Origin of the sequence: Flavobacterium psychrolimnae, assembly GCF_003312425.1 — a bacterium.
Taxonomy (GTDB): Bacteria; Bacteroidota; Bacteroidia; order Flavobacteriales; family Flavobacteriaceae; genus Flavobacterium; species Flavobacterium psychrolimnae.
The window spans coordinates 1-107866 of the sequence record NZ_QNUX01000016.1 but is presented as its reverse complement, the minus strand read 5'-3'; the positions used below and the strand labels follow the sequence as shown (position 1 = coordinate 107866).

At 34.7% G+C, this 107866-nt stretch carries 87 protein-coding genes, 2 tRNA genes and 1 pseudogene; 30 read left to right on the top strand and 60 right to left on the bottom strand.

The annotated features are described in order from the left end of the window. Positions 1-151: 151 nt before the first annotated feature. A complete protein-coding gene (locus tag DR980_RS14990; RefSeq protein WP_167400573.1) occupies positions 152-379 on the top strand; it encodes an HTH-like domain-containing protein in 228 nt (75 codons plus the stop codon). 4 nt (positions 380-383) lie between these two features. After that, positions 384-608 carry a hypothetical protein gene (locus DR980_RS14985; RefSeq protein WP_113637647.1) on the top strand — a complete coding sequence of 75 codons (225 nt, stop codon included), beginning with the start codon at positions 384-386 and terminating at the stop codon, positions 606-608. A 204-nt stretch (positions 609-812) separates the two neighbouring features. Here the strand turns inward: DR980_RS14985 and DR980_RS14975 are convergent, their stop codons facing one another. From DR980_RS14975 to DR980_RS14950, 6 genes and pseudogenes are all read right to left on the bottom strand, one after another. Continuing rightward, positions 813-2273, bottom strand: a complete 1461-nt coding sequence (locus DR980_RS14975) for a M56 family metallopeptidase (RefSeq protein ID WP_113637643.1) — start codon at positions 2271-2273, stop codon at positions 813-815. After that, positions 2270-2389, bottom strand: a pseudogene (locus DR980_RS14970) (BlaI/MecI/CopY family transcriptional regulator); the annotation flags it as partial. The pseudogene DR980_RS14970 and the gene DR980_RS14975, both read right to left, overlap by 4 nt. A gap of 37 nt (positions 2390-2426) precedes the next feature. Next, positions 2427-3788: a M56 family metallopeptidase gene (locus tag DR980_RS14965; RefSeq protein ID WP_113637641.1), complete on the bottom strand. Its 1362-nt coding sequence runs from the start codon at positions 3786-3788 to the stop codon at positions 2427-2429. Then, a complete protein-coding gene (locus DR980_RS14960; RefSeq protein ID WP_113637639.1) occupies positions 3785-4159 on the bottom strand; it encodes a BlaI/MecI/CopY family transcriptional regulator in 375 nt (124 codons plus the stop codon). The genes DR980_RS14965 and DR980_RS14960 overlap by 4 nt, the downstream gene beginning before the upstream one ends. 9 nt (positions 4160-4168) lie before the next feature. Continuing rightward, positions 4169-4594: a toxin-antitoxin system YwqK family antitoxin gene (locus tag DR980_RS14955; protein WP_113637637.1), complete on the bottom strand. Its 426-nt coding sequence runs from the start codon at positions 4592-4594 to the stop codon at positions 4169-4171. A gap of 244 nt (positions 4595-4838) precedes the next feature. Continuing rightward, positions 4839-6227, bottom strand: coding sequence for a dipeptidase (locus tag DR980_RS14950; protein WP_113637634.1), 1389 nt, complete (start codon positions 6225-6227; stop codon positions 4839-4841). Between the two features lie 108 nt (positions 6228-6335). Here DR980_RS14950 and DR980_RS14945 point away from each other — a divergent pair. Beyond that, positions 6336-6417, top strand: a tRNA-Leu gene (locus DR980_RS14945). Positions 6418-6469: 52 nt separating this feature from the next. Here DR980_RS14945 and DR980_RS14940 read toward each other — a convergent pair. Continuing rightward, complete coding sequence (locus tag DR980_RS14940; protein ID WP_113637632.1) at positions 6470-8233, bottom strand: DUF885 domain-containing protein; 1764 nt, start codon at positions 8231-8233, stop codon at positions 6470-6472. Positions 8234-8413: 180 nt separating this feature from the next. Here DR980_RS14940 and DR980_RS14935 point away from each other — a divergent pair, with 180 nt between their 5' ends. Beyond that, a complete protein-coding gene (locus tag DR980_RS14935; protein ID WP_113637630.1) occupies positions 8414-10561 on the top strand; it encodes a M3 family metallopeptidase in 2148 nt (715 codons plus the stop codon). An 83-nt stretch (positions 10562-10644) separates the two neighbouring features. Here the strand turns inward: DR980_RS14935 and DR980_RS14930 are convergent, their stop codons facing one another. The 6 genes from DR980_RS14930 to DR980_RS14905 all read right to left on the bottom strand — a co-directional run bounded on the left by DR980_RS14930 (position 10645) and on the right by DR980_RS14905 (position 15656). Further along, entirely contained in the window at positions 10645-11007 is a 363-nt protein-coding gene (locus tag DR980_RS14930; protein WP_073352809.1) for a nuclear transport factor 2 family protein, read from the bottom strand. A gap of 84 nt (positions 11008-11091) precedes the next feature. Next, positions 11092-12000, bottom strand: coding sequence for a pseudouridine synthase (locus tag DR980_RS14925; protein WP_113637628.1), 909 nt, complete (start codon positions 11998-12000; stop codon positions 11092-11094). 272 nt (positions 12001-12272) lie between these two features. Continuing rightward, positions 12273-13226, bottom strand: coding sequence for a geranylgeranylglycerol-phosphate geranylgeranyltransferase (locus DR980_RS14920; RefSeq protein WP_113637626.1), 954 nt, complete (start codon positions 13224-13226; stop codon positions 12273-12275). Positions 13227-13318: 92 nt separating this feature from the next. Then, positions 13319-14257 carry a mevalonate kinase family protein gene (locus DR980_RS14915; protein ID WP_113637624.1) on the bottom strand — a complete coding sequence of 313 codons (939 nt, stop codon included), beginning with the start codon at positions 14255-14257 and terminating at the stop codon, positions 13319-13321. A gap of 56 nt (positions 14258-14313) precedes the next feature. Beyond that, the gene (locus DR980_RS14910; protein WP_091172971.1) at positions 14314-14508 is read right to left on the bottom strand and encodes a hypothetical protein; all 195 of its coding nucleotides are present in this window, start codon (positions 14506-14508) and stop codon (positions 14314-14316) included. Between the two features lie 44 nt (positions 14509-14552). Continuing rightward, complete coding sequence (locus tag DR980_RS14905) at positions 14553-15656, bottom strand: diphosphomevalonate/mevalonate 3,5-bisphosphate decarboxylase family protein (RefSeq protein WP_113637622.1); 1104 nt, start codon at positions 15654-15656, stop codon at positions 14553-14555. 287 nt (positions 15657-15943) lie between these two features. Between DR980_RS14905 and DR980_RS14900 the strand changes: the two genes are divergently transcribed. Continuing rightward, positions 15944-16420, top strand: a complete 477-nt coding sequence (locus tag DR980_RS14900) for a TspO/MBR family protein (RefSeq protein ID WP_091172978.1) — start codon at positions 15944-15946, stop codon at positions 16418-16420. 8 nt (positions 16421-16428) lie between these two features. On the opposite strand, the gene DR980_RS14895 is transcribed toward DR980_RS14900, so the two are convergent. The 10 genes from DR980_RS14895 to DR980_RS14850 form a co-directional block, all read right to left on the bottom strand. Further along, on the bottom strand, positions 16429-17163 hold the full coding sequence (locus tag DR980_RS14895) for a hypothetical protein (protein ID WP_113637621.1): 735 nt from the start codon (positions 17161-17163) through the stop codon (positions 16429-16431). Positions 17164-17288: 125 nt separating this feature from the next. After that, on the bottom strand, positions 17289-18497 hold the full coding sequence (locus DR980_RS14890; RefSeq protein WP_113637619.1) for a BaiN/RdsA family NAD(P)/FAD-dependent oxidoreductase: 1209 nt from the start codon (positions 18495-18497) through the stop codon (positions 17289-17291). Between the two features lie 34 nt (positions 18498-18531). After that, the gene (locus DR980_RS14885) at positions 18532-18939 is read right to left on the bottom strand and encodes a GxxExxY protein (protein ID WP_113637617.1); all 408 of its coding nucleotides are present in this window, start codon (positions 18937-18939) and stop codon (positions 18532-18534) included. A gap of 102 nt (positions 18940-19041) precedes the next feature. After that, positions 19042-19749, bottom strand: a complete 708-nt coding sequence (locus DR980_RS14880) for a glycerophosphodiester phosphodiesterase (protein WP_113637615.1) — start codon at positions 19747-19749, stop codon at positions 19042-19044. A 93-nt stretch (positions 19750-19842) separates the two neighbouring features. Further along, positions 19843-21501 (bottom strand): alpha-amylase family glycosyl hydrolase, encoded by a 1659-nt coding sequence (locus DR980_RS14875; RefSeq protein ID WP_113637655.1) that lies wholly within the window; start codon positions 21499-21501, stop codon positions 19843-19845. Between the two features lie 115 nt (positions 21502-21616). After that, positions 21617-23422 carry a glycoside hydrolase family 13 protein gene (locus tag DR980_RS14870; protein WP_244199319.1) on the bottom strand — a complete coding sequence of 602 codons (1806 nt, stop codon included), beginning with the start codon at positions 23420-23422 and terminating at the stop codon, positions 21617-21619. A 267-nt stretch (positions 23423-23689) separates the two neighbouring features. Next, the gene (locus tag DR980_RS14865; RefSeq protein WP_113637611.1) at positions 23690-25993 is read right to left on the bottom strand and encodes a glycoside hydrolase family 65 protein; all 2304 of its coding nucleotides are present in this window, start codon (positions 25991-25993) and stop codon (positions 23690-23692) included. 112 nt (positions 25994-26105) lie between these two features. Continuing rightward, complete coding sequence (gene pgmB / locus DR980_RS14860; protein WP_113637609.1) at positions 26106-26762, bottom strand: beta-phosphoglucomutase; 657 nt, start codon at positions 26760-26762, stop codon at positions 26106-26108. A gap of 2 nt (positions 26763-26764) precedes the next feature. After that, the gene (locus DR980_RS14855) at positions 26765-28126 is read right to left on the bottom strand and encodes an MFS transporter (RefSeq protein ID WP_113637607.1); all 1362 of its coding nucleotides are present in this window, start codon (positions 28124-28126) and stop codon (positions 26765-26767) included. A gap of 190 nt (positions 28127-28316) precedes the next feature. Then, positions 28317-29339 (bottom strand): LacI family DNA-binding transcriptional regulator, encoded by a 1023-nt coding sequence (locus DR980_RS14850; protein ID WP_113637605.1) that lies wholly within the window; start codon positions 29337-29339, stop codon positions 28317-28319. Between the two features lie 235 nt (positions 29340-29574). Between DR980_RS14850 and DR980_RS14845 the strand changes: the two genes are divergently transcribed. The 4 genes from DR980_RS14845 (at position 29575) to DR980_RS14830 (ending at position 38229) form a co-directional block, all read left to right on the top strand. Beyond that, positions 29575-32514 (top strand): SusC/RagA family TonB-linked outer membrane protein, encoded by a 2940-nt coding sequence (locus DR980_RS14845; RefSeq protein WP_113637603.1) that lies wholly within the window; start codon positions 29575-29577, stop codon positions 32512-32514. 17 nt (positions 32515-32531) lie between these two features. Further along, positions 32532-34130, top strand: a complete 1599-nt coding sequence (locus DR980_RS14840; RefSeq protein ID WP_113637601.1) for a RagB/SusD family nutrient uptake outer membrane protein — start codon at positions 32532-32534, stop codon at positions 34128-34130. 23 nt (positions 34131-34153) lie between these two features. Next, a complete protein-coding gene (locus tag DR980_RS14835) occupies positions 34154-35266 on the top strand; it encodes a SusE domain-containing protein (protein WP_113637599.1) in 1113 nt (370 codons plus the stop codon). Positions 35267-35340: 74 nt separating this feature from the next. Further along, positions 35341-38229, top strand: coding sequence for an alpha-amylase family glycosyl hydrolase (locus DR980_RS14830; protein WP_113637597.1), 2889 nt, complete (start codon positions 35341-35343; stop codon positions 38227-38229). A 111-nt stretch (positions 38230-38340) separates the two neighbouring features. On the opposite strand, the gene acs is transcribed toward DR980_RS14830, so the two are convergent. From acs to DR980_RS14775, 9 genes are all read right to left on the bottom strand, one after another. Next, positions 38341-40248 carry an acetate--CoA ligase gene (gene acs / locus DR980_RS14825; protein ID WP_113637595.1) on the bottom strand — a complete coding sequence of 636 codons (1908 nt, stop codon included), beginning with the start codon at positions 40246-40248 and terminating at the stop codon, positions 38341-38343. Between the two features lie 14 nt (positions 40249-40262). After that, complete coding sequence (locus DR980_RS14820) at positions 40263-42161, bottom strand: acetate--CoA ligase (protein ID WP_113637593.1); 1899 nt, start codon at positions 42159-42161, stop codon at positions 40263-40265. Between the two features lie 17 nt (positions 42162-42178). Further along, positions 42179-42541, bottom strand: a complete 363-nt coding sequence (locus DR980_RS14815) for a response regulator transcription factor (protein ID WP_113637591.1) — start codon at positions 42539-42541, stop codon at positions 42179-42181. Between the two features lie 3 nt (positions 42542-42544). Continuing rightward, on the bottom strand, positions 42545-45250 hold the full coding sequence (locus DR980_RS14810; protein ID WP_113637589.1) for a sensor histidine kinase: 2706 nt from the start codon (positions 45248-45250) through the stop codon (positions 42545-42547). Positions 45251-45570: 320 nt separating this feature from the next. After that, complete coding sequence (locus DR980_RS14800) at positions 45571-45795, bottom strand: DUF6814 family protein (RefSeq protein WP_113637587.1); 225 nt, start codon at positions 45793-45795, stop codon at positions 45571-45573. 11 nt (positions 45796-45806) lie between these two features. Further along, positions 45807-47342, bottom strand: a complete 1536-nt coding sequence (locus tag DR980_RS14795; RefSeq protein ID WP_113637584.1) for an MFS transporter — start codon at positions 47340-47342, stop codon at positions 45807-45809. Positions 47343-47365: 23 nt separating this feature from the next. After that, positions 47366-48745 (bottom strand): porin, encoded by a 1380-nt coding sequence (locus DR980_RS14790; protein ID WP_113637583.1) that lies wholly within the window; start codon positions 48743-48745, stop codon positions 47366-47368. Between the two features lie 101 nt (positions 48746-48846). After that, positions 48847-49266 carry an IS1/IS1595 family N-terminal zinc-binding domain-containing protein gene (locus tag DR980_RS14785; protein ID WP_113637580.1) on the bottom strand — a complete coding sequence of 140 codons (420 nt, stop codon included), beginning with the start codon at positions 49264-49266 and terminating at the stop codon, positions 48847-48849. 609 nt (positions 49267-49875) lie between these two features. Beyond that, a tRNA-Phe gene (locus DR980_RS14775) sits at positions 49876-49948 on the bottom strand. Between the two features lie 98 nt (positions 49949-50046). On the opposite strand from DR980_RS14775, the gene DR980_RS14770 reads away from it, so the two are divergent. The 6 genes from DR980_RS14770 to DR980_RS14745 all read left to right on the top strand — a co-directional run bounded on the left by DR980_RS14770 (position 50047) and on the right by DR980_RS14745 (position 56297). Continuing rightward, positions 50047-50781 (top strand): type III pantothenate kinase, encoded by a 735-nt coding sequence (locus DR980_RS14770; RefSeq protein WP_113637578.1) that lies wholly within the window; start codon positions 50047-50049, stop codon positions 50779-50781. Continuing rightward, positions 50774-52024 carry a hypothetical protein gene (locus DR980_RS14765; protein ID WP_113637576.1) on the top strand — a complete coding sequence of 417 codons (1251 nt, stop codon included), beginning with the start codon at positions 50774-50776 and terminating at the stop codon, positions 52022-52024. Before DR980_RS14770 ends, DR980_RS14765 begins: the two co-directional genes overlap by 8 nt. A gap of 40 nt (positions 52025-52064) precedes the next feature. Next, positions 52065-52619, top strand: a complete 555-nt coding sequence (gene lptC, locus DR980_RS14760; protein ID WP_113637574.1) for an LPS export ABC transporter periplasmic protein LptC — start codon at positions 52065-52067, stop codon at positions 52617-52619. 12 nt (positions 52620-52631) lie between these two features. Next, the gene (locus DR980_RS14755) at positions 52632-52829 is read left to right on the top strand and encodes a hypothetical protein (RefSeq protein ID WP_113637572.1); all 198 of its coding nucleotides are present in this window, start codon (positions 52632-52634) and stop codon (positions 52827-52829) included. A 3-nt stretch (positions 52830-52832) separates the two neighbouring features. Then, entirely contained in the window at positions 52833-54092 is a 1260-nt protein-coding gene (locus DR980_RS14750) for a hemolysin family protein (protein WP_113637653.1), read from the top strand. 108 nt (positions 54093-54200) lie between these two features. Continuing rightward, positions 54201-56297, top strand: a complete 2097-nt coding sequence (locus tag DR980_RS14745; protein WP_113637570.1) for a peptidylprolyl isomerase — start codon at positions 54201-54203, stop codon at positions 56295-56297. 100 nt (positions 56298-56397) lie between these two features. Here DR980_RS14745 and DR980_RS14740 read toward each other — a convergent pair whose 3' ends face one another. Next, positions 56398-57315, bottom strand: coding sequence for a GYDIA family GHMP kinase (locus DR980_RS14740; protein ID WP_113637568.1), 918 nt, complete (start codon positions 57313-57315; stop codon positions 56398-56400). A 59-nt stretch (positions 57316-57374) separates the two neighbouring features. Beyond that, complete coding sequence (locus tag DR980_RS14735; RefSeq protein WP_113637566.1) at positions 57375-58691, bottom strand: hydroxymethylglutaryl-CoA reductase, degradative; 1317 nt, start codon at positions 58689-58691, stop codon at positions 57375-57377. Between the two features lie 179 nt (positions 58692-58870). On the opposite strand from DR980_RS14735, the gene DR980_RS14730 reads away from it, so the two are divergent. The 4 genes from DR980_RS14730 to DR980_RS14715 are packed head-to-tail and all read left to right on the top strand — an operon-like array spanning position 58871 to position 64909. Beyond that, positions 58871-61042: a S9 family peptidase gene (locus DR980_RS14730; RefSeq protein WP_113637564.1), complete on the top strand. Its 2172-nt coding sequence runs from the start codon at positions 58871-58873 to the stop codon at positions 61040-61042. A 9-nt stretch (positions 61043-61051) separates the two neighbouring features. Continuing rightward, on the top strand, positions 61052-62596 hold the full coding sequence (locus tag DR980_RS14725; RefSeq protein WP_113637562.1) for a peptide MFS transporter: 1545 nt from the start codon (positions 61052-61054) through the stop codon (positions 62594-62596). Between the two features lie 4 nt (positions 62597-62600). Further along, entirely contained in the window at positions 62601-64406 is a 1806-nt protein-coding gene (locus DR980_RS14720; RefSeq protein ID WP_113637560.1) for a peptide MFS transporter, read from the top strand. Between the two features lie 44 nt (positions 64407-64450). Further along, a complete protein-coding gene (locus DR980_RS14715; RefSeq protein ID WP_113637558.1) occupies positions 64451-64909 on the top strand; it encodes a thioredoxin family protein in 459 nt (152 codons plus the stop codon). Between the two features lie 6 nt (positions 64910-64915). Here the strand turns inward: DR980_RS14715 and DR980_RS14710 are convergent, their stop codons facing one another. The 5 genes from DR980_RS14710 to surE all read right to left on the bottom strand — a co-directional run bounded on the left by DR980_RS14710 (position 64916) and on the right by surE (position 69848). Further along, on the bottom strand, positions 64916-66952 hold the full coding sequence (locus DR980_RS14710; RefSeq protein ID WP_113637556.1) for a ComEC/Rec2 family competence protein: 2037 nt from the start codon (positions 66950-66952) through the stop codon (positions 64916-64918). Positions 66953-67045: 93 nt separating this feature from the next. Continuing rightward, positions 67046-67564, bottom strand: coding sequence for a C40 family peptidase (locus DR980_RS14705; RefSeq protein ID WP_113637554.1), 519 nt, complete (start codon positions 67562-67564; stop codon positions 67046-67048). A gap of 21 nt (positions 67565-67585) precedes the next feature. Further along, on the bottom strand, positions 67586-68722 hold the full coding sequence (gene lpxB / locus DR980_RS14700) for a lipid-A-disaccharide synthase (RefSeq protein WP_113637551.1): 1137 nt from the start codon (positions 68720-68722) through the stop codon (positions 67586-67588). An 81-nt stretch (positions 68723-68803) separates the two neighbouring features. After that, positions 68804-69076, bottom strand: coding sequence for a hypothetical protein (locus DR980_RS14695; RefSeq protein ID WP_113637549.1), 273 nt, complete (start codon positions 69074-69076; stop codon positions 68804-68806). Then, entirely contained in the window at positions 69069-69848 is a 780-nt protein-coding gene (gene surE, locus DR980_RS14690; RefSeq protein WP_113637547.1) for a 5'/3'-nucleotidase SurE, read from the bottom strand. Before surE ends, DR980_RS14695 begins: the two co-directional genes overlap by 8 nt. 207 nt (positions 69849-70055) lie before the next feature. Between surE and DR980_RS14685 the strand changes: the two genes are divergently transcribed. Continuing rightward, positions 70056-72233: a carboxy terminal-processing peptidase gene (locus DR980_RS14685; protein ID WP_113637545.1), complete on the top strand. Its 2178-nt coding sequence runs from the start codon at positions 70056-70058 to the stop codon at positions 72231-72233. A 364-nt stretch (positions 72234-72597) separates the two neighbouring features. On the opposite strand, the gene rodA is transcribed toward DR980_RS14685, so the two are convergent. The 6 genes from rodA to purH form a co-directional block, all read right to left on the bottom strand. Continuing rightward, the gene (gene rodA, locus DR980_RS14680) at positions 72598-73833 is read right to left on the bottom strand and encodes a rod shape-determining protein RodA (protein WP_113637543.1); all 1236 of its coding nucleotides are present in this window, start codon (positions 73831-73833) and stop codon (positions 72598-72600) included. A 5-nt stretch (positions 73834-73838) separates the two neighbouring features. Continuing rightward, entirely contained in the window at positions 73839-75791 is a 1953-nt protein-coding gene (gene mrdA / locus DR980_RS14675) for a penicillin-binding protein 2 (RefSeq protein ID WP_113637541.1), read from the bottom strand. Beyond that, positions 75788-76294, bottom strand: coding sequence for a rod shape-determining protein MreD (locus DR980_RS14670; RefSeq protein ID WP_113637539.1), 507 nt, complete (start codon positions 76292-76294; stop codon positions 75788-75790). Before DR980_RS14670 ends, mrdA begins: the two co-directional genes overlap by 4 nt. After that, the gene (gene mreC, locus DR980_RS14665) at positions 76287-77111 is read right to left on the bottom strand and encodes a rod shape-determining protein MreC (RefSeq protein WP_113637536.1); all 825 of its coding nucleotides are present in this window, start codon (positions 77109-77111) and stop codon (positions 76287-76289) included. Before mreC ends, DR980_RS14670 begins: the two co-directional genes overlap by 8 nt. Before the next feature lie 98 nt (positions 77112-77209). Beyond that, positions 77210-78238 (bottom strand): rod shape-determining protein, encoded by a 1029-nt coding sequence (locus DR980_RS14660; RefSeq protein ID WP_091204281.1) that lies wholly within the window; start codon positions 78236-78238, stop codon positions 77210-77212. Between the two features lie 54 nt (positions 78239-78292). Continuing rightward, positions 78293-79819 carry a bifunctional phosphoribosylaminoimidazolecarboxamide formyltransferase/IMP cyclohydrolase gene (gene purH / locus DR980_RS14655; protein WP_113637534.1) on the bottom strand — a complete coding sequence of 509 codons (1527 nt, stop codon included), beginning with the start codon at positions 79817-79819 and terminating at the stop codon, positions 78293-78295. A gap of 194 nt (positions 79820-80013) precedes the next feature. Here purH and DR980_RS14650 point away from each other — a divergent pair, with 194 nt between their 5' ends. Next, positions 80014-81264: an ABC transporter permease gene (locus tag DR980_RS14650; RefSeq protein WP_113637531.1), complete on the top strand. Its 1251-nt coding sequence runs from the start codon at positions 80014-80016 to the stop codon at positions 81262-81264. 155 nt (positions 81265-81419) lie between these two features. Here the strand turns inward: DR980_RS14650 and accD are convergent, their stop codons facing one another. From accD to tamL, 3 genes are all read right to left on the bottom strand, one after another. Continuing rightward, positions 81420-82274, bottom strand: a complete 855-nt coding sequence (gene accD / locus DR980_RS14645; RefSeq protein WP_113637529.1) for an acetyl-CoA carboxylase, carboxyltransferase subunit beta — start codon at positions 82272-82274, stop codon at positions 81420-81422. A 74-nt stretch (positions 82275-82348) separates the two neighbouring features. Continuing rightward, the gene (gene fbaA, locus DR980_RS14640) at positions 82349-83416 is read right to left on the bottom strand and encodes a class II fructose-bisphosphate aldolase (protein ID WP_113637527.1); all 1068 of its coding nucleotides are present in this window, start codon (positions 83414-83416) and stop codon (positions 82349-82351) included. Positions 83417-83477: 61 nt separating this feature from the next. Further along, positions 83478-86045, bottom strand: coding sequence for a translocation and assembly module lipoprotein TamL (gene tamL / locus DR980_RS14635; protein ID WP_113637525.1), 2568 nt, complete (start codon positions 86043-86045; stop codon positions 83478-83480). A gap of 37 nt (positions 86046-86082) precedes the next feature. Between tamL and DR980_RS14630 the strand changes: the two genes are divergently transcribed. Continuing rightward, a complete protein-coding gene (locus DR980_RS14630) occupies positions 86083-86808 on the top strand; it encodes a TrmH family RNA methyltransferase (RefSeq protein WP_113637651.1) in 726 nt (241 codons plus the stop codon). Positions 86809-86865: 57 nt separating this feature from the next. On the opposite strand, the gene porT is transcribed toward DR980_RS14630, so the two are convergent. From porT to DR980_RS14605, 4 genes are all read right to left on the bottom strand, one after another. Further along, positions 86866-87570, bottom strand: coding sequence for a type IX secretion/gliding motility protein PorT/SprT (gene porT / locus DR980_RS14625; protein WP_113637523.1), 705 nt, complete (start codon positions 87568-87570; stop codon positions 86866-86868). Between the two features lies 1 nt (position 87571). Next, the gene (ubiE, locus tag DR980_RS14620; RefSeq protein ID WP_113637520.1) at positions 87572-88303 is read right to left on the bottom strand and encodes a bifunctional demethylmenaquinone methyltransferase/2-methoxy-6-polyprenyl-1,4-benzoquinol methylase UbiE; all 732 of its coding nucleotides are present in this window, start codon (positions 88301-88303) and stop codon (positions 87572-87574) included. Positions 88304-88894: 591 nt separating this feature from the next. After that, on the bottom strand, positions 88895-89377 hold the full coding sequence (locus DR980_RS14610; protein ID WP_113637516.1) for a dihydrofolate reductase: 483 nt from the start codon (positions 89375-89377) through the stop codon (positions 88895-88897). Positions 89378-89386: 9 nt separating this feature from the next. Then, positions 89387-89722 carry a 2TM domain-containing protein gene (locus DR980_RS14605; protein WP_113637513.1) on the bottom strand — a complete coding sequence of 112 codons (336 nt, stop codon included), beginning with the start codon at positions 89720-89722 and terminating at the stop codon, positions 89387-89389. A 238-nt stretch (positions 89723-89960) separates the two neighbouring features. On the opposite strand from DR980_RS14605, the gene DR980_RS14600 reads away from it, so the two are divergent. Beyond that, a complete protein-coding gene (locus tag DR980_RS14600) occupies positions 89961-90257 on the top strand; it encodes an isoamylase early set domain-containing protein (RefSeq protein WP_113637511.1) in 297 nt (98 codons plus the stop codon). Between the two features lie 23 nt (positions 90258-90280). Here DR980_RS14600 and DR980_RS14595 read toward each other — a convergent pair whose 3' ends face one another. The 4 genes from DR980_RS14595 to DR980_RS14580 form a co-directional block, all read right to left on the bottom strand. Further along, entirely contained in the window at positions 90281-91105 is an 825-nt protein-coding gene (locus tag DR980_RS14595; RefSeq protein WP_113637509.1) for a thymidylate synthase, read from the bottom strand. 69 nt (positions 91106-91174) lie between these two features. Then, positions 91175-91804 carry a bifunctional nuclease family protein gene (locus DR980_RS14590; RefSeq protein WP_113637507.1) on the bottom strand — a complete coding sequence of 210 codons (630 nt, stop codon included), beginning with the start codon at positions 91802-91804 and terminating at the stop codon, positions 91175-91177. A 138-nt stretch (positions 91805-91942) separates the two neighbouring features. Beyond that, positions 91943-92911: an electron transfer flavoprotein subunit alpha/FixB family protein gene (locus DR980_RS14585; protein WP_113637505.1), complete on the bottom strand. Its 969-nt coding sequence runs from the start codon at positions 92909-92911 to the stop codon at positions 91943-91945. A gap of 101 nt (positions 92912-93012) precedes the next feature. Continuing rightward, positions 93013-93759: an electron transfer flavoprotein subunit beta/FixA family protein gene (locus tag DR980_RS14580; RefSeq protein WP_113637503.1), complete on the bottom strand. Its 747-nt coding sequence runs from the start codon at positions 93757-93759 to the stop codon at positions 93013-93015. A 290-nt stretch (positions 93760-94049) separates the two neighbouring features. Between DR980_RS14580 and DR980_RS14575 the strand changes: the two genes are divergently transcribed. From DR980_RS14575 to DR980_RS14555, 5 genes are all read left to right on the top strand, one after another. Further along, on the top strand, positions 94050-95030 hold the full coding sequence (locus DR980_RS14575) for a pyruvate dehydrogenase complex E1 component subunit beta (protein ID WP_066082989.1): 981 nt from the start codon (positions 94050-94052) through the stop codon (positions 95028-95030). A 126-nt stretch (positions 95031-95156) separates the two neighbouring features. Then, positions 95157-97643, top strand: a complete 2487-nt coding sequence (locus DR980_RS14570; RefSeq protein WP_113637649.1) for a DUF5686 and carboxypeptidase-like regulatory domain-containing protein — start codon at positions 95157-95159, stop codon at positions 97641-97643. A gap of 141 nt (positions 97644-97784) precedes the next feature. Further along, positions 97785-98387, top strand: a complete 603-nt coding sequence (locus DR980_RS14565) for a DNA-3-methyladenine glycosylase family protein (protein WP_113637501.1) — start codon at positions 97785-97787, stop codon at positions 98385-98387. A 107-nt stretch (positions 98388-98494) separates the two neighbouring features. Further along, on the top strand, positions 98495-99025 hold the full coding sequence (locus DR980_RS14560; RefSeq protein ID WP_113637499.1) for an inorganic diphosphatase: 531 nt from the start codon (positions 98495-98497) through the stop codon (positions 99023-99025). 111 nt (positions 99026-99136) lie between these two features. Beyond that, a complete protein-coding gene (locus DR980_RS14555) occupies positions 99137-101596 on the top strand; it encodes a sodium-translocating pyrophosphatase (RefSeq protein ID WP_113637496.1) in 2460 nt (819 codons plus the stop codon). Positions 101597-101663: 67 nt separating this feature from the next. Here DR980_RS14555 and DR980_RS14550 read toward each other — a convergent pair whose 3' ends face one another. The 4 genes from DR980_RS14550 to DR980_RS14535 all read right to left on the bottom strand — a co-directional run bounded on the left by DR980_RS14550 (position 101664) and on the right by DR980_RS14535 (position 103940). Continuing rightward, the gene (locus tag DR980_RS14550) at positions 101664-102032 is read right to left on the bottom strand and encodes a helix-turn-helix domain-containing protein (RefSeq protein WP_113637494.1); all 369 of its coding nucleotides are present in this window, start codon (positions 102030-102032) and stop codon (positions 101664-101666) included. A 2-nt stretch (positions 102033-102034) separates the two neighbouring features. Further along, entirely contained in the window at positions 102035-102331 is a 297-nt protein-coding gene (locus DR980_RS14545) for a type II toxin-antitoxin system HigB family toxin (protein WP_113637492.1), read from the bottom strand. 203 nt (positions 102332-102534) lie between these two features. Beyond that, positions 102535-103149: a deoxynucleoside kinase gene (locus DR980_RS14540; RefSeq protein WP_113637490.1), complete on the bottom strand. Its 615-nt coding sequence runs from the start codon at positions 103147-103149 to the stop codon at positions 102535-102537. Beyond that, a complete protein-coding gene (locus DR980_RS14535) occupies positions 103149-103940 on the bottom strand; it encodes a hypothetical protein (RefSeq protein ID WP_113637488.1) in 792 nt (263 codons plus the stop codon). Before DR980_RS14535 ends, DR980_RS14540 begins: the two co-directional genes overlap by 1 nt. 114 nt (positions 103941-104054) lie before the next feature. On the opposite strand from DR980_RS14535, the gene DR980_RS14530 reads away from it, so the two are divergent. Next, entirely contained in the window at positions 104055-104951 is an 897-nt protein-coding gene (locus tag DR980_RS14530; RefSeq protein ID WP_113637486.1) for a GLPGLI family protein, read from the top strand. A gap of 26 nt (positions 104952-104977) precedes the next feature. Next, positions 104978-107728, top strand: coding sequence for a carboxypeptidase-like regulatory domain-containing protein (locus tag DR980_RS14525; protein WP_113637483.1), 2751 nt, complete (start codon positions 104978-104980; stop codon positions 107726-107728). Positions 107729-107866 lie beyond the last annotated feature (138 nt).

Below are 107866 nucleotides of genomic sequence, written 5' to 3'. Positions count from 1 at the left end.
TGTGTTGCATTCTTAAAAATACGAAAAATCTTCTTTTTATACTAGTATTTTGTTATATTTGATGATAATACAACGGAGGTTTTTTCACAGACTGACGTTGGGCAAAATTTTGCCGCTGCAAAAACTGTTATTGAAACTAAAATTATAAAATATGACATTAAATGAATTAGGAGCAAAACTTAGCGAAATGTATAATAATGCACCGAAAGGTGATTCTGTAGCAATGATACATTTATTTGGAATTAAATATGCAAGCGAAATTAAAGGATGTAATTACTCAAAAAAAGATATAATTACACAATCTGGAATTTCTACATCATATTTAACTGAATTAACCAAAGGTGTAAAGTTGGCTGAATATGTAATTCCGAAAAATTAATTGCATGGATAAATTATATATTCGCTCCAAACACTTTAAATACGACGAGTTACAAACAGTTATAAAGCAATTAAAAGAATTAAATTACGAATGGATTGCTAACGTAGATTATATTGGTAGTAGCGATTCGGAAGAAATAGACGTGACTTTTTCTCTTTTAAAAGAAGATTTAGGAGAATTTCTTGCAGTTATATTTAGTTGCGGATACTTTCATGCATTCGAAAGATAAAAACGGCGCCCAACAGCTACAAAGGATTTGGGCATTTGGCTTAATGAAAAGTTGGTTTTGTATTTGGGATAATTTGCTTCGCTTGTTCGCTATCGTTCGGGTAGCAAATCCGAAAATAAGGCTTAATTTATACACACACCATCTAAAATCCATAAAACCTTAGTTTAACATATCCGCTTCAAAAGAAGCGGATTTTTTTTACTATTATGATTTTGATTGAATAGTTATAGGTAAGCTGTACATTACTCTCACAGGAACGCCGTTCATTTTACCAGGAATCCATTTCGGGCATATTTTCAAAACACGAATGGCTTCATCACCAGTTCCAAAACCAATATCTCGTATGTTTTTTATGTCACTTAAACTTCCGTCTTTTTCTATGATAAAGGTGATGTATACTTTTCCTTTTAAGTTAGGTTGTTCAGGAGTTTTAAAATTATTGCCTACAAATTTGTAAAATTCCATAATTCCTCCCGGAAAATCTGGTTTTTCGGTTATTCCAGCAGTATTATAGACTTCATTTTCCCCTTTTTGGACAAACTTATTTTCAGAATCGTACGCATCAATTTCAATTACTTCAGGAGCTCCTTTACTTAAAATCACCAGAAGTTCCTCGTTTGTAGGCAATTCTTTTTGCTTGGATAGGATAGAAGGTATACCTCTCTTTTCTACAGGAGTTAGTTCATTGTATTTTTTTTCGCTGGCAATCTTTCCTTTTTCATCTTTAATTTTAAAAGTAGTTTTGTCGTAATACGTTTTAATTAAATTTCCGGGTTTCGCAGGAGTAGTTTCTTTTTTTACATTGGTTTCTTGCGCAACGACTTTCGTACACAATAAAAACAATAAGGCAGTTACTACAGGGATTAGCATTGCTTTTTTTAATAAAGCTTCTGTTTTTGATGTGGTTTTTGTCATCATAAGTAATCGTTTTTTAGTTATTAAATAATTCAAATTACTGGCCAAGTAAAAAGTTTGGTTCTCGTTCGCTTTCGATAATAATAAAGATTGGTAGAACGGAACATTGTTATAGGAGGTCACTACTTTCTCGTCAGCAAGAAATTCGTGGTTGAGTTGTATGGCTTTTTTGTAAAAAATAAAAATGGGGTTGAACCAAAAAACGGTTTTCAATAGTTCGATGAACAAAATATCCAAAGTGTGTTTTTGGGTTACATGCGTAAGTTCGTGTGTGTACAATTCAGCTTCAATTTCACGGTTGTTGTATTCCGTTTCGTTGATAAAAATTGCATTCAGGAAAGTATGCGGCAAGGTTTTTTCGGGAACCAAAATCAATTTGGCATTCTTATAATCAATTGGTGTATTCGACTTCATTTTAGATGAAATCTTGATGATATTGCTGATAAAACGTATCGCTAAAACGAGTGTTACTAAACCATATAAACTCCATAATCCTATTGCCAGATAGTTAGTTTCCTCCAGTATTACAGCGTTTCCTTGCAGTATTTGGATATTTCCCGGATTGACTGTAGGTTGTGCTATTTCCTGAATCACTTCGATAGTTATAAATGGAATCACCATCGAGAAAACAAGGCTGAACAACAAGTAAAACCTATTGAAAACGTGTATTTTTTCTTTTTCCAAAAACAAATAATACACTGCCAGTAGCACTAATAAAGTAATTGTCGATTTGATTAGAAAGTCACTCATTTTTTCTTTTTTAAAATTTCACTGTCGATTATTTTCTTGAGATCTTCCAATTCCGTTTGAGACAAATTGGTTTCTTTGGTAAAGAATGAGGCAAATTGCGAAGCTGATTCAGGAAACATAAATTTGGCTTTTGTAAATCAATTGATTCTTTAACTATTTGGTTCTTATAGGTCTGACATTTTTATTATTTGAAAGTGTAACTTCTACTTTCTCTCCGGAGAATTTCTTATGCGAGTTTTTTAAATTTTTATCAAAATAATTATGTGTGTAAAAATTATATTGAAAGGCTTGCGGGAATTTTTTGCTTCTAGCATTTTTTGAAACGCTACTTCCTTGAAAAAAAGCAATATCAGTTGGTTTGAAATTATTCAAATGAGCATTTGGTTCGTGTTTACCATCCACCCATATCGCGTATTTCTTAGAATCTTTGAAGTTTTCCAACTCTTTTTCGTTTGGAGATTTTTTTTGAAACGCATTAGGTACATAGAAAAAACATTTTCTTTTTTCTTCTAAAGTTAAATCTTCATATTTTTTATCAATTTTTTTGTTATTGATAAGGTCATGGATTATGACTCTAACTCCAGAATAATAAGCATCTTTTCTTTCATCATCTGTTTGTGCTTTTTTGGGTTGGTCAGCAGTGAGAGGTTCAGTTTTTTCCTGCGCAACGACTTTAGTACAAAGTAAAAATAATAGTGTAGCTACTATTGGCATGAGTATTACTTTTTTTAATAAAGCTTCTGTTTTTGATGTGGTTTTCGTCATCATAAGTAATCGTTTTTTAGTTATTAAATAGTTCAAATTACTGGCCAAGTAAAAAGTTGGGTTCGAGCTTGTCTTTGAGAGTAACAAAGATTGGTAGAACGGAACATTGTTATAGGAGGTCACTACTTTCTCATCAGCAAGAAATTCGTGGTTGAGTTGTATTGCTTTTTTGTAAAAAATAAAAACAGGATTGAACCAAAATACGGTTTTTAATAGTTCGATGAATAAAATATCCAAAGTGTGTTTTTGGGTTACATGTGTCAATTCGTGTGTGTACAGTTCCGCTTCAATTTGACGGTTGTTGTATTCCGATTCGTTGATGAAAATTGCATTCAGGAAAGTATGCGGTAACGTTTTTTCGGTTACCAAAATCAATTTGGCATTCTTATAGTCAATAGGTGTATTCGACTTCATTTTAGATGAAATCTTGATGATATTACTGAAAAAGCGTATCGCCAAAACGAGTGTTACTACAGCATACAAACTCCATAATCCTATCGCCAGATAATTTGTTTCCTCCATGATTATAGGGCTTCCTTGTAGTATTTGGATATTTCCGGGTGTAACTGTAGGTTGTGCTATTTCCTGAATTACTTCAATAGTTATAAATGGAATCACCATCGAGAAAACAAGACTGAACAACAAATAAAACCTATTGAAAACGTGTATTTTTTCTTTTTCCAAAAACAAATAATACACTGCCAGTAATACGCATAAAGTAATTGTCGATTTGATTAGAAAGTCGCTCATTTTTTCTTTTTTAAAATTTCACTATCGATTATTTTCTTGAGTTCTTCCAGTTCCGTTTGAGACAAATTGGTTTCGGTGGTAAAGAAAGAGGCGAATTGTGATGCGGAATTGTTGAAGAAATTACTAATCAATCCGTTGACGTGTTTCGAGAAATAGTCGGTTTTCTTGACCAAAGGATAATATTCACGAGAGTTCCCAAATTCATTGTAGGCTACAAATTGTTTGTCGATCATTCTTTTTAATAAAGTAGCGATGGTTGTGGTTGCGGGTTTTGGTTTTGGGTAGGCTTCAAGCAAGTCTTTCATAAAGGCTTTCTCGAGTTTCCAAAGGTGTTCCATTACTTGTTCTTCAGCGTTCGTTAGTTGTTGCATGTTTATTTTTTATTTGGTGTGAATTTCTTGAACAGGTATTCCTTTTTCATAGATTTTGGTTCCTAGTAAAACCCCTTCGGAGTCATAAAATGTCCATTCTCCTGTAGGCAGCCATTCTATTTTTGATTCGATTACATGTTTTTTTGAAAATCCTATTTGTTGAATTTTTCCAGTATTGTGATATTTGATAACGTGGCAACTATTTTTTTTATACTTTTCTTTTGAAAGTAGTCGATCGCTCATAAATTCTTTCCAAGTTCCTGTTTTATCTCCTTTTTTGTATCTTCCTGTTGCGACAGATTCGGTGTTCATGAATTTTTCCTTCTGAATCCATTTGCCTGTTTTTAATCCGTTTTTGGTTTGATTAATTTTGCAGCTGGTTAGGCTTATACATATTAAAAGGATGATAATTTTATATTGATTTTGGACTTTCATACTCTACATGTTAAAACATTGCTCTACAAATGTAGAATAAAAAATAACATAAACAAATTTTAAAGAAAAATATTTTGATAGTCAGCGGTTTGCGTTAAGGATGGGAGTGGAAATCCTTTTTATTTTTTTGTTTTAAAAAATAAAAAGATTGAGAACGGACAGCCTGACCCGCTATTTTCAGCGGGAAACGCCCAAAAAAAAATCCGCCCTGTGTAGAGCGGATTTAGTATTTGATGAAAGGGATTTATTTTGATAACTCCACAAAATATTTGTAAAACAACGGAATGGTTTCAATTCCTTTTAGGTAATTGAAGATCCCGAAGTGTTCGTTTGGCGAGTGAATGGCATCGCTGTCCAGACCAAATCCCATTAGGATAGTCTTACTTTTTAGCTCTTTTTCGAATAAGGCAACAATAGGAATACTTCCTCCGGAACGCACCGGAATTGCGGGAACGCCAAAGGTTTCCGTATACGCCATGTTTGCGGCTTTGTAGCCAATGCTGTCTATTGGGGTTACGTAACCTTGTCCGCCATGATGCGGTTTTACTTTTACGGTAACGCCGGCAGGAGCAAGGCTGGTGAAATGTTTGGTAAACAATTCGGTGATTTGCTCCCAATCTTGATTGGGTACCAAACGCATCGAGATTTTAGCGAAAGCTTTGCTGGCAATTACTGTTTTGGCGCCTTCACCGGTGTAACCACCCCAGATTCCGTTTACATCCAGTGTAGGACGAATGGAATTTCTTTCATTAGTTACATAGCCTTTTTCGCCATAAACGTCATTAAGGTCTAGTGCTTTTTTATAATTGTCTAAATTGAAAGGCGCTTTAGCCATTTCAGCTCTTTCTTCTAAGGATAATTCTTCTACATTATCATAGAAACCGGGAATGGTAATGTGGTTGTTTTCATCATGAAGCGAAGCAATCATTTTAGCCAACACATTGATTGGATTGGCAACGGCACCTCCGTACAATCCAGAATGTAAGTCACGGTTTGGTCCAGTAACTTCAACTTCTACATAGCTTAAGCCACGCAAACCTGTTGTAATTGATGGCTGCTGATTAGAGATCATTCCAGTATCCGAAATTAAAATCACATCATTTTTTAGTTTTTCCTGATTGCGTTCTACGAACCAGCTTAAACTTTTAGAGCCAATTTCCTCTTCACCTTCAATCATGAATTTCACGTTGCAAGGTAAAGTATTGGATTGAACCATATATTCTAATGCTTTTACGTGCATGTACATTTGGCCTTTGTCATCACAGGATCCACGGGCAAAAATGGCACCTTCGGGATGAATTTCGGTTTTCTTGATTACGGGTTCAAAGGGTGGAGAAGTCCATAATTCGATTGGATCTGGTGGTTGCACATCATAATGTCCGTAAACTAAAACGGTGGGTAATGTTGGGTCTATAATTTTTTCACCATATACGATTGGATAACCCGGAGTATCACAAATTTCAACAAAATCACATCCTGCTTTTTCTAAACTGGCTTTTACGGCATCAGCTGTTTCAAAAACATCGTGCGAATAAGCGGTGTCGGCACTTACGGATGGGATTTTTAATAATTCGATTAACTCGTTGATAAAGCGGTCTTTGTGTTCTTGAACGTATGCTTTAATATTTTCCATTATTTGAATTTTGTTTATATTTCAAAAGTACAAAAAAGAGTATGAATAATTTTTATCAAAATTGTTTTGAAAATTGGAAGTTAAGTGTATCTTTGCACCCACAATTGCGCGGATATGGTGAAATTGGTAGACATGCCAGACTTAGGATCTGGTGCCGCAAGGCGTGTAGGTTCGAGTCCTATTATCCGCACAAAAAAAAGCTTCTCAATTTGAGAAGCTTTTTTTATACCTATACCTTAAAATTACTTGTTTTCTATCCAAGCATTAATTTTCTTTTCCAATAATGCCAATGGCATTACTCCGGATTCCAATACTTTTTCATGGAATTTTTTAATATCAAATTTAGCACCCATTTTAGTTTCCGCTTTTTTGCGTAGCTCCATTATTTTCAGCTGGCCAATCTTATATGACAAAGCTTGTCCCGGAATCGCCATATAACGCTCAATTTCAGGAATAATGCTCGCTTCGCTTTCGGCTTCATTTGCTAACGAATATTTAATAGCTTGCTCTCTAGTCCAGTCCTTGGAATGTAATCCGGTGTCAACAACTAATCGAACCGCACGGTGCATTTCATTGCCTAGCATTCCAAAATACTGATACGGATCTTGATACAATCCAAGTTCTTTTCCTAAACTTTCCGTATATAAAGCCCAACCTTCGCCATAAGCGCCAAACCAATTGAATTTTCTGAAATCAGGAAGACTTTCGTTTTCTTGTTGCAAAGAGATTTGAAAGTGATGTCCCGGAATGGCTTCATGCAAAAACAAATCTTCATCACCATACATATTATAATTGGCTACATCGGGAATTGGAACATAGAAAATACCGGGACGCGTGCCGTCAGCAGTTCCTTGATTGTACTCAGCACTGGCTGTTTTTTCTCTAAAAGCTTCTGTTCGTCTGATTTCGAATTTTGTTTTCGGTTGCAGCGCAAATAATTTATCTACATTTGGTTTGATGCGTGTGTAAATGCTTTGAAAATTAGCAATCACTTCTTCCGGTTTGGTGAAAGGTTTTAACTCCTTTTTATTTCTAACTTCCCCAAAGAATTCTAATAATGTGCCTTTGAAACCTACTTGGTTTTTTACCTTTTCCATTTCGGCATTCAATCGGGCTACTTCTTTCAATCCCAATTCATGAATTTGCTCGGGAGTCATTTCGGTAGTAGTCCATTGTTTTACATATGTGGCATATAACTCTTTTCCAAAAGGCAAACTTCCTATTCCGCTGGTTGCTCTGGAAGCAGGAAGATATTCTTTATTCAGGAAATCAGCCATTTTCTTGTATTGCGGAATCAGTTTGGTATTGATGGTCGCTGTGTATTTTGCTGTTAAATCTTCTTTTATGCTGTCAGGGAAAGAAGCAGGCATTAGTTTTATTGAAGAGTAAAATAGATTGTCTTCAATATTTGGCGTAGCCATTTCTGCAAATTGTGGAATCAGTTTTACCGTTAAAGATTTTGGTAACACAACACCTTTTGCAAGTCCTTTTTTCATGTAGACAATCGCTGAATCAATCCAAACAGCATACTTATCCATTCTTTTTAGGAAATTAGTATAGTCTTTTTCTGTTTTAAAAGGTTGTGCTCCGGTTCCTCCTGCAAATTGCCCCATAGTCAGATGCGTTCCCCAAAACTGGTGAACTGGAAGCAAATTTGTAGGTTGTTTCAATAAGTCCTTACCAATCTCAACTTCCCATTTGATGATTTCGTAACTGTTTCTTTCTTCTTCTGATAAATCTTCGACGGTGATATTTTTCAGAGCAGATTGGTACTTGTCAAAGAAAGCGGCTTGCGATTTTCTGAAACTGTCTGTCATTTCAAACTGCAGCTGATCGTTGTATTGATTTTGACCACTTTGAGTCGCATCCAATGGACTCATGGCATTTTTGTCGTCAAAATAATTTTTCGTCAGACTGCTGAAGTCTTGTTTTTTATCTTCGGATTTACAGTTAACCAGCAATAATGATGTGGTTACGGAAAGTAAAATAGTGGTTATTTTTCTCATAATGTATATTTGGTAATAGATTGAGCTAATTTATTGATTTTTTTTCAATTTATAATGTCAGAATAATTTTTCGTTTATAAAAGTGTTTTTGGTTGTCATAAAATTTAGTTAAGGCGCCGTTGTAGTTCTTGTTTTAAATAGATTTCGGCTAAATTTACTATTCTAATTAATCACACCTAAATGAGAAAAAAATCCTTTTTCATTTTGTTAGTCATTGGAAATATGCTAACAATTGAAGCACAAGAAAAAAAAGAAAACACAACTATGAATCCATTTTTTCAAGCTTACGACACGCCGTTTAACGTGCCGCCTTTCGACAAAATTAAAAATGAACATTTTAAACCCGCTATTTTAGAAGGAATCAGTAAACATCAAGCGGAGATTAATGCTATTGCAAATAATACGCAACCGGCTACTTTCGAGAATACGATTCTTGCCATGGAAAATGCCGGAGAATTATTGTCGAATGTGAATACGGTTTTTTCTAATTTGAATTCGGCGAATACCAATAAAGAGATTCAAAACATTGCCAAAGAAATGGCGCCAAATCTATCGGCACACCGAGATAATATCTACTTGAACGAAAAATTATTTGCAAGAGTAAAAACACTTTGGGACAAAAAAGAAACATTAGGCTTAAATTTAGAACAAGCTAAAATTTTAGATAATGCGTACAAAGATTTCGTTCGAAGCGGAGCCAATTTATCAAATGCTGATAAAGAAATATTGCGAAAAATAAACGGAGACCTTTCATTAACCAGTTTAAAATACGGTCAGAATATTTTGGCGGAGACCAATTCATACGAGTTGGTTATTGATAATAAAAAAGATTTAGCCGGATTGCCACAAGGATTAATTGATGCTGCCGCAGTTGATGCTAAAGCAAAAGGCAAAGAGGGAAAATGGGTTTTCACGCTTTCTAACTCCAGCGTGATGCCGTTTTTGCAATACAGTTCTAATAGAGAATTGCGCAAGCAAATTTGGAATGCGTACCAAACCAGAGGCAACCATGATGATGCTTTTGATAATAAGAAGAATGCAGTGGATTTAGCAAATCTTCGTGGACAAAAAGCGAGATTGTTAGGCTTTAAATCGCATTCGAATTATGTTTTGGAAGAAACGATGGCTAAAACACCGGAGAATGTAAACAAGCTGTTGAATGATTTGTGGAAACCAGCTTTGGAAATAGCTAAAACGGAAGCCGCAGATATTCAGAAAATGATGGCTAAAGAAGGAATTAAAGGTGCGGTACAACCGTATGACTGGAGATATTATACAGAAAAAATCAGAAAAGAACGTTTTGATTTAGACGAAGAAGAATTGAAACCGTATTTCAGTTTAGATAATGTTCGAAAAGGTGTTTTTCAAGTAACTGAAAAGTTATACGGAATTCAATTCAAAGAGTTGACTAATGTTCCAAAATACCACGAAGACGCAACCGTTTGGGAGGTTTTAGAAAAAGATGGTACACATCTTGGTGTTTTGTACATGGATTTTCATCCGCGTGAATCGAAACGTGGCGGTGCTTGGATGACCTCGTACAGAAATCAAAAAACGGTAGATGGTAAACGTGTTGCTCCAGTAGTTTCTATCGTTTGTAATTTTACAAAACCATCAGCAAATGCTCCTGCACTTTTGACTTTTGACGAAGTGACGACTTTCTTTCATGAATTTGGACATTCCCTACACGGGTTATTGTCAAATGTGACGTATAAAAGTTTAGCAGGAACAAGTGTTCCAAGAGATTTCGTAGAACTTCCTTCTCAAATTATGGAGAATTGGGCGGCTGAACCAGAAGTTTTAAAAATGTATGCAAAGCATTATAAAACTGGCGAAGTGATTCCAGAAACGCTAGTGAATAAATTGAAAAAAGCAGGTACTTTTGACCAAGGTTTTACCACAACAGAATATCTTGCTGCGTCTTTATTGGATTTAGAATACCATTCTCAAACCAAAGACATTACTGTTGATGCAAATGCTTTCGAAAAAGCAGCAATGACAAAAATTGGTTTAATTTCTTCTATTATTCCAAGATACCGCAGCACATATTTCAGCCATATATTCTCAGGAGGTTATTCTTCTGGATATTACAGCTACATCTGGTCAGGTGTTTTAGATACGGATGCTTTTGAAGCGTTCAAAACAACTAGTTTGTTTAATCCTGAAAAAGCCAAATTATTCCGTGAGAATGTTTTGGAAAAAGGAGGGACCGAAGATCCTATGGTTTTGTACAAACGTTTCCGTGGTGCCGAGCCAAGTATCGAACCGCTGTTGAGAAAACGTGGTCTGGACAAAAAGGCAGAACCGCTTAAAAAAGTGAAGGGATAACTATAATTTTCTTTTAAAATAAAAACCCTACGACATAAATAAATTGTCGTAGGGTTTTTTGTTTCTAATCAAAATCGGTTTTTTTATCCGTGATACACTCTAGAAGCAATTATTTTGTCTTCTCTGATGTCCAATACTTCCGCTACAAGCAAATCTTCCTCGCCAGTAACCGTTCTTATGTATTCCATAAAAACGCGGTCTCCATTGGCAGTAAGCGATTTTACTTTGTAATTTAAGCTTGGTAAACGCTCAAAAGCATCTTTCCACCATTCTCGCAAGGCTTCTTTACCGGTAACAAAACCGTTACTTTCCGGTTTGTACATTTTTAGTTTTGGACTAAAATGTACCGCATCTTCATCATATAAAGACAATAATTTTTCTAATTCTTTATTATTGAAAGTTTCAAACCATTTAAAAGCAATTGATTGTAATTTTTCTGGTGTCATACTTATTTAGGATTGAATTTTTAATTAAAAAAATCCCATTCCATATGAACGGAAGGGATTTCATTGTATAATTTCAAAGAAATATTAAACGTTCTTCAAATTGATAATTTCTTGGTCAGTAAGCAATCTCCAGTTTCCTCTTGGCAAATTCTTTTTGGTCAAACCAGCAAAAGAAACTCTGTCAATACGCAATACATCATAACTAAAGTGTTCAAAAATAGAACGAACTACTTTTACGTTAGCTGAACGCAATTGTAATCCAATTTCACTTTTCGCTTCTCCGTCAATGTAACTTACATCTTCCACAAAAACGCGGTGTCCGTCAAGAGTCAACCCTTTGTTTATTTTTTCTAAATCCTCAAATTTCAAGTTTTTATCCAATGAAACTTGGTAAATTTTAGATGATTTTTGACTTGGTAAGGTAAATTTACGAATCATATCCGTGTCATTCGTGAACAATAATAAACCAGTTGTATTCTTGTCCATTCTTCCCACTGCACCAATTTTTGCAGTCGTAGAACCTTTTACTAATTCTAATACATTACGATATTCCTGACCTTCGTCCATCGCAGTGGTAAAGTTTTTAGGTTTGTTCAGTAAGATGTATACTTTTTTCTCCGGTGTCAAAGTAGCCCCGTCAAAATTCACAACATCACCTGGTTTTACCATGTATCCCATTTCAGTAACAGGAATTCCGTTTACTTTTACCGTCCCAGATTGAATATAAATATCCGCATCACGACGCGAGCACGCACCAGAATTAGCAATGTATTTATTCAAACGAATTTCGTCTTTTACTTTCGGTCTCTTTGGTGCTTGATTTGGTTTTTTCTCTACTTTATCAGTAGCGATATCGGCAACTTTAGTATTTACTTTAACTTTTTTCGGCCCTTGAGCGCGCTTCTGCATGGCAGGTTTTGGCTTATTCGAACTTGGTCTTGAGCTAGGTGCTCTTGGACCACTTTTCTTATTATTGCCTTCCTTGTTATTCATAATATTCCAATAATTTGTGCAAAGATACTATTTATATACTTGACAATCAATAACCACCAATTATAAAAACGCTAACTGTCTAGTTAATAAGTCAATTAATATATTTTAGTGTGGTTTTTTTGGAGCTATTTCCCGCTATCGTTTCAATCTTTTATTTTTTAAAGAAAAAAATAAAAGGATTTCCGCTACTATCGGGGCTATGCTAATCGGGGAATATAGGAGAATTTCGAGAATGGTTTTTTATCCTTTTTACAATTTGGAAAAAGGCAACATTAAACCATCAACAATTTTTTTCCATGCCATAAAACACTTGGATTAATCAAGACAATGCAAAGTACACCGGCAACAATAAGGAATTTCAATACATTGTGAAGTAGTAAAAACTGTGGTTTCGCATTTGATTTCCATAAGTATAACAGGAAAAATATCAAAACGATGAGGCAACAGTAAAAATAAATATCCATATAACCCACATCATAAATATCAATCAAAGCGTAAACGGGTAAAACAGTCAGAATGGTTAATACCGTGATGGTTTTCTTTGATACTTCCTCACCATAAACAATAGGAATCGTTTTATAATCATTGACTAAATCCCCTTTTAGGTTTTCTAAATCCTTAATCATTTCTCGAATCAACAGTAATAAAAACAAAAAACTGGCATGCGAAAAAATAACGCCTAATTGTCTTCTGTAATTTTCAATTTCTTCAAATGGAATCCGAGTGTAAAAATACAGCAGTATAGCAAAAAAAGGTAAAACAGCTAATAATGCAGCCATTAGGTTTCCTATTATTGGGTGTTTTTTTATTTTGTGGGAATAAAACCAGATGAAAAATATATATCCTGAAAAGAATAAAAACACACGCCAGGAAACAAACAAAGCCATTAAAGCAACAATAAAGTTGAGTGTAAAATAGACGTTTAGTTTAGTCTTTTGACTTACCAATCGATCCAACATCGACTTGTTAGGCCGATTGATTAAATCCTTCTGGCTGTCATAAAAGTTGTTGATGATATATCCTGAAGCAATCGTAAGGGAAGATGCAAAAACCAGAATAAATAAATTGAAGTCCAATAAAATATCAAGCGCTCTTTTTTCCGGAGCCAAAATAAATATAGCCGAAAGGTATTGGGCCAAAATAATGACGGGAATGTTATAGCCTCTAACCACAGAGAACAAACTTGCAATTTTCATTAGGAGAAGTTTGTGCTGCCTGCTTAACATTTATATTTATTTAAGAATATGTTCCCAATAATAAGGAAACTATTTTAGGATTAAATCTCCCTCTCCTTGGGAGAGGGTCGAGTAGAGGATGTCTAAAACTGATATACTACTTCTAGTTTATAATCTTTTAGCGACGCTTTGGCTTTTTCTAAATCTTCGGTAAAACCTAAGATGTAACCGCCACCACCGGAACCGCATAATTTTAAATAATAATCGTTGCTGTCAATTCCTTGCTGCCAAATTCCGTGAAATTGTTCCGGTATCATTGGTTTGAAGTTATTCAAAACTACTTTAGATAATTTCTTGGTATTCATGAACAATGATTTCATGTCTCCGCCAAGGAAATTTTCTACACAAGCATCCGTATATTTTACAAATTGATTTTTCAACATCGCACGGAAACCTTTATCTTTTAAGCTTTCCATGAAAATGTTTACCATCGGAGCCGTTTCGCCTACAATTCCTGAATCTAATAAAAAGACAGCACCTTTTCCGTCAAAACTTTGTGTTGGAATTCCGGTTGCTTCAATATTATCTTTCGAATTAATCAAAATCGGGATACTCAAATAGCTGTTTAATGGATCTAAACCAGAACTTTTTCCGTGGAAAAAACTCTCCATTTGAGAAAATATATTTTTTAATTGCAATAATTTTTCACGAGTTAAGTTCTCTAGAACCGTGATTTTGTTGTGTGCGTATTTATCATAAATGGCGGCTACAAGTGCGCCACTGCTGCCTACACCATACCCTTGAGGAATACTGGAATCAAAATACATTCCAGTTTCTACATCATTTTTCAATGAGTCTAAATCAAAAGTTACTAAATCTGGCTGCTCGTTTTGTAACGTTTCTAAATACGTTACAAATCGTTTCAAGTGACCGTTTGATTTAATCGCTTCTTCAGATGGATTTTCTTCTTTTTTAAGTGCTCCGTTGTAAAAATTATAAGGAATTGAAAGCCCTTTTGAGTCACGAATAATTCCGTATTCTCCAAAGAGTAATATTTTTGAGTAAAACAAAGGTCCTTTCATATGATGTTTTAAATTAACAATTTGGGGTTGATAATTAGGTATTTGTATAATAATTTTTATAAATCAACTTGGTCTCCGCGATTTGCTTCTAAGATTCCTAGATCAATTTCTTCTTGTTGTTCAGGAGATAAATCTTTCCAAACGTCTTTTTTTTGTGCTTTGAAAATATTTTTTACAGCCTCGATTATAGCGTTGTCGTTCGTTTCTAACAATAACTTAATCAATTCTAATTTCTCTGATTGAATATCCATAATTTCAGCTCTTTAAAAAATAAAGATAGGGAAAAATAAAGACATTAAATCATCACAGCACCATTTCCAATTTCGTCACAAATGTACTGACCATTTTGGCAATAGCCAACTAATTCGTTCTTAATAAATTGTAAAACTTTTTCGGCAACATTTTCCGGATATAAAACATGCACATTTGCACCGGCATCCAGCGTGAAACAAACCGGAATTTTAGTCTCATTTCTGAATTTCCAAATCGCATTTATAATCTCCAAAGTGTTTGGTTTCATTAATATAAAATACGGCATTGAGGTCATCATCATGGCATGCAACGTCAAGGCTTCACTCTCTACAATTTTGATGAACTCGTCCAGATTACCGTTTTCAAAAATTGAAATCAGTTGGTCTAAATTTTCATGCGCTTGTGCAAATCGCCTTTCGGCAAAAGGATGGTTGTGCATTAAATCATGTCCCACGGTACTTGAAACTTGTTTTTCTCCTTTATCAACCAGTAAAATGGTGTCTTGAAAATTCTTGAAATTGGCATGAATAGCATTTGGAAATTCAACTCCAAATAAATCAGAGCTTCCGGAGATATTTGCATGTTTACCCCAAACCACTACTTGGCCTTTTACACTTCTGCAAGCGCTTCCAGAACCCAAACGTGCTAATAACGACGCTTTTTGATAGAAATATTCCTCAGTCATTTCAGGATTTAACACTTTTTCTAAACTCATTAAGTTCATCGCCAAAGCAGCCATTCCAGATGCCGATGAAGCAATTCCGGAACTATGCGGAAAAGTATTTTCGGTATCAATTGTAAAATGATAGTCTTTTAAAAACGGCAAATAGATTTCAATTCGCTCCAAGAATTTTTGGATTTTCGGCTTGAAATCTTCTTTTGGTTGTCCTTCAAAAAGTAAATCAAAAGAGAAATTATTATCCGTCACATTGAGCGCAGTCGAAATGTCTTTTTTGGCGAAAGCCAATTTGGTAATCGTTTTACAATTATTCAACGTAAAACTCACCGAAGGATTCGCTGGAATTTGATTGTCTTTTTTTCCCCAATATTTTACAAGGGCAATGTTGCTGGGCGCGCTCCATTGAAAATTTCCGTTTTCAACTGAATGCGTATATTTTGATGGAATAAAATCGTTTATTGAAATCATAAAATGAAAAATTTACGCAAAGATACTTTTTTTGCGTTATTTGTTTATTCGATTAGATGGTTAATCGTTAGAAAGATTTAAGTAAATTTGGACAATAAAAATAATCATATAAGTCCACCAAGGATTTTTTAACCATTGAGGAATTAAGCTTCATTAGGTACTGAGCTTAATTTTTCTTAATTCCGTAATTGTGAGAAATATAAAGTTTACGAGATAATTAATACACTTATTGTTTCTTAAATGGCTTATATGTTTCAAGAAAATAGTACATTTTAAAAATTATAAAAATGAATAAAATCACCCGAATATTGGCTGTTGTTGTTACGTGTCTTGCGATTGGATATTTCTCTGGAACGGTTACTCGTTCTGCTATTACTACTTGGTATCCCACTTTGATAAAACCAAGTTTTAATCCGCCCAATTGGATATTTGCGCCAGTTTGGAGTATGTTGTACGTAATGATGGGTGTTGCCGCAGGTTTAGTTTGGGACCGAATAGAAGTAGAAAAAGAAGCCGTAAAAAAAGCGTTGATTTTCTTTGCAATACAATTGGCACTAAATGCTTTGTGGTCGTATTTATTCTTTGGATTGCACAACCCGATGTTAGCCGGATTAGAAATTATTGTATTGTGGTTGATGATTTTTGAAACGTACATTCAGTTTTCTAAAATCAATAAAATTGCGGGTTATTTATTCATTCCGTACTTAGCGTGGGTAAGTTTTGCAGCGGTTTTGAATGGAAGTATCTGGTGGTTGAATAGATAAAATTCTGTTTAAAGTCTTTTAAATTTAATATTTTTCGCAAGCAAAAAATCCATTACAGTCAATACATTGTTGCTTTCGGCTACTGTTTTTGATTTTGGGTCCGCATCGCAAAATTCTAGGAAAAGCTCTATTTGGTCAGGATTTAATTTTAAAGTTTGATGATAAAATTTTTCGTCACAGCTGTTTCTTGCCAATTGTTTGAATTCAATTTGAGGAGTTCCTTTAACGACTTCTTTTTCTTTGATGAACAACTTTAAAATCATTCCGCCAATCCGCATTAAATCCATGCCGTTTTCAATACTACCATTGTAAACGCCCGTTTTTAAGCTTCTTGCAGACTTTTCTACGGCTAATTGGTCAAGTTTTCCCTGTTCGTAGGCTTTATCTGTGCTTAATTTTATTGACGGCATTTTTGTAATTAATACTTCTTCTAATTCTTCCGGTTTAAGTATTAATGAAATAAGAAGGTTGTTTTTATCAATGGTCTTTTGATCTAAAACAATTTTTTTGATGTCATGATTTTTTGAAATAAAAATGAGTTCGTCACCCGCTTTTGCCATAATAGAAAATTCACCAGCAGCGTTTGTAACTGCGACTTTTTTAGAACTAAAATTAGCAACCTCAACTTTTTCCACAGGAAATTGTTCGTGTAAAACTTTCCCGTTGATTAATTTTTCAGTTTGTGAGAAACCAGATTGAAGTACAAATAATAGTAAGAAAGCAAAAAAGTAGTTTTTAATCATTCGTAGTTATTTGATTACAAAAATATTCAAATCGTTTCATGAAAATGAAAACAGAATGGTAAAGTCTTGTTAAGCTAAAACTAAATTTATCTTAATTAAAGTATTGAACTGTAATGACTTTGGTTTTATATCGCACTTGCCACAATAAACCCACTCGTCCAAGCATTTTGAAAATTGAAACCGCCTGTAATAGCATCAATATTTACGATTTCTCCAGCAAAATAAAGGTTTTCATGAAGCTTACTTTCCATGGTTTTGAAGTTGATTTCTTTTAAATCGATTCCACCAGCAGTTACAAACTCTTCCTTAAAGGTACTTTTTCCATTGACTTGAAAAGTTCCGTGTGTCAATTGATTCGCTAAGTTTTGCAATTGTATTTTAGATAAATCAGCCCATTTCGTCTCCACTTCAATTCCTGAAGCGAGAACCAAACTTTCCCAAAGTCTATTGGTGATTTCGAATGGTGATTTCTTAGAAACTGATTTTTTTGCGTGTTCCTTTTTTAATTCTTTTAGTTTTTTCTCGACATCTTCTTTGTCAGCATCATTCAACCAGTTCACGAAAATGGTGAACTGATAATTTTTGTCATGCAAGATTCGGGCACCCCAAGCGGAGAGTTTCAAAATCGCTGGACCACTCATTCCCCAATGCGTAATTAACAAAGGTCCAGTTGATGTGAGTTTAGTGTCTTTTACTTTTACGGTTACTTGAGCCGCAACTCCGGGTAATTCTTTTATTCTGGAATCTTTGATGTTGAAAGTGAATAGGGAAGGAACCGGGCTGACAACAGCATGGCCAAAATTCTGTAACATTTCCCATACTTTAGGATTGCTTCCTGTGGCTAAAATTAGCTTTTCTACAAGATAATTTTCGGTTTGCGTTTCGATTTTCCACTCATTTTCTTTCTTGAAAATAGATTGTACGCTTTGTCCCGTAAATACTGCAATTCCCAGTTTTTGTGTTGCTTTCAGGAAACAATCAATAATCGTTTGAGATGAATTCGAAACGGGAAACATGCGTCCGTCCGCTTCAATTTTTAATTCTACGCCATGTTTCTCAAACCATTCAATCGTGTCGCCAGAGCAAAACTGATGAAAAGGACCACGTAATTCTTTTTCGCCACGCGGGTAAAATTTCACTAATTCGTTAGGTTCAAAACAAGCGTGCGTCACGTTGCATCTTCCGCCACCGGAAATTCGAACTTTTTGCAATACTTCTGCACCGCGTTCTAAAATCGCGACTTTCAGTTTTGGATTTTTCTCCACAATATTAATCGCTGTAAAAAAACCTGCTGCGCCACCGCCTACTATTATTATATCGAAATTCTGATTCATTTTTTAACCATTAAGAGAGTTAAGATTTTTAAGTTTAATCATCAGCAAGCCGAGAAAAATATTCGTTAATTAAAGGTTTGCATGATTTTGTTATATTGAGAGTATTAAAATTGATGAGTAGCCCTTGTGGAATACTTAATAGTTTCATGTAAGTTAGTAGTTTAGCTTCATCAATTGGGTGAAATTTTTCAACCGTTTTCAACTCAACAATAATACAATCATTTATTAATAAATCTAATCGTAATGGATTGGCAAGTTCTAAATCATAGTAATCTATTGCGACATTAAATTGTTGCTTCACATTATACCCATTTTTTTCTAACTCATATTTCAAGCATTCTTCATAAATTTTTTCTAATAAACCGGGTCCTAGTTTTTTATGAACTTTTATTGCGTAACCAATAATTTCATAGGATAATTGTGTTATCTCTTTTTTTGTCATAAACTGAATTATTTATCTCGTTACTTAATTGACTTAAATTACTTAATGGTTTAAAAGAAAATATTTTGTTGAGGATATAATATTAAATTAAAATATTCTGGTTCATATTCTATTTGGGAAATCGGTGATGATTCCGTTTACGTTGAATGTTTTTATTTTTTGAATGTCTTCTAATTCATTGATGGTCCAAGGAAAAACCTGCAATCCTTTTTCCTGCATTTGTGCCGTGTTTTCTTTTGTCAATAAATGAAAATGCGGATGAATGGATTTTGCCTGAATGAATTTGGCGAAAGCCAAAGCCAAGTCTAAATCGGTTTCCGTTAAAACGCCAATGGGAATTTTATCATTTAAAAAAGCCACTTGCTGCAGTGCATTCCAATCAAAACTGGAAACTAAAAATCGGTCGTATTTCCAGTCTTTTTTAGCGACGTATTTTTCAATAAGTGAAACTACTTTATCAGTTGCTTCATGACTTTTGAGTTCAATATTGATAAAACAATCTTGGTTTACCAAATCAAAAACCTCCTTCAGAGTTGGAATTTGCTGCGCCAGTTCGGCTAAATGCCTCGGGTCATATTTTCCATCTATTCGAAAAGTTTTCAATTCGCGCAAAGATAATGTATTTACAAAACCTTTTCCATTGGTCGTTCGGTCAATAGTTTCGTCGTGAATAACGATTATTTCGCCATCAGCACTCAAATGCACGTCAAGTTCAATGCCGTCCACTTGCATATCTAATGCTTTTTGGAATGAAACAAAGGTGTTCTCTGGTTCATATCCTTTTGCGCCACGATGTCCAATTTTGAGCATTGTCTTTTATTTTTTGGTAAAGGTAAACATAAAAAAAACGCCTTTATTTCTAAAGGCGTTTGGATTAAATTATTTTGAAAATTATTTTGAAAATTATTTTTTCAATTCCAATAAAACAATGTCAAATTCTGAATTGATTGTCACTTTTCCATTTACAACAAGTACTTCTTTACCTGAATACGAATCTTTTAATAAGGTGCCATCTGCGAAAATAGAACTTACTGAAAGTTCTTTGGTGCCAATTGCTAAATCCAATCCTACCACCACTGCATCCGAATAATCTCCTTTAGAAAAAGTTCTAGAAAAAGTATATGGTTGAGCCGAAATTTGTTTGTGAATTCCTGCTCCAACCGAAGGATGATTTTTTCTGAATTGACCCAATTTTTGCCAATGCAACAACGTTTTTTGTGTTTCAGGATTTGATTTGATAGCTTCCCAATTCATAAACGAACGCAAGGTAGCATCGCCTTTTGTTCCTTCGATAACTAGCGAACGAGCACTTTCATCACCATAATATACTTGAGAAAGTCCGGGACTGAGTAATAATTTTGTTCCGCTTTCTATAGTTTTGGTACGATTTGCATCAAATGGTCCGCCGTCATCATGCGAAGACAAATAGTTCAAAACACTATATCCTTTCAAGTCATTGTTCAGCTTGTTTGAATATTTGGAGAATATAAATTCATAGTCTTTCTGGGAATCCCATTTGAATTCGAAATTGATCATGTTGTTAAAACCATTTTTAAAATAGTTTATTTTTTTGTCTCCAAAATCAAAATCTTGTCCGCCACTGATGCCATAATTATAGACTTCAGCAATGGTGTAAAAGGAATTGTTATCTAACACTTTTGTTGGGTTGTTTTTCTTCCAAGTTTCAAAAGCGTAATCACATTGGGTTTTAAAGTCTGCCCATACGGTTTCGTCGGTATGTTTTACTGTGTCGCCTCTGTAACCGTCAATTCCGTAATCAGCAATATAATCCGTCAACCATTTGATGATGTAATATTTTGGCGCTCTTGGATATCCCGTGCGAGCAAAAAACATATCCAGTTCTTTCATTTCTTGTTCGTAACGCCCTTCTTTTTTCCATTTTTCGATTAAAAAAGTAGGTAAAGCCACAGCTTGATTGCTCTCAGTTTTTATATCCGGAAGATTAGCTACGAGTGTGCAAGCTGTTGTGTTTTCGAACGATTTATAATCGCAGGTTGGTCCTGTTCTCACCCAGTCATTTGGCCAAACCGTATCTTTAGCAGTTACAGGTCCTGTATGGTTGATTACACCATCAAGAATAATTCGGATGCCGTGTGCATGTGCTTTGTGAACTAACGCAGCCAAGTCTTCTTTGGTTCCAAAGTTAGGATCTAAGTTGGTCCAGTCTTTGGCCCAATAGCCATGAAAGCCATAACTTAAACCGGTTCCTTCGTCAACGCCATCGTGAATTTGTTCCACTACTGGTGTGAACCAAATGGCATTGATGCCTAATTTATCAAAATAACCTTCGTCAATTTTTTGAGAAATCCCTTTGATATCGCCACCTTCAAAACCACGAAGTTTTCCCGTAGTTTTGGTTCTGTTGAAGTTTATATCATTCGAAGTGTCACCATTATTAAAACGGTCTGTCATCAGGAAATAAACATTCGCTCCTTCCCAAACGAAAGGTGTTTTGTTACTCTCAGCAACCGTTTTTGTACTGGAGCAACTACTTATAATTGTCATGGTTAATAGTAAAAGTGGGATTGAATATTTTTTCATTTTTTTAGTATTAAATGATTGTTTTTTTTGAAACATATAAGTTATATAAGTTCATTAAAGATTAGTTCTTCTTCTTTTAAACTCATTTTTTCTTAAATTGCTTATATGGTTTAAATTATTTCAATTCTAAAATCAAAACCGATTTTGGCTCTATTATAATTTCGTTTGTAACATCAAATGTAAGTTCAGAAATTACATCTTTTCCGGTTTTAAAGTTTTTGATGTTTTCTTTGAAACGATTGGTTTTTACCGATTTTGTTTCGTTGCTGTTGTTCATTAAAACCATCACTGTTTCATCTTTGTTGTATCTAAAATAAACGTAAACATTGTTCTCCGGAATGTAGTGTGTCATTTTTCCAAAATGTACCGCCGCCTTTGTTTTTCTCCAATTGAATAATTTGGAAGTAAAGTCAAAATACTCACTTTGTCCCGGAGTTCTTCCTTCTTTTACAAAAGCATTGTTCTCGTCACCTTCCCAACCGCCAGGAAAATCTTGACGAATATCGGCATCGCCTTTGTTTTTATCACCGGCCATTCCTATTTCACTTCCATAATACAATTGTGGAATTCCACGAACGGTAGCCATCAAAGTTATTGTCATCTTGTATTTTCTGATGTCGTTTCCGTAGGTTTGATTGATGCGATTGGTGTCGTGATTTTCGACAAAAATCAACATATTATTGATATTTGGATACAGAAAATCATTGGTAAAATTGTCATAAATTTTCACCATTCCTTTGTCCCAAGTCTCTTCATCTTCGTTGAAAGCTTTGGTTGTTGCCTCATATAAAGTAAAATCCATTACACTTGGCAAATACGAGTTGTAATTTTGAATTTCAGCAATTTTACTATCTTTTTGCCAATACGCCATTTGCGCCTGACTTTGCATCCAAACTTCCCCTACAATATTAAAATTTGGGTATTCATCTGTAATGGATTTAGTCCATTTTGCGATTCCTTTTGGGTCGGAATAATTATAGGTGTCAACTCTGAAACCGTCCAAATCAGCGTATTCAATCCACCAAATCGCATTTTGAATCAGGTATTTTAAAGTCAAAGGATTTTGCAAGTTTAAATCAGGCATCGATGGAACGAACCAACCATCTATCGCCACTTTTTTATCAATTTCAGAGGCGTTGGTGTCATGGATAACCGTTCTTTTATGATTAGTTTGCGTGTAAGTTTCAAATTGATTAATCCATTCTTTTGTAGGTAAATCTTTCATCATCCAATGCTCAATTCCCCAGTGATTCGTCACATAATCCATCACCAGTTTCATATCTCGTTTGTGCATTTCGGCAGCCAAGCGAACATAATCAGCATTGGTTCCAAAACGAGGATCAATTTTATAAACGTCAGATTGTCCGTATGTGTGATAGGAATGTTTAGCATCGTTATCCTCACATAGAGGCGTGCTCCAGATGGTTGTTGCACCTAGTTCTGCTATATAATCCAGATTTTTTATGATTCCTTCAATGTCGCCACCGTGTCTTCCGCCCGGTAATTCTCTGTTATATTTTTCTTGGGTCGAATTTTCGCTGTCGTTATTCCTGTTTCCGTTGGCAAAGCGGTCCGGCATCAATAAATACATCATATCCGAAGAGTCAAAGCTTTTGCGTTGCGCAGAATTTTCTTTTCTTTTATTTAAAGAATATTTTTGAGTAAACGTTTCTTTGTTTTTGCTTTTAAAGGTAAAAACGAAATCAGAGGCCACAACTTTTTTAGTATCGATTGTAACAAAAATGTAGTTGGGATTCTCGGTTCTTCTTACGTTGGTTATTTTTATCCCATTAGAAACGGTGACTTGGTTTTGAGAAATGTCTTTGCCGTAAAAAAGTATCTGCAGTTCTGGATTTTGCATTCCTGCATACCAAAAAGGCGGTTCTACTTTGTCGATTTGAGCGTGTAACGTTACAGACATAAAAAAAAGGAATAAGGTTATTTTTTTTAGAAAGCTCCTATTTGTGAAAGGTAAAGAAATAATTTTATTCATGGTGAAATAGATTGTTTACATTAAATTTTAATGAGGATTGTAAAAAAAGCGCTGCAGTTTTAAGCGGATTATGCATTGGATAATTCCAAGAAGAATCATACTTATATAAACAATCCCAATGTGAATTGGGATTGTTATTTTGCTTGTTACGGCTTGAATTAAATGATAGAATAAACTACAAGTTCTAACAATTGCTTATACAGTAATTAAATTCTCAGGCGTAACTACAACAGCTTTTCCGTTTACAACGATAGCTAATTCTTTATCGCCAACAATTGAGAAAGTAGTTTCATTATGATTGATTGCTACTTTCAAAATTTGGTTTCTGAAATTAATTTTAAACGAATATCCTTCCCATTCTTTCGGGATTTTTGGAGAAAAATGAAGTGTATCATCTTTAATTCTCATTCCGCCAAAACCTTCTACAATACTCATCCAAGTTCCTGCCATTGAGGTAATATGACAACCTTCTTCAACTTCTTTATTGTAATCATCAAGATCCAGACGTGAAGTTCTCAAATAGAAAGTATAGGCCATATCCATTTTGTCCAATAAAGCGGCTTGAATCGAGTGAACACAAGGCGAAAGTGAACTTTCATGAACCGTAAAGGATTCGTAAAATTCAAAATTATTTTTCAATTCTTCTTTAGAAAAATGATCTTCGAAGAAATAGAAACACTGCAAAACATCGGCTTGTTTGATGTACGGCGAACGTAAAATTCTATCCCAAGACCATTTTTGATTGATTGGTCTTTGGCTTTTGTCCAAATCAGCTACGCGAACCAATTCTTTGTCCAAGAAACCGTCTTGTTGCAAGTAAACATTATGTTCCTCCGAAAACGGGAAGTACATATTATCCGAAACTTTTTTCCAAGATTGTAATTCGGAATCCGATATTTTTACTTTTTCCGTAATTCGCTTGTGATCTACAGGATATTCCAGAGACACTTTCTGAATTTGTTCGTAAGTATATTCCAAACACCATTTTGCAATATAATTGGTATAGAAATTATTGTTTACGTTGTTCTCGTATTCGTTTGGACCAGTAACTCCAAGAATTACGTATTGGTTTAAATTAGTCGAAAAATTCGCTCTTTGATGCCAGAAACGAGCAATTGCTATTAATACCTCTAGACCTTTTTCAGGAATGTAGCTGTAATCGCCGGTGTATCTGTAAAAGTTATAAATGGCAAATGCGATAGCTCCATTTCTATGAATTTCTTCAAAAGTAATTTCCCATTCGTTATGACATTCTTCACCGTTCATGGTAACCATTGGGTACAAAGCGGCACCATTAGTAAATCCTAATTTAGCAGCGTTTTCAATGGCTTTGTCCAATTGATTGTAGCGGTACGTCAATAAGTTTCGAGCCACTTCCTGATCTTTGGTCGCCATGTAAAACGGAATGCAATACGCTTCGGTGTCCCAATACGTAGAACCTCCGTATTTTTCCCCAGTGAAACCTTTAGGTCCAATATTCAATCGAGAATCTTTTCCTAAATACGTTTGGTTCAACTGAAAAATGTTGAAGCGAATTCCTTGTTGTGCTTTTACATCACCATCAATGGTAATGTCTGACATTTCCCAAATTTTTGCCCAAGCATCAATTTGGTCTTGTAACATTTGATCATATCCTAATGCTAAAGCGGATTGAATCACTTTTTCGGCAGCATTAATGGTGTTTTCATGGTTTAAGGAAACCGTATAGCCACCAATTTTTTGTATTGACGATTTTTGGCCTTGTGCGACAATTACATCGTAGCTAAACTGAATTCTATCAGTTGTTGCATCAATATTAGAAGGAGAAATTCCTGTTTTTTCACCATTTGTCAAAATGGTGTTTTGCATGAAAGTGGTTACTTTGAAATGTGTTTTGAACGTCTGAGCGGTTACAAAAGCCTCATTTCCGGATTTTTTTACGTCAAGCGGTTCCCAAAATTTTTCTTCCCAGTTCGCATCTTCATTGGTTACACCAGCATCAATGTAGGGTTTGTAAATTATTTTTGCATCCTTGTTCAAAGGTGTTATTTCATAATTAATAACGCCAACTTCATCCAAGTTTAACGAAAGGAAACGACGCACATTTACAGAAATTTCAGTACCGTTTTTTAAAGTGGCTTCAAAAGAACGATGGTACCATCCTTCTTTCATATTGAGTTCACGACGAAAGTTTTTGAAATCGGAACAGGTATTCAAATCCAGTTTTTCATCATTGATTTCAATGTCGATTCCAATCCAGTTTGGTGCATTCAAAACTTTGGCAAAATATTCCGGATAACCGTTTTTCCACCAGCCCACTTTGGTTTTATCAGGATAATAAATTCCGGCAATGTAGCTTCCCTGGAACGTTTCACCAGTATAATTTTCTTCAAAATTAGCACGTTGTCCCATGGCACCGTTGCCAATACTGAACAAACTTTCGGATGATTTTACGCTCTCTGCATCAAATCCTTCTTCTATGATGGACCAATTATCCGGTTTTATATAATCTTGATTCATTCTTTACTTTTGTTTAAAGTTTAAAAAGTTTAAGGTTTAGAAGTTTAAAGTTGTTGAAATTTATCACAGTTTTTCTAACCTCTTACTTCTTGTTTCTTTTTATTCTATCTTTTTATTTTCTAATTATTTCTTCTATGAAGTTTGTATCGATGGCTGTAAAATCCTTAAAGATATATTTAGCCTCATGCAAAGTATTTGCTTCACCTATTCCTACGCTAGTCATGTTTCCAATATTTGCCGCTTGAACTCCTGCCACTGAATCTTCAAAAACGATTGAATCCTCTGGTTTTATGTTCAGTAATTTTGCAGCCATTAAGAAAACTTCCGGATCCGGTTTGGCATTTGTTACATCATTTCCGTCTACAATGGCGTCAAAATAGGAGAGTAGTCCTGTTTTTTCTAAAATAGGTCTGGCATTTTTACTGGCTGAACCTAATGCGATGGGTTGGTTGTTCTCTTTTAAAAATTTTAAAATAGGAAAGACTCCTGGAAGAATTTCGCTTGCATCCATGTCGACTAAATAGGATAGATAGTCTTCATTTTTTTGAACTAACCATCGGTTTTTGTCTTCTTGCGAAGCTTCCACTTTTCCTAATTCTAATATGATATCCAAAGAGCGCACGCGGCTGACTCCTTTTAATAATTCATTATGTTCGTGTGTAAATTCGATATTTAATTCAGTAGCAATTTTTTGCCACGCTAAATAATGGTATTTTGCGGTGTCAACAATTACTCCGTCTAGGTCGAATATAAATGCTTTTGTATTCATTATTATTGTTTTATTACGTCATCAACATCTTTCACTTTAACAACTAAAATTGCAGCAATCAAGAAGCTGACGCCACTAGTCACTAATGCAAATATGGCATTGTCATTGTATACGTATTTAACTAATGGTCCGCCAATTAAGGCATTGATAATTTGGGGAATAACGACAAAGAAGTTGAAAATACCCATATAAACTCCCATTTTCATTGGGGAAATTGATCCGGCTAATATTGCATACGGCATAGATAAAATACTTGCCCAAGCAATACCTACAGCGACCATAGAAAGAATCAACCAATTTTCATTAGGAACAAAATAGATAGATATTAACCCAATTCCTCCAACAATTAAAGAGATGGAGTGCGTTAATTTTCTGCCGAATTTTTTTGCGATATATGGCAAAGCAAAAGCATAGAAAGCAGAAACTAAATTGTAAATACCAAACAGTACTCCAACCCAGTCACCAGCATTTTGATAAGCTTCACTTTTGCTGTCCGAAATAGGTAGACCATAAATATGATGGGCTATGGCAGGAGTGGTGAAAACCCACATTCCAAAAAGACCAAACCAAGAGAAAAATTGTACCCAGCTTAATTGTCGCATCGTGGTAGGCATTTTTCTGAAATCATCAAAAATGTCCAGTAAACTAGATTTTTTTGGATCAGCATCAGCCACTTTAGTTTGGTGATGCACCATTTCGTCTTCAAACTGTGCTAACTCCTCCGGAGAATATTCTTTGGCAGAAAAAATGGAAACCAGAATAGAAACTACCAGAATAGCCGCTCCTATAACAAAAGATAAAATCAAGTGCATTGGAACCCCGCCATTATCATCTCTGTTTGAAACGCCAAAATAATTCGTTAATACATAAGGTAATAATGAACCAATAACAGCACCAAAACCAATTAATGCGGTTTGTACGCTAAAACCTAATGTTCTTTGGTCGGTTCTTAAATTATCTCCCACTAAAGCTCTGAAAGGTTCCATGGCGATGTTGAAAGACGCATCCATAATCATCAGCATTCCGGCACCAACCCATAAGGCAGGTAGAAAAGCGATGAAAATTTCGGCTTGAGGCATTAATATTAGTCCAATTGAGGCTAATAAAGCACCTACTAAAAAGAAAGGTTTTCGTCTTCCGAATTTCCCCCACGTTTTGTCGCTGTAATGTCCTATAATGGGCTGAACGATAAGTCCCATTAACGGGGCAATAATCCAAAACCAGGATAGTTCATGTACATCTGCGCCAAAAATCTGGAGAATTCTGCTGGCATTAGCATTTTGAAGGGCAAAACCCATCTGGATTCCCAAGAAACCGAAACTCATGTTCCAAATTTCCCAGAAACTTAATCTACGCTTTTCCATTATCGTAATTTAAATATTAATACGATAAGCGCTATGCTTATCAAAACTTATCTTATTTTTCGAAGTAAAAGTTAAAGTTTTGAGAGGTAAATATAAAAATATATTTCAAACTTTTGTTTTACGGAAAGAAATTTTGGAGAACTTTTTCTACTACAAGGTTGTAGTAATGAATAATTTAACAAATAATAATTTAATTGGTTGATTCTCTTTCTATCAAATGGGTTTCTATAACTTCGGTTTTGTAGTTTTCGTCTTCTTCATCTTCCTCGGATTCGAGTCGGTCAATAAGCATTTTTGCAGCTTTATTTCCCATTTTTATTCCACTCTGACTTACGGTTGTAATAGTAGGTGTAGAATATTTGGAAATTATTCCATCCGTAAAAGCAATAACGGCCAAGTCATTAGGTACATTGAGTCCTATTTTATTCGCAGTTTTGATTATTGTTACTGCAAAAAGTTCATTCACAGCAAAAACAGCATCTATAGCTTTGTCTTCCAATAGTTTTCCAATAGTGATTTCGCAGGTATCTACATCTTCTATCTTGATGATTAGATTCTCATTGAAGGGAATATCGTTGTCCAGCAGTGCTTTGATATAACCATCGGTACGTAGTTTACCCACGCTCACGTAATCAACGGTGGTGACTAATGCGATCTTTTTTCGTCCTTTATCAATCAGGCTTTGTACCGCTTCATAAGCAGCGTATTTATCATCAATAATGACTTTGTCACAAAGGATATCATTTGTAACTCGGTCAAACATAACAACAGGCATTCCTTGATTGATGACTTCTGTGATATGATGAAAATCGCCTCTGAATTGAGTTTCTTTGGAGAGCGACATGATGAAACCATCGATACTTCCGTTGGCCAGCATTTCCATATTTAAGACTTCTTTGTCAAATGAATCGTCTGACAGACAGATGATAACACTATATCCATTTTCGTTTGCAACCTGTTCGATTCCATTTATAACTGTCGAGAAAAAATGATGAACAATTTCAGGGATAATAATTCCAATTGTTTTAGTTTTTCTATTTTTTAAACTAAGTGCAATATTGTTTGGTTTATAGTGGTAGAATTTAGCAAATGCCTGCACTTTAAGTCTGGTTTCTTCGCCTATTTCGAGACTGTTTCGTAAGGACTTAGAAACGGTGGAAATGGAAACGTCTAATTCTTTGGCAATTTGTTTAAGCGTTATTTTCCTTTTCATAGTAGTTTTTGGTAAAAATTTATTTCGTAATAAAGGTAAAATTTAATTTTACAAATGGTAATTAAAGTCGTAAAAATTTCAATAAATCAGAAAGTTTTCAACACTATTACGTTTTCGTAACTCAATAAAAAACTGCCTTTGTCGAGCGTGACAAAATTTACATAAATTTAACATTCGAAGTATAAGTTAATGTTAAAAACTCAAAAAAAAAATTAAATTAAATTAAACAAAAAGTATGAAAACAATTTATAAAAAGTTGTTAATTTTAGTACTGCTAATCCCTTTTAGTGTTCTGGCTCAGAATACTGTTGGCGGAACGGTTCTTGATAAAGCATCAGGGCAACCAATTCCGGGGGTGAACGTAAATGTACAAGGTGCCGCTAATGGTGTTTCTACTGATTTTGATGGTAAATATCAGTTATCAAATGTAAAAAGAGGTGATAAAATCGTTTTCTCTTACATAGGATACAAGAATACTGTAGTGGATTATGTTGCTCAAAATTCATTAAATGTATCTTTGGAAGAAGATGCTAATCAATTAAAAGAAGTCGTAATTCAAGTGGGTTACGGTACGGTTAAGAAAAAAGACGCTACAGGAGCTGTAACAGTTTTGACTACAAAAGATTTTAACAAAGGACCAGTAACCTCTGCGGATCAAATGATTCAAGGTAAAGTAGCTGGTTTGCAAATCATCAACGGTGGAGGTTCTCCAGGTGAAGGTGCAAGCATAAGAATCAGAAGTGGATCTTCATTATCAGCAAACAATGATCCTTTATATGTAATTGATGGTGTGCCAGTTGCTGCTGGTGGAGTAGAAGGAAGTAGAAATCCATTGTCTACGATTAACCAAAATAACATTGAATCTATTTCGGTTTTGAAAGATGCTTCGGCAACTGCAATTTACGGATCTCGTGCTTCTAATGGTGTAATTATCATTACTACTAAAAAAGGAAAAGCAGGTGATTTACAAATAAACTACAACGGAAATTTTCAAGTATCTGAAATTACAAACAAAGTTGATGCTTTGTCAAGTACTCAATTCAGAGATTTTGTAACTGCTAACGGAAATGCTGCTCAAATAGCGTTAATGGGTGCTGCTGATACAGATTGGCAAAATGAAATTTACAGAACGGCTATTGGTACAGATCATAACATTTCATTAAGTGGTGGTTCTGACAATATAGTATACAGAGCATCTGTAGGATATGCGAATTTAAATGGTATCTTGAAAAGAGATAACATGGAACGTACTACATTATCTGCCGGGGTTACTGGTAATTTCTTGGACAATCATTTAAAAATTGAATTGAATAATAACACGTCTCTTATAAATAGTAATTACAGTAATCGTGGTGCTATTGGTTCAGCGATTCGATTTGACCCAACACAGCCTGTAAGAAATGCTGATGGAACTTTTTTCCAATGGTATACTTCACCAACTGAAATAAACCAATTGTCAGGAAGAAATCCATTGTCTCAAATTGAACAACAAAATAGCTTTGGAACTGCATTCAGAAGTATTGGAAACATCCAAACGGAATATAAAATGCATTTTTTACCGGAATTGAAAGCGGTTGCTAATCTTGGTTACGATCAATTAACAGGTAGATCTTTTGGTAATACTGAAGCAAATTTTTTAAATGGGCTTTCAGGTTCTGGATTTAACAATACATACGAAAGAACACAATCTCGTTTCAATAAATTGATGGATTTATTTTTGAATTATAACAAAAAAGTAGAATCAATCAATACTGTTTTTGATGTAACTGGAGGATATTCATACCAAGATTTTAGAGAGTCATTTAATTCTTCGAATTTTAATTTTCAAAGTAATAATACTACTATTGATCCTAATTTCCCGTCTCGTATCAACTTGCAATCTTTTTTCGCAAGAACAAATATCAGTATTGCTGACAAGTATTTATTGACTTTGTCTTACAGACGTGATGGTACTTCAAGATTTACAGAAGAAAATCGTTGGGCAAATTTCCCTGCTGTTGCTTTAGCGTGGAAATTGAATGAGGAAAACTTCTTGAAAGACGTAACTAGTATCTCTACATTGAAACTTCGTGGAGGTTGGGGTATTACTGGACAACAGGATATTGGAATTAGTTATCCTTCTATTCCTTTATATCTTGCTTCTAATAGTGCTGCTCAATACCAGTTTGGAAGTGATTTTTATACTACTTACAGACCACAGCCGTATAACAGTAATTTGAAATGGGAACAAACAACTACTGTTAATGCAGGTTTAGATTTTGGATTTGTAAACAATAGAATTACGGGTAGTGTTGATTTATACAAAAGAACTACTGAAGATTTATTATTATACACCCAAAATCCTTCTTTCTTCGGATTTTCAAATTTTGACAACTATAACGTAGGAACAATTGAAAATAAGGGTATTGAGATTGCTGGAGAAGTAATTCCAGTTCGTACGGATGATTTTGAATGGAGAATTGGCGGTAACGTAACGTTCCAAGATTCTAAAATTACAAAGTTGACTACTACACAACCAAACACTCCGGGAATTAATATTGGAGGTTATGAGGGAGCTACAGGAAATACGATTCAAAATCACCAAGTAGGATATGCGCCAAGTTCATTTTATGTATATGAGCAAGCGTATGGTGTAGATGGAAAACCTTTAGATGGTGTTTATATCGACAGAAATCAAGACGGATTGATTACACAACAAGATAAATACCGTTTTCATAAGCCGGCAGCGGACGTTTTCTACGGATTTAATACTAGTGTAACGTACAAAAACTTTGATATGGGAATGAACTGGAGAGGATCTTGGGGTAATTACAATTACAACAACGTAGATTCAAGCAAAGGTTCTTTCAATAACATTTTGATCAGAAACACAGATTTATCTAATGGTGTTGAAAATCTTTTGGAAACTGGTTTCAGATCAAATGATACCAAACGTTTCGAATCAGATTACTACATTCAAGATGCCTCTTTTATTAGATTGGACAACGTAAGTGTTGGATATACTTTCAATCAAAAAGAGAATTCAAATTCATTAGTTAAATTGACATTAGCAGCACAAAATGTATTGTTACTAACTAAATATGAAGGATTAGATCCAGAAATTTCTGGAGGTATAGATAGTAATTTATACCCACGACCAATAACTTTCACGTTAGGTTTAAACGTTAATTTCTAATACAAATAAAGAGAAAAATGAAAAAGACAAAAATAAAAGTATTGGGTATTTCTTTGTTACTGTTGGTGATGTTATTCCCATCGTGTACAGATGATTTAAGCCAATCTCCGGAAAGCAATGTTGCTGTTCCTGGAGAAGAATTTTTTAGCACGCCAGAATCGTACAAACAAAATTTAGCGAAACTTTATGCAGGATTTGCTACTTCAGGTCAAACGGCAGCAGGTTCTCCTGATATCTCCGGAATTGATGAAGGAGAAAGCCAGTATATTAGAGGTTTCTGGTTAATGCAGGAATTGACAACAGACGAAGCAGTTATTGCATGGAATGATGGAACAATAAAAGACCTACATTCACAAACATGGACTTCTTTAGACCGTTTTATCACGGCTACATTTGCACGTTTTTCGTTTCAAATTGTAAACTGTAATGAGTTTTTAAGACAAACTACAGATGAAAAATTAGCTGCAAGAGGTCTTGATGCTGCTTTGATAGCAGAAATTAAAACCTATAGAGCTGAAGCACGTTTCATTAGAGCTTTCACTTATTGGCATTTAATTGACATGTATGGTGGAGGATCATTGGTAACTGAAGATTCACCAACGAGTTTTTACTATCCTGAATATGCTTCAAGAGCAGAATTATACAAGTTTGTTGATGAAGAATTAACAGCTATTACTCCAGAATTGAAAGCGCCAAAATCAAATGAGGCGTATCGTGTGGACCAAGCAGCAGCTTGGATGTTACAAGCTAAATTGTACATGAATGCTAAAGTATACATTGGTACTGATAACTATGCAGGAGCATTGCCATTAATCACTAAAGTAATTGGATCAGGTTATGCTTTACACAATAACTACAACCAATTGTTTTTTGCTGACAATGATAGAAACGGCGCTCAAAACGAATTCATTTTTACAATTGCTTTTGATGGTCTAAGAACGCAAACGTATGGAGGAACTACATTCTTGACGCATGCACCAGTAGGTGGAACTATGAAAGCTTCTGAATTTGGAATCAATGGTGGTTGGGCTGGTATCAGAACTACATCAGCATTTGTTGACAAGTTTAGTGCAAATACTACGGATGCACGAGGTCAATTTTATACCGATGGACAAACAAAGGAAATTGTTGATATTAGTAATTTCACTGAGGGATACGCTATTCAAAAATTTAGAAATGTAGATGTAAACGGTGTTCAAGGTTCAGATAAATCAGGAGATTTCTCAGATTCTGATTTTCCAATGTTCCGTTTGGCAGATGCGTATTTAATGTATGCTGAATGTGCGGTAGTTGGTAAAGTAGGAGATCTTGGAACTGCAAGAGGATATGTAAATGCCTTGAGAACCAGAGCAAATGCTTCAACGATATCTTCTCTTACTGCAGATGCCGCAGGTGCTAACTTAATTCTTGACGAAAGAGCAAAAGAACTTCACTGGGAAGGTCACAGAAGAACGGATTTAATTCGTTTTGGTAAATTTTCAGGTGGTAGTTATTTATGGCCTTGGAAAGGAAATGTAGCTGGTGGAGCACCAACTCAAGCGTTTAGAAATTTATTTCCTATTCCTGCAACTGCATTATCTTCAAACAGTAAATTACAACAAAACCCTGGATATTAATAACTATAAAAAATAATTAAAAAATGAAAAATATAACGAAATCAGTAATTGCTTTATTTGCGGTACTTGCCTTGTCTTGTAGCGTCGAGGATGTAGAAGATAGACCAGTAATTCAGGGAATTGATACTCCTGAATTAGTTGCGCCTGAAAATGATAAATCATACGTATTATTGGAAGAAAATGCGGATGATGTTGCAGAACGTTTTGTATGGACTAAAGCAACGTATAACGGTGATGTTGAGATTGGATATAAACTTTTGATAGATGTTAAAGGTGGAGATTTTACAAAAGCAATTGAATTAGGAGGAACTTCTGGTGCAACTCAAGTCGAAGTATCTGTAAAAACTTTAAATCAAGCAGTAATTGAATTAGGTGGTATTCCTGATGAGTTAGGATCTTATGATATCAAAGTAATGTCAAGTTTGGCAGGAGTTGAAAAAATGATGTCTGAAACGCCATTGACTATTTTAGTTAATCCATACACAGGATTAGTGCCATACGCATTTACAGATTGGTATTTAATTGGTGCAGCCGTTGAAGGTGGTTGGGATAATAATGCTGATACGAACCACCAACCTATGTTTAGAGGTGGGGTGAATCCAAGTATTTATAAATTTACAGGATACTTTGCAGCAGGAAATTTTAAGCTAATTTCTGTAAAAGGGAGTTGGGCTTCTCAATTAGGGAATGCAGGAAATAACTTAATTGAAATTAAAGATAATGCAGGTGAATTTGCAATTTCAGCTTCAGGATACTACACTTTTACATTTAATGTTGAAACGTTAGCTTACACTTTAGTTCCTTATGACGCTTCTGCGGCATCAGTTTATTCAAGAATTGGTTTCTTAGGTACATCAAGAACTGGTTCTGAGGCAGGTTGGAATGGAGATGATTCAGAAATGACTGTTTCAGCATTTAGTCCACATGTTTGGTCTATGACTATTTCTTTATTTGATGGTAAAGGAAAATTTAGAGCAAATAATGCTTGGGATAAAAACTGGGGAGGAGATACGGAATTTTCAGGGTTTACTGGTAATGGTGCTAGTGGAGGAGATATTCCAGTTGCTAAATCAAAATACAAAATTTATTTCAATGATTTAGATGGTAGTTATTTGATGTTGCCAAATCAAGAATAATTTATTTCAAAAAATTTAAGGGCTATCTATGGGTAGCCCTTTTTTTTACTTTTTAATTTAATCAACGCTAAACCATGAAAAAAACTATACTTTTTATATTATTTTTTCTTTCAATTGTAGCCACTGCGCAACAACAGTCTGTCGCTTATTCTATTAATCCAGCGACCTTCGAAGAAACAACATCCATAACAATCACTATTAATGGGAGTGCTATAAATGAAGGATCTTGGGGAGTGACAGGAAACGCTATTTATATGTGGACTTGGTCTTTTGATATCAATGACGCGAATAGTATTGACTGCCCAACTAACGGCACATGGACCTCGTCTAATGAGGCGAACAGGTTTTCCTATAATTCGACTACAGATACCTATACTAAAACATTCACACCAAATGTTTTCTATAACAGAAACGGAATAGGCAGAATTGGATTTCTTGTAAAAGCTAAAGACGGAACCGGTGATAAAAAATCCCAAGATAATTTTGTTGAAGTTGGTGCCTATCAAGTTACATTAAGTTCTCCGGCTGAAAATGGTTCAAGAATCATCGCATCCGGTGGGAGTTTGAACGTTGCAGCTACTAATACAGGCGGAAATGCCAGTTATGTTTTAAAGGCAAACGGGACAATTTTAAACACAAATACAGCTACTTCCAGTTATGCTTTTAATCACACAAATATCACAGGCAATCAAAACTACGAATTGCAGGTTACTCAAGGGACAACCGTAATCACTAAAAAGTTTAGTGCTATAGTGAATCCAAATGTGGTTAGTGAAGTTATACCTGCTGGTTTATTAGACGGAATCAATTACAATAGTGCCGATGCTACAAAAGCAACTTTGGTTTTGGATGCTCCGTTCAAAGATTTTATTTACGTAGCGGGAAGTTTCAACAATTGGCAACCAACAGGTTCTTTTGCTATGAAAAAAGATCCGACTTCGGGTAAGTTTTGGTTAGAATTAACTGGATTAGTTTCAGGAACAAATTATATGTACCAATATTGGGTAGTTGATGCAACACCTATTGCTGGAACGCCTTCTTTGGTAAAAACTGCGGATCCCTATTCGACTTTAGTATTGTCTCCTGATGATGATCCTTATATTCCTGCTTCCAGTTATCCAAATCTTCCGGGATATCCTGCAGGTCAGCAACGTGAGGTAACAGTATTGCAAACAGGAAAAACACCTTATGCTTGGAGTAGTGCAACTACAAATTTTGTTAAGCCTGCAAAAGAAAAACTGGTGGTTTACGAATTGTTAGTACGTGATTTTGATGCTAACAGAAGCTATCAGGATCTAATTAATAAAATCGATTATTTCAAAAATTTGAAAATAAATGCGATTGAGTTAATGCCTGTAATGGAATACGAAGGAAACGAAAGTTGGGGTTACAATACCTCTTTTCACATGGCTTTGGATAAATTCTATGGAACTTCTGATAAGTTAAAAGAATTTGTTGATTTATGCCATCAAAACGGAATTGCTGTAATTCTTGATGTCGCTTTAAATCATGCTTTTGGAAGAAATCCAATGCTTCGTATGTGGATGAATGATCCTGACGGTGACGGCTGGGGTTCTCCTTCCACTGAAAATCCTTATTTTAATACAACAGCGATGCACAGTTATAGTGTAGGAGAAGATTTTAATCATCAACAGCCAAGAACACAAAACTATGTGCAACGTGTCATTAAACAATGGGTTGAAGAATATAAAATTGATGGTTTCCGCTGGGATTTAACCAAAGGTTTTACTCAAAATTGTCCAGCGAACGTAGAAGGCGGTCAAGAATACTGTACCGGTATCAAACAACAAGATAGAGTAGAGGTGTTGCAAAAATATGCCGATTATTCTTGGAATTTAGATCCAAATCACTACGTTATTTTCGAACATTTAGGAGGTAATGATGAAGAGCAGCAATGGGCAAATTACAGATTGAATGAAACGCCAAGTAAAGGGGTGATGATGTGGGGAATAATGACTCAGCAATACAATAATCTGACTAAAGGCTATGCAGGTAATATTTCTGGAATGAACTCCACAAGCCGAGGATTTAATGCGCACCGATTAATGGGATATGCAGAAAGTCATGATGAGGAACGCTTAATGTATAATAATTTACAATCGGGAAACAATACAACTGCGGACCATAATGTAAGAACACTAAATGTCGCATTGTCTAGAATGTCAGCTTTAGGCGCAGTTTCTCTATTGGTTCCAGGACCAAAAATGATTTGGCAGTTCGGAGAACTAGGTTGGGAAAAATCTATATTTTCATGTAACAATGGCACTGTGAATTCTCCTTCGGATGCAACATCAGGAGATTGTAAATTAGATACTAAGCCACAACCGCAATGGGCGACTAATTGGCTTGGTGACACCAACAGAAGTAAAATTTATGATGATTGGGCTAAAATGATTACTATGAAGACAATGGAACCTGTGTTTTCAGGAACTGTGACAATCAATAATTCCAGCTCGTTATTTCCAAATATTAAAATTACCAACAGCGCATTAGCATCAACCCAACTGAAAGATGTGTTGATTGTAGCTAATTTCAATGTTATTCCTCAAAACGTTCCTTCAGGATTTCCATACACTGGAACTTGGTACAATTTGATGGATAATACCTCTATCAATGTTATTAGTACATCGGCTGCAATTACGTTACAGCCAGGAGAATTTAAAATCTATGGTAACAAGACAGCATCATTAGCAATAGCGGATTACGAAAAATCACCAACGATTGTGTTGTATCCCAACCCAGCGTCTGATTATTTCACATTGAATGAAACAACTTCTAAAGTGCAGATTTTTTCTATCACTGGACAATTGGTAAAAAGTTTTTATGCTAATAAAACGGCAGGAACTCAATTTTCGGTTAGTGATTTGAATCAAGGACTTTACATCGTAAAAGCATTTGATGAAAATAATGAAATGAAAGTATTGAAACTGTTGAAAAATTAATAATACGTTGAATTAGTGAAAAACGGCTGTCCCTAAAAAGGCAGCCGTTTTTGTATAAAAAAACTGCTCCAGAAATGAAGCAGTTTTTCAACAACAAATTAAAACTAAAAATTAAATTTTACCGTCTTTGATTTCGTCCACAATTTCAGGATTCAACAACGTTGAGGTATCCCCAAAATTAGAATAATCACCTTCGGCAATCTTACGCAGAATCCTACGCATGATTTTTCCGGAACGAGTTTTTGGTAAACCGGAAACGAACTGGATTTTATCCAATTTGGCGATTGGTCCAATATGATCCGATATGTGTTGGTTAATCTCTTTACTAAGGTTTTCCCTATCGCGATATTCGCCGGTTTCTTTTAGAATTACAAAACCATACAAAGCATTTCCTTTAATGTCATGCGGGAAGCCAACAATGGCTGATTCTGCAACTGCCGGATGTTCATTGATGGCATCTTCAATAGGAGCAGTTCCCAGATTGTGTCCGGAAACGATAACGACGTCATCTACACGGCCAGTGATTCTATAATACCCAACTTCGTCACGCAAAGCGCCGTCGCCAGTGAAATATTTACCTGGAAAGGTTGAAAAATAGGTTTCCTTGTATCTTTGATGATCGCCCCAAATCGTTCTGGCAATTCCCGGCCAAGGAAATTTAATACATAAACTTCCGGTTACTTGATTGCCTTCGATTTCGTTGCGTTTTTCATCCATCAAAACAGGTTGGATTCCTGGTAACGGTAACGAAGCGTAGGTGGGTTTTGTTGGCGTTACAAACGCAATTGGCGAAATCATAATTCCTCCTGTTTCCGTTTGCCACCAAGTATCTACCACAGGACATTTTTTATCGCCTACGTGGTTATTGTACCAGTGCCAAGCTTCCTCGTTGATAGGTTCTCCCACTGATCCAATTACTTTTAAAGAAGTTAATTGATAGCGTTGCACATATTCTATACTTTCTTTTGCCAAGGCTCTAATAGCTGTCGGTGCCGTGTAAAACTGGGTAACTTTGTGCTTTTCGATGGTTTGCCAAAAGCGACTGAAATCTGGATAAGACGGAACTCCTTCGAAAATTACCGTCGTAGCCCCGTTCAATAACGGCCCGTAAAGGATGTAGGAATGTCCGGTAATCCAGCCAATATCAGCGGTACACCAGAAAATATCATTGTCTTCATAATTAAAAACGTTCTTAAACGTATACGCTGAATACACCATATAACCCGCTGTAGTGTGTACCATTCCTTTTGGTTTTCCTGTTGAACCAGAAGTGTAAAGAATGAACAAAGGATCTTCGGCGTCCATGATTTCGGCCACATTGTTATCCGAAGCTTGGTCTAAAAGTGGTTGCAACCATTGGTCACGACCTTCTTTCATCTTAATAGTTGAGTTGATTCTTTTAGCAACTAAAATGTTCTCTACACAAGGGCAATTCAATAAGGCTTCATCAACGATACTTTTCAAATCGATGGTTTTGTTCCCACGATATCCACCATCAGAGGTGATTACCATTTTACATTCGCTGTCATTGATTCTTGCTGCAACTGCCGAAGCAGAAAATCCTGCAAAAACAACCGAGTGAATGGCTCCAATTCTGGCGCAGGCCAAAGTGGTAATCGCTAATTCAGGAATCATTGGTAAGTAAATACAAACGCGATCTCCTTTTTGTATGCCTTGTTCTTTTAGGACATTCGCCATTTTGCAAACACGTTCGTACAATTCATTATACGAAATATGCAATGCCTCTTCATTTGGATCATTTGGTTCAAAAATGATAGCTGTTTTATCTCCTTTTTTGGCAAGATGCCTGTCGATACAGTTTTTTACAATGTTTACTTTAGCATTGGTAAACCATTTTATATCGGCTTCAGCCATATTAAAGTCTACAACTTTATCCCATTCTTGGTACCAAGTAAAATTTTCAGACGCCACTTTGTCCCAGAATTTTTTGGGTTCACGAACTGATTTTTTGTAATGTTTAAAGTACTCTTCTAAATTATTAATTTTATAGTAACTCATGATTTTGGTAAATTTTAAATATTATAAACGCCTATTTTATACTTTTTTAATGTGGTAACGATTTCTTCGACAATGGATTCATCATCAATAGTGGATGGAATCTGGAATTCCTCGCCATCTGCAATGCTGCGCATCAGTTTTCGGAGGATTTTCCCCGAGCGTGTTTTGGGTAATCGATGTACAATAACTACATTTCTCAATGAAGCAACTGCGCCAATTTGCTGGCGAACCAGTTTAATGATTTCTTGTTCCAATTGATAATGTTCGATTTCATCTCCTGATTTGGTTACCACCAAAGCCAAAGGAATTTGCCCTTTCAACTCATCGTGAATTCCAATAACAGCGCATTCAGCCACGGAATGATGGGAAGCAACAACTTCTTCCATTTCTGCTGTTGACAATCGATGTCCCGCTACATTTATGACATCATCCGTTCTTCCGGTGATAAAAATATATCCGTCTTCATCTTTATAACCACCATCGCCAGACAAATAATAACCGTCAAATTTGGTGAAATAACCCGCTTTGAAACGTGCTTCGTTTTCCCAAATACCCAACATATTTCCAGGAGGTAAAGGTAATTTTACAACAACCAAACCTTCTTCATTGGCGCTTAATTCGTCGCCGTTTTCATTAAAAATTCGAATATCATACCCACAAACAGCTTTAGTTGCGGAACCAGATTTTACCGGCATTTTTTCAATACCAAGAGAATTAGCAATCATTGGCCAACCAGATTCTGTTTGCCACCAATGGTCAATTACGGGAATAGGAATGTGTTGTTGGTACCATTCTAGTGTGGCATTGTCACAACGTTCTCCCGCCAAAAATTGATTTTTAAGATGGCTCAAATCATATTGTTTGATGAATTCTCCGTCGGGATCCTCTTTTTTGATGGCTCTAATGGCGGTTGGAGCCGTAAACATGGTGCCTACTTTATGCTCTGAAATTATTCTCCAAAACGTACTTGCATCCGGAGTTTTTATCGGTTTACCTTCAAAAATTATAGTTGTATTTCGGTTTAATAGCGGTCCGTAAAGAATGTAGCTGTGCCCAACTGCCCAACCCATATCCGATGCTGCCCAAAAAGTCTCATCTTCCTTTACATTGTAGATGTATTTCATAGAAAATTTCAATGCTACGGCATATCCACCAGTATCTCTAACAATTCCTTTTGGTTTTCCTGTAGTTCCGGATGTGTACAAAATATACAGCGGGTGATTCGAATTAACAGGAACACAAGGCGTTTCTTCTGAGCCGTAAACTAAGGCATCGTAATCTACATCATATTTCTTAAACGGAATTCGGGCGCCTAATTTTCTATTGAAAACGATTACTTTTTTTGGTCGGTGACTCGCCAATGCAATAGCTTCATCTACCAAAGGTTTGTATGCAATTAATCGGTCCACTTCAATTCCGGATGATGCTGTTATAATCGCTCTGGGTTTGCAATCGTCAATTCTGATAGCCAATTCATGTGGCGCAAAACCTCCAAAAACAACCGAATGGATTACACCAATTCTGGCGCAAGCCAACATCGCAAAAGCAGTTTGAGGAATCATGGGCATATAAATTATGGCGGTATCGCCTTTCTTTAATCCCAATGATTGCATGCCTCCCGCGAGTTTTGCGACTTCGGTTTTTACTTCCGAAAAAGTGTATTTTTTTACGGTTTGTGTCACCGGAGAATCATAAATAAAAGCGACCTGATCGCCACAACCATCCTGAATGTGCTTATCTAACGCCAAATAACAAATGTTCAATTCTCCATCTTTGTACCAAAGCGGATATCCATTTTCATCTTTCGATAAAATCGTTTCCGGCTTATTGTACCACTCAATTGCATCAGCTTGTTCTGCCCAGAATTTTTCTGGATGCGCAATGCTGTCCTCATAAATTTCCTTGTATTCCATTGTGTTGAATTTGTTTCTTATTGAATTAATTCATGAACTTGATCTACTAATTTTTTAACCGAAAAGGGCTTTACAACATATAAATTAGCACCTAATGAAAGTCCTTTTTCAATATCTTTTTCCTTGTTTTTTGCAGAAAGGAAAATGACCTTGCAATGCCGCAGTCGTTCGTCTTTTTTTATTTGTTCCAATGTGGCAAAACCATCCACCATGGGCATCATGACATCCAGAATTATGACATCCGGAAGTTGTTTTTGTAAAATATCCAGTGCTTCCTGGCCGTCACGCGCTATGAAAACTTCAAAATTGTTCTTTTTGAAAGTGTATTCCAGTGACATTACAATGTTTGGTTCGTCATCTACAATTAAAATCTTTTTCATTTTTTAACTATTTTCTGCTGTATTATAATTGGGTAATGTGAAGATGAGAGTGGCTCCTTCAACCACATTATCTTCAGCCCAAATTTTACCTTTATGATGTTCTATTATTTGTTTACAAATGGCTAAACCCAGTCCGCTTCCTATGGGTTTTTTTACGTTTTGGTTTCGAGATTGATAGAATTTATCAAAAATGGCTTCAAAATCTTCCTTCTTAATTCCCTTGCCGTTGTTGTGTATTTTGACTTCGATATTGTCTTTATTTTCATCAATGGAAATGACTATTTTTCCGTCTGTTTCCGAACAAAATTTTATAGCATTTGAAACTAAATTATGGATGACCTGAACGATTCGCTCTTCGTCATAAAAAGCTTTTATTTCTTTGGATGCATCCTTAAATTCAATGCTGATATTTTTGTTTTTTATTAATTGTTGGAGAGAACCTAATGTGTTTTTAATCGTTTTTGTGATGTTATTTTTAGACAAATAAATCTTCTGTTTTCCAGTTTCAAATTTTTCTAAATCCAAAATTTTATCAATCAGACGATTCAATCGGTCCGACTCGGAAATGATGTTTTGCAAAAACTGCTTTCTCAACTCTTCGGGAATGTCGTCATCATCGTGAAGGATTTCGCTTGCGGCACGAATGGCAGTTATCGGAGTTCTCAATTCATGGGTAACGGTGTCTAGAAATTCATCTTTTTGAATGTCTTTGTTGACTAATTCCTGATTCGCATTTTTGAGTTGTTCGGATATTTTTTTTAATTCATTCGAAGTGTCCGTCAACTTCTTGTTGATGATGATGTTTTCTTTGGATTCCTCCAAAATTCGCAATACTTCGGGCAAACTGATTTTGTCTTCTTTGACCACACTCGATATTAATATTTTGGCGGAGGCCGTACCAATGTGTCCCGTCAATAAATTCTCGGCAAATTTTATAAATCGCGCATCTGCTGTGGTAATGTCTTTGTCAATGTTGTATTTTAAATTAAAAATAGTCAATGCGCGTTTTGTTCGGTCTTCACCAAGAAAGCGTTGCAACACTTTTTGAATATCAGAAATATACGCAGTTCCTTTCCATACAAAAGCGTTTTCATGATTGGTGATGTATTTGTCAATATCCACAAACATTTCGGCATAATTGCGTTCTCTGTAATTGCCTTTAAAACTCACGGAGATCGCAGCATAACTCAGAATATTGATTAATAAGCTCCAAAAAACAGCATGCGGAATTGGTTCTAAATAATCCAAACCAAATAGTTGAAAAGGCTTCAGCAATTCAATTCCCCAAGGTCCATCCTGAATAAACAGACTGGTTGATTTTGTGATTCCAATAGCGTATGGAATTAGCAACGTGTAAAAACAGGTTAAAAACCCAAGAATAATTCCGGTTACCGCACCATATTTAGAACCTCTTTTCCAGAATAATGCACCAAAAAAGGAAGGAGCCAGTTGTGCTATAACGACAAAGGAAACCAACCCGATGGAAACCAAAGAATAGTCTAAAATGAATATTCTATAGATGGCATACGCCAAAATGATTAGAGAAAAAATCCCTATTTTTCGGCTATTTACAATCCGTTTACTGTTCTTTTTCTGAGAAGAATTTTCCAGTGAACCAATGAAGCCATACGGAATCAGTAAGTTGTTGCTCAGCATCGTGGCGAGGGCAATTGAAGATACAATAATCATTGAAATCGCTGCTGAAAACCCACCAAGAAAAACCATCACTGTCAAGACATTATTGTCAAAAAACTGTGGGATCAATAAGGAATACGTATCTGAATTATGCCCTTTTCCTTCAAAAAGAATATTGCCGCCCCAAGCAATTGGAAAAACAAAAAGGTTGAAAAGTAGCAGGTACAACGGAAAAAGCCAAATCGCTGTTCGGATGTGGGTTTCTTTATTGTTCTCGACAATCGCAGTATGGAATTGTCTTGGCAAAAGGAAAATAGCAAACATAGATAGAATGCAAAGAAAGAACCAGTTGATTCCGTTTGTGATACCACCAATTGTATTTTTTTTGTCGAAATCTTTAAGGACAGCCGCTTTTTGATAAATGTCATCAAAACCGTCAAAAACAAAATAAGTGACATAAATTCCCACGATTAAAAAGAAAACTAACTTCAGGATAGATTCCATCGCCACTGCGGTTACGATTCCGCGTCTTTTCTCGGAAGCATCTACATATTTGGTACCATAATAGGAAGCAAATAATGCCAACGCTATGCAAACATAGGTTGTGGTGTCAGTGAAAATATTAGAACTTGCCTGCGTTTTGGTGACAATATGAAAAGTGTCTGAAATTGATTTTAATTGTAAAGAAATATAGGGTAAAATACCAACAATGCAAATCGTAGTTACTAAAGCTCCCAGAAATCTACTGTTTCCGTATCGTAAAGAAATAAAATCTGCAATGCTGGAAATTTTATTTACTCTAGAAATTCGGATAATTTTCTTGAGAATAATCATCCACGTTGGGATAATTAATATGGGACCTAAATAAATGGGTAAATAACTCAAACCAGATTCTGCCGCAACACCAATACTTCCGTAGTAGGTCCAGGCAGTACAATATACGGCTAATGAAAAGGAATAAATGTAGGGATTATTTGTCCATTTAGAATGGCTTCTTTTTTCGGACCAATAGGCAATGTAAAAAAGAATCGACAAATAAAGCACTAATATTAATAAGAGTCCAATGCTATTCATAATATCTTTTTATGATTAGGTACGATATGGCGATTGAAAACAGCCATGCCGAGAAGATATAAATATAGATAATTGGGAATCCAAAAAGTGGTTGCGAACTGTCAAATAACAGCAAGAGTGGCACGTTCAAAGCTAATAGCATTAGCATTGAAAGAATAACCAACTTTTGTTCATGTCTCTTTTTCATAAGAAGATGCAGTTTGCTTTGCAGCGGAATGTGCTTTTGTTTTTTAGAGATTCTGTATTCGACTCTCTGTGTTTAATTTAAAAAATAGACAATCTCTGCAAATTCATGCAGAGACTGTCTATTGGAAATTTAATTATTTTTTTTCATCATAATCTCCCATTAAGGAAAAATAACCAAAGGTTCCTAATCCTAAAACGATTAATGGCGTAAGTATGAACAGGATGATAATCCCGAATACTAAATCCTCTTGTTTTCCTGACATAAATTTTGGTAATCCAAAAGTGAAGATGCAGAAATACGCTGCAGCAACAGCACAAGCAATCCAAACTAATCCTAAAACTCTTTTTATCTGATTCATAGCTGTGTTTTTTATACGTGAGCGTTTTTATCTTTATTTTTAATGTAAACCATTCCAACTACAAAACTGACTGCAGCAATAACAATTGGATACCAAAGTCCTTCTAGGTAAAACTCCGGATGTCCTAAGTCTTTTGCATTGGTTACAAAATAAGTTGAAATAGCTGGAAGTAATCCTCCAAAAATTCCATTTCCTACGTGATATGGCAATGACATCGAAGTGTATCTGATTTTTACCGGGAACATTTCAACCAAGAACGCTGCAATAGGTCCATAAACCATCGTTACAAATATTACTTGCACAAATACTAGAAATATCAAAGCCCAATTGTCGCTGGAGTTAATTTTAATAGTTGTTTTGGTGTCCACTTTTGGTTTACCATCCACAATTATTACTGCTCCGTTTTCTAAATGTACGGTTTTTATTTCTTGAAAAGTAGTTCCATCCACATACTCTTTGTTAGTGGTGTAGATAGAATCCATGGTTTGCTTCTTGTTTTCTTTCAATTCAGCAAGTACCGTAGTTTTTTCGACCATTTCGGTTTTGTTTTTCACTGATGTGGTTTCGTACATTTGTTTGTAGATTGGTCTGTATAGTAAAATAGCCAATAACATTCCGCCCATCATAATGTATTTTCTACCTACTTTATCACTCAACCAACCAAAAAAGATGAAAAATGGTGTTCCAAGAATCAATGAAATTCCTAATAAAGTATCTACTTGAGAAGAATCAATTGACATTACTGTTTTCATGAAACTCATGGCGTAAAATTGTCCCGTGTACCAAACAACTCCTTGTCCCATTGTTGCTCCAAATAAAGCCAACAATACAAATTTCAAGTTGTAGCGATTTCCAAAACTCTCTTTCAATGGATTGGTACTTGTTTTTCCTTCGCTTTTCGCTTTAGCAAAAACTGGAGATTCATCCATGTTTTTTCGAATCAAGTAGGAAACTCCAACCATGATGATAGAAACCCAGAACGGAACTCTCCATCCCCATTCGTCAAATTGCTCTGGTGTAAGGATGTTTCGTGTGGCTAAAATTACCATCAAAGAGATGAATAAACCCACCGTCGCAGTAGTCTGAATCCAAGAAGTCCAGTATCCTCTTTGTCCAACGGGAGCATGCTCGGCGACATAGGTTGCGGCGCCGCCATATTCACCACCCAAAGCAAGACCTTGAAGTAAACGAAGAATTAATACTAATAAAGGTGCCATGAATCCAATAGTTTCATAACTCGGAATACATCCTATCAGAAATGTTGCTCCACCCATTAATAAAAGCGTAACCATGAAAGTATATTTTCTTCCAATTAAATCTCCTAATCTTCCAAAGAAAAGGGCTCCGAAAGGACGAACTACAAATCCGGCTGCAAATGTTGCCAAAGTCGACAAGAAGGCTGCTGTAGGATTATCTGAAGGGAAAAATTTTGTTGAAATTACAACGGCTAAACTTCCAAAGATGTAGAAATCATACCATTCGATCATTGTACCCATTGAGGATGCGGAAATGACTTTCCAAATTCCTTTTGTTGATTTAACGCTCATAAATTATTATTTTTTAAATTAGTTTATAGATAGATTTGAAGTTGTACTACGAATTCCCCTTTTGATCCTGAGATAGTAGATGGAGTAGTGTAAACGGGTCTTGTTGAATATTGTGCAGTGATTTTAGCATGTTGTCCGTCCAAGAAAAAGTTGGTTCCAAGGTCAAATTGAGTGCTGGACTTATCTAAAGCATCAAAGTTTTTATAGGTAAAAGCTCCAAAAGGTTGTACGCGCACTTTAGGTTTGTCTACTTTGCTTGGCAATAAAATTCCCGCTTGTGTGTACCAGATATTTCCTGATCCGATAGTAGCTTGTGCATTTCCAGGTCCCGCCAAAGCTCTGCTTCCTGTAAAGTTTGGATCAACGGATCCAATATTCATAATGGCAACATTACGTAAATAGTTTGGTCCAAAATCATAATCGTAGAAAACGCTATATCCGGTTACAGCCATTTTGTTTTCTTTTTTTCCAATAGGCAAATCAAGAAAAACATCTGCAGCAAAAAGATTGATATTGTGCTTTTCAATAGCATTGTTAACAGAAGTTCTTGTAGCCTCTGGCGCAGTATAAAAACCAGCGCCAATATTGAATACTTTTTTAGTTCCTAAATAGCTTCCTACTTTATAAGGTAATAAATTAGCTTCCTGATCTAGAAATTGGTATTCGAAATAACCTGCTTTTGACCATTTTGTATTTCCGCTGTTGTCAACTGCTACAGCATTATCTGCTATAGTCACATTGGTAGGAGCTAAGTTTGTGGCAAATGGTTTGTTGTAACTCAATCGGTATTCTAATTTGCCATATTTCCCTTTTGCAAATAAACCCATTTGTCGGGCAAACTGATCTGAATTTTCAATTAACGGCCAGTTGAAGATAGGCGCATCAATTGTCAAAAAGTTTAATGTGGAGGCCATTGTTGCTCTTGATAATCCCATATAATAATGCAAACCACCACCAAGAGATAAGCTGAATTTTTTGTCTTTTTCAGGCAAAACCAATGCGTATTCATTCCAAGCATCGTGAAAAAATAAACCTGGTTTTTTTCCGGCACCGTATCCGCCAGTTCCAGAAGTTCCAGCTGCACCTCCATTAGTGAAGGTTTGATTGTTAATCCCAAAGTGCGTTACAATCATGTATCTTTTAGATATTTGAGAGTAGGCCAGAAAACGCAAACGTCGGTTCCCAATATCGGTTCCTGTGGTAGCCGCTTCATTACCAATCATTGTTCCTGGGTTCATTTGGCTGGAACGAAACCATATTTGATTCCATGCAATAAAGCGCATGTATTTTGAACCATCTTCGTTCAAATTAAATTTCATTCCGCTGCCGTAATCTGTGGAGCCTTGTGAAAATCCTTTTAGAGACAATAACACTATTGCCGCTGTAAAAAATATTTTTTTCATAAATAGGATTTGGTTATTAAATGGTTAGTTAATAAAGTGCCAAATTCAGATATTTAATTCTAGAAAAAAATTTTGATATATTTTTGTGTAAACTAATATAGCTAATCTTTGAATCGCTCCCATTTTATCAGCATAAATTTATCGCCAAGCTCAGTGATAATCATGCCTGCTCCGGAGAGTAATTGTTTATTTTTTAAATACTCAACTAATTCTAAATGGCTAAAAATCTTATAGGTAGGATGGTAATTGGCGTGAGATGGTTTTTTTATATTATAGCTCTTTACCCAGTTGCTCACTGTGACATGTGAAACCCCGATAATCCGCTCGATTTCGCGAAAACTCAAGCCTTCGAGATATAGTTGCAATGCTTTGGTTACATAGTAATCATCTATCTTTTTGCCGATTTTATTAACCGTAAAAAAATAATTGCATTTTTTGCATAAGTACCTTTGTTTACTGTTGATTATACCGCTTTTTATGATGTGATTACTTTGGCATTTCGGGCAGGTTAAAATCTCCATATATATAAATTTTGCATAAATATAGTAATTTTGCAACTATTACTATTTTAATTTCGCAAAAAAAGTAGAAAAAAAATACGAACCCTTTATTTTTATTGGATTATCGATGCGTTTTTGGTAAATTTAATTGCTTTGTGAAAAGAGTTTGATTTTGTAAACCATTTGTCATTTGACGAAATAATTCTTTAACAAATTAACACATGAGGTTGTTGTTGACCTAAAAAAAGAGTTTGGGACTGTCGCTATAGTTTAAAAAGTGAAATTAATGTGGGTTTAAAGTTTTCAATACAATTTCAAAATCTGTAATAAATTATTACCAAGCCATATTGAACTATTTTGACAACAGGAGTACAAATGCATCAGCAGAAATTAAATTCAAGAACTCATTTAAAAGAAAATTAATAAGTTGTGAGTGATCTTTAACACTGAAATAAAAGCTTTTAGAGCACAATTCAGAGGGGTAAGAAATATAGAATTCTTCCTTTTTAGGCTAACTAATATTTATGCCTAATTTTTACTACTCCACACGTTTTAGGATTGATCCAGGATTATAATGTTTTAACAAAAGGTATAAAAACAAAAAACCCGAATATTTCTATTCGGGTTTTGTGGTACCTCCAGGGATCGAACCAGGGACACATGGATTTTCAGTCCATTGCTCTACCATCTGAGCTAAGGTACCTCGCTATTGCGGGTGCAAATATAGAATGATTTTTAGTTTATCCAAAACATTTTTTAAAAAAAATCAATTCGTACCTTCGCCACATCAAAAAACAAATTATGATTTTAGTTGTAGATGTTGGGAATACCAGAATTAAAGCAGCTGTATTTGAGGGTGCTACCCTTTTTGAAATTTTTGTTTTTTCTAAAATGGAACTTCAAAAAAATATTGAAAATATTTTAGAAAAATTTCAAAATGTAACGGATTTGGTCATTTCCTCTGTTGGTGATGTCGAAAAACAGTCTTTTCTTGATTTTAAGAAAGTGCTAAAAGTACATTTCATTTCACATGAAGATTCTTTTCCTTTCCACAATTGCTATGCGACTCCTAAAACATTGGGAATTGACAGGATGGTTCTTGCTTCAGGAGCCACGATACAGTTTCCGAAACAGAATCGGTTGGTGATAGATGCTGGCACTTGTATTACCTACGATTTTATTGATGAGAAAGATAATTATCTGGGTGGAGCCATTGCGCCAGGATTGCGATTGCGTTACGAAGCCTTGCACAATTACACGGCGAAACTTCCTTTGTTATCATTTCAATCTCCGGAGGATTTTATTGGCAACTCCACTTCTGAATCAATTCATTCTGGCGTGGTTAACGGTTTCGTGTATGAGATTGACGGTTTTATAGATGAATATAAGGCAAGATATCCAAATTTTATAATAATTTTAACGGGTGGCGACACAGATTTTTTGGCTAAACGATTAAAAAATACCATATTTGCCAATTCAAATTTTCTTCTGGAAAGTTTGAATCAAACATTTCAATATAAAATCAAAAATGATTAAAAAAATTGTAGTAAGCGCTTGTTTGCTTTTATCATTAGTATCTTTTGCTCAAGAAGGAACATCTTCGCCTTATTCTTTCTACGGTATAGGTGATGTGAGGTTTAGAGGAACATTGGAAAACCGCTCTATGGGAGAAATCGCTATCGAACAAGATAGTATCCATATGAACTTACAGAATCCGGCGAGTTATGCAAATTTGAAGTTGACAACCTTTACTTTGGGCGGGACTCAGGCTACTACAAAATTGAAAACGGACACTGAAACTGCAAATGCTCGAAGAACAACTTTAGATTATCTAGCCGTAGGTTTGCCTTTGGGGAAATGGGGAGTTGGTTTCGGTTTGATTCCATATTCTTCTGTTGGATATAAAATTTCATCCGTTTCAGATGATCCTGCAGTGAATAACAGACGATTTAATGGTTCTGGTGGTATGAACAAAGCTTTTCTTGGTGTTGGATATAAGATTACTCCTAATTTTAATATTGGTGCTGATGTAAGTTATAATTTTGGGAAAATTGAAACCAATAATTTTGAATACATCACGGATATTTCTATTGGTACAAGAGAATTAAATACGGTGGATTTATCTGGGGTGAATTTTAACCTTGGGATGATGTACAAAACTAAAATCAACAAAAAGACCTCTTTTTTTAGTAGCGTAAATTATTCATTAGAAAGTACTTTGAAAACTGAAAACACCAGAAATATTTCAACAGCACTTTATAATTCAAATTTTGATTTATCAATTGTTGATGTTTTAGATGATGTAAAAACCGAAAAGAATTTCAAAATCCCAAGTAAGTACACTGCTCAAGCAGGTATTGGTGAAGCCAGAAAATGGTTAGTTGGAGTAGGGTATACGTTTCAAGGAGCGGGTTCTTTAGATAATAGTTACAATTCACTTGATAATGTAACTTACGAGAAACATTCGAAATACAGCATTGGTGGATATTATATTCCAAATTATAATTCATTTTCAAGTTACGCTAAAAGACTTGTTTACAGAGCTGGTTTCAGATTTGAAAACACCGGTTTAGTAATTAATTCAGAGCCTATTGAGGACATGGCGTTAACAGTAGGATTAGGAATGCCATTGACGGGAACGTTTTCAAATGTAAATATTGGTCTTGAATTCGGTAAAAGAGGAACTACCGCGGCAAACTTAGTGGAAGAAAATTATGCTAACGTTAGTGTAAGTTTTTCACTAAATGAAAGATGGTTTGAAAAACGAAAATTCAACTAGTAATAGATTGTTTGCTACAACTTCTTTGTAAGTTCATTGTATGACTTTATTCAAAAAATATTATTTTAAATGGTTTGTCACGGCTTTTGCTGTGACACTGTTTTTTGGGTGCGAAAGTAATTTTAAAGAAATACAAAAAATCAATTTTTCTGAATTTGTGCCAAGTAGTGACGCTGACATGGTGAATCTAAAATACACGGATTCAGGACGTATTACCGCTGTTTTGATAAGTACAAAAATGCTGGATTATGCCAGCGTTGAATTTCCCTTTACAGAATTTCCTAAAGGAATTGATGTGACTTTGTACGATAAAAAGGCAAAAAAAACTTTTATCAAATCGAATTATGCAATCTCTTATAAAGGAACGAATATTATTGATTTGCAAGGGAAAGTGAGAATTTTTACGGAACAAGGGCAAACTCTGGAAACAGAACAGTTGTATTTTGATCAAAAAAACGAGTGGTTTTTTACCGAAAGAAGGTTTAAATTGACTGATCCAAAAGGAGTTTCTAATGGACAGGGAATTGATTTCAGCAGGGATTTTAAAGTGATTAACTCTCAAAAAATAACAGGCGAAATAGAATCTGCCGATTAATATAAATACAAAATGAATTACTTAAAATATACACAATACGTTTATCTTATTTTTGGTGCGTATTTCATTTATGATGGTTTTACAAAAGTGAATGAGCCAGCATTAGGAAATCCTTGGTTGAGTTTTATGATTGCAGGATTGGCGGTTTTTATGTTTTTCTTCAGGAGAAAATTTGCTAAAAAATTCGAAGATCGAAACAAAAATTTCTAGTTGATGGAAGTTAGTATTATCATACTATGTCTAATACTAAGTGCTTTTTTTTCAGGAATGGAGATAGCCTTTGTCTCTTCGAATAAAATATATCTTGAAATCGAAAAAAAACAAGATAATTTTCTATCAAAAATACTGACGAAGCTTACTGAGAAACCAACAAATTTCATTGTTACCATGCTTATTGGGAATACCATAGCAATGGTGGTTTACGGTTTTTTTATGGGTGATGCAGTATTACAATGGTGCATTGCTCTAGGATTTCATTTTCCAGATTGGTTAAATCTGTTGTTGCAAATCTTTATTTCGGCATTGATTATTTTGGTTACCGCTGAGTTTTTCCCAAAAGTTTTTTTTCAGATTTATGCTAATTCTCTAATAAAATTTTTTGCAGTTCCCGCGTACTTTTTTTATAAAATTTTCTACTTTATCTCTACTTTTTTTATTGCGATTTCCGATTTCATTTTGAGGAAGTTCTTCAAAACCGAAGGGGATACGATTCAGTTGTATTTTAGTAAAATAGAACTTGGAAATTACATTACTGAACAAATGAGCAGTGTGGAGGATAATGAAACCGTAGATTCTGAAATCTTGATGTTTCAAAATGCATTGGAATTTTCAGGTGTGAAAGCCAGAGATGTGATGAGTCCAAGAACAGAAATAATAGCAGTTGAGGTTTTTGATTCCATCGAAGAACTGAAGCAATTATTTATAGAAACGGGCTATTCCAAAATTGTGGTATATCAGAATTCCCTTGATGATATTGTGGGATATGTACATTCTTTTGATTTGTTTAAAAAACCAAAAAATATAAAAGAAATTGTGATTGCTGTTGAATTTGTGCCTGAAACAATATTCATCAAAGATGCCATGAATTTGCTTACCAAAAAGCGGAAAAGTGTCGCTGTTGTTTTAGATGAATATGGAGGAACTTCAGGAATTATTACTATTGAAGATATTGTAGAAGAACTTTTTGGTGAAATTGAAGACGAACATGATTCAGATGAGGAATTGATAGAAAAAGAGTTGGGCGAAGGTGTTTTTATATTCTCGGCTCGCTTAGATGTAGAATATTTAAATCAAACCTACAGACTTCAAATTCCAGAAGGAGATTCTTACGGAACACTGGGCGGTTTTATTGTCGATTTTACGAAAGAAATTCCACAAAAAGGAGCTGAAATTACCATAGGCAGCTATCATTTTATAATTGAAGAAGCCACAAATAAGAAAATTGAATTGGTGAAAATGACCGTGCAAGAGTGATTTTTATTATGAAAATAAAATTTCTTGCAAAATAAAACGCTACTAGTATAATTATTAATTAGATAATTGTATTTTCGCAAACTGAATATAAAAATTAACAACAATAAAATGGCAGTTTTACAAAAAATTAGACAACGTTCACTTCTTCTGATACTCGTTATCGGGTTTTGTTTATTAGCATTTATCATAGGTGATATATTCAATAGCGGTGGTTTCAACAGTACATCAAAAGATGTAGGAAGCATCGATGGAAAAGATATTGCATTCGAAGATTTTAGAGTTAAAGTTAGTAATGTTGAAAAAAGTGGTCAAGGGATAACTTCAACTGAAGCCGCAAACAGAGTTTGGGAGCAAGAGGTTTCTGTGGCTTTGTTAACTTCTGAATTTGAAAAATTAGGACTTAGAGTAGGTGAAAAACACTTATTGGAAGTTTTGAAATCAGATCAAAATATTGGTGGGAATCCATTGTTTTTGAATGCTGCCGGAGTATTTGACGTTGCTAAATTCAAAGAATATTTCAAAGCGAATCCAGCACAAGCTCAATTCTTAAAAGACAGAGAGAAAGATGCAGACCTTAACGCAAAATACCAAATCTACAATACATTGATCAAAGCTTCAGTTTTTACAACTGAAAGTGAAGGGAAAATGAAATATGAAATGGAAGCAAATAAAGTAAATTTTGCTTACGTTGCTGGTTTATATTCAACAATTAAAGACAGTGAAGTGAAAATTTCTGATGCTGAAATTGTTGATTTCATGAAGAAAAATGAAAAAAAATACAAAGCGGACGAATCTCGTGAAGTAGAATATGTTTTAATCGAAGACAAAGCATCTCCATCGGATGAAACTGAAGTAAAATCGAAAATTACTGCGTTGTTATCAGGAAGTGTGGTTTACAACCAAGCTACAGGTAAAAACGATACGGTAGCAGGATTTAGATCAACTTCTAATGCAATTGACTTTGTAAATTCAAATTCTGATGTTCCTTATGATTCTACTTATATAGCTAAGAAAGATTTACCGGCTGTAGATGCTGATAAATTATTCAACTTAGCTCCAGGTGAAGTTTATGGTCCGTATATGTTTGGAAAATACTACTGTATTTCTAAATCTATGGGAATGAAACCAGGAGTAAATGCAAAAGCAAGTCATATTTTAATTGGTTACGAAGGAACTCAAGTTCCAAATCAAAAAGAGAAAAGAACTAAAGAACAAGCTAAAGCTAAAGCTGAAAGTATTTTGGCACAAGTAACCGCAAATCCTGATAGTTTCATGATGTTGGCTTTCACAGCTTCTGATGATTCATCTGCTCAACAAGGTGGTGATTTAGGTTATTTTGGTCCAAACCAAATGGTAAAACCTTTCAATGATTTTGTTTTTGGTAATGGAATTGGTAAAGTTGGTTTAGTTGAAACAGATTTTGGTTTTCACGTTATTAAGATTACTGATAAGCAAGATGGAATCCGTTTAGCTACTGTAGCTCAAAAAGTAGAAGCTTCAGAAGCAACTTCTGATAAAATATTTACACAGGCAACCAAATTAGAAATGGATGCAGCGGATAAAGATTTTAACAAAGTAGCAAAAGAATTAGGTCTTACAGTTGCTCCGGCTGTTTCTGTAAAAGGAATGGATGAGAACTTTGGAACATTAGGAAATCAAAGAACTATCGTAAGATGGGCTTTTGAGGACGGAGTTAAAGAAGGATCTGTAAAAAGATTTGAAGTAGCTAATGTAGGTCACGTTATCGCAAAATTGAAAAGTATTGATAAATCTGGTTTAGTTGCCGTTTCAGTAGCGAGACCTTATGTAGAACAAATACTTAAAAACAAGAAAAAAGCAGAATTGATCAAAGCTAAAATGACGGGTTCTTCACTTGAAGCAATCGCTAAATCAGTAGGAGGAACGGTACAACAAGCAACTGGTCTTACAATGGAAAATACAATGTTGCCGAATGTTGGTCCAGAGCCTAAAGTGGTTGGAAATGCATTTGCTTTAGCAGCAAATAAAATGTCTGGTCCAATTGAAGGGAATACTGGAGTTTATATGGTAAAAAACACAAGTACAGTTAAAGCGCCAGCATTGAAAAGTCATGCGCCATACGTTGCTAAGTTGAAAGCACAAAGTGCTTCAGATGCAAATAGAGTAATTCCTGCCTTGAAAGGAAATGCTAAAATTGAAGATAACAGACAAGATTTTAATTACTAATCAAAAAGTAATTAATTACAATAAAAAATCCCGATACATGCTGAATGTATCGGGATTTTGCTTTTAATATGTTTTTATTAAATGGATGTAATTATAAAAACTAAGATAAAATCATTTCGTTATAAGGGATTATAGTTTGAAATCCTTTTGAAATAAAATAATCGCTCGGATTTTCAGTTGCAATCACCATTACAAAATCACCTCCCCAAGCTCCCAGACTTTTTATCACACCATTAAAATCTGGAAACAAAGATTCCTTTATAGTTTGTGTTTCCAGGATATTACTCATTTGTATTTCATGTTTTTGTATTGCTGTAGCAAAAGAGGGAAGCGTAGCGGCATTCAAAACTTCAGAAGTTATGATGTCATTTAAAGCGATTGTCCTCGGTAGATTATTCTTTTTATTCATGTTGTAAGCAGCTATTGCACTTTTACTGCTTTGCTTTTTGTTGAGATATACAAAGTATAGATCTTGTGTGAATTCAGGGTTAAAAGTTACTTTTTCAACGATAGGATTCCCGTGTTCCAGATGATACACAATAGGAGTGTCATTTTGCGCGCACGCAATATCATAGCCACTGCCTCCAAAACTGTTTTTAAGCAATGTGAAAGCATCAATGTTCAGCCATTGGGCAATGTTGTTTATCAGAGTCGATGACGTGCCCAAACCCCAGCTTTTTGGAAATCCTAATTCTGTTGTGATTGTGTATCCATCTGAATTTAAAATAAAGTCAGGATTTAGTTTAAAAGCTTCGTGTAAAATGGTTGTAAGTGTAGCCTTGACCGATTCGTTTTCAGGATTAACTTCTTTAGAAATATCAGAGAATAAAAGAGTGTCTTTAAACCAAATGCTTCCATCATAATCATAACTTTTCCAGTTGATTTGATTGTTTTTTCCTTCTTCAATAATAAGGTTTTGCCCCATTTTTGTAGGTAGTGCAAAGGCTTTGGCGCCATCAAGAACTAAATATTCTCCTGTGATTAAAAGTTTTCCGTTACTGTAGAATGTTTTTTTCATTGTCTTATTTTAATCCCTATCAGGGTTCAAAACCCTGATAGGGCTGTCGGAAATCTATATTATTTTCTTAAACTTTCAATATAATTCACCACAGCGCTATGCGATACGGTATTTTTTTTGAAATATTTCTGGATTAAAATGCGTTCGTCATCGGTGGCTTCAAACTGGTTGATGATATTATTCAAATGCATTTTCATGTGTCCTTCCTGAATTCCAGTTGTGGTCAAAGAACGTAAAGCGGCAAAGTTTTGGGCTAAACCGGCTACGGCTACAAACTGCATTAATTCCTTAGCAGATGGTTTCTCTAACATTTCCAATGATAATTTTACCAACGGATGCAGGGAAGTTAAACCACCAACAGTTCCTAATGCTAAAGGGATTTCCAACCAAAAAGTAAAAATTCCATTTTCGATTTTAGCATTGGAAAGACTGGAATATTTTCCGTTTCGGGAAGCATAGGCGTGAATTCCTGCTTCGACAGCGCGGAAATCATTTCCTGTTGCTAAGACTACAGCATCTACACCGTTCATAATTCCTTTATTGTGAGTAACGGCTCGATACGGCTCGACTTCGGCGATTTGAACGGCTTGTACAAATTTCTCGGCAAATTCTTTAGGGTTTAGAATGTGTTTTTCTTCTAATTCTTCTATTGGACAGGAAACTTCGGCTCTCACGATGCAATTTGGAACATAATTCGAAAGTATGCTCATTACCACTTCAATCTCTTTCTCTGTTTCTGTAAACAAGTCGTAATTATGTGCTTCTTCTTTTAATGTTTTGGAAAATTGTTCCAAACACGAATTGATGAAATTGGCTCCCATGCTGTCTTTGGTTTCAAAAGTGGCATGTAGCTGAAAATAATTAGGCAATAGATCGGTTTTGTCTTTTAGAATAATGTCTAAAATTCCGCCACCGCGTTTTTGCATATTTGTGGTAATCGATTCTGTTTCTGAGAAAAATTTGCTTTTGTGTTGAGCAAAAAACAAATTTAATTTTGAAACATCACCTTTGTAGATAAAATGAACCTGACCAATTTTTTCGGTATTGATTACGGTCGCTTTAAATCCGCCACGCGTGGACCAAAACTTAGCAGCTTTTGCGGCAGCGGCAACCACAGAGCTTTCCTCGATAGCCATGGGAATCGTGCTGTATTTTCCGTTAATCAGGAAATTAGGAGCCACTCCCAGTGGAATGTAGAAATTGGTTATCGTATTTTCGATGAATTCATCGTGTAATTTCTGTATTTTTTCATCAGAATTCCAATAGTTTTTCAGCAAGGCGATGGCTTCTGTAGGTGTTGAAAAATATTGATTGGCAATCCATTTAATTTTTTCTTCTTTGGATAATTTAGAAAATCCGCTAATAGCCTTGTTCATTCTCAATTGATTATGGTGTAATTAGTTGCAAATATACGGTTTTAGCCGTTTTATTTACAATCAAATTATATTCAGTGAAAGGTTATTTTTTATATTACTTTTTACATTTAACATATAAAATGACCGATAATTGTAATTTTTTCACTAAAATTGACGGTTTTTATCTTTAAATAAATAGTATGTATTCGAAAAAAATTATAGCATTATTTTTATTCTTGTGTTTTACGGTTGTTGGTCAACAAAAAATCACAATTGATGAACTTTATAACGGTACATTTCGTGCTCAGGGAATGGATGAATTGCAATCGTTGAAAAACACAAATCAGTATACGGTTTTGAATGCTGACAGGCAGTCCAGAAGTATGCAGATTGATTTGTATGATTTTGCTACATTAAAAAAAGTGTCTACATTAATCGATACAAAATCGCACAGAGAGTTATCAGGTGGGATTGACAGTTACACTTTTGACGCTTCAGAAAAAATGATTCTACTGGCTTGCAATACCAATCAAATCTTCCGTCACTCATTTACTGCGGATTATTATTTATATGACATCGCCAATAAAAAATTAAAAAAATTATTTGATTTTCAGGTTCAGGAGCCTACTTTTTCACCTGATGGAAAAAAGATTGCTTACGCCAAAGAAAATAATCTGTATGTATATGATTTAGCTTCTAATAAATCGACTCCAATAACTACAGACGGACAAAAAAACAGTATTATTAACGGTATTACGGATTGGGTTTACGAAGAAGAATTTGCTTTCGTGAAAGCTTTTGACTGGAGCGCTGACAGCAAAAAAGTAGCCTACATTCGTTTTGACGAAAGTCAAGTTCCGGAATTTTCAATGTCCATGTTTGGAAATGAGTTGTATCCAATGATGCAAACATTCAAATATCCAAAAGCAGGGGAGAAGAATGCTGTTGTGTCTTTACACATTTATGATGTAAATGCAAATGCGGTGAAAGATATTAACCTGGGGAAATACAATGATTTTTATATAGCCAGAATGAAATGGACCAATGACGCGAATATATTGTCTGCGCAGGTACTGAATCGTCACCAAAACAATTTAGATTTGTTATTTATCGATGGTAATTCAGGAGCTGCAAAAGTAGTTTTGAACGAAAAAGATAAAGCGTATGTTGATGTCACTGATAATTTAACGTTCTTGAAAGACAACAGTTTTATTTGGACCAGCGAAAAAGACGGTTTCAATCATATTTACTTATATGATAAAAACGGAAAATTGAAAAATCAAGTGACCAAAGGAAAATGGGAAGTGACTAATTATTATGGTTTAGACGAAAAGACAAATACGGTTTTCTATCAGTCGGTGGAGAATGGATCCATCAACAGAGATGTTTACAAAATAAGTCTTGACGGGAAAAACAAAGTGCGTTTGTCACAATTTACAGGAACTAATGCGGCGACTTTCAGCCCAAATTTTCAATACTACATCAACACGTTTTCTAGCTCGGCTCAACCTACGACTTACACGTTGAACGATGCTAAATTTGGCAAACAGGTTCAGGTTATAGAAAACAATGAATCTTTGGCTGCAAAGCTAAAAAGCTACAATTTACCTTCAAAAGAGTTTTTTGTTTTGAAAACAGCAAAAGGAAATGAACTAAATGCTTGGATGATTAAACCGAAAGATTTTGATCCAGCAAAAAAATATCCTGTTTTCATGTACCAATATTCTGGTCCGGGTTCCCAACAAGTAAACAATGAGTGGAATAGTACCGATGATTATTGGTTTATGATGTTATCTCAACAAGGTTATATCGTGGCGTGTGTTGACGGAAGAGGAACTGGTTTTAAAGGAGCTGATTTCAAAAAAGTGACGCAATTACAATTAGGAAAATACGAAGTAGAAGATCAAATAGATGCTGCTAAAGTATTAGGAAATTACGCATTTGTTGATAAAGCTAGAATTGGTATATTTGGCTGGTCGTATGGTGGTTTTATGGCGTCTAATTGTATCATGAAAGGAAACGATGTTTTCAAAATGGCAATTGCTGTGGCTCCGGTAACGAACTGGCGCTTTTATGATAGTGTGTATACGGAGCGTTACATGACGACACCGCAAGAGAATGCAAGTGGATACGATGATAATTCACCAATAAATCATGTTGATAAATTGAAAGGGAAATTCCTTTTGATTCATGGTTCGGGTGATGATAATGTGCATGTTCAAAACTCCATGCAAATGATGGAAGCTTTGATTCAGGCCAATAAACAATTTGATTCCCAAATTTACCCAGACAATAATCACGGGATTTACGGCGGAAAAACCAGAGTTCAGTTGTACACAAAAATGACTAATTTTATTAAAGAAAATTTATAACAGCGCTTTATGACAAACGACGCATTGAATAAGGAAGAATTTTTTGGACATCCAAAGGCGCTTTTTATATTGTTTTTTACCGAAATGTGGGAACGCTTCTCCTTTTATGGAATGAAAGCATTGTTGATTTTTTATCTGACAAAGTACCATTTGTTTTCGGATTCTTCTGGGAATTTATTGATCGGAAGTTATGCTGCTTTAGTATACGCAGTTCCAGTGTTAGGCGGTTTTATTGCCGATAAGTATTTGGGATTTAGAAAAGCCATCGTTTTTGGTGGGATTATGTTAGTGTTAGGTCATATAGGAATGGCTTATGAAGGAAATGCCGCAACTCAATCCATTACAGGTGAAATTACGCGGGACGAAACCGCATTGCAAATATTTTACTTTTCATTATCCTTAATTATTGTTGGGGTTGGTTTTCTAAAAGCCAATATTTCTTCATTAGTGGGAGAATTATATGAAACCGGTGATAAAAGGAGAGATTCTGGATTTACTTTGTTTTACATGGGAATCAACTTAGGGTCTTTTATGGCTACACTAATTTGTGTTTGGTTAGGTGAAAAATACGGTTGGAGTTATGGTTTTGGTGCAGCTGGAGTCGGAATGTTTTTTGGATTATTGACTTTTATTTCCGGAAGAAAATTATTGATGGGAAAAGGAGAATCAAACAACCCATCTTTCTTAGAAAACAAATCATTTGGACTTAAAAATGAGTGGTTGATTTATATTGGAAGTGTTTTGTCAACGTTATTGTTTTGGCAAATGGTTCAAAATCACGATGCAGTTTCATGGGCTTTGAAAATTGCAGGTGGAATTTCTTTTATCTATATCGTTTATTACGCAGCAACGCAACTCGATGGTAAAGCACGTCATCAATTGATTGCTTTAACCATTCTGATTGTATTTACAATTGTCTTTTGGGCATTGTTTGAACAAGCGTATACTTCCATGAATTTATTTGCCGACAGAATTTTAGACCGAACTATATTTGGTTATGAAGTATCTGCTGGGCAATTCTTAAGTTTTAATGCTTTATTTATAATTTTGTTAGCTCCAGTTTTTGCTTGGATATGGCCAAATTTAGGAAAATACAATCCTAATACAGCCGTAAAATTTGCTTTCGCATTAGCTTTCGTTGGTTTAGGATTTGGAGCATTAGTGATGGGGATAAATCTTTCCGGAGCAGGAAAAGTTGCTGCGATTTGGTTGATATTAGCTTACTTTTTACACACTTGTGGCGAATTAAGTTTGTCACCGGTCGGACTTTCTGCAGTGACTAAATTATCACCGGCAAAAATTGTTGGTTTCATGATGGGTGTTTGGTTTTTGGCAACAGCCAGCTCTGAATTTATAGCGTCTATTTTAGCGAATATCGCTTCTGTCGATACTTCAAATGGTACAGCGCCTGATTTGAATTTAGCAAAACAAAGTTATTTAGTGCTTTTTGAATATTTATTTTACACAGGACTTGGTTTTGGATTACTACTATTAGTACTTTCGCCAATAATAAAAAAATTAATGCACGGAGTAGATAAAGAATTAAACAATTAATAATATGAGTCAAAATACTACAGATCAATTTTTTAAAAGTACCGTTTTAGGGCATCCTGCGGGATTATTCGTTTTATTTTTCACAGAGATGTGGGAACGTTTCTCATTCTACGGAATGCGTTCTTTATTGATATTATTTTTAACCGCTTCCTTTACAGATGGTGGTTGGGAATGGACTCGTGAAAATGCTTCTGCATTATTTGGATCCTACGTAGGTTTGGTTTACTTATCGACCATGTTGGGTGGTTATTTCGCCGATAAAGTAATTGGTTTTAGATGGGCTGTTGTTGTTGGAGCTACTTTAATGACTTTAGGACACGCTTCTATGGCTGTCGAAACTGAATTTTCTATTTATTTAGGATTAGTATTGTTAGTTTTTGGAAATGGTTTTTTTAAACCAAACATGACATCAATCGTATCTGAAATGTACAAAGACCGTCCGGAAAAGAAGGATGGTGCGTATACTTTATTTTACATGGGTGTAAATGCCGGAGCGTTCTTCGGGATTTTACTTTGTGGTTATTTAGGTGAAAAAGTAGGTTGGACATACGGATTTGGTTTAGCCGGAATCTTCATGTTCTTTGGAATGTTACAGTTTTGGTTGTCTCAAAATATCTTTGGAGATATTGGTTTGAAGCCAAATAAAGAAAGCAAAGCAAAAGCTGAAGCTTTGGATACCGATAAAAGAAATCCTTTTTCTCCAATACAATTAGCAGCAATAGGTTTCTCTTCAATTTTAGCATTATTGTGGTTATTGAACGATCCAGCTTCTAAAATTTCAGGAGGTAAAGTGAATATTTTTTCATTCTTAGGACCTAATGGGAACTCTATAGCTATTGTTTCAGCATTAGTTGTATTCATTATCTTATTGGTTTACAGATTTACTCAATATTCAAAAATCACCAAGGAGAAATTAATTGCGGTTACATTTTTCGCATTTTTGACTATTTTCTTCTGGGCAATTTTTGAACAATCACCAAACAGTTTAACGATTTTTGCCAGTGATTATACGGATCGTGTTTTAACAGGTAATTGGAGCGTAGTGTTTTTAGTGATGAATTCGTTGATTACTATTTTACCTTTAGTAATTATCACTTGGGTATTAATTTTATTATTCAAACAGACCTTTAAGTTCTATGCGCTTGCAAATATTATTTTAAGCGTAAGTTTTATTATTATCTGGGCAATAGCAATCTGGATGTTGACAAAAGATTATTATACTGCTGGATATTTATCATTGTCAGATTCAACTTTACAAGCTTTGAAAATTGACAAAGTTACTACGGCATTAACGGAAGTTCCTGCAACTTGGTTCTCGACCTTAAACTCTTTGTTTATTATTTCATTAGCGCCGTTATTTTCTAAATGGTGGGAAAGTAAATACAATCCTTCTGCAAACTTGAAATACGGAATTGGAATGGGATTATTAGCGCTTGGGATGGCTTGTGTAGCTTTTGGCGCAAGCGGAATCGAAGCAGGTGCAAAAACCGCTTCAGTAAGTATGATTTGGTTGATTCTAGTGTATCTTTTCCATACTATGGCTGAATTGTGTATCTCTCCGGTAGGATTATCTTACGTGAGTAAATTAGTTCCGGCTCGTATGATTGCGTTCATGTTTGGTGTTTGGTACTTAGCAGTAGCAATCGGGATGAAAGGTGCAGGTATGTTTGGAGAAAATATTGATAAAATTGCCAATGAACACGGATTGAGTTACTTCTTTTGGATGTTAACAATTATTTCCATTGTTGTTGCTTTATTCTCTGTTGCGATGACTCCTGTTATTAAAAAATTGATGCACGGTGTTCGATAAATTTTAGGCATCATTTTTGATTTTGAATCAATAAAATTATAAATATGAAGAAAATCATAGTTGCTTTGTTATTGTTTGCTGGCTCATTTGCCGCCGAAGCACAGGAATTAGTTTGGGAAACCAATGTAACTAAGGCCATAGAAGTTTCTAAGGAAACCAAGAAACCACTTTTGCTGTTTTTCACGGGAAGCGATTGGTGCGGATGGTGTATCCGTTTGCAAAAAGAAGTTTTGAAAACTCCTGAATTCGCGGCTTGGGCCAAGGAAAATGTGGTTTTAGTAGAATTGGATTATCCAAGGAAAGCGCCACAGACGGAGGACATTAAAAAACAGAATAATGAGTTGCAAATGGCTTTTGGAATTCAAGGTTTTCCAACAATCATATTGGCAAATGCTACTACAAAAGAGGGTAAAGTCAATTTTGAAGGCATTGGAAGTACCGGTTATGTAGCCGGTGGCCCGTCAGCTTGGTTAGCTGTCGCAAATGGTTTTCTGAAAAAATAAAAATTCTTAATTCAATTTATAAAATCCCTTTTCACCAGTTGCGTGAAAAGGGATTTTCTGTTTTTCACAACTGGCTTTCCATAGTTTTTGTATGTTTTTAAAATTGGATGCATCAGCAATAACTAATTTGGGTTTCATTTCTTGGAACAAACGGTCTAAATTTATTTTAGCAGATTGTGTCAATACGATTATATCTGGTTGTATATTTTTTGGATAAATTCCGGAGCTGTCTAATACAAAAATCTTTTTTCCATTAAAGAATATGAAATTTTGAAGTCGTTTTTTCTGTTCCAAAGTACTTAAATTTCCAATGCGATATGATTTTAAAAGACTGTTCTTTTGAGCGGTTTTCAAAATGCTGTCATTGCCATAAATTAAAATATTTTCTCCTTTTCTTTCCGCAATCAAGGTGCTTTTTTTGCTGTTGAAAACAACTAATTCTTGTTCAGTTTGAATTTTCCACTGTATTTTAAAATACGAGAATTGTAAAATGAGAATAGAAATTAAAACCAAAGCCAATTTATTGAAACTTGGTTTTTTGAACCAAATGATTATCGTAAACAGTAGTAAATAACTGCTAATCAACAGGTAAAAATGAAGCGGAATGTCCTGAATAATGAATTGTTCTAATGAGGCAATTGCATTGATGATTTTGTTTAAATAATAAATACTCCATTCCAATAGTTGTGACAGGAATACTGGAATCATATTGAACGCAGCCAAAAGCATGACCAAAACACCTAATAGCATAATGATACTCAGAAGAGGAATAATGAGCAGATTAGTAATAAAAAACAAACCCGGAAACTGATGGAAATAGTAAATGCTCAGTGGTAAAGTGCCTATTTGGGCGGCAAAGGAAACCGTCAGAATATCCCAAATATATTTTGAAACTTTGTATTTCGGTTTCCAAATGGAGGATAAAAGTGGCTGCAGCCAAATGATGAAAAACAATGCGATGTAGCTTAATTGAAAACCAACATCAAATAGGAAAGAAGGTTCAAAAAGTAAAATCAACAACACAGAAACTAATAGTGTGTGGTAAATATTGACACTTCTGCGTAGATGATTTCCAATGGCGACAAAGGAAAACATGGTTACGGAACGCACTACAGAAGGCGCTAAACCCGCAATTATCCCGAACATGGATAAAGAGATAAGTATAGCGATTAACTTAATAAATGAACCTCGTTTTGTGTTGGGAATTGGTTTTAGAATAAAGGTTACAAATAGCAATATAAATCCAATGTGTAATCCGGAAACGGATAAAATATGAACAGCTCCCGCATATTGATAATCCCGAATAATGTCTGGTGAAATATCTTGTTGTTGTCCCATTATTAAAGCAATGGCAACGTTTAATTCTGTTTTGTTGAAGTTGTTTTTTTCTAAATTCCGAATAATCCTTGTCCGTAATTTGGATGAGTAGTACCAGATGTTTTTCTCTATTTTACTTCCAATTTTTATGTCGGCAACATCAGCATATAGTTGTGCATAGATTTGTTTATTTTCAAGGTATTTGCCGAAATCAAATTGATTGGGATTATTGGGCGGTTTGTTTCTTGTTAATGTGCCTTTTATCAGTAGCGAATTTCCAACTTGTAGATTATGATGTAAACTGTCGTTTTGAATATTCAATATGATTCTGCCGGTTTGTTCTTTCTGCCCGATGTGATTCACAATGGCGAGGTAACGATCACTAAACGGAGAACTTTTCATTTTTTCTCGAATCGTTAAAGAAATGAAATGAGGTTGTTCAAAAATAGTCGTATTGTGAATATAATTGCTTTTTTGGAAATAATCAGTATGTGCAATTTGGGTTGAAATACCTATGATAAAAGACAAGAAATAAGTTCCGACACCAAAATAAAGGGAGAGTTTTGTTCTTTTTTTCGACAAAAAATAGAACAAAACAAAAATACTGACGGATGTGATAAGTGCAATAAAAACGGCAGAAATAGAAGGATGCACGTAAAAAGCAAAAAGTAAACCTAATATAAACCCGATTGTTATTCTTGCTAGTGGGAATTGTAGTACTTTCATAACTCTAAAGTACACATTTTTAGTAAGAAACTGATTTATTTATTCTTGGATTCTTATAATTAAAAACTAACTTCTTTCTCAAAAGAGTTTGGATTAAAGTACTCTGTTAATTTGGACAAAGGTTTTTTGGTAATAAGGTTCTTTGGTCGAAGAAATAATTACTCCTTTTGAAGTGGAGGAATGAATGAATTTTATTTCATCATCAGTGGCTTCAATTACGATTCCAACGTGATTTATTTCTCTGTTTTTATTGGTTTTAAAAAATATCAAATCGCCTTTTTGAGCTTGATCTTTTTTTGGATTTAAAACAACCCCTATTTTTGATTGTTGAAACGAGTTACGCGGAAGAGTAATGTTTTCTGTATTAAAGATGGTGTAGATTAATCCTGAACAATCATAACCTGCCTTAGTTGTTCCTGCATATTTATATTTTACACCCAAATTATCAGCAGCTGCGTCAATTAATTGTTCTGCTAATTGGTTTGTTTTTCTCTTTTCGGATCGAGATACTTTCTCTTTTGGTGCTCCTTTTTTCGAAGTTACAATTGGTGATGTCGATTTACAAGCCGTAAAAAAGATGACAAGGAATAAGAGGAATACAAAACGTTTCAAAAGAGTTTTTTTAAGTTGATATTAAAGTTCGGAAATAAACTGTAGATTATTTAAGTCATTTACAATCAATGCAGCCGTTTTTTCACTAGCTCCAATTCCGCCCAATTGCTCTTCTAATAACGCATATTTTTCTAAAAGCGTATTGCGATGGTCCGTTTTTAATATTTTTTCGAGTTCTTCCCGAATGCGTTTTGTATTGCATTCCTCTTGAATTAACTCGGTCACGACTTCTTCATCCATGATTAAATTCACTAATGAAATATATTTCAGCGTGATAATTCGTTTCGCAATTTGGTAGGAAGCCCAACTGCCTTTATAACAAACAACTTCAGGAACTTTGAATAATGCCGTTTCCAATGTTGCAGTTCCGGATGTGACTAGTGCTGCAGTCGCATTTCGTAATAAATCATAGGTTTTATTAGAAATGAATTTTATATTTTCCTGAGTGATAAAATTTTGATAGAAAGAAAATTCCTGACTTGGAGCTCCCGCAATTACAAATTGATAGTCTGGAAAATCTTTGACAACACTTAGCATCACGGCTAACATTTTTGTAATTTCCTGTTTTCTGCTACCCGGTAAAATAGCGATAATTGGTTTGTTATTCAGTTGGTTTTCTTTTCTGAAAAGAACTGGATCAACTGTTGGTTGGTTATGAATAGCATCAATTAGTGGGTGACCAACAAATTCCACTGGAAAATGATGTTTTTCCTCGTAAAACTTTTTTTCGAAAGGCAAAATCACATACATTTTATCAATATCACGCTTGATATCTGTTATCCTGCTTTCTTTCCAAGCCCAAATTTGCGGGGAAATGTAGTAATGGGTTTTCATTCCCAATGATTTTGCCCATTTAGCAATGCGCAAATTAAAACCAGGATAATCAATGAAGATAAGTACATCAGGCTGAAATTCAAGAATGTCTTTTTTACAGATTTTGATGTTGTTCAGAATCGTTTTTAGATTAAAAATCACTTCAATAAATCCCATGAATGCTAATTCACGATAATGTTTCACTAAAGTTCCGCCAACATTTTTCATTAAATCACCACCCCAAAACCGGATATCAGCAGTTGGGTCTTTTTTATACAGCTCTTTCATTAAATTAGAACCATGCAAATCACCAGATGCTTCTCCTGCAATTATATAATATTTCATGTTTTTTCGATTTGGAATTTTAAAATCAAACGGATAAAATCATTTTTGTTGTAATCATTTTATTCTGTTGCAAAGATAAACTTAAATAAATAAAGTGAGTATAGCCAAAGCAATGACTGCCAAAACAACACCACGAGCCATCATTTCTTTATTCATTTTAAGTAAAATTCCAAATGCTATCAATGTCAGAATTGATCCCAATGTGATAATTTTGCCTAAATTACCTTGTGATTTCATTATTTGAATTCCGGCGATAAATTTAAACTCCGTAAAAAAGGTTATAAATAGATACGATCCAAGTAGGGTAGTTGTAATCCCTATTAAAAATCCGAGCAATACATCTTTTTTATTCATTCCATTTCCAGGTATTAAGTTGTTGAATAGCGTGATGCGCAGTTAAGTCAAATTGTACCGGAACCACGGATACAAAACCGTTTTCTAAAGCCCATTCATCTGTATCTTCTCCTTTATCTTGGTTTACAAATTCCCCGGCAAGCCAGTAATAATCTCTTCCTTGTGGTGTTTTTCTTTTGTCAAATTTCTCTACCCAGATTGCTTTCGCTTGACGGCCAATCCTAATTCCTTTGATATCTTCTTCTTTTAATTTTGGAAAATTAACATTCAAAACTACACCTTCTGGAAGTCCGTTTTCTAAAACTTCTACCGAAATTTTGCGGATAAAAGATTTTATAGTATCAAAATTGGCGTTCCAATCGTAATCCAATAATGAGAAACCAATGGCGGGAATTCCCTCTATTCCTGCTTCAACAGCGGCGCTCATTGTCCCTGAATAAATCACATTTATGGAAGAATTTGAACCATGATTCACACCGGAAACACACAAGTCAGGTTTCCTTTTTAAAATTTCGTTAACGGCCAGTTTTACACAATCTACCGGTGTTCCGGAACAACTGTATTCTAAATAAGGATCATTATCTTTTGACAATTTATTCAAATATAAAGTGTTGTTGATGGTGATGGCGTGACCCATGGCGCTTTGCGGTGTGTCTGGAGCAACCACAACAATTTCTCCCAATTCAGACATTACTGAAATTAATGCTCTTAGTCCAGGCGCCGAAACACCATCATCGTTCGTTATTAAAATTAAAGGTCTAGTTTTTTTCATTATTATTTTGGCAAAAAAAGATTGATTTTTATGATATTGATGGCAAATGTAAACACACAGAATGGGATTAAGTAAACAAAAGATAAAAATATGTTATCTTGATTCATTTAGGATAATAAAAAAAAACATTTTTATATCTTTAACAAAAATTTAGGGGAGCTCTGCTAGTGTTGGCATAGTTTTTACCGTACATTAGAATAAAAATTCATGAATACTATTCTTAACTTTATGAAAAGAAATTATAAAATTATCCTTGTTGTCGTGTGTATTTCGGTGACATTATTTGCCTTCAAAATGAATGCCTCGAAAGCAAATGATCCAGAAAAAGACAAGCTGCTTTTGGAGTTGTTAACTTTTGTTATAGAAAAAGGTCATTACAGTCCAGCAAAAATCGATGATGCTTTTTCGAAAGGTATTTACAAAGATTACATAGAAGCTTTGGATCCATCGAAACGATTTTTTTTACAATCGGATATTGATGAATTTTCAAAATTTGAGTTGCAATTAGACGATCAGTTATTGAATAAAGATTTGTCTTTCTTCAATTTGACTTATGAGCGATTGATGAAAAGGATGGATGAAAGCACTAAAATTTATAAGGATGTTTTAAGTAAACCTTTTGATTTTACTACGGATGAAAGTTTTAATATTGATTATGAGAAAGCTCCTTATCCAAAAAATGTTGCGGAACTAAATGATAAATGGCGTAAACAAATCAAATTGTCTGCTCTGTCATCACTAATTGATAAACAAAAATTAGAAGAAGATAAGAAGAAAAATGATGCTAGTTATGTTGTTAAATCTTTTGATGTTATAGAAAAGGAAACTAGAGAAAGCTCTCAAAAATCTTTGGATGAGTATTTTGGATTTATTAAGGATTTAGATAGAAACGATTGGTTTTCGGTGTACATAAATTCTATAACAGCACGTTTTGACCCGCATACAAACTATTTTGCAGCGGAAGAAAAAGAACGTTTCGATGTAAGTATAAGCGGTAAGTTAGAGGGAATAGGTGCGCGTTTGCAAAAGAAAAATGACTTGACTGAAATTTCAGAACTTATTTCTGGTGGTCCAGCATGGAGAGGTAAACAGCTTGAAGCTGGGGATTTAATTATGAAAGTTGCCCAAGGAAATGGCGAAGCTGTTGATGTTGTTGGGATGCGTCTTGATGATGTGGTGAAAAAAATCAAAGGACCAAAAGGTTCAGAAGTTCGTCTTACCGTTAAAAAAGTAGATGGAACCATCAAAATCATTTCAATTATCAGAGATATTGTTGAAATCGAAGAAACGTACGCAAAATCCAGTATTGTAAACAAAAATGGATTGAAGTACGGAGTGATTTATTTACCTAAATTTTATATTGATTTCGAAAATGCAGATGGTAGAGATGCCGGAAAAGATATCGCTTTAGAAGTGGACCGATTGAAAAAAGCAGGAGTTAACGGAATCGTGTTAGATGTACGTGATGATGGTGGTGGATCTTTATCGACTGTTGTTGATATTGCTGGATTGTTTATTGAACAAGGGCCAATTGTTCAGATTAAATCTGCGGGTAGAAAAAAAGAAGTTCTGTACGACAGAGATAAAAAAATCGAATGGGACGGACCATTAGTTATTATGGTTAATAGTTTTTCAGCTTCAGCATCAGAAATTTTGGCTGCAGCCATACAAGATTATAAAAGAGGAATTATCATTGGTAGTAAACAAACTTATGGTAAGGGAACGGTGCAAAATGTGATTGATTTAAACCAATTTGTACGAAGTAGTTCTGTTGGGGATTTAGGAGCCATTAAAACAACAACTCAGAAGTTTTACAGAATTAATGGTGGTTCTACTCAATTAGAAGGTGTACGAAGCGATATCGTAATGCCGGATCGTTATGCTTACTTAAAAATGGGCGAGCGCGATGTTGATAATGCAATGCCTTGGGACAAAATTGATCAAGCAGATTATCAAGTTTGGAATAACAACACTAATTTTAATCAAGCAATTACTAACAGTAAAAATAGAATTAGTAAAAACCCACAATTTCAATTGATCGAGGAAAATGCGAAGTGGATTGATAGTAGAAGTGAAGAGAATGTTTATAGTTTGAATATTGATAAGTTTAAAATTGCTCAATCTGAAATTGAAGAGAAAGCAAAAAAATACAAGCCAATTGTAGATTATAAAAATTCATTGACATTTACATCATTGCCTTATGAAACTGATGCAATGAATAAAGATGTTACTTTGAAAGAAAAAAGAGAAAGATGGCATGAAGCTTTGTCAAAAGATATTTATGTTGAAGAGGCTCTTAATGTATTAGATGATTTACAATCGAAAGCAGTTTCTAAAAAGAACATGCCAGTTAAGATTAAAAAAGATAAGTTGGCTAAATCTTAAGTATTTTTATAAAAGGTTTAGGTTATCATAATTTAAATGCCCTATAAATTCGAAAGAATGTATAGGGCATTTTATTTGTGTAAAACTATCGTTATAATTTTATATAACTCTTTGGAGGAAATTAAATAAGTAGATTAATGCTGTTTAGATGTTAATTAATTTTGCCGCAATTATCTTATCTGACTATAAACCTTATTTATTGCAAATTACTATCTGAATTATGGTTAAGAATTAACAACTTTAGGATTCAGATGAATTGGCAATAAGATGAATTAATTTCTTGTTTAGATCTTTTATTCAAAAACAAATAGTAACATTCAATATTGAGTTGCTGTGGAATTTATTTTAGATTAAAGCTGCCAAATTACCATTCGTTTACTTTGTTTGCATCCATTTTTATGAATATGAACAACAATATAGTAAAGCCCCAAAGTCCGGAACCTCCGTATGAAAAGAAGGGTAGCGGAACACCAATTGTTGGAAAAATACCAACAACCATAGCAATATTTACAAAGAAGTGTGTGAATAAAATTCCGGCAACACAATAACCGTAGACTCTGCTGAACTTTGTTTTTTGTCTCTCTGCTAAGTATATTATTCTAAGAAACAAACCTGTAAAAAGTCCTATTACAACTAAAGAACCCGCAAATCCCCATTCCTCGCCGACAGTAGTAAAAATGTAATCCGTATGTTGTTCCGGTACAAAACCACCTTTAGTTTGTGTGCCTTCCAGAAATCCCTTTCCTAACCAACCTCCAGAGCCAATTGCAATTTCGGACTGATTCGTATTATATCCAATACCTTTCATGTCAACAGTTTTTCCTAAAAGTATATTAAAACGGTCTCGGTGATGTTGTTTAAATACATTGTCAAAAACATAGTCTACTGACAATACAAATCCTGAAAGAAGCACGAAAAGAATACTGCTCAAAACGATATTCCTATCGGCTAATCTAGATTTGAAGTGAATTATTAAAAGAACCAATAAGCCGATAAGGATTACATATTGTGGTTCTAATATCAATGTTAATACAAACAGAAGAATAGTTATAAAACCCGTCCATACATACCAAGCCGGAAGTCCTTCACGATATAAAACGATGATAAATATGCTGTAAATTAAAGCACTTCCTGGATCGGGCTGTGGTAAAATTAGCAATACGGGTAATATGATTATCGCAAGTGCCTGCCATTGACGGGTCACATCTTTGAGATTAATTTGCGTGTCACTTAAATATTTAGCTAATGCCAATGCTGTGGCTGCTTTTGCAAATTCAGAAGGTTGAATGGTAAAACTTCCTATCGCATACCAACAACGCTGACCTGCTATTGTCTTTCCAAACAAAAATAATCCTGCCAATGACAATAACGAAATCCCAAAAATAATACTCGCGTATTTTTCGTAAAACTTGCCATCTACTGAAAGTACTATGAAAATCAAAGGAATGGTAAGTACGATGAATATCAACTGCTTCTCGTAAGTATCTTCCATAGAAGATAACGACGAGGAATAGATGTTAAGCCAGCCCAAAATAACCAGTAGTGCATAAATGATTATGCTTATCCAGTCAATGTTGTTTGATACACTTTGGTTTTTCATCGGAATTAAATAGCTTGTTTTTTCTCTTTGGTGGAATCAATTTTTACTTTCAAAACTGGAGTTACGGTTTTCTTTTTTAGAAGAGAATCACTAATTCTTAATTGTAATTTCACTGCTTCCGAAAGTCCACCTAATTTAGCATATCGACCTTGTAAACTTGTGGCAAGTATTCTTTTTTCTAAATCTAGTCTAGTTATTTTCTGTCTGAGGTATTTTTCAATCATCAAACTGGCAATTGGCCCTGCTATCGTTGCTCCGTAACCTCCATTTTCTACCATAACAGCTATCGCAATTTTTGGATTGTCTTTTGGTGCAAAAGCTACAAATATAGAGTGATCTTCCATTTTTACTCGTACTCCGCCAATTTTAGCGAAATTCTCAGCAGTTCCTGTCTTACCACAAATATCGATTCCTTCCACTTTTAGTGATCTCGCAGTTCCTAAATTGTAAACGTCAAACAAGCCACTGATCATTGGCTTAAAGTGCCTTTTATCAATTGTGGTTTCATGTTTGGTAGTAAATTTTTTGTCTATCGTATGGCCTTCAATTCTTTTGATGATATGAGGTGTGTAGTAATAACCTTCATTCGCAACAGTTGCCATCATGTTAGCCAGCTGAATTGGAGTCATCAAAACTTCTCCTTGTCCTATAGAGTTTGAAACAATTGTCGTGCTTCTCCAGCCACCGTTAGGATAAATTCGTTTATATGTTTTTGAGTCGGGTACATTTCCTCTTTTACCAGTTGGTAAATCATATCCCATAAATTGGCCAAGACCAAAACTTTTAACATGTTTACTCCACACATCAACAGCTTGAGCTGGTTTAGCATATTTATTAATGGTTTGCATGTAAGCCGTGGCAAAGTAGGAATTACAAGACTCAAATATTCCTCTGTGTAATTGAAGTGCGCCACCATGACAGTGACATCCCATAAAACGTCCTCTGGCATAACTGAAACCGCGATTACAAAACACAGTTGTGTTTTCATCAATTACACCTTCTTGAAGGGCAACAAGTCCTGTTAAAATTTTGAAAGGTGAACCGGGAGGATATTCTGCTAATAATCCTCTATCGTAAAGTGGTTTTGCAATAGAATCATGGTATAATGCAGTGTAGTTTTTAGAACGTTGTCTCCCTACTAATATTCCAGGGTCGTAGGAAGGTGCTGTAACCAATGCTAAAATCTCACCTGTTCTTGGTTCAATTGCGACAATTCCTCCTCTTTTATTAATCATTAACTCTTCGCCGTATTTTTGAATTTCGGCGTCGATAGTAAGATTTATGTCTTCTCCTTGAACGGCAATAGTATCGTATTTTCCGTCTTTATACGAACCAATTTCACGGTTGTATTTGTCTTTCTGAAAATATTTTACGCCCTTTACACCTCGTAAAATATCCTCGTAGCTTTGTTCAACTCCTTGTTGGCCAATCAAATCACCACTATTGTAATATGGATTTTTAGCGACTAATTTTTCATTGACCTGAGTGATGAATCCAAAAATATTTGCGCCAAAAGCCACTTCATAATCACGAAGTGAGCGCTTTTGAAAATAAAAGCCTTCGTATTTTCGTATTTTTTCTTGAAAAGCAGCAAATTCACTTTTGTTTAACTGCGATAAGAAAACAGACGGTAATCTAGGACTGTAAACTTTAGCCTTTTCAATTTTTTTTATAAAATCTTCTTTGGTGATATTCAATAATTGGCAAAACTCTAAAGTATCTGTCCCTTTAACTTCTCTCGGTACTACCATAATGTCATAAGAGGCTTGATTAGCAACTAATAACTTTCCTTTGCGGTCATAGATGTAGCCTCTTTCAGGATATTCGTATTTTTTTTTAATGGCATTATTTTCAGATTTTAACTTTAAAGTATCGTCAACAACCTGCAAATAAAATATTCGCATTACAAGTAAAGTAGTAGCAAGAATGATTAAGGAAGGCAACAAGACTTTTCTCATCGTTTGTTTGGCTTAATAAGGTATATTATGATAATGCAAATAATGATCGTAAATACTGTACTTAATAATGTTGTTATTAGGGTGTCTAATATAAAACTCAATTGGAATGCCTCCAATAAAAATAAAGTGAAGTGATGAATTACAACCGACAATAATATAAAAGAAAATCGCTGTGGTGTCAGGACATCATTCAATTTTATGGTTTGATATTCGTAACTTAAACCAAATGCAAATTTAAAAATGGAAGGTCTGAAATAGGCTAAAACTAAACAAGCCGTAGCGTGCGTTCCTCCAGAATTACTAAATAAATCCATGATGATTCCAAGTAAAAAACTGGCAGCCACTAAGCCAGATTTGTTGCCATTTACCGGGTAAAGGATAATGAATAAGATATATGGAAATGGGCTGATGTAACCCAAAAAATTCATATTGTTGAATATGATGATCTGAATTGCCAATAGCAGAATAAATCGGAAAATATTGACTAACAAGGTGCTATTCATCCTTTTCTCTTTTTTCTAGATTAATGATTTCTTCACGATCTTTCCTTTTTATGATGTACACATGGCCTAAATTGGTCATGTCGTTAAACAGTCTAACATCTAAAGTATAAAAATTGGTTTGTTTGTCTCTGTAGATTTTTGCTATTGTTCCAATGTTGATGTTTTCTGGAAAAATAACCGACTGTCCTCCGGTAACAATAGTATCTCCAATCTTTATTAATGCTAATCGTGGTAAATCTGTCAATTGAACATATCCAGTACTCTTACCGTTCCAGTTTAGCGAACCAAAATGGTTTGACTTTTTAATTTTAGCATTAATTTGTGTTCTTTTATTCAAAATACTGATTACTGTCGAATATTTTGGAGAAGTGTTTTCAATAATTCCTACGATACCTAAATCGTTTATTACTCCCATATCAGGTTTTACACCGTCTATTTCACCTGAATTTAATGTCAGATAATTTTCATACACGTTATAGGAGTTGTGGATTACTTTAGAAACAACTATATCCTCAGGTTTAACACCTTTCAGACTGTCTAATTTTTTAACAACTGTTGTGTCTTTTCGATTGAACAAGAGACTTTTTAGTTTTGCATTTTCGAGTGCAAGCGCTTCATTTTGAGTTTTTAAATTCAAATATTCATGTAGGTTGTTTACTCTTTCATAAACACCGCCGCTTAAAAAGTTTGCAGAACTTATAATTTTGCTTCTATGGAAGGAATGGGACTGAATCGTAAGTGCTAACGATATACCCAAAAGCAGCAAAAACAGTATTCTGTTACTGTTTTTAAAAATAAAATTAAATATTTGCTGCATTGTTTAAAGTTAAATATTTAAATAAATCAAAAATCAAATTCTAAATTCCATTGTACTGACAAATCGTAGTGAAGTTGGAATTTAGAATCTATTTTTTGTTATTTTATGAGGATACTTTTAAATTTCACGATGTTTTTTAGTGCCATACCGGTTCCTCTGACAACAGCTCTTAATGGATCTTCGGCAATGTAAACAGGTAAATCTGTTTTTTGCGAAATTCTTTTATCAAGACCTCTTAACATTGATCCTCCACCAGCAAGATAAATACCTGTATTGTAAATATCAGCAGCTAATTCTGGAGGTGTTTGAGATAAAGTTTCCATTACTGCATCTTCAATACGTTGTATCGATTTGTCTAATGCTTTTGCAATTTCTCGGTACGAAACTTCAACTTGTTTTGGTTTACCAGTCAATAAATCTCTACCTTGAACGGACATGTCTTCAGGCGGAGTTTCTAAATCTTCAATAGCAGCACCAATTTGAATTTTTATTTTTTCAGCGGTAGTTTCTCCAACAAAAAGATTGTGTTGGGTACGCATGTAATACACTATGTCATTTGTAAATACATCACCAGCAATTTTTACTGACTTGTCACATACAATCCCACCTAATGCAATTACTGCGATTTCAGTTGTTCCACCACCAATATCAACAATCATATTTCCTTTAGGTTGCATGATGTCAATTCCAATACCTATTGCCGCAGCCATAGGTTCGTGTATCAAATAAACTTCTTTACCATTAACTCTTTCGCATGATTCTTTTACCGCTCTCATTTCCACTTCGGTAATTCCAGAAGGAATACAAACCACCATTCTTAGTGCGGGAGTAAACATTCTTTTCTTTAATGCTGGAATGCTTTTTATGAATAAGCTTATCATTTTTTCGGAAGCATCAAAATCAGCAATTACACCATCCTTCAAAGGTCTAATCGTCTTAATGTTTTCATGTGTCTTACCCTGCATCATGCTGGCTTCTTTACCTACAGCAATGATTTTGCCCGATATTCTATCGCGGGCAACTATTGAAGGGCTGTCAATTACTACTTTATCATTATGTATGATTAAAGTATTAGCGGTACCAAGGTCTATCGCAATATCCTCGGTCATGAAATCAAAAAATCCCATAAGTTTTTTAAGGGTTAAAATGTTATAAATTTGAAACGAGCAAAGTTAAACAAATTAATGTTTAAAATGACGCGTTCCCGTAAATACCATTGCAACTTTATTTTCATTGCAATAGTTGATGCTTAATTCGTCTTTAATAGATCCACCTGGTTGAATTACCGCTGTTATTCCTGCGTTTTTAGCTATTTCTACACAATCAGGGAAAGGGAAAAAAGCATCACTTGCCATTGAGGCTCCGTGCAAATCAAATCCGAAATTTTTAGCTTTTTCAATAGCTTGAAGCAAGGCGTCAACTCTTGATGTTTGTCCAGTACCTGAAGCAATAAGTGTACCGTTTTTTGCAAAAACAATCGTGTTCGATTTGGTGTTTTTACAAATTTTTGAAGCAAATATTAAATCTTGAATCTCTTGTTCTGAAGGTGTAGTTATAGTAACGGTTCTTAACGCTTCTTTATTGTCAGTGATGTTGTTTCTTTCCTGAACTAAGATTCCGTTTAAGCACGTTCTTACTTGTTTTTGTGGCAAAGCAACCTCATTTTGCACTAATATAATTCGGTTTTTCTTTTCTTGTAAAATCGCGGTAGCTTCAACATCATATTCCGGAGCAATTACAACTTCGCAAAACAATTTGTTTATTTCAGTAGCAGTTGCTACATCAATTTTAGTATTGGAAATTAAAACACCACCAAAAGCTGAAGTTGGATCACACGCTAATGCTGCTAAGTATGCTTCATTAATTGTAGTTCTTGTAGCTAAACCACAGGCATTGTTGTGTTTTAATATAGCAAATGTAGGTCCGTCATTCTTGAATTCATTAATCAAATTTACAGCAGCATCTACATCTAATAAATTGTTATATGATAATTCTTTTCCGTGAACTTTGTTGAACATGGCATCAAAATCACCAAAGAAAAATCCTTTTTGATGTGGGTTTTCTCCGTATCTCAAAACTTGTCCATTTGCAATACTTTCTTTGTAAATGGTTTCGTCAGTGTTGAAATAATTAAAAATTGCGGTGTCATAATGAGAAGAAACATGAAATGCTTTGGTAGCTAATAACTTTCTGTCTTCTAATGTAGTCGCACCGTTTTGTTCTGTAATTAAATCCAAAAGTAAACTGTATTGATCAACCGAAGCCACAATTACAGTATCCTTGAAGTTTTTTGCAGCAGCACGAATTAGTGAAATACCACCAATATCTATTTTTTCAATGATATCGGCTTCACTTGCTCCTGAAGCTACCGTTTTTTCAAAAGGATATAAGTCAACAATTACCAAGTCAATTTGTGGTATATTGAATTCGATCATTTGCTGAACATCACTTTCATTATCCTGACGATTTAGTATTCCGCCAAAAACTTTTGGGTGCAATGTTTTTACTCTTCCACCCAAAATAGATGGGTAAGAAGTCACATCTTCAACGGGTATTACAGGAATTCCTAAGTTTTTTATGAAATCCTCTGTTCCACCTGTAGAATAAAGTGTAACATTTTGACTGTTTAGTTGTCTTACTATAGGTTCCAATCCTTCTTTAGAAAAGACGGAGATTAATGCAGATTGAATTGTTTTAGTTGTGCTCATTATGTAGTTATAGTTATAAAGTGCAAAAATAGTTTTTTAATGTTAAAATTAAGCCATTTGAAATTGAGATAATTATAATTTTTAATGCTATTTCAACGACAGGCATAAAATAATGGCGCATCGCTGGAACGAAATGATTTTTCATTAGGTTTTTGAATATTATTTATAGATTTTTACTTAAACAAATAGATTATATGTTAGTTTATCTTCGATTATTAAAAGAGAGTTTTGGGTTTGCAATGAATGCGTTGCGAAATAATAAATTAAGAACCTTGCTTTCTTTGTTAGGAGTGACGATAGGTATTTTTTCGATTATTGCAGTTCTGGCTGCCGTAGATTCTTTGGACAAAAAAATTAAAAAGGATTTGAGTAGTCTGGATAAAAATACCATTTATTTGATGCGCTTTTCTTTTGGTCCATCCGAAATTCCGCAATGGAAAAGAGAGCAATTTCCGGATGTTAAATACGATGAATACGAGTATCTGAAAAGTTCTATGAACGATTTAGACCAGATGGCGTATCAGTTTTTTGTGGGTAGAGAGGTTCTAAAATTCGAATCGGAATCCGTAAGTGATGTGAATATCGTTCCGGTATCACATGAATTCATAGAAATCCAAGGTCTTGAGTTTGAAAAAGGAAGATTTTATAATGAATCTGAATCTAATTCCGGTGCTCCGGTTATTGTTCTTGGCTTTGATATTGCTAAAAGTCTTTTTGGTGAAAGTGAACCAATTGGAAAAAACATTCGTCTTTACGGACAGCGTTTCACAGTTATTGGAATGTTGAAAAAGCAAGGAGAAGGAATGTTTGGGGATAGTAATGATACATCAGCTTTCATTCCAGTGAATTTTTTAAGAAGGTTGTACGGTGATAATAATGATGCGTTGACGCCGGTAATCCTTGTAAAGCCTGACAAAGGAGTTGATATGGATGCTTTTAAAGCGGAACTTGCCCAGAAACTAAGAAATTATCGCGGGATGAAAATAGATGAAATTGATAATTTTTTCATTAATGTACTTTCGGGATTTACAGATTTATTAGATGGAATTATTAGCGCCATGCGTGGAGGTGGAATTTTGATTAGTGTCTTTTCGTTCTTAGTTGGAGGATTTGGAGTAGCTAATATCATGTTTGTTTCTGTAAAAGAGCGTACCAATTTGATTGGGATTCAAAAATCATTAGGAGCCAAAAATAGATTTATCCTTTTTCAATTTCTATTTGAAGCTATTATTTTATGTGTTATTGGCGGGGCAATTGGTTTACTGATAGTTTGGTTGTTATCCCTGCTTTTAACTAGTGTGCTGGATTTTGAATTCGTTTTGAGTTTTTGGAATATTTTGATTGGCTCCGGATTGTCAATTGTTGTAGGTGTAATTTCAGGAATTCTTCCGGCCATTTCAGCGTCTAAATTAGATCCTGTCGAAGCAATTAGAACAGGAATGTAAAGGTGTACTATTCTAATTGTAATTTTAATTTGAATTGCATTCTAAGTTACTAATTTAAAAATACTATATAAAAAAGCAGCTTCCAGAATTTTTGGAAGCTGCTTTTAGTTTGTATTAATGTATAAAAAAATATCGCGATTGCTCGGGATATTCATTTATCTAATAGTGTTATTTTGGATCAAATCGATATACAAGTTAATCTTGTCTTTCAATTCTTTTCTTGGTGCAATAAAGTCTAAGAAACCATGTTCAAGCAGAAACTCTGCGGTTTGAAAACCTTCCGGTAAATCTTTACCTGTCGTGTCTCTTACAACTCTTGGTCCTGCAAATCCTATTAATGCGCCTGGTTCAGAAATGTTGATGTCACCCAGCATTGCGTAAGAAGCAGTTGTTCCTCCGGTTGTTGGGTCTGTACACAATGAAATGTACGGAAGTTTTGCTTCGGCAAGTTGAGCGAGTTTTACAGATGTTTTTGCTAATTGCATTAAAGAATAAGCCGCTTCCATCATTCGTGCTCCACCTGATTTAGAAATCATTATGAAAGGCATTCTGTTTTTGATAGCGTGATCAATTCCTCTTGCAATTTTTTCTCCTACAACTGCACCCATAGAACCACCAATGAAGGCGAAATCCATACAGCAAATAACCACTTCTTTTCCTTTGGATTTTCCAACTCCAGTGCGCACTGCATCCTTAAGTTTAGTTTTATCCATAACGTCTTTCAAACGGTCCGCATATTTTTTTGTATCCACAAAATGCAAAGGATCTTTAGAAGTCATATTCTTGTCTAATTCAACAAACTCATTGTTGTCAAATAAGATTTGAAAATATTCAGCACTTCCTATTCTAACATGAAAACCATCCTCGGGACTTACAAATAAGTTACGAGCTAGTTCATCGGCATCAATAATTTTTCCAGTTGGAGATTTGTACCAAAGTCCTTTTGGAATATCCATTTTGTCTTCGGTAGCAGTAGTAATCCCTTTTTCTTTTCTTTTAAACCAAGCCATATTTATTGTTTTTGTTGTTTCAGGTTTAAAGCTTAAAGTTATGAAACCTTAAACCTGAAACTTTAAACTTTTTATTATAATGTATTCACGTTGTTCAAGTCAGCAAATGCTTGTTCCAGTCTTGTGTTGAAGGTAACTTCACTTTCACGCAACCATTTTCTTGGGTCGTAATATTTTTTGTTTGGAGCATCAGCACCTTCTGGGTTTCCAATTTGAGTTTTCAAATAGTCGATATTTTTTACCATGTAATCACGAATACCTTCTGTGAAAGCAAATTGTAAATCAGTATCGATGTTCATTTTTATAACACCGTAGCTGATACCTTCTCTGATTTCTTCTAATGTAGAACCTGATCCACCGTGGAAAACGAAATCAACCGGATTGTGTCTTGTGTTGAATTTATTTTGAACGAAATCTTGAGAGTTTTTTAAGATTTTTGGAGTCAATTTTACATTTCCTGGTTTGTAAACTCCATGAACGTTTCCAAAAGCTGCTGCAATTGTAAATCTTGGGCTTACTTTAGAAAGTTCTTCATATGCGTAAGCAACCTCTTCTGGTTGTGTGTATAATTTTGAACTGTCAACATCAGAGTTGTCAACACCATCTTCTTCACCACCTGTAATTCCAAGTTCGATTTCAAGTGTCATTCCCATTTTGCTCATTCTTTCTAAATAGCCTTTGCAAATTTCGATGTTTTCTTCGATTGGCTCTTCAGATAAATCAATCATGTGAGAAGAAAACAAAGGTTTTCCGGTTTTAGCAAAATGCGCTTCTGAAGCATCTAACAAACCATCAATCCAAGGCAATAATTTTTTTGCGCAATGGTCAGTATGTAAAATTACAGTTGCGCCGTAAGCTTCCGCCAAGGTATGAATGTGTAATGCACCAGCGATTCCACCAGCGATTGCTGCTTTTTCACCTGCATTTGAAAGTCCTTTTCCAGCGTTAAATTGTGCTCCTCCATTTGAAAATTGAATGATTACCGGAGCATTCAGTTTTGCTGCTGTTTCAAGAACGCCATTGATAGTATTTGATCCCGTAACATTTACTGCCGGAAGTGCAAATCCTTTTTCTTTAGCATAATTAAAAATTTCCTGAACCTGATCTCCTGTAGCTACGCCTGGTTTTATATTGTGTGCCATTGTACTTTTTTTAGTTATTTTTTTTAGTTTTTAGTTTTGCAAAAATAAGAATTAATTAGCATTAGAACGGATAATTTATTCCAAAATTTAAAACCGAGTTCGCAAAGTTGTATTCTCTAAACCATCTTTTGTTGGTTTCATTGGCTGGATTGTAGGTTTTAAATCCTAAATCAAAACGAATTACGAAAAAACTTAAGTCATATCTAATTCCAAATCCCGTACCCAAAGCCATGTCTTTTAAATCGCTCAAACTTGTAAATGTTGATTTCTCATCCACAACATTATCCAATGTATTCCAAATGTTTCCGGCGTCAGCAAAAACAGCTCCTTTAAGATTTCCCAAAAGTTTGAATCGAAATTCTGCACTGATGGCAATTTTCATGTTTGCTTCATTAAAATCGTCCAATGCACCGCTGCTTCCCGGACCTAAACCATAAGGTTGCCATGCTCTGTTGTCATTGGATCCACCAGAAAAATAACTTCTTGAAAAAGGAATGTAATTTGAGTTTCCAAACGGAATTGCAATTCCAAAAAAGGATCGAAATGCAACGATTTTTTCCTTGGATAAATCCCAATGTTTGATGTAATCGAATTCGGTTTTTATATACTCAGAATATTCCAAATTGAATATTTCATAATTTCCATTGCTGTTTTTTTTCTGATTTGAAGTTTTTGCAAAAGCAGACAAAATAGTTCCTGCTGATTCTATTTTTGTTCTGAAAAGATAGAAATTATTATCTGCTAAATCCTTTTTTGTTGTTTTTGAAAAAGTAAAACTGGTGGCTAAAATGAAATCGTTTTCCGTAAGTCTCAGTCTTCGCTCTTCAATACTTTTTACTGATTCGATATCAGCAGCTTCTAATGGTTTCAAAAAATTTGCATTACCGGTAAGGACATCGTTTGTAAAACCCGCAGTTCCTTGTTCAATAAGCAAGTCTTTGTCAATGTCGTTGTTGTAATAGGAAGGATTTGTATTGTACTCTTTGCTTATGTCATTTAAAGCATTGTAAGAAGATCCGTAAACATTAAAATAATTTTTAGGATTTAAATTCCGTACAAACTGAGTGTTGAAAAGATCAAATTTTGCCGTGTGATTTATTTTTGGAGTCCAGTTATAGGAAAGACCTCCTGTGAAGTTCTCTTTGTCGAGTCCTATATTTCTTTGTTTTGCAAAACCTACAGTAATCAGCGTGGATGGAATCATGCTTTTTGCTATAATTCTGTCCGTGTTAAACGGCATCAGAATTCGCGGAATGTTTAGTTTTAAATCCAATCCATATTCTGAAACGTTGAAAAAATTGTTTTTGGGATTTGCTAAATCTTTTGACGAACCAATATTTCCACGAGCTGCAATTTCAAGTGTTTCTGCACCATTAAATACGTTTCTAATTGTTTCGGAAACGCTCAATCCAATACCAAAATCCTGAATATTTGAATGTGTCAAGTCTAATGTGGTTCCAAAACTATATTTTTTTCGTGGGGTTAAATATACTTTGGCAATCAATGACTGCGCGGTTGTGTCTCTTTTGTCAACTTCATATTGTATAGACGGATAATTGAAAATCTTTAAATTATTCAAATAACGGGTCGTCAAAACCGTTTTATTGTCCGCGTATAAGCCTCCTTTTGTAATAAAAATAGCGTTTGTAATGGCTTTTGGTTTGTATTTTAATTTTTCGTGACTGTAAAGATTAAAGTTTTTATACCTTGTACTGTCCGTGATATTTAAGGTATTGTTACTCGGAGAATAATCAGTGTAAATATTTACGTCACTAATTTTATATATCTTAAAAGGTTCGGTTCGGGTTGAATCACCATCTTGATAGGAATAATTATTAATCATCAAGTTGATATTTGCCTGATTCACCTTTTTAATGGTATCAATGTCAAAAGTTACATAATTGGACTGGAAGTAATAAACTCCATTGTTTCTGAAGTGTGTAGTAATCCGATTTTTTTCATTTTCAAAATCATCAGTTTTGTATTGATTTCCGGATTTAATGTACGTATTAGTTTTGTTGGTTTCATATAACGAATCCAATGCTGGTGTTAATATTGTCGTTCTCAAAGAATCTAGAAAATATGCGTTTCCTGGAGTTATGGCATATTTTATCTTTGCTTTTTTTATAGCCAAAGTGTCTATGTTGTAAGCAGCATTTACATTAAAAAAACCATTGTTGAAGTAATAATATTTTAGTCGCAACAATGATTTGTCAGCTCTGTCTTTGTCAATAATTACGGGAGGTTCGCCGGTTCGTTTTAAGAAATCATGAATTCCGTGGTACCAAAAAGATTTACCCAGACGGTTCACTTGTTTTTCTGACAACCATTTTGATTTGCGTTTAAATTTTTCAGGATTATTAGCAAACTTGGCTTGGTAGGTTGAATCAGGATTTAGGTTTGCTAAATTATAGAGATTTAATCGCAAACGGTATCCCAGCAAGGTACTATTAGGTTTTTGATACAGCTGATTAAACACATTTTCATCCTTGATTGCTTTGTCATTTACTGTAATTTCATTTTTTGTAAGCAGTAGTTTTCCGTCTGGAACTCTTTTTACAGCGTTACATGCGCAAATTAGTATTGCAATTACAATAAATGCAGTTATTTTTGTGGAAATTTTTTTCAAGTGTTCTAAAATATTTAATTCAAAAGTACATTATTTTATGGTTAGTAAAAACCAAATAAAGCTTATAACGAGTTTGCAGCAAAAAAAATATAGAATTGCCAATAAATTATTTTTTGCCGAAGGTGTAAAAGGGATTCAGGAACTTTTGGATTCTGATTTTGAATTGGATCATTTGTATACCACGCAAAATGATTTTGATGAAGTTTCCAAAGACAAGAAAACCATTATATCGGAGAATGATTTGAAGAAAATCACTGCATTGGCAACGCCTAATTCTTGTTTAGCGGTTTTTAAAATGCCAACAGAAAAACCCGTATTGGAAACCGGTCTAATTGTAGCGCTTGATTCCATTCGGGATCCTGGGAATTTAGGAACTATATTGCGGTTGTGTGACTGGTTTGGCATACAACAAGTGTTGTGTTCAAAGGAAACAGTTGATGTTTATAATCCAAAAGTAGTACAGGCTACAATGGGTTCTATAGCCAGAGTGAATATTAATTATATTGATTTGAACGCTTTTTTGGCAACTACAAAACTACCGATTTTTGGCACTTTTATGGATGGATCTAATATTTATAAATCGGAGTTGCCAAAACAAGGAATCATAATTATGGGCAACGAAGCCAACGGAATTTCAACAGAACTCGAAAAGTTAGTCACCTGCCGACTCACAATTCCTCGTTTTGGAAATCTTCAAAAAACAGAAAGCTTAAATGTAGCTACGGCAACTGCCATTGTTTTAAGCGAGTTTCGTCGAGGTTAGTATTTAGTTTTTAGTCATAGGTTATTATAAAATAAATCTGCGCCTGAAAACTATTCTTTAGTGGAAAGAAAAATTGATGAATACAGCTCTTGTTTTCATAGAAGCGATATTTCCTGTCCAAGGACTGTTAGGATCGTTGTCTCTGATTAATTCGTCGTTTATTCCAAAAACACCTCGTATTGACGGTGAAAATATAAAATAATCCGAAAAAAGATCAATTCCAAAACCCAACTCGTAATTTGTAGTCCACGATTTTACGCGAAAACGTTGCTGGAAATTATCATCCATTAATTTAGAATTACTCGACAAGTTCAATGTAGATGATAATCCGCCTAGAGCATAAGGGCGAATATTTCCGGTTCTTAGCGACGAAAACTTCAGCAATAAGGGAAAGTGAATGTAGGTGCTGTTTACTTCTCTTAACGCATCGCCGCTGTTAGCAAAATTTGGATAATATAAATCCCTTTTGGTGTAATAAAGTCCGGGTTCAAATCGCAAGTTTATGTATTCCTGTAGTTTTAAATCGCCAATAATACCTACATTGAAACCGGTAGTTTTTTTGATAAGAATATCAGGAGTTTCCGTTTTATAATCAATCTTGAAATCGTACGAATTGAATCCTAAATAAAAGCCATAGTAAACTCTTTTCTGCTGAAAATTCTCTAAATTAATAATAGGATCTCTACTAAATATATTTTTAGATTTTTGAGCATATCCATTTAGAATAAAAGCAAAAAACAGAAAGACAATTAATTTTTTCATGTTATTTTTTAGAAGCTGAATAAATAGTAGCAACCCCAAAAGTTTGCGGTAACGCTACAACATCTATAAACCCAGTTTTTCTCAAAATATTGTTTAGTGCTTCGCCATACGGAAATGCAGCTGCTGATTCTGATAAATATCCGTAAGCAACATTGTCCTTAGAGAACAGTTTTCCTATGAGTGGCAATATGTTTTTGCTGTAAAAATTGTATCCTTGTTTGTAAGGTGTTTTGTCTGGAACGGAAGTTTCTAAAATTACAAAAACGCCATTTGGTTTTAAAACTCTTAATATTTCAGCTAAGCCTTTTTCTAATGTTTCAAAATTACGAACACCAAAAGCAACGGTGATTGCGTCAAAGTAGTTGTCTTCAAAAGGCATGTTTTCCGAGTCGCCTAAAATCATTTCAATGGTACTGGAAAGATTTTTAGCTGCAATTTTTTGAACGCCTACTTCCAGCATTCCGGCAGAAATATCTAAACCAATTATTTTTTCAGCATTGGTTTCAGCCATCAAAATGGCTAAATCTCCAGTTCCTGTTGCAATGTCAAGAATAATTTTAGGATTTGATTTGGCTACCATTTGCAGCACTTTTTTACGCCATTTTATATCAATTCCGAAAGAAATGACACGATTTAAATTGTCATAATTTCCAGAAATAGTATCAAACATTTGTGCAACTTGTTCTTTTTTGCCTAAGGCAGAATCTTTATAGGGAGTTATCTTTTCTGACATTTTTTTAATTTGTACAAATATAACACAAACTTGATGAACTTAAAATGAGTTTTGAGAAATTGAGTCAAGTTTTATTTTACTTTAAAAATGGATTTTGAATTTGATTTACTGAGTTTTAGAAAATCATATATTTTTTGAAATATCACTAAAAGTGGGTATTGTATGTGCAGTTTTTATTGTACAAATTTGTTGTTCAAGTAATAACCATATTAAATGATTAAAAGAGAGTCTGTGAACCAAATCAAATGGATATTTTTTGCGTTAATTATCTCATTTGTTCTTGTTAGCTGTTTTGAAAGCGCTGTTTTACATAGTAGTACAGTAGCTAAAACGCAACATACGTTCTTAGGATTAAATTTGTTTTTGGAAATTTTAATTTTTTTCGTCTTTAGTACCTTCGTGGTATTTGGTATTAAAGGCTTTTTTGAGATGTATTCTCAAAAAACATCAAATATTATAATCTCCATTTCTGGAGTATTATTAGTGTTTGTAATTTTTATTTTATGTTATCAAATACTCTTTCAAGAGTAGTTCATTTCTCTTAATCAATGGTTAAAAAGAAACATCCCGTAAAAAGGATGTTTTTTTGTTTTATTTTCTAATCAACGTTTGGAAAGTATAATCGTAAAGATGTTTTTCATCTTTTTCATTAAATTCGGATAGTATTAGTTCCCATTCCTTAGGATCTATTTCAGGAAAATATGCGTCCGCTTCAAATTCATGGTGAACACGTGTAATATCTATTTTATCCGCATGAGGAAGCCCCAGATTGTAAATTTCTCCACCGCCTATTATGTAAGAATCCTCATTTTTTGGGCAAATTTCAAGGGCTTTTTCAATGCTGTCCACAATTATGCAACCTTCAGCTTCGTATTCTTTTTGTCTTGTGATTATAATGTGAGTTCTGTTTGGCAATGGCCTTGGAAAACTTTCAAATGTTTTTCTGCCCATGATAATATGATGCCCAGAAGTCAGTGATTTAAATCTTTTGAAATCATTTGGCAAATGCCAGACTAATTTATTGCCTTTTCCCAGTGCATTATTCTCGGCAACAGCCGCAATCATTATGATCATAATGGTATACTATTGTTTAATTTCGTCGTTAGCTATTTGAGTTTGCAACTGCTCTACTTTCTTTTTTTGCAAAGTGACAAGTCTGTCAATTTGTTCTCTTTCCCAATCTTTATTCATAAATCGGTCGGTGATGAAAATTTTTATAAAATGTAGAATAAAGAGAAACAACCATATCGTGATAATCCAAAGATACCAATCGGTAACTACAGTACTATCAAGGAAATTGTGGGCTACAAACAGTAGTAAACTTCCTAAAACGAAGAGGACAAAATGATAATACAATCGTTTCTTTTGTTTTATTCTTCTTCTCGCATACTCATATTGTTCGTGTAATTCTTTTTCCATCGATCTAATTTTAGATTATAAAGGTAAAATTTATTTCGCAAAGTCACTGTTTTGCGTATGGATTATTTTGGGAGAAAACGTTTTCTGATTTTTGATTAGTAAATTTACAGTGGTTTAAAATATTGAATTTATCAAAAATTAACATTGTTTAACGCATTCTATTAAATCTTTATTATGCTTATTGAAACTTCAATATGTTTCGTTTACTTTGTTTCATAAATCTATAAATGAATATGTTATGGCAATTAAAAAACAGTTTGTAAAAACAAAACCAGTTTGTAAAGTTACTTTTTCAGTTGCGGCAAAAGAGGCAAGTCAAGCTTCAGTTGTTGGCGATTTCAATAATTGGAGTCTTGAAGATGGCGCTTTAAATAAATTAAAAAATGGTACTTTCAAAGGAGTTTTCGACGTCAATAAAGATGCGGCTTACGAATTCAAATACGTTATCGACGGAGTATTTGTCAATGAACCTGAAGCAGATTCTTTCAAGTGGAATGAGTTTGCAGGAAATGAAAACGGTGTTTTAGTAGTTTAACTAAAACACCTTTTTTTATTACTTTATACCGCAACACTGCCTTTTATCAAGGCATGCGGTTCGTAGCCTTCGAGCGTGAAATCATCAAAATCGAATGCGAAGATGTCTTTTATATTTGGATTCAAAATCATTTTTGGCAATGGTTTTGGTTCACGGGACAATTGCAATTCGAGTTGTTCAAAATGATTGTTGTAAATGTGTGCGTCACCAAAAGTATGAATGAATTCTCCTGGTTCCAAGTCGCAAACCTGTGCAATCATCATCGTAAGTAATGCGTACGAAGCAATATTAAAAGGAACACCTAAGAAAATATCAGCGCTTCGCTGGTATAACTGACAAGATAACTTACCATCAGAAACATAAAACTGAAAGAAAGCGTGACAAGGAGGCAAAGCGGCTTTATTGTTAGCTACATTTTCATCAAATGATTTTGTAGTGTCCGGAAGAACCGAAGGATTCCATGCCGAAACTAACATTCTGCGACTGTTAGGATTGGTTTTTAATTCTTTAATCAATTCAGAGATTTGGTCAATTTCTTCACTATTCCAGTTGCGCCATTGGTGTCCATAAACAGGTCCTAAATCGCCATTTGCATCAGCCCAAGCATCCCAGATTTTAACGCCGTTTTCTTGAAGGTATTTGATATTGGTATCGCCTTTTAAAAACCAAAGCAATTCATAGATAATAGATTTTAAGTGCAGTTTTTTGGTGGTAACCATTGGGAAACCTTCATTCAAGTCGAAACGCATTTGATATCCAAAGACACTTTTTGTTCCTGTTCCTGTGCGATCTCCTTTTTGACAACCGTTTTCCATAACGTGTTGCACTAAATCTAAATATTGCTTCATTTTTGGTGGGTTCGGTGATTTTTTAATTGGTTATTTGCAATCAAATTATCAAATAATTGAAATATCAATTTAAGATTCTCTTTTTGAAATTTCATCTCTAATTTTTGCGGCTTTCTCATAATCTTCATGGGAAACGGCTTGATCTAATAACTCATTCAATTCCTGTAAACTATGTTTCGAATAGGTTTCTCCAGATTGATTGCTTTCTTCTTCTCGTCCAAAAGTGTCAGGATTAGAAAGTACATCGTCAATTTCCTGCGACTCTTTATTTGGATCTAAAGGATTTGATTTCAAATAAATTCCCGCTTTGTCAAGGATGTTTTTGTAAGTAAAAATAGGAGCATTAAAACGCAATGCCAAAGCAATGGCATCTGAAGTTCTGGCATCAATAATTTCTTCGATTTTATCCCTTTCACAGATGATACTTGAATAAAAAACACCATCAACTAATTTATGAATAATGACTTGCTTGACTACGATATCAAAACGTTCCGCGAAATTTTTGAACAAATCATGTGTCAAAGGACGTGGTGGTTTTATTTCTTTTTCCAAGGCAATGGCGATGGATTGGGCTTCAAAAGCACCAATGACAATGGGTAATTTTCTTTCGCCGTCAACCTCATTCAAGATCAAAGCGTAGGCTCCGTTTTGAGTTTGACTGTATGAAATTCCTTTTATGGATAATTTAACTAAGCTCATAATTGTTGTTATGGGAAAGTACAAAGTACTTTTTTTGATAAAAATTAAGCAGCAATTTCAAAAAAGAAATGCTACTTAAAAGCAAAGATACAAATATCTTGTTTTTAAGTAGCATTTTAATTAATGGTATGCTATAATTTATGAATTCTGAGCTTTGAAAGCTTTAAATTTTTCAATTAATTGTGGAACAATTTCAAACGCATCACCTACAATTCCGTAATCTGCCACTTTGAAAAATGGTGCTTCGGGATCGCTGTTGATTACAACTTTCACTTTAGAAGAGTTGATTCCCGCAATGTGTTGAATCGCTCCAGAAATTCCAATCGCAATATAAAGGTTTGTAGCCACCGGTTTTCCAGTTTGTCCCACGTGTTCTCCGTGAGGTCTCCAACCTAAATCAGAAACTGGTTTTGAACAAGCAGTTGCTGCTCCAAGAACGGTTGCCAATTCCTCTACCATTCCCCAGTTTTCCGGACCTTTCAATCCACGACCAGCTGAAACAACAATATCAGCATCAGCAATAGAAACTTTCCCAGAAACTTTTTCAACTGATTCTACTTTTACACCAAAATCATTGTCTCCAATAGTTGGGTTAAAATCTTCTTCAGTTAATGTTGAAGGTGTTTCAAAAATCCCATACGAGTTTTTTGCAAGTCCCAGTACTTTTACGTCTGTTGCGATTTCAGTAATATTGAACGCTTTGTTTGAAAAAGCATTTCTTTTTACTTGAAAAGGCGACGTTGAAACCGGTAATCCAACCACATTTGATGCATAACCAGCTTCTAAAGCTACTGCAACAAGTGAGGAAAGGTAAATACTATCTGTTGTTGAAGAAAGTAAAACTAATTTTACGTTTTCTTTTTGAGCCGCTTGTTTGATTACATCAGCATAAGCTTTTGCAGTAAATCCAGATAATTTGTCGTTATTTACTTTTAAAACTTTATCTACTCCGTATTTCGATAATTCCGAAACATCACCAGCATTTACAGTTACAGCTGTAACGGTAGTTCCTAAACTTTCAGCTACTTTTTTCGCATACGAAGCCAATTCGAATGCTACTTTTTTAAATTTACCTTCTGCGTATTCCGCGTATATTAATATTGACATGTTTTTTTGTTTTAGTCTTAAAGTTTTAAAGTCAAAAGTCATAAAGGGAAATTATTGTCAACTTCTATCCTTTCGACTTTCGACATTCGACTTTATGACAGTTAGATTACTTTCGCTTCGTTGTGTAATAAATTGATTAATTCATCTAAATTGTCAGCAGCAATTAATTTCACGGCTGATTTAGGAGCTGGTTTTTCAAACTTTACTGCTTTTGTATTTACAGTAGCGTCAACTGGCTCCAGAATTGTCAATGCTTTAGTTCTTGCAGTCATAATTCCTCTCATGTTAGGGATACGCAAGTCTTTTTCTTCCACTAATCCTTTTTGTCCACCAATGATTAATGGTAAAGTAGTAGCAACAGTTTCTTTTCCACCATCAATTTCGCGAACTGCTTTTACATTAGTTCCATCAACAGTAAGACTTGTACAAGAATTAAGGAAATTATATCCTAAAATTCCAGCAATCATTCCAGGAACCATTCCGCCATTGTAGTCTAAAGATTCTTTTCCTGCAATAATTACATCGTACGCTCCATTTTTGATTACTTCAGCAAGTTGTTTGGCTACAAAAAATCCATCAGTAGGAGTTGCGTTCACACGAATTGCTTCGTTAGCGCCTATTGCTAATGCTTTTCTTAAAGTTGGTTCGGTTTCTGGTCCTCCAACATTTACAACAGTAACCGTTGCGCCTTGTTGTTCTTGGAACCAAATAGCACGCGTTAAACCAAATTCATCATTTGGATTGATTACATATTGTACTCCATTAGTGTCAAATTCAGAATCGCCGTTGACAAAGTTAATTTTTGAAGTAGTATCAGGAACGTGACTGATGCAAACTAATATTTTCATACTTATATATTTAATTATTCGTAATTTCTTTTACAAATTTAAAATATTAATTTGAATAATATACTATGCATGCATAATATTTTTCGTTACTATTACGATTTCGTAGCCCAGATAGCAGCGGCATCCTTCTTGTGGCGCCTTTAGCCACAGGAAGATACAGCGGAGAGCCGGAAATTGCTCCTGAAAATTATCACTGTAAATCCTGAATTAATTTAGGGTAATTTATGCTTTTAAGTGATATAAAATATTTATTTTTGCTTTTCGAAAATTAGACACATACAACATATAATATGAGAACGATACAATTTAGAGAGGCCATTTGCGAAGCGATGAGTGAAGAAATGCGTCACGATGAGTCCATATACTTAATGGGTGAAGAAGTTGCAGAATATAATGGTGCCTACAAAGCATCTAAAGGAATGCTTGCTGAATTTGGCGAGAAAAGAGTGATTGATACTCCTATCGCTGAGCTTGGTTTTACTGGTATTGCAGTAGGATCAGCAATGAACGGATGCAGACCGATTGTGGAATACATGACGTTCAATTTTTGTTTAGTTGGGATTGACCAAATTATAAATAATGCTGCCAAAATGCGTCAGATGACAGGTGGACAATTTAATGTTCCAATCGTTTTTCGTGGTCCAACAGCTTCGGCAGGACAATTAGGAGCGACACACTCACAAGCATTAGAAAACTGGTTTGCAAATACTCCAGGTCTTAAAGTAGTAGTTCCATCTACGGTTTATGATGCTAAAGGTTTATTGAAAGCGGCTATTCGTGATAACGATCCTGTGATTTTCATGGAATCAGAACAAATGTATGGAGATAAAGGTGAAGTTCCAGATGGCGAATATGTAATTCCGTTAGGAGTTGCGGATATCAAGCGTGAAGGTACGGATGTAACGATTGTTTCTTTTGGAAAAATTATCAAAGAAGCACATATTGCTGCTGACGAATTAGCCAAAGAAGGAATTTCTTGTGAAATTATCGATTTGAGAACCGTACGTCCTATGGATTATGAGACGATTTTAACATCGGTTAAAAAAACAAACAGATTAGTAGTTCTTGAGGAAGCTTGGCCTTTTGCAAGTGTCGCTTCAGAAATTACATATATTGTTCAAGAACGCGCTTTTGATTTCTTGGATGCACCTATTCAACGTATCACAACGGCAGATACGCCAGCGCCTTATTCTCCGGTTTTATTGAAAGAATGGTTGCCAAATGCTGGTGACGTAGTAAAAGCGGTTAAAAAAGTAATGTATAAAAAATAGATCAATTAGATTGTTAGGTTTCTTAGATTGTAAGATTTCAATCTGAGAAAGCTCACAATCTAAGAAGTCTAAACTTAATAACTTCATCAATTATTTAATTTGATGAAGTTTTTTTTTGGAATGATTATGAAAAAGATTTCTTTGTTTTTCTTGTTTTTTTTGTTTGTTTCAGTGAATGCTGTTTTTGCACAAACAAAGGTAAGTGGTATTGTGGTAGACAAATTGAATCAGCCGATTCCCTTTGCTAATGTCGTTTTCAAGAATTCAAGTGAAGGAATTGTTGCTAATGAAGACGGTAAGTTTTATCTGGAATCCGCTAAAACGTATTCGGTATTGTTAATCTCATCTGTTGGGTTTTCTGAAAAAGAAATTACGTTAGAAAAATTAGTCAATTACAATTTAAAAATTCAGCTAAACGAAGCAGAGAGTTTAAACGAAGTTGTAATTTTTACCGGAAAAACGTCTAAAAAAAATAATCCAGCGTTAGATATTCTTCGAAAAATCTGGGAAAGAAAACGTCAAAACGGTTTGTATTTGTTTGACCAATACCAAATGGAGAAATATGAGAAAATAGAATTTGACATGAATTCTATTGATAGTGCTTTTATGAAAAGCAAACTTTTCAAAGGAATGGAGTTTATCTTTAACCAAATGGATACTTCAAAGATTACGGGTAAAACTTATCTGCCTATTTTTGTGAATGAAACGTTGAATGATGTTTACGGAGATAATAAATTGAAGAAATTAAAAGAGAAAATAAAAGCCAGTAAAACGTCTGGTTTTAATGGGAATCAACAGATTTTGACTTTTGTGAAAGATTTGTATTCTAATTACGATATCTACAATAATTACTTAACCTTTTTTGACAAAAGTTTCACAAGTCCGTTATCTAAAACTGGGATTGATGTTTACAATTATGTATTGAAAGACAGTGCTTATATTGATGATAAATGGTGTTTTAATATTGTTTTCTATCCAAGGCGTAAAAACGAATTGACTTTCAAAGGAGATTTCTGGGTCAATGATTCCACATTTGCCATCAAGAAAATCAATATGGCGGTGACCAAAAGTGCTAACATCAACTGGGTAAAAGACATTTATTTAGAGCAGGAATTTGAGGTGGTCAGCGATTCAGTTTTCTTATTGACAAAGGATTATTTGATGTCCGATTTTGCTTTAAACAAAAAAGAAAAATCAAAAGGCGTTTACGGAAAACGAACTACTTACTATAGGAATCATCAGTTCAATAATGAAAAACCAGTTGCTTTTTATAAAGATGAGGTCAATTATATTGATGCCGATGTCTATAATAAATCAGATGAATACTGGGATGAAAATAGGTTTGAGAATTTGACCAAAGACGAATTAGGTGTTTATAAAATGCTGGATACGTTGCAAACGGTCAAGAAATTTAAACAAATTTATAGTACGGTTCAAGTATTAGCAAGCGGTTTTTTACAGTTTGGAAATTTTGATTACGGTCCTATTTTTTCCACTTTTGGTTACAACGAAGTAGAAGGTGTAAGATTGCGAGCGGGTGGAAGAACGTATTTTGGTACCAACGACAGTTGGCGTATACAAGGTTATACGGCGTATGGATTTAAGGATGACAAATTCAAATATGGCTTTTCTGGAAAATGGATGGTCGATAAGAAAAAAAGAATTATTTTGTCCGGAGGAAACAGGCGTGACATTGAGCAAATTGGTGCGAGTCTGACTACAACTTACGATATTTTGGGTCGAAGTTTTGCTTCGTCTTCTGTATTTTCATCGGGGAATAATGGGAAATTGACTAACATTAATCTAAGCAATGTTGCGGTAGAAATTGAACCTGTTAAAAATTTGATTTTCCAAACCGGAATTTCCTATCGCACACTCGAATCTGCATCGCCAACTTTTAGTCTAGATTATTACACAGATATTGCAAATGGTGTTGCAAAAAGCGATGTGAAACAATCAGAAGTCAATTTTCAGGTTGAATACACTCCTAAAAGAAAAACTATAGGATTTGCAGTTGAAAGAGAAAATGTAGACAGTCCGTACAGTCGCTTTTTTGTAAATTATAGCCATGGATTCAAAGGATTATTGGATAGCGATTTCAAATACGACAAATTGCAATTGTATTACAAACAACCCATTATCATAGGGCCTTTAGGGAGAACTAATATCATCATGGAAGTGGGGAAAACTTTTGGAACCGTTCCTTTGGGACTCATGAGTGTCATCCCGGGAAATCAAACTTTTTTCATACTTGAAAACACTTTTAGTAACCTTAATTTTTATGAATTTGTTGCAGACCAATATGCTACTTTGCAGTGGAATCACAATTTTAATGGTCGTCTTTTTTCCAGAATACCGTTTATGCGCAAACTCAATTGGAGAGAAATTGTATCCGTAAAAGGGGTTTATGGTAGTATTTCTGATGAAAACAGAGCGATTAATGCCTCAGGATTGGTGTACAATGCACCGGAAAAAGGCTATTGGGAATACAGCGCCGGAATTGGGAATATCTTCAAAGTATTCCGTATCGATTTCGCTTGGCGAGGGAACTATCTCAATGTGCCGGAAACGAATCGTTTTACAGTAAAAGGATCGTTCGGGTTTAATTTTTAGGAGCTATTCCGGCTATTCGTTACAATCTTTTATCTCGTTAAAAAACGAGATAAAAGGATTTTCACTTCAAACGAAGTTCACTGAACCCCTATAAAAAATAGATGTTAAGTGAAGTAATCCTGGCTAAAAAAACATCAGATTATGCAAGAAGCAATCGATTATCTTTTAGAAAAAGATGCCATTTTCAAGTCAATCATTGAAGAATACGGAATGCCAACCATTCCCAAAAGACCACAAGGTTTTGAGACTTTGGTATTATTGATTTTGGAACAACAAGTTTCTATTGATTCGGCGAAAGCGACTTTTTTAAAAATAAAAACTACTTTAAAAACGGTAGCACCCGAGATTCTTCTTGATGTATCAGATGCCGAATTTAGAAATCTTGGCGTAAGCCGACAAAAAACGTCTTATATCAAAGCTTTGGCGACAGCGCTATTAAATAAAGAGCTAGATTTAGAAAGTTTGCCAAACAAAACGGCTCAGCAAGTGCGTGAAGAACTGATCAAAATCAAAGGAATAGGCAACTGGACTATAGATATTTACTTGATGTTTTGTCTACAATCCCCGGATTTATTGCCATTAGGAGATATTGCGGTAGTAAATACCATCAAGGAATTACTGGATATACACGATAAAGACGCGATGAAAATTCATGCTGAACAATGGAGTCCGTATCGTTCCTTTGCAACGTATCTTTTGTGGCACCATTATTTAAAGAAACGAAATAGGACAGTGGTTTACTAAAGTACTCACTGTTAAAATTTAATCAAGAGATAACATGAATTTTTTATTGTAAAAAGGGATACTTTCCTTACTTTTGCACCCATAAATATAGAAAAGAAAAAACTAAAATGACTGCAGACAAATTAACAACTTTCGATGTCTTAATCGAAATACCAAGAGGAAGTAGAAATAAATACGAATATGATTTCGAAATAAAAAGAATGCGTTTTGACAGAATGTTATTTTCGTCAATGATGTATCCTGCTGATTACGGATTTATTCCGGAAACATTAGCCTTAGACGGAGATCCATTAGATGTATTGGTTTTGGTAAACGAACCAACTTTTCCTGGATGTGTAATGGAAGTAAAACCAATCGGTGTTTTCCACATGGCAGATGATAAAGGTCCAGATGAAAAAGTAATCTGTGTACCGGTTTCAGATCCAATCTGGAACTCGCTAAACGATTTGTCAGACATGAATCCACACTTATTAAAAGAAATCGAACATTTCTTTCAAGTATATAAAGATCTTGAAAATAAAACAGTAGATGTTGGCGGTTGGGGCGATGTAAATGAAGCGTATGCCATTATCAAAGAATGTACAAAGCGTTTTAATGATATTGAAAACAAACCAGAAGGATTATTTAGTATTAAATAATTTTACATCATAATTTTTACAAAAAAAGCAATATTCTGTTAAGAGTATTGCTTTTTTGTTTAAATTCGTTTCGTTACACTATTAATATTAACCAAAAACCAAACCAAAATTATGAATACAATAATGATTTATTTGCCAATAGCCATGGCATTTATTGGACTGGCATTTATGTTTACGAAGCGAGCATGGGTTTTAAAACAAGATCCCGGTGACGGTAAGATGAAAGAGATTTCGGATTACATTTACGAAGGTGCTTTGGCTTTCCTAAAAGCAGAATATAGGTTATTGACTTTCTTTGTCATTGGAGCAAGTGTTGTTTTAGCCGGAATTTCATTTATCGTTCCTACGACACACATATTAATAGTAGTTGCTTTTATTTTTGGTGCTTTTTTCTCGGCTTTAGCGGGGAATATGGGAATGAAAATAGCAACAAAAACTAATGTTAGAACCACGCAGGCTGCACGTACGAGTTTGCCGCAAGCCTTAAAAGTTTCTTTTGGCGGTGGAACTGTAATGGGATTAGGAGTAGCAGGTTTAGCAGTTCTAGGATTGACCACTTTCTTTATTTTCTTCTTCCAATTTTTTATGAATGGAGTTTGGACTTCAACAGAAGATATGACTATTGTATTGGAAACATTAGCCGGGTTTTCTCTTGGTGCGGAATCGATTGCTTTGTTTGCAAGAGTTGGAGGTGGGATTTATACCAAAGCTGCCGATGTAGGTGCTGATTTAGTTGGAAAAATAGAAGCAGGAATTCCTGAGGATGATCCTCGTAATCCTGCTACAATTGCGGATAATGTTGGTGATAATGTGGGAGATGTTGCCGGAATGGGAGCCGATTTATTTGGTTCTTATGTTGCAACCGTTTTAGCAGCGATGGTTCTTGGTAATTATGTGATCAAAGATATGGGTGGAAATATTCAAGATGCTTTTGGCGGAATTGGACCTATTTTATTACCAATGGCAATCGCCGGTTTTGGGATTTTATTTTCGATTATCGGAACGATGGTTGTGAAAATTACAGATGATCATGCAAAAGAAGCGCAAGTTCAAAGCGCTTTGAATAGGGGTAACTGGCTTTCAATAGGATTAACTCTTATTGCCTGTTATTTTTTAGTACAATACATGTTGCCGGAAACCATGAAAATGGATTTCTTTGGCGAAGGAACTAAAGAAATTTCATCAATGCGCGTTTTTTATGCTACGATTGTAGGTCTAGCAGTAGGTGGACTCATTTCGTCAGTAACTGAATATTACACCGGCTTGGGGACAAAACCCGTTATGGCAATTGTACAAAAATCATCAACCGGAGCAGGAACAAACGTAATTGCAGGTTTGGCAACCGGAATGATTTCTACGTTTCCAACGGTACTTTTATTTGCAGCAGCGATTTGGACTTCCTACGCATTAGCAGGATTTTATGGTGTGGCTTTGGCAGCTTCGGCGATGATGGCTACAACGGCAATGCAATTGGCAATCGATGCTTTTGGACCAATTTCGGATAACGCCGGAGGAATTGCTGAAATGAGCGAATTACCTAAAGAAGTTCGTACCCGAACTGATATTTTAGATTCAGTAGGGAATACCACTGCAGCAACAGGAAAAGGTTTTGCCATCGCTTCGGCAGCACTAACATCACTGGCTTTATTCGCTGCGTATGTAACGTTTACGGGAATTGACGGAATTAATATTTTCAAAGCCCCAGTTTTAGCGATGTTATTTGTGGGCGGAATGATACCGGTAGTTTTCTCAGCTTTGGCCATGAATTCTGTTGGTAAAGCTGCGATGGACATGGTGTATGAAGTGCGTCGCCAGTTCCGAGAAATTCCAGGGATTATGGAAGGAACTGGAAAACCGGAGTACGCAAAATGTGTCGATATTTCTACAAAAGCCGCTTTGCGCGAAATGATGTTACCAGGAATTTTGACTATTGGTTTCCCAATAGCGATTGTTCTTTTAGGCAAAATAGTGTACGCGGATAACAACCAATTAATAGCAGAAATGCTAGGAGGTTACATGGCTGGAGTTACCGTTTCGGGTGTACTTTGGGCTGTTTTCCAAAACAATGCTGGCGGTGCTTGGGACAATGCCAAAAAATCTTTTGAAGCAGGTGTTCTGATTAATGGTGAAATGACATATAAAGGTTCTGATGCGCATAAAGCGGCGGTTACCGGAGATACTGTTGGAGATCCTTTCAAAGATACTTCCGGACCATCCATGAATATTTTAATTAAATTGACGTGTTTGATAGGTTTGGTAATTGCCCCAATTCTAGGAAACGGAAGTCATACAATTTCTGGTACCGCTACGTGCTGTACTAATTCTGAAATGTGTGCTTCAATGTCAAAAGAAGAGTGTATGGCAAAAGGATGCGAAAGTAAAACGTGTAAATTTATGAATGCAGCAGTAATGCCAAATCATATGATGTCTAAAGAAGTTTCTATCGAAAAAACAAATGTGGATGGAAAAGTAAAAGCTACAATCAAAACAACCATAAACGGGAAAGAAGACATCCAAAATTTTGAAGGAACTGATGCGGAAGTTCAGGCTAAGATTGATTCTTTGAAATAATCAACTAATTATCATAAATTAAAAATGCCTCGCAACTGTGAGGCATTTTTTGTTTAAAATTAAAAAATTATTGTTCTAATGCATATTCTCTGATTAAAGTTGAAGCTGGAATATGAAGTGTTTCTGTTAAAACTCTAATTTGTTTAATTGTTAAAGCTCTTTTACGTTTGAAAATTTCAGTTACTCTAGAGCGACTGTTTAAAATCACTCCTAAATCAGCAGCTGTAAGTCCGTTTTGTTCCATCATGAACTTAATCGCTTCAATTGGATCTGGCTCTGGAATAGGATAATGTATTTGTTCATATTTTTCTACAAGAGTGACTAGGATATCTAGTTCATCCCCTTCTTTTGTATTTGGTTTAGCATCAAAAAGAATGTTTATTCTTTCTAAAGCTAAATCATAATCTTTTTCTGTTTTTATAGGATTTATTTCCATTTTTACAAGTTTTTAATGTCTTTCAAATTGTCATATTCAGAATGCGTTCCAATAAATAAAATATAGACAATTTGTGTTACATAATTAATTTTCACGATTAATCGGTAATGATTTCCACAAATATTGAATACGACTTTATTACTTCCAATAAAATCCGCTGAACCAAAAATGGATTTTATCGTATTGGAATTCTCAAATATTTTTTTGTCAAAAACCTGATACCAAGCTAATAATTGCTGTTTTGAGTTTGGATATTGCTCCCAAAAATTTTGTAAGGTTCTTTTAGCGATTATTCTCATGCTTTATTTTCTATGTCAAAGATAGTTGAAAATTCCCTATTTGGGAAAAATAATTTTTATTTTTAATTTACATTTATTGAGTTGTAAAACAGATGTAGATTTTTGGAAATCTTTTTAAACAAAAATACCTCGCAATTGCGAGGCATTTTTGTTTTTATTTAGTTTTTGCACCCTTTCCTTCGGAGAGGGTTGGGGAGAGGATTCTAAAACAACCCGTTCAATTCGGCATCGATACGGTTGAAAATATTCCCTAAATCTTCAGGATTGTCAACAAAATTTATGTTGTCTACATCTATAATTAATAATTTTCCTTTGTCATACGTTTGAATCCAGCCTTCATAGCGTTCGTTTAAGCGACTCAAATAGTCAATAGAAATAGAGTTTTCGTATTCGCGACCACGCTTGTGTATTTGTCCCACTAAATTAGGGATTGAACTTCTTAAATAAATCAATAAATCAGGTGCTTTAACTGTAGATTCCATCAATTCAAAAAGAGAAGAGTAATTCTGGAAATCCCGATTGGTCATTAAGCCCATTGCATATAAATTAGGAGCAAAAATATGTGCATCTTCATAAATAGTTCGGTCCTGAATGATTTTTTTACCGCTTTCGCGAATTTGCATTACCTGACGGAAACGGCTATTCAAGAAATAAATTTGTAAATTAAACGACCAACGTTCCATTTGATGGTAAAAATCATCCAAATAAGGATTATCAACTACATCTTCAAAATGTGGTTCCCACTTAAACTGTTTCGCCAATAAGCGCGTTAAAGTTGTTTTTCCAGAGCCTATATTTCCTGCTATTGCTATGTGCATTACGGTATTGTGATTTTATAATTTGTAATTCCTGTGGATGTAAAAATAGATAAAATTTGGTCTTTGTAATAGAATTTTTTAAAGCTTTTTTCTGCAATTTTAATCTCCGTTTTTTGGTCTTTTTCCAAATCCTGAAAAATTAAAATCCCATTTGCAGAATAGATAAACTGGTTTTTATTTATAATTTCAATCGATTCAAAATCAGGGATTTTTCCGTTGTTAGTAATTCTTCCAAAAATATCACAGGCATACCAATTGTTTTTGTTATCAATCCAATGAAATGTATTAAAATCTGAAAAATAATTCTTAATACTTTCCGTAAAAGGAACTGAAATAGTCTTGTAAATAGTGTTCAAATAATCATATAATCCCAGTTGCTGATTCATACTGTTATAAATCCAAAGCTGATTTTGAGAAGCAATTCCAACTGCTGAAGCGACAATAGGAATCACATTTTCTGAAAAATTGATTTTTTGAGTTTCATTCAATTGATTATCCAGGATGACAACTGTATTGAAATTTTCGTAAAACAAAACGATTTTAAGTGGGTTTTGCAGGTCTACTTTGGTGATTTTACCCAAAGAAATATTCTTGTATTCTATTGTATCAAAGGCTCCAACTTTAGAAAAGACATTGTTTTTTATGGTATAATAAAAACCAAAAGGATCATATCCCAGAAATTGATCGCCGTCAAAACGGATGGAATCCATTCTAACAGCAGTTGGCTTTAGGTTCTGAGCAATCACCATTGAAAATGAACCGATAAATAGTAATAGCATTACTTTTTTCATGAAAGCGAAATTACAATTAAACCTTATACAATTTTGATTGTCTTATTATTATTTTAACAGAATACTTGTAACAAAAATAGTATTTTTCACTCTTATTTATCAAAATCCAATAGTATGTATAAAGTAATTTTCACATTAGTATTAGCAGTGGTATCATTTATGGGACTTCAAGCTCAGGAATTTCAAGGAATGGCGGTGTATGAATCAAGAACCAGCACTTCCGATTTTAAATCCCGAATGGAGGGAAACAAAAATATGACTCCAGATATGCAGAAGAGGATTGAGGAAAATATGAAGAAAATGTTCGAAAAAACATTTATCCTCAACTTCAATAAAACGGCCTCTATTTATAAGGAAGAAGAAAAGTTAGAAGCGTCAACACAAGGTGGCGGTGGATTCCGAATGATGTCAAGCTTTGCTGGTGGCGGTGGAACCTTTTATAAAGACGTAAAAGACAAACAGTACAGTAACGACAAAGAGTTTATGGGAAAAGAATTCTTGGTCAAAGATTCGCTTACGAGTATAGCCTGGAAAATGGAAGCTGAAACAAGAGTAATTGGAGGATATACGTGTTATAAAGCCACGGCTGTAAAAAAACCTAGCGTAACTGATTTTAGAAACATGAGGCCGCGAAAAGAGGATGCAGATAAAAAAGAAGGTGCAAAACCAGCGGATGATAAAAAAACAAATTTTTTAGATGCGGTTGAAGTGCCTAAAGAAATAATCATTACGGCATGGTATACCCCAGAAATACCAGTGAGCCAAGGTCCAGAAGGATATTGGGGTTTACCCGGATTAATTTTGGAAGTTAATGATGGCAGAACAACCATTTTATGCTCTAAAATCGTACTTAACCCGAAAGATAAAGTAGAAATTAAAGCCGTAACCAAAGGAAAAGTAGTTTCTCAAAAAGAGTATGACGAAGCCGTAATGAAAAAAATGGAGGAATTCAGAGAGATGAATCAAGGTCGCGGCGGAAATGGCGGCATGCAAATTCGTTTTGGAAATTAATACCTGTAGTTATACACCCAATTAAAATGAGAAAAATTCTAGTAATGATCGCCCTTGTGGTGGTTTCTATTTCCTATGCTCAAAATATCCGTTTGGAAGGAGTGGTTCAAGACAAAGGAAAGCTGCCTTTAGAAATGGCAAATGTTATGGCGGTTAATCAAACTACTAAAGCTATGGATGCCTATGCCATAACGACTGATAAAGGAAAGTTTATGTTGAACCTTAAACCCAATACGGCTTATGTAATTAAACTGAGTTATTTGGGTATGCAAAATAAAGAAGTTAACGTGACAACGCTAGCCGAGAATATGGTGGAAAACATCACCATGGAAAGCGGCGGGATCGAGCTTGATGGAGTCGAGATTGTACGCGAAATGCCAGTGTCTATAAAAGGAGATACTATTGTTTATAATACGGATTCGTTCAAAACAGGTGAAGAGCGTAAGCTAGAAGATGTGTTTAAAAAACTGCCTGGATTTGAAGTAATGGCTGATGGTCAGGTGCAAGTAGAGGGAAAAAAAGTAGCAAAACTATTTGTAAATGGAAAGCCCTTTATGGAAGGAGATACTAAATTGGGATCAAAAAACATTCCTTCTGATGCTGTTGATAAAGTGCAAGTGCTGCGAAATTTCAACGAAGTGTCGCAAATGAAAGGCCTCGAAAACAACAACGATGATATTGCGATTAATATCAAATTAAAAAAAGGAAAAGATAAATTTTGGTTTGGTGATGTAAGTGCTGGTTTAGCAAATGACAAAGGCTATATTTTTAATCCAAAAATATTTTATTACTCTCCAAAAACCAGTATCAACTCTATCGTTAATTTGAATAATATTGGTGAGGTATCTTTGACTTCTGCAGATTTTTTCAGAATTACAGGTGGAGCCCGAAATACTATTGGTCGCAATGGTACAACACTTTCGCTTAATCGAAACTTTTTTGGTTTGTCTGGCGGCGATAATGTGGCCAAAGCAAGTGATAAATTTGGTGCGCTCAATTTGAATCATTCGGTTTCAAAAAAATGGACGCTATCTGGTTTTGCGGCTTACTCATCTACCTTCAACCAGTCTATTACCAATTCAGAAAGAGGGATTTTTGAACCCAATACCACAAATATTGCGACCTTAGAAAATAGAAAAAATAAAACGGATTCTAAAAACAATGCCTTTATTGCAAAATTTGGTTCTAAGTACAAAGCCAATGATAATTTTCAATTGGATTATGATGCGTTTTTTAGAAAAAATGATCAACAAGATGTAGACAACAGCCAAACTAATTTTAGTACAATGAACAATGGTTCAATGGTCTCTAATTCAAATACGGTTATTGCTTTTCAAAAGCAAGCACCAGCTTCATTCAACCAGAGTTTAAATTTGTTTTATACACAAAATCCAAAGTCTACTTGGGTACTAGAAATGCAACATCAATACGAAGACGAAGACCCATTTTACAATCCGCAACTTTCTGTCAATCCGTATCAAAACGCTACTTCACAAAATCCAAATGATCCAAGTGCGGTTTTTGTCAATGAAAACACATTGAATATCGAACAATCTAGATTTGTAAAAACCAATAAGCTGGATGCAAAAATCGATTACTTTTACCAAATTTCTAATAAAAGTATATTAAATGTAACTGCAGGAAATACGAACGCTTTTCAGTCGTATAATTCGAGTATTTTACAAATCTTACAAGACCAAACGGTTAATCCTGTTGAGCAAGCGGTATATAATAATGATGTAAGATACCGTTTTAATGATGCATTTTTGGGATTGCATTATAAATTTATTGTAGGCAAGTTTACATTTAATCCGGGTTTCTCTGTTCATCAGTACAATACCACCAATGAGCAATTTGGTAATCCTTTCAAACTTAATTTTACAAGACTCTTACCGGATATGTTTGCGCGATGGGATTTGAAAAAATCGGAAAATTTGACGTATAACTTCAACGTGAGAAATGGTTTTAATGATATAAATGCGCTAGTCGAAGGGTATGTTTTTACGAATTTTAATAGCATAGCACGTGGAAATTCACAATTGGAAAACTCACTTGTAACTAGTCATAGGCTGAATTACTCAAAATACAATTTGTATAATTTTACTACGATTTTTGGAGGTATAGGATACACAACTACAAAAAATCCTGTGGTAAATGGAATTTTGTTCCAAAGTATTTACTCAACATCGGATCGTTTGAATTTAGATGCTGAAAATGAAAGTCTAAATGGGAATGTGTTTTACTCGAAAAGCTTTCAAAAGTATTATAAACTAACTGCAGGAATCAATGCAAGTTGGAGTAGGAATTTTGTTTTGAACAGAAGAGTTACTAATGGAGCTACGCAGGAATTTATTCAAGGGATAGAAAATGTAAATCATGGATATAACTTGGCTTTTGCAACTCAGTTCAAAAAATATCCCAATGTAGATTTAGGATATCGCATCAATTTTTCGGAGCAAGCAGCCAATCGATTTACTACTCAAACACCTACTGTAAAACTGAATTACTATTTCCTAAATGGTTTGAATATCAATTGGGATTATGCCTTTAACCGTTTTAAAAATGAATCGACTGGTCTTGCCAATGATTTTAAAATCATGACGGCTAGTTTGAATTACATTAAAAAAGACGCCAAATTTGAATACCGAATTCAGGCAAATAATTTATTAAATACAAGATCTAGATTGAATAACTCCTTTAGTGTAAATGGTTTTAACGCCAATGAGAATATTATCCTGCCTAGATTTGTAACCTTTATTGTAAAGTACAATTTATAAGAGGAAGTTTGGGAGACAAAAAAAGGGGATTTTGCATCTTGAACTGCCCCCAAAAAGTTAGACACTATTTGGGGGTATTTTTATGGAAAGAAAAGTCAAATACAATTATGAATTTAAACTTCGCTGTGTAGAAGAAGT

What these genes read in the sequence shown, in the direction of transcription:
- DR980_RS14990 (WP_167400573.1), top strand. Translation starts at nt 152, where the DNA reads ATGACATTAAATGAATTAGGAGCAAAACTTAGCGAAATGTATAATAAT.
- DR980_RS14985 (WP_113637647.1), top strand. Translation starts at nt 384, where the DNA reads ATGGATAAATTATATATTCGCTCCAAACACTTTAAATACGACGAGTTA.
- DR980_RS14975 (WP_113637643.1), bottom strand. Translation starts at nt 2,273, where the DNA reads ATGAGTGACTTTCTAATCAAATCGACAATTACTTTATTAGTGCTACTG.
- DR980_RS14965 (WP_113637641.1), bottom strand. Translation starts at nt 3,788, where the DNA reads ATGAGCGACTTTCTAATCAAATCGACAATTACTTTATGCGTATTACTG.
- DR980_RS14960 (WP_113637639.1), bottom strand. Translation starts at nt 4,159, where the DNA reads ATGCAACAACTAACGAACGCTGAAGAACAAGTAATGGAACACCTTTGG.
- DR980_RS14955 (WP_113637637.1), bottom strand. Translation starts at nt 4,594, where the DNA reads ATGAAAGTCCAAAATCAATATAAAATTATCATCCTTTTAATATGTATA.
- DR980_RS14950 (WP_113637634.1), bottom strand. Translation starts at nt 6,227, where the DNA reads ATGGAAAATATTAAAGCATACGTTCAAGAACACAAAGACCGCTTTATC.
- DR980_RS14940 (WP_113637632.1), bottom strand. Translation starts at nt 8,233, where the DNA reads ATGAGAAAAATAACCACTATTTTACTTTCCGTAACCACATCATTATTG.
- DR980_RS14935 (WP_113637630.1), top strand. Translation starts at nt 8,414, where the DNA reads ATGAGAAAAAAATCCTTTTTCATTTTGTTAGTCATTGGAAATATGCTA.
- DR980_RS14930 (WP_073352809.1), bottom strand. Translation starts at nt 11,007, where the DNA reads ATGACACCAGAAAAATTACAATCAATTGCTTTTAAATGGTTTGAAACT.
- DR980_RS14925 (WP_113637628.1), bottom strand. Translation starts at nt 12,000, where the DNA reads ATGAATAACAAGGAAGGCAATAATAAGAAAAGTGGTCCAAGAGCACCT.
- DR980_RS14920 (WP_113637626.1), bottom strand. Translation starts at nt 13,226, where the DNA reads ATGTTAAGCAGGCAGCACAAACTTCTCCTAATGAAAATTGCAAGTTTG.
- DR980_RS14915 (WP_113637624.1), bottom strand. Translation starts at nt 14,257, where the DNA reads ATGAAAGGACCTTTGTTTTACTCAAAAATATTACTCTTTGGAGAATAC.
- DR980_RS14910 (WP_091172971.1), bottom strand. Translation starts at nt 14,508, where the DNA reads ATGGATATTCAATCAGAGAAATTAGAATTGATTAAGTTATTGTTAGAA.
- DR980_RS14905 (WP_113637622.1), bottom strand. Translation starts at nt 15,656, where the DNA reads ATGATTTCAATAAACGATTTTATTCCATCAAAATATACGCATTCAGTT.
- DR980_RS14900 (WP_091172978.1), top strand. Translation starts at nt 15,944, where the DNA reads ATGAATAAAATCACCCGAATATTGGCTGTTGTTGTTACGTGTCTTGCG.
- DR980_RS14895 (WP_113637621.1), bottom strand. Translation starts at nt 17,163, where the DNA reads ATGATTAAAAACTACTTTTTTGCTTTCTTACTATTATTTGTACTTCAA.
- DR980_RS14890 (WP_113637619.1), bottom strand. Translation starts at nt 18,497, where the DNA reads ATGAATCAGAATTTCGATATAATAATAGTAGGCGGTGGCGCAGCAGGT.
- DR980_RS14885 (WP_113637617.1), bottom strand. Translation starts at nt 18,939, where the DNA reads ATGACAAAAAAAGAGATAACACAATTATCCTATGAAATTATTGGTTAC.
- DR980_RS14880 (WP_113637615.1), bottom strand. Translation starts at nt 19,749, where the DNA reads ATGCTCAAAATTGGACATCGTGGCGCAAAAGGATATGAACCAGAGAAC.
- DR980_RS14875 (WP_113637655.1), bottom strand. Translation starts at nt 21,501, where the DNA reads ATGAAAAAATATTCAATCCCACTTTTACTATTAACCATGACAATTATA.
- DR980_RS14870 (WP_244199319.1), bottom strand. Translation starts at nt 23,422, where the DNA reads ATGTCTGTAACGTTACACGCTCAAATCGACAAAGTAGAACCGCCTTTT.
- DR980_RS14865 (WP_113637611.1), bottom strand. Translation starts at nt 25,993, where the DNA reads ATGAATCAAGATTATATAAAACCGGATAATTGGTCCATCATAGAAGAA.
- pgmB (WP_113637609.1), bottom strand. Translation starts at nt 26,762, where the DNA reads ATGAATACAAAAGCATTTATATTCGACCTAGACGGAGTAATTGTTGAC.
- DR980_RS14855 (WP_113637607.1), bottom strand. Translation starts at nt 28,126, where the DNA reads ATGGAAAAGCGTAGATTAAGTTTCTGGGAAATTTGGAACATGAGTTTC.
- DR980_RS14850 (WP_113637605.1), bottom strand. Translation starts at nt 29,339, where the DNA reads ATGAAAAGGAAAATAACGCTTAAACAAATTGCCAAAGAATTAGACGTT.
- DR980_RS14845 (WP_113637603.1), top strand. Translation starts at nt 29,575, where the DNA reads ATGAAAACAATTTATAAAAAGTTGTTAATTTTAGTACTGCTAATCCCT.
- DR980_RS14840 (WP_113637601.1), top strand. Translation starts at nt 32,532, where the DNA reads ATGAAAAAGACAAAAATAAAAGTATTGGGTATTTCTTTGTTACTGTTG.
- DR980_RS14835 (WP_113637599.1), top strand. Translation starts at nt 34,154, where the DNA reads ATGAAAAATATAACGAAATCAGTAATTGCTTTATTTGCGGTACTTGCC.
- DR980_RS14830 (WP_113637597.1), top strand. Translation starts at nt 35,341, where the DNA reads ATGAAAAAAACTATACTTTTTATATTATTTTTTCTTTCAATTGTAGCC.
- acs (WP_113637595.1), bottom strand. Translation starts at nt 40,248, where the DNA reads ATGAGTTACTATAAAATTAATAATTTAGAAGAGTACTTTAAACATTAC.
- DR980_RS14820 (WP_113637593.1), bottom strand. Translation starts at nt 42,161, where the DNA reads ATGGAATACAAGGAAATTTATGAGGACAGCATTGCGCATCCAGAAAAA.
- DR980_RS14815 (WP_113637591.1), bottom strand. Translation starts at nt 42,541, where the DNA reads ATGAAAAAGATTTTAATTGTAGATGACGAACCAAACATTGTAATGTCA.
- DR980_RS14810 (WP_113637589.1), bottom strand. Translation starts at nt 45,250, where the DNA reads ATGAATAGCATTGGACTCTTATTAATATTAGTGCTTTATTTGTCGATT.
- DR980_RS14800 (WP_113637587.1), bottom strand. Translation starts at nt 45,795, where the DNA reads ATGAATCAGATAAAAAGAGTTTTAGGATTAGTTTGGATTGCTTGTGCT.
- DR980_RS14795 (WP_113637584.1), bottom strand. Translation starts at nt 47,342, where the DNA reads ATGAGCGTTAAATCAACAAAAGGAATTTGGAAAGTCATTTCCGCATCC.
- DR980_RS14790 (WP_113637583.1), bottom strand. Translation starts at nt 48,745, where the DNA reads ATGAAAAAAATATTTTTTACAGCGGCAATAGTGTTATTGTCTCTAAAA.
- DR980_RS14785 (WP_113637580.1), bottom strand. Translation starts at nt 49,266, where the DNA reads ATGGAGATTTTAACCTGCCCGAAATGCCAAAGTAATCACATCATAAAA.
- DR980_RS14770 (WP_113637578.1), top strand. Translation starts at nt 50,047, where the DNA reads ATGATTTTAGTTGTAGATGTTGGGAATACCAGAATTAAAGCAGCTGTA.
- DR980_RS14765 (WP_113637576.1), top strand. Translation starts at nt 50,774, where the DNA reads ATGATTAAAAAAATTGTAGTAAGCGCTTGTTTGCTTTTATCATTAGTA.
- lptC (WP_113637574.1), top strand. Translation starts at nt 52,065, where the DNA reads ATGACTTTATTCAAAAAATATTATTTTAAATGGTTTGTCACGGCTTTT.
- DR980_RS14755 (WP_113637572.1), top strand. Translation starts at nt 52,632, where the DNA reads ATGAATTACTTAAAATATACACAATACGTTTATCTTATTTTTGGTGCG.
- DR980_RS14750 (WP_113637653.1), top strand. Translation starts at nt 52,833, where the DNA reads ATGGAAGTTAGTATTATCATACTATGTCTAATACTAAGTGCTTTTTTT.
- DR980_RS14745 (WP_113637570.1), top strand. Translation starts at nt 54,201, where the DNA reads ATGGCAGTTTTACAAAAAATTAGACAACGTTCACTTCTTCTGATACTC.
- DR980_RS14740 (WP_113637568.1), bottom strand. Translation starts at nt 57,315, where the DNA reads ATGAAAAAAACATTCTACAGTAACGGAAAACTTTTAATCACAGGAGAA.
- DR980_RS14735 (WP_113637566.1), bottom strand. Translation starts at nt 58,691, where the DNA reads ATGAACAAGGCTATTAGCGGATTTTCTAAATTATCCAAAGAAGAAAAA.
- DR980_RS14730 (WP_113637564.1), top strand. Translation starts at nt 58,871, where the DNA reads ATGTATTCGAAAAAAATTATAGCATTATTTTTATTCTTGTGTTTTACG.
- DR980_RS14725 (WP_113637562.1), top strand. Translation starts at nt 61,052, where the DNA reads ATGACAAACGACGCATTGAATAAGGAAGAATTTTTTGGACATCCAAAG.
- DR980_RS14720 (WP_113637560.1), top strand. Translation starts at nt 62,601, where the DNA reads ATGAGTCAAAATACTACAGATCAATTTTTTAAAAGTACCGTTTTAGGG.
- DR980_RS14715 (WP_113637558.1), top strand. Translation starts at nt 64,451, where the DNA reads ATGAAGAAAATCATAGTTGCTTTGTTATTGTTTGCTGGCTCATTTGCC.
- DR980_RS14710 (WP_113637556.1), bottom strand. Translation starts at nt 66,952, where the DNA reads ATGAAAGTACTACAATTCCCACTAGCAAGAATAACAATCGGGTTTATA.
- lpxB (WP_113637551.1), bottom strand. Translation starts at nt 68,722, where the DNA reads ATGAAATATTATATAATTGCAGGAGAAGCATCTGGTGATTTGCATGGT.
- DR980_RS14695 (WP_113637549.1), bottom strand. Translation starts at nt 69,076, where the DNA reads ATGAATAAAAAAGATGTATTGCTCGGATTTTTAATAGGGATTACAACT.
- surE (WP_113637547.1), bottom strand. Translation starts at nt 69,848, where the DNA reads ATGAAAAAAACTAGACCTTTAATTTTAATAACGAACGATGATGGTGTT.
- DR980_RS14685 (WP_113637545.1), top strand. Translation starts at nt 70,056, where the DNA reads ATGAATACTATTCTTAACTTTATGAAAAGAAATTATAAAATTATCCTT.
- rodA (WP_113637543.1), bottom strand. Translation starts at nt 73,833, where the DNA reads ATGAAAAACCAAAGTGTATCAAACAACATTGACTGGATAAGCATAATC.
- mrdA (WP_113637541.1), bottom strand. Translation starts at nt 75,791, where the DNA reads ATGAGAAAAGTCTTGTTGCCTTCCTTAATCATTCTTGCTACTACTTTA.
- DR980_RS14670 (WP_113637539.1), bottom strand. Translation starts at nt 76,294, where the DNA reads ATGAATAGCACCTTGTTAGTCAATATTTTCCGATTTATTCTGCTATTG.
- mreC (WP_113637536.1), bottom strand. Translation starts at nt 77,111, where the DNA reads ATGCAGCAAATATTTAATTTTATTTTTAAAAACAGTAACAGAATACTG.
- DR980_RS14660 (WP_091204281.1), bottom strand. Translation starts at nt 78,238, where the DNA reads ATGGGATTTTTTGATTTCATGACCGAGGATATTGCGATAGACCTTGGT.
- purH (WP_113637534.1), bottom strand. Translation starts at nt 79,819, where the DNA reads ATGAGCACAACTAAAACAATTCAATCTGCATTAATCTCCGTCTTTTCT.
- DR980_RS14650 (WP_113637531.1), top strand. Translation starts at nt 80,014, where the DNA reads ATGTTAGTTTATCTTCGATTATTAAAAGAGAGTTTTGGGTTTGCAATG.
- accD (WP_113637529.1), bottom strand. Translation starts at nt 82,274, where the DNA reads ATGGCTTGGTTTAAAAGAAAAGAAAAAGGGATTACTACTGCTACCGAA.
- fbaA (WP_113637527.1), bottom strand. Translation starts at nt 83,416, where the DNA reads ATGGCACACAATATAAAACCAGGCGTAGCTACAGGAGATCAGGTTCAG.
- DR980_RS14630 (WP_113637651.1), top strand. Translation starts at nt 86,083, where the DNA reads ATGGTTAGTAAAAACCAAATAAAGCTTATAACGAGTTTGCAGCAAAAA.
- porT (WP_113637523.1), bottom strand. Translation starts at nt 87,570, where the DNA reads ATGAAAAAATTAATTGTCTTTCTGTTTTTTGCTTTTATTCTAAATGGA.
- ubiE (WP_113637520.1), bottom strand. Translation starts at nt 88,303, where the DNA reads ATGTCAGAAAAGATAACTCCCTATAAAGATTCTGCCTTAGGCAAAAAA.
- DR980_RS14610 (WP_113637516.1), bottom strand. Translation starts at nt 89,377, where the DNA reads ATGATCATAATGATTGCGGCTGTTGCCGAGAATAATGCACTGGGAAAA.
- DR980_RS14605 (WP_113637513.1), bottom strand. Translation starts at nt 89,722, where the DNA reads ATGGAAAAAGAATTACACGAACAATATGAGTATGCGAGAAGAAGAATA.
- DR980_RS14600 (WP_113637511.1), top strand. Translation starts at nt 89,961, where the DNA reads ATGGCAATTAAAAAACAGTTTGTAAAAACAAAACCAGTTTGTAAAGTT.
- DR980_RS14595 (WP_113637509.1), bottom strand. Translation starts at nt 91,105, where the DNA reads ATGAAGCAATATTTAGATTTAGTGCAACACGTTATGGAAAACGGTTGT.
- DR980_RS14590 (WP_113637507.1), bottom strand. Translation starts at nt 91,804, where the DNA reads ATGAGCTTAGTTAAATTATCCATAAAAGGAATTTCATACAGTCAAACT.
- DR980_RS14585 (WP_113637505.1), bottom strand. Translation starts at nt 92,911, where the DNA reads ATGTCAATATTAATATACGCGGAATACGCAGAAGGTAAATTTAAAAAA.
- DR980_RS14580 (WP_113637503.1), bottom strand. Translation starts at nt 93,759, where the DNA reads ATGAAAATATTAGTTTGCATCAGTCACGTTCCTGATACTACTTCAAAA.
- DR980_RS14575 (WP_066082989.1), top strand. Translation starts at nt 94,050, where the DNA reads ATGAGAACGATACAATTTAGAGAGGCCATTTGCGAAGCGATGAGTGAA.
- DR980_RS14570 (WP_113637649.1), top strand. Translation starts at nt 95,157, where the DNA reads ATGAAAAAGATTTCTTTGTTTTTCTTGTTTTTTTTGTTTGTTTCAGTG.
- DR980_RS14565 (WP_113637501.1), top strand. Translation starts at nt 97,785, where the DNA reads ATGCAAGAAGCAATCGATTATCTTTTAGAAAAAGATGCCATTTTCAAG.
- DR980_RS14560 (WP_113637499.1), top strand. Translation starts at nt 98,495, where the DNA reads ATGACTGCAGACAAATTAACAACTTTCGATGTCTTAATCGAAATACCA.
- DR980_RS14555 (WP_113637496.1), top strand. Translation starts at nt 99,137, where the DNA reads ATGAATACAATAATGATTTATTTGCCAATAGCCATGGCATTTATTGGA.
- DR980_RS14550 (WP_113637494.1), bottom strand. Translation starts at nt 102,032, where the DNA reads ATGGAAATAAATCCTATAAAAACAGAAAAAGATTATGATTTAGCTTTA.
- DR980_RS14545 (WP_113637492.1), bottom strand. Translation starts at nt 102,331, where the DNA reads ATGAGAATAATCGCTAAAAGAACCTTACAAAATTTTTGGGAGCAATAT.
- DR980_RS14540 (WP_113637490.1), bottom strand. Translation starts at nt 103,149, where the DNA reads ATGCACATAGCAATAGCAGGAAATATAGGCTCTGGAAAAACAACTTTA.
- DR980_RS14535 (WP_113637488.1), bottom strand. Translation starts at nt 103,940, where the DNA reads ATGAAAAAAGTAATGCTATTACTATTTATCGGTTCATTTTCAATGGTG.
- DR980_RS14530 (WP_113637486.1), top strand. Translation starts at nt 104,055, where the DNA reads ATGTATAAAGTAATTTTCACATTAGTATTAGCAGTGGTATCATTTATG.
- DR980_RS14525 (WP_113637483.1), top strand. Translation starts at nt 104,978, where the DNA reads ATGAGAAAAATTCTAGTAATGATCGCCCTTGTGGTGGTTTCTATTTCC.